The 115,343-nt window shown below is 61.9% G+C and carries 109 protein-coding genes (2 of these 109 only partly in view); 51 read left to right on the plus strand and 58 right to left on the minus strand.

Annotated features, from left to right (window positions below; translation table 11 throughout):
- Together H7C86_RS06250 and H7C86_RS06255 are read left to right on the plus strand one after the other, a co-directional pair.
- Positions 1-513, plus strand: partial view of a PQQ-binding-like beta-propeller repeat protein gene (locus tag H7C86_RS06250; protein ID WP_182261254.1) — the final stretch only. The gene continues 912 nt to the left of window position 1, outside the view; the window shows 513 of its 1,425 coding nt (coding positions 913-1,425); its start codon lies beyond the left edge, outside the window; it ends in the stop codon at positions 511-513.
- A gap of 256 nt (positions 514-769) precedes the next feature.
- Positions 770-1,087: a hypothetical protein gene (locus H7C86_RS06255; protein WP_139047402.1), complete on the plus strand. Its 318-nt coding sequence runs from the start codon at positions 770-772 to the stop codon at positions 1,085-1,087.
- A gap of 64 nt (positions 1,088-1,151) precedes the next feature.
- On the opposite strand, the gene H7C86_RS06260 is transcribed toward H7C86_RS06255, so the two are convergent.
- A complete protein-coding gene (locus H7C86_RS06260; protein ID WP_259349045.1) occupies positions 1,152-2,822 on the minus strand; it encodes a CdaR family transcriptional regulator in 1,671 nt (556 codons plus the stop codon).
- On the opposite strand from H7C86_RS06260, the gene H7C86_RS06265 reads away from it, so the two are divergent.
- Entirely contained in the window at positions 2,790-4,130 is a 1,341-nt protein-coding gene (locus H7C86_RS06265; RefSeq protein ID WP_037120120.1) for an MFS transporter, read from the plus strand. The two genes, H7C86_RS06260 and H7C86_RS06265, sit on opposite strands and share 33 nt — an antisense overlap.
- A 257-nt stretch (positions 4,131-4,387) precedes the next feature.
- The gene (locus tag H7C86_RS06270; protein WP_019746926.1) at positions 4,388-5,698 is read left to right on the plus strand and encodes an FAD-binding oxidoreductase; all 1,311 of its coding nucleotides are present in this window, start codon (positions 4,388-4,390) and stop codon (positions 5,696-5,698) included.
- A gap of 165 nt (positions 5,699-5,863) precedes the next feature.
- Here H7C86_RS06270 and H7C86_RS06275 read toward each other — a convergent pair whose 3' ends face one another.
- Together H7C86_RS06275 and H7C86_RS06280 are read right to left on the minus strand one after the other, a co-directional pair.
- Entirely contained in the window at positions 5,864-6,736 is an 873-nt protein-coding gene (locus tag H7C86_RS06275; RefSeq protein ID WP_020968453.1) for an alpha/beta hydrolase, read from the minus strand.
- On the minus strand, positions 6,733-7,959 hold the full coding sequence (locus tag H7C86_RS06280; RefSeq protein WP_225320273.1) for an amidohydrolase family protein: 1,227 nt from the start codon (positions 7,957-7,959) through the stop codon (positions 6,733-6,735). The genes H7C86_RS06275 and H7C86_RS06280 overlap by 4 nt, the downstream gene beginning before the upstream one ends.
- A gap of 98 nt (positions 7,960-8,057) precedes the next feature.
- Here H7C86_RS06280 and H7C86_RS06285 point away from each other — a divergent pair, with 98 nt between their 5' ends.
- Both H7C86_RS06285 and H7C86_RS06290 read left to right on the plus strand, forming a co-directional pair.
- Positions 8,058-8,621: a TetR/AcrR family transcriptional regulator gene (locus tag H7C86_RS06285; RefSeq protein WP_029537549.1), complete on the plus strand. Its 564-nt coding sequence runs from the start codon at positions 8,058-8,060 to the stop codon at positions 8,619-8,621.
- Positions 8,622-8,866: 245 nt separating this feature from the next.
- Positions 8,867-9,235 (plus strand): cupin domain-containing protein, encoded by a 369-nt coding sequence (locus H7C86_RS06290; RefSeq protein ID WP_019746921.1) that lies wholly within the window; start codon positions 8,867-8,869, stop codon positions 9,233-9,235.
- 26 nt (positions 9,236-9,261) lie between these two features.
- On the opposite strand, the gene recD is transcribed toward H7C86_RS06290, so the two are convergent.
- Genes recD through recC form a run of 3 tightly spaced genes read right to left on the minus strand, consistent with a single transcriptional unit; the run spans position 9,262 to position 17,729 of the window.
- Positions 9,262-11,130 carry an exodeoxyribonuclease V subunit alpha gene (recD, locus tag H7C86_RS06295; RefSeq protein WP_019746920.1) on the minus strand — a complete coding sequence of 623 codons (1,869 nt, stop codon included), beginning with the start codon at positions 11,128-11,130 and terminating at the stop codon, positions 9,262-9,264.
- Positions 11,127-14,444, minus strand: a complete 3,318-nt coding sequence (locus tag H7C86_RS06300) for a UvrD-helicase domain-containing protein (RefSeq protein ID WP_182261255.1) — start codon at positions 14,442-14,444, stop codon at positions 11,127-11,129. The genes recD and H7C86_RS06300 overlap by 4 nt, the downstream gene beginning before the upstream one ends.
- Positions 14,445-14,447: 3 nt before the next feature.
- Entirely contained in the window at positions 14,448-17,729 is a 3,282-nt protein-coding gene (recC, locus tag H7C86_RS06305; RefSeq protein WP_182261256.1) for an exodeoxyribonuclease V subunit gamma, read from the minus strand.
- Between the two features lie 97 nt (positions 17,730-17,826).
- Here recC and H7C86_RS06310 point away from each other — a divergent pair, with 97 nt between their 5' ends.
- From H7C86_RS06310 to H7C86_RS06325, 4 genes are all read left to right on the plus strand, one after another.
- Positions 17,827-18,660, plus strand: coding sequence for an ABC transporter ATP-binding protein (locus H7C86_RS06310; RefSeq protein ID WP_020906250.1), 834 nt, complete (start codon positions 17,827-17,829; stop codon positions 18,658-18,660).
- Positions 18,657-19,487 carry an ABC transporter permease gene (locus H7C86_RS06315; protein ID WP_003945560.1) on the plus strand — a complete coding sequence of 277 codons (831 nt, stop codon included), beginning with the start codon at positions 18,657-18,659 and terminating at the stop codon, positions 19,485-19,487. The genes H7C86_RS06310 and H7C86_RS06315 overlap by 4 nt, the downstream gene beginning before the upstream one ends.
- Entirely contained in the window at positions 19,484-20,281 is a 798-nt protein-coding gene (locus H7C86_RS06320) for an ABC transporter permease (protein WP_182261257.1), read from the plus strand. Before H7C86_RS06315 ends, H7C86_RS06320 begins: the two co-directional genes overlap by 4 nt.
- Positions 20,282-20,359: 78 nt before the next feature.
- Complete coding sequence (locus tag H7C86_RS06325; protein ID WP_182261258.1) at positions 20,360-21,442, plus strand: ABC transporter substrate-binding protein; 1,083 nt, start codon at positions 20,360-20,362, stop codon at positions 21,440-21,442.
- 12 nt (positions 21,443-21,454) lie between these two features.
- Here H7C86_RS06325 and H7C86_RS06330 read toward each other — a convergent pair whose 3' ends face one another.
- A complete protein-coding gene (locus H7C86_RS06330; protein ID WP_182261259.1) occupies positions 21,455-22,054 on the minus strand; it encodes a TetR/AcrR family transcriptional regulator in 600 nt (199 codons plus the stop codon).
- Between the two features lie 118 nt (positions 22,055-22,172).
- Between H7C86_RS06330 and H7C86_RS06335 the strand changes: the two genes are divergently transcribed.
- Positions 22,173-23,117: an alpha/beta fold hydrolase gene (locus H7C86_RS06335; protein ID WP_182261260.1), complete on the plus strand. Its 945-nt coding sequence runs from the start codon at positions 22,173-22,175 to the stop codon at positions 23,115-23,117.
- A 17-nt stretch (positions 23,118-23,134) separates the two neighbouring features.
- Here H7C86_RS06335 and H7C86_RS06340 read toward each other — a convergent pair whose 3' ends face one another.
- Complete coding sequence (locus H7C86_RS06340; RefSeq protein WP_259349046.1) at positions 23,135-23,491, minus strand: hypothetical protein; 357 nt, start codon at positions 23,489-23,491, stop codon at positions 23,135-23,137.
- Between the two features lie 125 nt (positions 23,492-23,616).
- Here H7C86_RS06340 and H7C86_RS06345 point away from each other — a divergent pair, with 125 nt between their 5' ends.
- Complete coding sequence (locus H7C86_RS06345) at positions 23,617-24,051, plus strand: cupin domain-containing protein (protein WP_182261261.1); 435 nt, start codon at positions 23,617-23,619, stop codon at positions 24,049-24,051.
- Here the strand turns inward: H7C86_RS06345 and H7C86_RS06350 are convergent.
- Positions 24,040-25,245, minus strand: coding sequence for a cytochrome P450 (locus H7C86_RS06350; RefSeq protein WP_172932262.1), 1,206 nt, complete (start codon positions 25,243-25,245; stop codon positions 24,040-24,042). The genes H7C86_RS06345 and H7C86_RS06350 overlap by 12 nt on opposite strands.
- A 139-nt stretch (positions 25,246-25,384) precedes the next feature.
- Between H7C86_RS06350 and H7C86_RS06355 the strand changes: the two genes are divergently transcribed.
- The 3 genes from H7C86_RS06355 to H7C86_RS06365 all read left to right on the plus strand — a co-directional run bounded on the left by H7C86_RS06355 (position 25,385) and on the right by H7C86_RS06365 (position 29,120).
- The gene (locus H7C86_RS06355) at positions 25,385-26,245 is read left to right on the plus strand and encodes an SDR family oxidoreductase (protein ID WP_019746912.1); all 861 of its coding nucleotides are present in this window, start codon (positions 25,385-25,387) and stop codon (positions 26,243-26,245) included.
- On the plus strand, positions 26,242-26,970 hold the full coding sequence (locus tag H7C86_RS06360) for an acetoacetate decarboxylase family protein (RefSeq protein WP_007734116.1): 729 nt from the start codon (positions 26,242-26,244) through the stop codon (positions 26,968-26,970). The genes H7C86_RS06355 and H7C86_RS06360 overlap by 4 nt, the downstream gene beginning before the upstream one ends.
- Before the next feature lie 95 nt (positions 26,971-27,065).
- Positions 27,066-29,120, plus strand: a complete 2,055-nt coding sequence (locus tag H7C86_RS06365) for a neutral/alkaline ceramidase (protein WP_182261262.1) — start codon at positions 27,066-27,068, stop codon at positions 29,118-29,120.
- An 81-nt stretch (positions 29,121-29,201) separates the two neighbouring features.
- Here H7C86_RS06365 and H7C86_RS06370 read toward each other — a convergent pair whose 3' ends face one another.
- Complete coding sequence (locus tag H7C86_RS06370) at positions 29,202-30,398, minus strand: MFS transporter (protein ID WP_021332391.1); 1,197 nt, start codon at positions 30,396-30,398, stop codon at positions 29,202-29,204.
- 143 nt (positions 30,399-30,541) lie between these two features.
- On the opposite strand from H7C86_RS06370, the gene H7C86_RS06375 reads away from it, so the two are divergent.
- Complete coding sequence (locus H7C86_RS06375; protein ID WP_003945852.1) at positions 30,542-30,988, plus strand: MarR family winged helix-turn-helix transcriptional regulator; 447 nt, start codon at positions 30,542-30,544, stop codon at positions 30,986-30,988.
- On the opposite strand, the gene thrS is transcribed toward H7C86_RS06375, so the two are convergent.
- The gene (gene thrS, locus H7C86_RS06380) at positions 30,985-32,205 is read right to left on the minus strand and encodes a threonine--tRNA ligase (RefSeq protein ID WP_182261263.1); all 1,221 of its coding nucleotides are present in this window, start codon (positions 32,203-32,205) and stop codon (positions 30,985-30,987) included. The two genes, H7C86_RS06375 and thrS, sit on opposite strands and share 4 nt — an antisense overlap.
- Positions 32,206-32,535: 330 nt before the next feature.
- Here thrS and H7C86_RS06385 point away from each other — a divergent pair, with 330 nt between their 5' ends.
- Positions 32,536-33,810, plus strand: a complete 1,275-nt coding sequence (locus H7C86_RS06385; RefSeq protein ID WP_019746908.1) for a DUF445 domain-containing protein — start codon at positions 32,536-32,538, stop codon at positions 33,808-33,810.
- Between the two features lie 14 nt (positions 33,811-33,824).
- Positions 33,825-34,649 (plus strand): Abi-alpha family protein, encoded by an 825-nt coding sequence (locus H7C86_RS37160; protein ID WP_069146975.1) that lies wholly within the window; start codon positions 33,825-33,827, stop codon positions 34,647-34,649.
- Between the two features lie 63 nt (positions 34,650-34,712).
- Here the strand turns inward: H7C86_RS37160 and hsaB are convergent, their stop codons facing one another.
- From hsaB to hsaA, 4 genes are read right to left on the minus strand one after another with little or no spacing between them, the layout of a single operon-like run.
- A complete protein-coding gene (gene hsaB / locus H7C86_RS06395; RefSeq protein ID WP_003945677.1) occupies positions 34,713-35,297 on the minus strand; it encodes a 3-hydroxy-9,10-secoandrosta-1,3,5(10)-triene-9,17-dione monooxygenase reductase subunit in 585 nt (194 codons plus the stop codon).
- Positions 35,294-36,196 carry an iron-dependent extradiol dioxygenase HsaC gene (gene hsaC / locus H7C86_RS06400; RefSeq protein ID WP_003945585.1) on the minus strand — a complete coding sequence of 301 codons (903 nt, stop codon included), beginning with the start codon at positions 36,194-36,196 and terminating at the stop codon, positions 35,294-35,296. Before hsaC ends, hsaB begins: the two co-directional genes overlap by 4 nt.
- Positions 36,196-37,074, minus strand: a complete 879-nt coding sequence (gene hsaD, locus H7C86_RS06405; protein WP_182261264.1) for a 4,5:9,10-diseco-3-hydroxy-5,9,17-trioxoandrosta-1(10),2-diene-4-oate hydrolase — start codon at positions 37,072-37,074, stop codon at positions 36,196-36,198. Before hsaD ends, hsaC begins: the two co-directional genes overlap by 1 nt.
- Before the next feature lie 10 nt (positions 37,075-37,084).
- Positions 37,085-38,260 (minus strand): 3-hydroxy-9,10-secoandrosta-1,3,5(10)-triene-9,17-dione monooxygenase oxygenase subunit, encoded by a 1,176-nt coding sequence (hsaA, locus tag H7C86_RS06410; protein WP_031332838.1) that lies wholly within the window; start codon positions 38,258-38,260, stop codon positions 37,085-37,087.
- A 195-nt stretch (positions 38,261-38,455) separates the two neighbouring features.
- On the opposite strand from hsaA, the gene H7C86_RS06415 reads away from it, so the two are divergent.
- Both H7C86_RS06415 and H7C86_RS06420 read left to right on the plus strand, forming a co-directional pair.
- Positions 38,456-39,616: a Rieske 2Fe-2S domain-containing protein gene (locus H7C86_RS06415; RefSeq protein WP_182261265.1), complete on the plus strand. Its 1,161-nt coding sequence runs from the start codon at positions 38,456-38,458 to the stop codon at positions 39,614-39,616.
- Between the two features lie 2 nt (positions 39,617-39,618).
- A complete protein-coding gene (locus tag H7C86_RS06420; RefSeq protein WP_007734099.1) occupies positions 39,619-39,990 on the plus strand; it encodes a hypothetical protein in 372 nt (123 codons plus the stop codon).
- A gap of 73 nt (positions 39,991-40,063) precedes the next feature.
- Here H7C86_RS06420 and H7C86_RS06425 read toward each other — a convergent pair whose 3' ends face one another.
- The 6 genes from H7C86_RS06425 to H7C86_RS06450 form a co-directional block, all read right to left on the minus strand.
- Entirely contained in the window at positions 40,064-40,897 is an 834-nt protein-coding gene (locus tag H7C86_RS06425) for a hypothetical protein (protein ID WP_020968431.1), read from the minus strand.
- Between the two features lie 194 nt (positions 40,898-41,091).
- On the minus strand, positions 41,092-41,718 hold the full coding sequence (locus H7C86_RS06430) for a TetR/AcrR family transcriptional regulator (RefSeq protein WP_020906152.1): 627 nt from the start codon (positions 41,716-41,718) through the stop codon (positions 41,092-41,094).
- A 70-nt stretch (positions 41,719-41,788) separates the two neighbouring features.
- The gene (locus H7C86_RS06435) at positions 41,789-43,045 is read right to left on the minus strand and encodes an NAD(P)/FAD-dependent oxidoreductase (RefSeq protein ID WP_182261266.1); all 1,257 of its coding nucleotides are present in this window, start codon (positions 43,043-43,045) and stop codon (positions 41,789-41,791) included.
- Positions 43,045-43,236 (minus strand): rubredoxin, encoded by a 192-nt coding sequence (locus H7C86_RS06440; RefSeq protein WP_060938438.1) that lies wholly within the window; start codon positions 43,234-43,236, stop codon positions 43,045-43,047. Before H7C86_RS06440 ends, H7C86_RS06435 begins: the two co-directional genes overlap by 1 nt.
- Before the next feature lie 30 nt (positions 43,237-43,266).
- Positions 43,267-43,437, minus strand: a complete 171-nt coding sequence (locus tag H7C86_RS06445; protein ID WP_081098331.1) for a rubredoxin — start codon at positions 43,435-43,437, stop codon at positions 43,267-43,269.
- Positions 43,434-44,609, minus strand: coding sequence for an alkane 1-monooxygenase (locus tag H7C86_RS06450; RefSeq protein ID WP_003945652.1), 1,176 nt, complete (start codon positions 44,607-44,609; stop codon positions 43,434-43,436). The genes H7C86_RS06445 and H7C86_RS06450 overlap by 4 nt, the downstream gene beginning before the upstream one ends.
- 318 nt (positions 44,610-44,927) lie before the next feature.
- Here H7C86_RS06450 and H7C86_RS06455 point away from each other — a divergent pair, with 318 nt between their 5' ends.
- Together H7C86_RS06455 and H7C86_RS37165 are read left to right on the plus strand one after the other, a co-directional pair.
- A complete protein-coding gene (locus tag H7C86_RS06455) occupies positions 44,928-45,968 on the plus strand; it encodes a DUF1254 domain-containing protein (protein WP_259349047.1) in 1,041 nt (346 codons plus the stop codon).
- Entirely contained in the window at positions 45,959-46,360 is a 402-nt protein-coding gene (locus tag H7C86_RS37165; RefSeq protein WP_259349048.1) for a DUF1214 domain-containing protein, read from the plus strand. Before H7C86_RS06455 ends, H7C86_RS37165 begins: the two co-directional genes overlap by 10 nt.
- An 82-nt stretch (positions 46,361-46,442) precedes the next feature.
- Here H7C86_RS37165 and H7C86_RS06460 read toward each other — a convergent pair whose 3' ends face one another.
- Positions 46,443-46,949: an HIT family protein gene (locus H7C86_RS06460; protein WP_259349049.1), complete on the minus strand. Its 507-nt coding sequence runs from the start codon at positions 46,947-46,949 to the stop codon at positions 46,443-46,445.
- A gap of 102 nt (positions 46,950-47,051) precedes the next feature.
- Here H7C86_RS06460 and H7C86_RS06465 point away from each other — a divergent pair, with 102 nt between their 5' ends.
- Positions 47,052-48,644, plus strand: a complete 1,593-nt coding sequence (locus H7C86_RS06465) for an FAD-dependent monooxygenase (protein ID WP_182261309.1) — start codon at positions 47,052-47,054, stop codon at positions 48,642-48,644.
- Here H7C86_RS06465 and H7C86_RS06470 read toward each other — a convergent pair.
- Genes H7C86_RS06470 through H7C86_RS06495 form a run of 6 tightly spaced genes read right to left on the minus strand, consistent with a single transcriptional unit; the run spans position 48,631 to position 54,210 of the window.
- Positions 48,631-49,119 carry a VOC family protein gene (locus tag H7C86_RS06470; RefSeq protein WP_020906146.1) on the minus strand — a complete coding sequence of 163 codons (489 nt, stop codon included), beginning with the start codon at positions 49,117-49,119 and terminating at the stop codon, positions 48,631-48,633. The genes H7C86_RS06465 and H7C86_RS06470 overlap by 14 nt on opposite strands.
- Positions 49,116-49,868 carry an SDR family NAD(P)-dependent oxidoreductase gene (locus H7C86_RS06475; protein WP_182261267.1) on the minus strand — a complete coding sequence of 251 codons (753 nt, stop codon included), beginning with the start codon at positions 49,866-49,868 and terminating at the stop codon, positions 49,116-49,118. Before H7C86_RS06475 ends, H7C86_RS06470 begins: the two co-directional genes overlap by 4 nt.
- A gap of 3 nt (positions 49,869-49,871) precedes the next feature.
- The gene (dmpG, locus tag H7C86_RS06480; protein ID WP_020906144.1) at positions 49,872-50,915 is read right to left on the minus strand and encodes a 4-hydroxy-2-oxovalerate aldolase; all 1,044 of its coding nucleotides are present in this window, start codon (positions 50,913-50,915) and stop codon (positions 49,872-49,874) included.
- Entirely contained in the window at positions 50,912-51,814 is a 903-nt protein-coding gene (locus H7C86_RS06485) for an acetaldehyde dehydrogenase (acetylating) (protein WP_019746894.1), read from the minus strand. The genes dmpG and H7C86_RS06485 overlap by 4 nt, the downstream gene beginning before the upstream one ends.
- An 8-nt stretch (positions 51,815-51,822) precedes the next feature.
- A complete protein-coding gene (locus H7C86_RS06490; protein WP_070796379.1) occupies positions 51,823-52,608 on the minus strand; it encodes a 2-keto-4-pentenoate hydratase in 786 nt (261 codons plus the stop codon).
- Between the two features lie 3 nt (positions 52,609-52,611).
- Positions 52,612-54,210, minus strand: a complete 1,599-nt coding sequence (locus H7C86_RS06495) for an FAD-binding protein (protein WP_021332385.1) — start codon at positions 54,208-54,210, stop codon at positions 52,612-52,614.
- 115 nt (positions 54,211-54,325) lie between these two features.
- On the opposite strand from H7C86_RS06495, the gene kstD reads away from it, so the two are divergent.
- From kstD to H7C86_RS06510, 3 genes are all read left to right on the plus strand, one after another.
- Entirely contained in the window at positions 54,326-56,050 is a 1,725-nt protein-coding gene (gene kstD, locus H7C86_RS06500) for a 3-oxosteroid 1-dehydrogenase (RefSeq protein WP_182261268.1), read from the plus strand.
- Positions 56,040-56,897, plus strand: a complete 858-nt coding sequence (locus tag H7C86_RS06505) for a MaoC/PaaZ C-terminal domain-containing protein (RefSeq protein ID WP_046377926.1) — start codon at positions 56,040-56,042, stop codon at positions 56,895-56,897. Before kstD ends, H7C86_RS06505 begins: the two co-directional genes overlap by 11 nt.
- 69 nt (positions 56,898-56,966) lie before the next feature.
- Positions 56,967-58,730 carry a cholesterol oxidase substrate-binding domain-containing protein gene (locus tag H7C86_RS06510; RefSeq protein WP_153213499.1) on the plus strand — a complete coding sequence of 588 codons (1,764 nt, stop codon included), beginning with the start codon at positions 56,967-56,969 and terminating at the stop codon, positions 58,728-58,730.
- Positions 58,731-58,865: 135 nt separating this feature from the next.
- On the opposite strand, the gene H7C86_RS06515 is transcribed toward H7C86_RS06510, so the two are convergent.
- The gene (locus H7C86_RS06515) at positions 58,866-59,102 is read right to left on the minus strand and encodes a hypothetical protein (RefSeq protein WP_153213498.1); all 237 of its coding nucleotides are present in this window, start codon (positions 59,100-59,102) and stop codon (positions 58,866-58,868) included.
- Between the two features lie 484 nt (positions 59,103-59,586).
- On the opposite strand from H7C86_RS06515, the gene H7C86_RS06520 reads away from it, so the two are divergent.
- The 4 genes from H7C86_RS06520 (at position 59,587) to H7C86_RS06535 (ending at position 63,135) form a co-directional block, all read left to right on the plus strand.
- The gene (locus tag H7C86_RS06520) at positions 59,587-59,874 is read left to right on the plus strand and encodes a MerR family transcriptional regulator (RefSeq protein WP_020906139.1); all 288 of its coding nucleotides are present in this window, start codon (positions 59,587-59,589) and stop codon (positions 59,872-59,874) included.
- Between the two features lie 144 nt (positions 59,875-60,018).
- On the plus strand, positions 60,019-61,206 hold the full coding sequence (locus tag H7C86_RS06525) for a serine hydrolase (RefSeq protein WP_182261269.1): 1,188 nt from the start codon (positions 60,019-60,021) through the stop codon (positions 61,204-61,206).
- A 188-nt stretch (positions 61,207-61,394) separates the two neighbouring features.
- Positions 61,395-62,204 (plus strand): PE-PPE domain-containing protein, encoded by an 810-nt coding sequence (locus tag H7C86_RS06530; protein WP_020968420.1) that lies wholly within the window; start codon positions 61,395-61,397, stop codon positions 62,202-62,204.
- A gap of 82 nt (positions 62,205-62,286) precedes the next feature.
- Entirely contained in the window at positions 62,287-63,135 is an 849-nt protein-coding gene (locus H7C86_RS06535; protein ID WP_060938448.1) for a sterol desaturase family protein, read from the plus strand.
- 18 nt (positions 63,136-63,153) lie between these two features.
- On the opposite strand, the gene H7C86_RS06540 is transcribed toward H7C86_RS06535, so the two are convergent.
- A complete protein-coding gene (locus tag H7C86_RS06540; protein WP_020906135.1) occupies positions 63,154-64,461 on the minus strand; it encodes an FtsX-like permease family protein in 1,308 nt (435 codons plus the stop codon).
- Positions 64,458-65,303: an ABC transporter ATP-binding protein gene (locus tag H7C86_RS06545; RefSeq protein WP_029254452.1), complete on the minus strand. Its 846-nt coding sequence runs from the start codon at positions 65,301-65,303 to the stop codon at positions 64,458-64,460. The genes H7C86_RS06540 and H7C86_RS06545 overlap by 4 nt, the downstream gene beginning before the upstream one ends.
- On the opposite strand from H7C86_RS06545, the gene H7C86_RS06550 reads away from it, so the two are divergent.
- The gene (locus H7C86_RS06550; RefSeq protein WP_182261270.1) at positions 65,278-66,027 is read left to right on the plus strand and encodes an AraC family transcriptional regulator; all 750 of its coding nucleotides are present in this window, start codon (positions 65,278-65,280) and stop codon (positions 66,025-66,027) included. The genes H7C86_RS06545 and H7C86_RS06550 overlap by 26 nt on opposite strands.
- A gap of 9 nt (positions 66,028-66,036) precedes the next feature.
- Here the strand turns inward: H7C86_RS06550 and zapE are convergent, their stop codons facing one another.
- The gene (zapE, locus tag H7C86_RS06555) at positions 66,037-66,984 is read right to left on the minus strand and encodes a cell division protein ZapE (protein ID WP_182261271.1); all 948 of its coding nucleotides are present in this window, start codon (positions 66,982-66,984) and stop codon (positions 66,037-66,039) included.
- Between the two features lie 127 nt (positions 66,985-67,111).
- Here zapE and H7C86_RS06560 point away from each other — a divergent pair, with 127 nt between their 5' ends.
- Entirely contained in the window at positions 67,112-67,678 is a 567-nt protein-coding gene (locus H7C86_RS06560) for a TetR/AcrR family transcriptional regulator (protein ID WP_182261272.1), read from the plus strand.
- A 10-nt stretch (positions 67,679-67,688) separates the two neighbouring features.
- Here H7C86_RS06560 and H7C86_RS06565 read toward each other — a convergent pair whose 3' ends face one another.
- Positions 67,689-68,849 (minus strand): lipase family protein, encoded by a 1,161-nt coding sequence (locus H7C86_RS06565; protein WP_182261273.1) that lies wholly within the window; start codon positions 68,847-68,849, stop codon positions 67,689-67,691.
- 208 nt (positions 68,850-69,057) lie between these two features.
- Between H7C86_RS06565 and H7C86_RS06570 the strand changes: the two genes are divergently transcribed.
- The gene (locus H7C86_RS06570) at positions 69,058-69,852 is read left to right on the plus strand and encodes a putative protein N(5)-glutamine methyltransferase (protein WP_020906129.1); all 795 of its coding nucleotides are present in this window, start codon (positions 69,058-69,060) and stop codon (positions 69,850-69,852) included.
- On the opposite strand, the gene H7C86_RS06575 is transcribed toward H7C86_RS06570, so the two are convergent.
- Genes H7C86_RS06575 through H7C86_RS06585 form a run of 3 tightly spaced genes read right to left on the minus strand, consistent with a single transcriptional unit; the run spans position 69,843 to position 72,256 of the window.
- Positions 69,843-70,472, minus strand: coding sequence for a TetR/AcrR family transcriptional regulator (locus H7C86_RS06575; RefSeq protein ID WP_019746866.1), 630 nt, complete (start codon positions 70,470-70,472; stop codon positions 69,843-69,845). The two genes, H7C86_RS06570 and H7C86_RS06575, sit on opposite strands and share 10 nt — an antisense overlap.
- Before the next feature lie 30 nt (positions 70,473-70,502).
- On the minus strand, positions 70,503-71,303 hold the full coding sequence (locus H7C86_RS06580) for an ABC transporter permease (RefSeq protein ID WP_003945537.1): 801 nt from the start codon (positions 71,301-71,303) through the stop codon (positions 70,503-70,505).
- Complete coding sequence (locus H7C86_RS06585) at positions 71,300-72,256, minus strand: daunorubicin resistance protein DrrA family ABC transporter ATP-binding protein (RefSeq protein ID WP_003945489.1); 957 nt, start codon at positions 72,254-72,256, stop codon at positions 71,300-71,302. Before H7C86_RS06585 ends, H7C86_RS06580 begins: the two co-directional genes overlap by 4 nt.
- Positions 72,257-72,471: 215 nt before the next feature.
- Between H7C86_RS06585 and H7C86_RS06590 the strand changes: the two genes are divergently transcribed.
- Positions 72,472-74,076, plus strand: a complete 1,605-nt coding sequence (locus tag H7C86_RS06590) for a glycoside hydrolase family 71 protein (RefSeq protein ID WP_259349050.1) — start codon at positions 72,472-72,474, stop codon at positions 74,074-74,076.
- Between the two features lie 30 nt (positions 74,077-74,106).
- Here the strand turns inward: H7C86_RS06590 and H7C86_RS06595 are convergent, their stop codons facing one another.
- From H7C86_RS06595 to H7C86_RS06620, 6 genes are all read right to left on the minus strand, one after another.
- Positions 74,107-75,567: an MFS transporter gene (locus tag H7C86_RS06595; protein WP_182261275.1), complete on the minus strand. Its 1,461-nt coding sequence runs from the start codon at positions 75,565-75,567 to the stop codon at positions 74,107-74,109.
- Positions 75,564-76,412 (minus strand): mycofactocin-coupled SDR family oxidoreductase, encoded by an 849-nt coding sequence (locus H7C86_RS06600; protein WP_019746862.1) that lies wholly within the window; start codon positions 76,410-76,412, stop codon positions 75,564-75,566. The genes H7C86_RS06595 and H7C86_RS06600 overlap by 4 nt, the downstream gene beginning before the upstream one ends.
- Positions 76,413-76,515: 103 nt before the next feature.
- The gene (locus H7C86_RS06605; RefSeq protein WP_259349055.1) at positions 76,516-77,655 is read right to left on the minus strand and encodes a serine hydrolase; all 1,140 of its coding nucleotides are present in this window, start codon (positions 77,653-77,655) and stop codon (positions 76,516-76,518) included.
- Between the two features lie 180 nt (positions 77,656-77,835).
- Positions 77,836-78,246, minus strand: coding sequence for a VOC family protein (locus H7C86_RS06610; RefSeq protein WP_003945857.1), 411 nt, complete (start codon positions 78,244-78,246; stop codon positions 77,836-77,838).
- Between the two features lie 134 nt (positions 78,247-78,380).
- A complete protein-coding gene (locus H7C86_RS06615) occupies positions 78,381-79,382 on the minus strand; it encodes a helix-turn-helix domain-containing protein (protein ID WP_182261277.1) in 1,002 nt (333 codons plus the stop codon).
- Positions 79,383-79,437: 55 nt separating this feature from the next.
- Positions 79,438-79,980: a GNAT family N-acetyltransferase gene (locus H7C86_RS06620; RefSeq protein WP_182261278.1), complete on the minus strand. Its 543-nt coding sequence runs from the start codon at positions 79,978-79,980 to the stop codon at positions 79,438-79,440.
- 85 nt (positions 79,981-80,065) lie between these two features.
- Between H7C86_RS06620 and H7C86_RS06625 the strand changes: the two genes are divergently transcribed.
- Positions 80,066-81,370 carry an HNH endonuclease signature motif containing protein gene (locus H7C86_RS06625; RefSeq protein ID WP_182261279.1) on the plus strand — a complete coding sequence of 435 codons (1,305 nt, stop codon included), beginning with the start codon at positions 80,066-80,068 and terminating at the stop codon, positions 81,368-81,370.
- 106 nt (positions 81,371-81,476) lie between these two features.
- Here the strand turns inward: H7C86_RS06625 and H7C86_RS06630 are convergent, their stop codons facing one another.
- From H7C86_RS06630 to H7C86_RS06655, 6 genes are all read right to left on the minus strand, one after another.
- Positions 81,477-82,646 (minus strand): lipid-transfer protein, encoded by a 1,170-nt coding sequence (locus H7C86_RS06630; RefSeq protein WP_019746856.1) that lies wholly within the window; start codon positions 82,644-82,646, stop codon positions 81,477-81,479.
- Entirely contained in the window at positions 82,643-83,083 is a 441-nt protein-coding gene (locus H7C86_RS06635; protein WP_020968404.1) for a MaoC family dehydratase, read from the minus strand. Before H7C86_RS06635 ends, H7C86_RS06630 begins: the two co-directional genes overlap by 4 nt.
- A gap of 2 nt (positions 83,084-83,085) precedes the next feature.
- Positions 83,086-84,093 (minus strand): bifunctional MaoC family dehydratase N-terminal/OB-fold nucleic acid binding domain-containing protein, encoded by a 1,008-nt coding sequence (locus H7C86_RS06640; RefSeq protein ID WP_141487796.1) that lies wholly within the window; start codon positions 84,091-84,093, stop codon positions 83,086-83,088.
- Between the two features lie 10 nt (positions 84,094-84,103).
- Positions 84,104-85,255 (minus strand): acyl-CoA dehydrogenase family protein, encoded by a 1,152-nt coding sequence (locus tag H7C86_RS06645; protein ID WP_020968402.1) that lies wholly within the window; start codon positions 85,253-85,255, stop codon positions 84,104-84,106.
- Positions 85,240-86,280, minus strand: a complete 1,041-nt coding sequence (locus tag H7C86_RS06650) for an acyl-CoA dehydrogenase family protein (RefSeq protein ID WP_020968401.1) — start codon at positions 86,278-86,280, stop codon at positions 85,240-85,242. Before H7C86_RS06650 ends, H7C86_RS06645 begins: the two co-directional genes overlap by 16 nt.
- Before the next feature lie 83 nt (positions 86,281-86,363).
- On the minus strand, positions 86,364-88,526 hold the full coding sequence (locus H7C86_RS06655; RefSeq protein ID WP_182261280.1) for an acyl-CoA dehydrogenase: 2,163 nt from the start codon (positions 88,524-88,526) through the stop codon (positions 86,364-86,366).
- A 94-nt stretch (positions 88,527-88,620) separates the two neighbouring features.
- Between H7C86_RS06655 and kstR the strand changes: the two genes are divergently transcribed.
- Complete coding sequence (gene kstR / locus H7C86_RS06660) at positions 88,621-89,259, plus strand: cholesterol catabolism transcriptional regulator KstR (RefSeq protein WP_003945752.1); 639 nt, start codon at positions 88,621-88,623, stop codon at positions 89,257-89,259.
- An 87-nt stretch (positions 89,260-89,346) separates the two neighbouring features.
- Complete coding sequence (gene otsB / locus H7C86_RS06665; protein WP_019746851.1) at positions 89,347-91,887, plus strand: trehalose-phosphatase; 2,541 nt, start codon at positions 89,347-89,349, stop codon at positions 91,885-91,887.
- Between the two features lie 3 nt (positions 91,888-91,890).
- Here otsB and H7C86_RS06670 read toward each other — a convergent pair whose 3' ends face one another.
- Complete coding sequence (locus H7C86_RS06670) at positions 91,891-92,979, minus strand: LacI family DNA-binding transcriptional regulator (protein WP_007733995.1); 1,089 nt, start codon at positions 92,977-92,979, stop codon at positions 91,891-91,893.
- A 139-nt stretch (positions 92,980-93,118) separates the two neighbouring features.
- On the opposite strand from H7C86_RS06670, the gene H7C86_RS06675 reads away from it, so the two are divergent.
- The 7 genes from H7C86_RS06675 to H7C86_RS06705 all read left to right on the plus strand — a co-directional run bounded on the left by H7C86_RS06675 (position 93,119) and on the right by H7C86_RS06705 (position 99,017).
- Complete coding sequence (locus H7C86_RS06675) at positions 93,119-94,069, plus strand: metal ABC transporter solute-binding protein, Zn/Mn family (protein ID WP_019746850.1); 951 nt, start codon at positions 93,119-93,121, stop codon at positions 94,067-94,069.
- 102 nt (positions 94,070-94,171) lie between these two features.
- Entirely contained in the window at positions 94,172-95,032 is an 861-nt protein-coding gene (locus H7C86_RS06680) for a metal ABC transporter ATP-binding protein (RefSeq protein WP_029254441.1), read from the plus strand.
- Entirely contained in the window at positions 95,029-95,910 is an 882-nt protein-coding gene (locus H7C86_RS06685) for a metal ABC transporter permease (RefSeq protein ID WP_003945811.1), read from the plus strand. Before H7C86_RS06680 ends, H7C86_RS06685 begins: the two co-directional genes overlap by 4 nt.
- Positions 95,911-95,944: 34 nt before the next feature.
- Positions 95,945-96,706: a LamB/YcsF family protein gene (locus tag H7C86_RS06690; protein WP_182261281.1), complete on the plus strand. Its 762-nt coding sequence runs from the start codon at positions 95,945-95,947 to the stop codon at positions 96,704-96,706.
- A complete protein-coding gene (locus tag H7C86_RS06695) occupies positions 96,703-97,317 on the plus strand; it encodes an allophanate hydrolase subunit 1 (RefSeq protein WP_182261282.1) in 615 nt (204 codons plus the stop codon). The genes H7C86_RS06690 and H7C86_RS06695 overlap by 4 nt, the downstream gene beginning before the upstream one ends.
- Positions 97,318-97,374: 57 nt before the next feature.
- The gene (locus tag H7C86_RS06700) at positions 97,375-98,247 is read left to right on the plus strand and encodes a biotin-dependent carboxyltransferase family protein (RefSeq protein ID WP_182261283.1); all 873 of its coding nucleotides are present in this window, start codon (positions 97,375-97,377) and stop codon (positions 98,245-98,247) included.
- Between the two features lie 77 nt (positions 98,248-98,324).
- Complete coding sequence (locus H7C86_RS06705; RefSeq protein WP_182261284.1) at positions 98,325-99,017, plus strand: LpqN/LpqT family lipoprotein; 693 nt, start codon at positions 98,325-98,327, stop codon at positions 99,015-99,017.
- Positions 99,018-99,105: 88 nt separating this feature from the next.
- Here H7C86_RS06705 and H7C86_RS06710 read toward each other — a convergent pair whose 3' ends face one another.
- Entirely contained in the window at positions 99,106-99,747 is a 642-nt protein-coding gene (locus tag H7C86_RS06710) for a hypothetical protein (RefSeq protein ID WP_070385792.1), read from the minus strand.
- A 366-nt stretch (positions 99,748-100,113) separates the two neighbouring features.
- Between H7C86_RS06710 and H7C86_RS06715 the strand changes: the two genes are divergently transcribed.
- Positions 100,114-100,836 carry a hypothetical protein gene (locus H7C86_RS06715; RefSeq protein WP_225989632.1) on the plus strand — a complete coding sequence of 241 codons (723 nt, stop codon included), beginning with the start codon at positions 100,114-100,116 and terminating at the stop codon, positions 100,834-100,836.
- Positions 100,837-101,008: 172 nt separating this feature from the next.
- Positions 101,009-101,806 (plus strand): AraC family transcriptional regulator, encoded by a 798-nt coding sequence (locus tag H7C86_RS06720; RefSeq protein ID WP_031332820.1) that lies wholly within the window; start codon positions 101,009-101,011, stop codon positions 101,804-101,806.
- 4 nt (positions 101,807-101,810) lie between these two features.
- Here the strand turns inward: H7C86_RS06720 and H7C86_RS06725 are convergent, their stop codons facing one another.
- Positions 101,811-102,800: an iron-siderophore ABC transporter substrate-binding protein gene (locus tag H7C86_RS06725; protein WP_029254436.1), complete on the minus strand. Its 990-nt coding sequence runs from the start codon at positions 102,798-102,800 to the stop codon at positions 101,811-101,813.
- Positions 102,801-102,999: 199 nt separating this feature from the next.
- Between H7C86_RS06725 and H7C86_RS06730 the strand changes: the two genes are divergently transcribed.
- Both H7C86_RS06730 and H7C86_RS06735 read left to right on the plus strand, forming a co-directional pair.
- Positions 103,000-104,628: an ABC transporter ATP-binding protein gene (locus H7C86_RS06730; protein ID WP_031330913.1), complete on the plus strand. Its 1,629-nt coding sequence runs from the start codon at positions 103,000-103,002 to the stop codon at positions 104,626-104,628.
- Positions 104,625-106,406 (plus strand): ABC transporter ATP-binding protein, encoded by a 1,782-nt coding sequence (locus H7C86_RS06735; protein ID WP_080908899.1) that lies wholly within the window; start codon positions 104,625-104,627, stop codon positions 106,404-106,406. The genes H7C86_RS06730 and H7C86_RS06735 overlap by 4 nt, the downstream gene beginning before the upstream one ends.
- A 34-nt stretch (positions 106,407-106,440) precedes the next feature.
- On the opposite strand, the gene rlmB is transcribed toward H7C86_RS06735, so the two are convergent.
- From rlmB to carD, 5 genes are read right to left on the minus strand one after another with little or no spacing between them, the layout of a single operon-like run.
- Positions 106,441-107,418 (minus strand): 23S rRNA (guanosine(2251)-2'-O)-methyltransferase RlmB, encoded by a 978-nt coding sequence (rlmB, locus tag H7C86_RS06740; protein ID WP_020906105.1) that lies wholly within the window; start codon positions 107,416-107,418, stop codon positions 106,441-106,443.
- 2 nt (positions 107,419-107,420) lie between these two features.
- The gene (gene cysS / locus H7C86_RS06745) at positions 107,421-108,815 is read right to left on the minus strand and encodes a cysteine--tRNA ligase (protein WP_003945830.1); all 1,395 of its coding nucleotides are present in this window, start codon (positions 108,813-108,815) and stop codon (positions 107,421-107,423) included.
- An 11-nt stretch (positions 108,816-108,826) separates the two neighbouring features.
- Positions 108,827-109,303 (minus strand): 2-C-methyl-D-erythritol 2,4-cyclodiphosphate synthase, encoded by a 477-nt coding sequence (gene ispF, locus H7C86_RS06750; protein WP_020968387.1) that lies wholly within the window; start codon positions 109,301-109,303, stop codon positions 108,827-108,829.
- Positions 109,304-110,002, minus strand: coding sequence for a 2-C-methyl-D-erythritol 4-phosphate cytidylyltransferase (ispD, locus tag H7C86_RS06755; RefSeq protein WP_080908898.1), 699 nt, complete (start codon positions 110,000-110,002; stop codon positions 109,304-109,306). It abuts the gene before it with no gap.
- A 22-nt stretch (positions 110,003-110,024) separates the two neighbouring features.
- Positions 110,025-110,513 (minus strand): RNA polymerase-binding transcription factor CarD, encoded by a 489-nt coding sequence (carD, locus tag H7C86_RS06760; protein WP_003945666.1) that lies wholly within the window; start codon positions 110,511-110,513, stop codon positions 110,025-110,027.
- Between the two features lie 265 nt (positions 110,514-110,778).
- On the opposite strand from carD, the gene H7C86_RS06765 reads away from it, so the two are divergent.
- Together H7C86_RS06765 and radA are read left to right on the plus strand one after the other, a co-directional pair.
- Positions 110,779-111,414 (plus strand): copper chaperone PCu(A)C, encoded by a 636-nt coding sequence (locus H7C86_RS06765; protein ID WP_021342814.1) that lies wholly within the window; start codon positions 110,779-110,781, stop codon positions 111,412-111,414.
- Positions 111,415-111,511: 97 nt separating this feature from the next.
- Positions 111,512-112,945: a DNA repair protein RadA gene (radA, locus tag H7C86_RS06770; RefSeq protein WP_003945739.1), complete on the plus strand. Its 1,434-nt coding sequence runs from the start codon at positions 111,512-111,514 to the stop codon at positions 112,943-112,945.
- 23 nt (positions 112,946-112,968) lie between these two features.
- Here radA and H7C86_RS06775 read toward each other — a convergent pair whose 3' ends face one another.
- A complete protein-coding gene (locus H7C86_RS06775; protein ID WP_019746834.1) occupies positions 112,969-113,529 on the minus strand; it encodes a PaaI family thioesterase in 561 nt (186 codons plus the stop codon).
- Positions 113,530-113,625: 96 nt separating this feature from the next.
- On the opposite strand from H7C86_RS06775, the gene disA reads away from it, so the two are divergent.
- Entirely contained in the window at positions 113,626-114,711 is a 1,086-nt protein-coding gene (disA, locus tag H7C86_RS06780; protein WP_024487741.1) for a DNA integrity scanning diadenylate cyclase DisA, read from the plus strand.
- 25 nt (positions 114,712-114,736) lie between these two features.
- Here the strand turns inward: disA and H7C86_RS06785 are convergent, their stop codons facing one another.
- Positions 114,737-115,343: the 3' portion of a DUF4232 domain-containing protein gene (locus H7C86_RS06785; protein ID WP_019746833.1), read on the minus strand. 137 nt of this gene lie beyond the right edge of the window; only the last 607 of its 744 coding nucleotides appear in the window; its start codon lies beyond the right edge, outside the window; the stop codon is at positions 114,737-114,739.

The following is a 115,343-nucleotide window of genomic DNA, read 5'->3' on the forward strand; positions in this document are numbered from 1 at the left end:
AACCTCTTGGCTTCAAATGGATCCACGATTCGTGCGATACCGATTCCCTCGTACTCATCGTCGTCCTACCCAAGTAAGTCCTCGACGGGCCTGCCGATGTTTCTCGGCGACGGCGCCTACGACCCGGATTCCGGTGACGAACTTTGGCGCAGTTCACAAATCGTCAACACCGCGATGGCCGGGACGGGAAGCGCCATCGCCGCAGTGGTAGGAAAAACAATCCTGGTCACGTCGCCGGAGACGCGCACAATCTCGGGTCTCGACATCGAGAGTGGCCGACAGTTGTGGCAAACGCCCTGGCAAGACGCGTACTGGGTTCGCAGCGGGGTAACCGATGGCGACCACTTCGTCTTCAGTGACTACACCGGCATGCACGCGATCCGGGCTCGCGACGGAAAGATGATGTGGTCGGTTCCCCTTCCCCCAGAAGTCGATCCGCGCGGAGTCGTCGTCTCGAATGCCGGCAAAAACGTGTCGTTCTCCTGGCAGAACCATTTCACCGTTTGGCGATAGGCCGGCAACATCACCGATACTGTGTCGCGCTGACCAGCCAGCTCAGCAGCAAGCAAATGGCTAGACGTGCAGCATCAATGGCCACAATCCAGTCTGGCGCGTTTGTTCAATTTCGGGGGAACGATCTCGAACAACTGCATATATCTCCGCGTCTCCAATTTCGGAAAGATCAGACCAGACCTGCAGTCAAGGGGTGCGTAAAAATCGCACCGACTCAGGTATCTGATCCAATCCAATCGTAAAGGGAGCCAACGGGATGGACGCGAAATCCCCTATTTGCAGTCGGCAACAAATTGTCCAGTTTGCGCGCAAACATCTGCGTACCGGGGGACCGAACTCAGACCAAATTCGTCGTCATTTCGGTTTGCAAAAACGCGCGTTCTTCACGCAGCTCGACACCCATCTGGACGATTCTGCACTTTCAATGCCCGAAAAAGTTGCACTCCGCCGCATCTGCCGACAGGAGGATAGAAGGTGCCCGATCAAACGTATGAACGTCTCAGCAGGTCAAGCCAACCCACGCCGGCCGATGTACGACGCGCTTCCTTTCCCACCCCAGAACCATCCCGCTTGACGATCCAGCCCCGAACTACGTTGAGCCGCTGGATTCTTCCGCAGTCCCCTCTTCTCGGTTGGGATCATCGGAGATCTAACAACCGCGCGACTTTCAGACTCAAATGCAATGCCAACCGGTCGTCGCCGTTTGTCAAGTCTGCGCGTGTTATCTCCTGAATTCGCCGCAAACGATAGTACAGGCTCCCTCGATGCACACAGAGCGCCTCGGACGTTCGCTTTACGTCACCGGCATTGTCCAAAAAGCTCTCCAGCGTCGCGAGAAGAGCCTCACTTTTTGAGTCCTCATGGCTGAGCAAGGACTGCAAACCTGAGTGAATACTGTTCTCGAGTCGATCCTCCGACAGTTCGGCCAGAAGTCCGTAGACGCCGAGATCCCGATAACGCACAACATTTCCGAGCACCTTGACGACCTGGGCTACATCTGCGGAGCGTCTGGACTCTTCGTAGGATTCGCGCACGTCTGCAACCGAGGTTCGCGGTTCACCGATACCAACCCAACATTCGATGTTCTGGCGCCCACTTTCAGACAAGACTCGCTCCCGGGCTGCCACGATCAACGAGTCCAGATGGGTTTGAGTCGAGCGTTCGGCCACCGATACGATCAACAGACTGTGGTCGGGGCGGTCGAGTTGGATTGCACTGTTCCGCGGGAGCCTCCGCCGAAGCTGATCGACGCCGACGGCAACACTCAGACGATCTCTTTCGGTCAATGTCGACCGGTCCACGGGACGAAGCAACATAGTGACCGCGACTGCTGGACCCGCAGCCATCAAGCCCTCATCAGCCAATCTGCTTGCCGCGTCCTCGCGCAGCGACCGCTCGCCAGACAGTACGTCTCGAGTAAGTTCCCGCTCCCGACTTCGGGACAACTCGTCCAGCAACTGTTCGCGGTGGAGGATCATCGCCGCCGCATCAGCCGTGCGCCTCAAGACCTCGGCTTGATCCTCGTCAACTTCGCCCTCTGAAGTCAACAGCCAGACGAAGCCCAGCAGCGCATTGCGGTACCGGATCGGCATCCCGACCCGGCCAAGGGTCAGCCCTAGTCCTTCGTTGACGGGAACAGTGAAGAGATCGAGGGCTTCACGGCCTCCACTCGCGTAGATGAAGTCCACAATCTCGCGTGAAACATTCCGCTGTAGAACGGAATTCATTCTGACTGAATCGACGGCACTGTCATGCGAGTTGTACGCGAGTAGACGGATCTGTGCATCATCGATCGCAACGGAACGGTCCAGTCGGCGCCCGGTATTATCCACCAAATGCTGTAGTTCTCCGGCCATGGTCGAACTGTACGAGCCACGCTCGCCGTTTTGCAACATATGACTAAATTCATCCGCGACAATTTGAACGAATGACAGTGATGCAACTAACTTTCGCGCCATAAGCTCGCTACATGCCGAAGCACATGAGACCCGGAACGTGTTCGCTCGGCCCGCGACCAGGCATACCCAGCAACGACAGGTTGCACGAAAGCGACGAGATTCGTTGCAGCCGTGAGATTTGCATTGTGGGCCGAAGCCAGCCGACACGCTCTCGCGTGAGAAAGCGTCGTCCCTGATCCGGAATCGATCGCAACCTCCGTTCGCCCGATCAACGTGGGTCCGGTCGGCCTCTTTCAATTTCGCATGCCTCCGAACGACATCGGCCACCGTGACGTCGCAAAACCGTTGCCATTCAGCATATCCCGAGAGGAATTTTTCATGACCGGTACAGCGAATGCTCCTGTAGAGCATCAAATCGAGACTTCACCCGGACGTCGATCGGCGCGCCGCAGGGCGCTGATCGCCGGCGCGACAGGCAACATCGTCGAATGGTTCGATTTCACGATCTACGGTTTCACTGCCGCAGTTCTCGCGACAGTGTTCTTCCCTCCGGAGTTCGGCAGTGGCGCACTGCTTGCCACCTTCGCTCTTTACGGAGTCGCATTCTTGGCCAGACCTGCCGGCGGCATATTCTTCGGAAGACTGGGTGACCGCCTCGGCCGGCGGAGGTCACTGTCCCTGGCAATTACGCTCATGGGCTGCTCGACAGCGGCTATCGGCCTCTTACCGACCTACGCTTCGATCGGTGTTGCAGCACCGCTGTTGCTGCTGCTCTGTCGCTTGGTTCAAGGATTCTCGGCCGGCGGCGAATACACCGGAGCGGCAACCTTCGTCGTCGAGCATGCGCCGTCTCACCGCCGAGGCTTGTACGCAGGGATTATCAGCTCTTCGTCGTTCGTCGGCAGCATCTTGGCCACGGTCACAGTCTTGTCATTCAGCTTGGTCGGCACTGAGTCCTTTGCCGAAGGGGGATGGCGTTGGCCGTTCATCATCGGAGGCGTTGTCGCCATGGTGGGACTGTTCATGAGGCTTGCGGTCGAGGAAACTCCGGCTTTCAAGGAAATGAAAGAAAACGATTCCCTTCCAACCCGCCCTCTCACAGATCTGTTCCGCAATCACTGGCGGACTCTGCTCACGTCATTCGTGTATTTCGCCTCGCTCGGTGTCGTTACTCATATGCTGCTCGGCTACATGCCGACATTTCTGATTCTTTCAGCCGACGTTTCGAGCACGGTGGCACTGCTGATGACAACCGGCGCTTTGGTTCTCGCAGTCCCGCTGTTCATCTTCTTCGGCGCCACGGTCGACCGAATCGGCCGGAGACCTCTCGTCAGAATCGGCATGGTGATGTCAGTTTTCGTTTCGGTGCCCAGCTACATGCTCATCGGCACCGGAAACATTTTCGCGATTGCCATTGCACTGGCTGCTCTGGTCATCGCGCTTTCCCTACTCGCGTCCGCTTTGCTCGTAATCCTCGAAATGATGCCGACGCATGCTCGATTCACCGGCACGGCAATCCCCTACAACATCGCATATGCGCTCTTTGCAGGAACTGCGCCGCTGGTGTGCGCAGCACTGGTCAACGCCACTGGAAGCGATCTGTCGCCTGCCTTCTACGCGACCGCCATCGCTTTGATCGCACTTCCCATTCTGTGGCGAGGGATTCCGGAATCGAAAGACTGGTCTGCCACGCGGGGCAGCTCGACGAAACATTTCTGACAACGGACGCGCCACGGCTGTGATTTTTTGAGCAGCTGTCGATAGCGTTCCGATGGCCGCCACGAGAGAGTTGAGGACGACGGACACCTCTGGACTTTCAGGTACCAAATCCATTAAGGCAGAGCCGAATCCGAGAAGTCGGGATACGGGTCTCCAGAGGAAGTCGACGGCGTCAGAATTACCAGAACCCAAGCTCGCCGGATCGAATAGCTGCGCTTTCGATCCGGCGAAGCCATCAGTAGAAAGAGGGGCCGAAAGTGCCTACCGACAAGACCGATGCAGTTGTGGTCGGAGCTGGAGTGATCGGCAGCTCCATCGCCTACGAACTGGCCGCTCGAGGCTACGAAGTCCTGGTCATCGACAAGTCTGGTGGTCCGGGCTACGGCTCGACCAGTGCATCCAGTGCGGTCATCCGGTTCAACTACTCCACATTCGACGGTATGGCTGCGGCTTGGGAGTCGCTGCATTGCTGGCAAAACTGGAACGAGCATCTCAACGCGACAGTCGACGGCGCGCTTGCGAAGTTTCGGCAATGCGGGATGGCACTGCTCGATGTCGACGTCGCACCCCACGCGCGCACGATTGGACTGTTCGAGAAGATCGGAATCGACTACCAACTTTGGGACGCAACGACACTCGTCGAAAAGATTCCCGGTATCGACGCAGGTAAATACTATCCACCGAAGCCAGTCGACTCGGAGTCCTTCTTCGCAGATGCGGAAACCACGCTCGGCGCGCTGTACACACCGCAGGCGGGGTTCGTCGACGACCCGCAACTGGCAGCCGCGAATCTTGCTGCGGCAGCACGTTCGCACGGTGCGGTTTTCGCATACAACACGCGTGTGGTGGCAGTCGAGCAGTTGCCTGACGGCACATGGCAGCTAGGGCTCGACGACGGGGAAAGTGTGAAATCCAAGATTGTCGTCAACGCCGCCGGCCCCTGGTCAGGAGCGTTCAACAAGCTCTCGAATGTCGGGTCCGACTTCAAGGTTTCGGTTCGGCCCTTGCGTCAGGAAGTCCATCACATCACCGCACCCACTGAGTACAACGAAAACGAGATCCTCGGCCCGATGATCGCCGATTTGGATCTCGGAACCTACATGCGAGCCGAACCTGGAAACGGTTTCCTCGTCGGCGGAACCGAACCGGATTGCGATCCGCTCGAGTGGATCGACGATCCTGATACCGCAAACCCGAATCGCACTGTTGCCCGATTCGAAGCGCAGGTTTTCCGCGCCGCCAGGCGTTTCCCCACCCTGGAGGTCCCTTCACAACCGAAAGGTATTGCCGGCGTGTACGACGCAGCGTCTGACTGGACCCCGATCTACGACAAGACAGACAGACAAGGTTTCTACGTCGCCATGGGCACCAGCGGGAACCAATTCAAAAATGCGCCCATCGCTGGGCGCCTCATGTCCAGGATCATCGACGAAGTGGAAGCTGGACACGATCACGACGCTGATCCCCTGACCTATGTCGGGATGCACACCGGGCTCGAAATCGACCTCGGCGCATTCTCCCGCCTTCGGGCACCCAATGCCGAGTCGACCGGGACGGTCATGGGTTAGAAGTCTTGTCCGGCTTGGAGAATCGATAGCCGCGACAACTGAATAGACACGGCTGTGGGTGTCCACCACGTGGTGGACACCCACAGCCGACTTCTCCTTCAACGGCGTCTACGGAAAATCGCCCTAGAACGTGTCAGCGGCACATCGTCTCCGGGACGGAGAGCTCTAACGTGCATGGCAGGTCTTCAAGTAGCTCAGGAACGATGCCTGCAGCCCGGTAACGTGCGTCTCGTGCAACAACGCGGTCGAAACATCCTGCGACCGTCCCTTGCCATGCAACTGCTCCACGACGGCGAGAACGTTGCGTGACAGTCCGCGATAGATCGGAATTGGTCCAGTCAGTTCGGCTTCGTTCAGCGTAACGTGCAGCTGCGGCACAACTGAGCCCACGCCACGCTCGGGCAGCGCCTCGACCAGTGTGTGGATCTGGCTGTCAGCGTTCACAACTCCGGGACTACCCGCACCGAAGGTCGCGAATGGGGGCGCGTCGCGCAGCCATGCGTAGAGGGCGAAAAGGCCTCCGTACGAGTACCCGAAGAGTCCGTGCCCGGACTCGCTGACACGTAGCTCCGACGAGTACAGGCGAGGGTGGAGTTCGTTGGTCAGGAAGTCGAGGAAGACGTCCCCGTGGGTGTCTGCCAGCTCCTCGAGGTAGGCGTCCACGTACTCCTGGGTCATTGCACCCGAGTCGCGAGCAGCGGCAAGAGTAGCCATCATTTCTTCGCCTACCGGTTCCCCAGGCGGCACGAGATCGCGGTTGCGGAGCCGTGCCCAGTTGGCGGCCTCCTCACCGGCATATCCGACACTGACCTGAATGTACGGGGCGACCGTCAGGTACGGGTCTGCCTGCGTGACGATGAGCGGGGCGGTAAGACCTACAGCCCAGTTGCCGTCCATCACGTAGATCAGCGGTAAGGGATCCGTGGAGTCCGCGTAGCCGGGGGGTGTGGTCACCCAGACGCCGTAGCTGTGCCCCGACTTCGCCGTTATTTCGAAGTACTCCGTGTCTGCAAAACATCCGTGCAGCATTGCGCTCATCGAACGTCTCCCTTGACGATATTGCCGGACTTCACGACGAGAGCAGCCATGTCCGGATCGGCGAACACCTTTGCGTCTCGGAGTGGGTCTTGCTGCCAGGCAACCATGTCCGCCTGCATACCGACGCGGATAGTCCCGACGGTTTTCCCGATACCGAGAATGTCGGCATTGACGCTGGTGGCCGAAACGAGTGCATGCATCGGCGACTCCAACTCCGCGCGCAAGCGCAACTCCTCACCTCGGCGCTTTTGGTGCGGCCCGATGAGGTCCGAGCCCAGGCCGATCCTCAGGCCTGCTGCGCGAGAGGCCGCGAGCGCTCTGGCCATGCGTTGACGCACTCCGGCTGCACGTTCTCGTATTGCAGGGTCCAGGTCCATGCTTTCGGTGTCCGTCAACTGCTCGACCACGGCGAAGGTAGGGACCAGAGCCACGTCATGCTCGCGCATCAACTGGGCAGTCTCCGCGTCGATGTCGGTGCCGTGTTCCACGCACCGCACTCCCGCCCGCACTGCGTTGCGAATGCCCGCATTGTTGTGCGCGTGGACCGTGACGTAGGTGCCGCGCGACGCTGCTTCTTCCACTGCCACGGAGATTTCCTCGACGGTGAACTGTGTGTCGGTGAGGCGGTCATGGCCTCCGACGACACCGCCGGTGACGCACAGTTTCAGAAATGTGGCCCCTCGGCGGAACGATTCGCGCACGTTGCGTCGTAGCTCGTCGGCATTACCCGACATCAAGGACAAGGCGCAGAGCCCTGGAATGTGGTGCATGTTCCACAGCTCGGTCGGCTCCCATGCGGCCCCGTAGTAGCCGTGTCCACCGGTCTGGCACTGCACAGGACCACACGAGAGGACACGCGGACCACGCACCTTGCCGCTCGCAATAACGTCGACGACTCCGCCGTCGATGCCACCGACGTCTCGCACCGTGGTGAAGCCCGCGTCGAGGGCATCGCCCGCGGTGGCGAAGATGCCCGCAGCCAGTTCCGCTGCCGAGAGCTCAAACCCGAATTGCCTTCGGATCGGACTCGAAATACCCAGGTGGACATGAGCATCGATCAGCCCCGGAGTCAGAAGCATGCCGTCCAAGTCAACTGTCGTCGAACCCGACGGCGCCTGTCCGATCGCTGTGACAATGCCGCCACTCACGCACACGTCGACTTCGACCGGGTCGGTACCCGATCCATCCGCGACCATGCCGCCGGCAAACCATACGTCAGTCAAAGGGACCTCCCGAGCATTAGAAACCACTCTCCTAAACACTGGTGAATTCGATATGCGGTACCGTACTCAACAGTGGTGAACCCGTCAATGGAGGTAGCGTGAGATCGCCGGTTGGGGAGGGTCGAGAGCGACTGTTACAGGCACTGTTCGACGAGTTCGGTGAAACCGGCCCAAGTCCGAAGCTGTCGATGCGCCAAGTAGCGGAGCGACTCGGCGTGCACCACACGCTTCTGACCTATCACTTCGGATCACGACCAGGTCTCCTCAGCGCCGTACTGTCGGAAGCGCGCCGCCGTGACAACCTCGTCATCGCCGCGATGGGCAAAGATCTCGGGTTCGCGGCCCTGTGCAGGGCGATCTGGAGTTTCTACTCGAACGCCGAGCATGAAGATCGAAGCCGCACCTTTTTTCACCTGGCCGGACTTGCGGTGTACGAGCACAAAGCATTTCAAGATTTCGCCGCCGACCTCGACGACTTGGCTCACCTCCTCGAAGCGGCAGCACTTCGCGAAGGATTCACAGTGGTGGATGCAAAGCAGCAGAGCATCATCGCAACCGCATGTCTGCGAGGACTGTTGCTGCAGAGGTTGCTCACCCCCGACGCCGAGGTCGACGCCGCAGCCGAGCGCTTCATCACCTCGCTGACCACGACCATCACCTAAGGCCCGACAACCGATCACCCTCGTTCGAAATCACGGACGGGGGCGGTTTTGTCATGGGCTCGGGCCTGTTTCGGCGTCAGCTGGGTCCCTCAACCCCGGCCAAGTGGTGGGTGATCGCACTTTCAACATCTGTACGAGCGAAGTGCCGAAAGATGCGACAAGTGAACCTATCCCGACCCAGCAGACACACGACATCATCGACAAGTCCGATGATTCACATGAGTTTCGAAAGTCAGGATTGAATTGTGACCATTACCTTCCGTGCCGCAGAGTTGAACAGCGCAAGTGGGATCTTCCAGCAAGCACTGCTCGGCCAACCCAGTGCAGAGCCACTCGCCGGAGACATCATCACTCGTGCAGATGTCGAGTTCACCAGTGACGACGGCCGCATTCAATCCGGAGTCTGGGAGAGCGAACCGGGAAAGTCGCGGTGGGAGTTCCTCACCCGCGGCGAGATCATCACCATCGTCTCCGGCGCCATGACCGTCGAGGAGGACGACGGCGATCCCGTACATCTCATTGCCGGGACGAGTGCAATCTTCCCAATCGGATGGAAGGGTACGTGGACGGTCACCGAGACCGTGCGCAAGGTGTTCGTCGTATACAACGAATGACCAAGAGAATCCGCAACATCCGACTTTCACGGCCCGTCGTACGGACGGATCTCCCGACGCAGCCCACTTGCCCTGAGCACCTGTCGCTGAACTCCCGCCCTCACGGAATCCTCCGTGCCGATTACCCTCACATGGTTTCTGGCGCGAGTGATCGCCGTGTACAACAACTCCCGGGTCAGTAGTGACGACGCCTCGGCCGGCAGCATCACCGATACCGTGTCGTACTGGCTGCCCTGGCTCCGATGAATCGTCATCGCGTAAACGGTCTGCACCGACGAGAGTTGGCTCGGGTGAATCAGAAACGCATCACTCCCCCGCTGGAATGCGGCAATAGGAACGCCATCCTCACGCTGCACGATCACCCCGGCATCCCCGTTGTAGATCTTGGCCTCGTAGTCGTTGGCCGTCACCAACAGGGGTTGGCCCGGATACCACCTCGTCGGATCCAGAAATTGCCCTGATGCCGTGCCGACCCACTCCATCGCCTGTTGCGCCCACCGCCCGACACCGTACGGTCCGTCACGGTGCGCGCACAGAAGGCGGTGCGATTCCAGGCCTTTCAGGGCGCCGATCGCATCACCCTCCTCGGCCGACCTCGTCACCACCTCTGAACTCGCAACGATATCGGCGCGCAATGCGTCAACATCCTCGGGAGAATGGAAGGAGACTGCGGGATCGCCACTACGCAGGATGCGCAGAACCTCAGCGGAATCTCCCGCTCGAACTGCCCTGGCCAACGACGCGATGGTTCCGTCGAAGCGGCGCCCACGTGAGAGTTGAATGATCCCGCCCCGCAGACGATCCTGCTCATCCGCACTCAGCGCCTCTTCGGAACCAGTGGCCGTGAGATCGTCACCCACCAACTGTGTCAGCGCCGGATTTCCACTGACTTCTACCGGGCGGGCGACAAGGTCAGCAAGAACAGCGCCGGCGTCGACTGAGGTCAACTGATCGGGATCGCCGACGAGCAGTAGCCGGGCATCGGGGCGAACCGCTTCGAGCAGGCGCGCCATCAAGGTGAGGGAGACCATCGACGTCTCGTCGACGACGACCACGTCGTAGGGAAGTCTGTTGGTCGCATTGTATTTGAAACGGCTCGAACTCCCCCGCTGCCAACCGAGTAGCCGGTGCAGGGTCATGGCCGCTAGTTCTTCGGGAAGGCCAAGGCTCGCGGTCTGCTCACGTACGGACTCTTGCAGACGTGCTGCGGCTTTGCCCGTCGGTGCGGCCAGCCCGATGCGAGCATTCGAACCCAGTTCCTCCGACAGGAGAGCGAGAATACGTGCAACCGTATGGGTTTTGCCGGTTCCGGGCCCACCGGCGATGACCGTCGTCCACTGTGTCGCGGCGAGAGCAGCGGCTATCCGTTGACGATCAGGGCTGGTGGTCGGCCCGTTCTCGTCTACGAACAGCGAATCCAGGCGCGTTCGGACCGCTTTCAGGTCGGCGGGCGGCCACGTGGACGCACGCTCGTCGAGCACTCGCCGAATCGTCTGCTCCTGCAGAAAGTACCGATCGAGGTAGAGAAGCTCACCGTCGTCTGTGTCGACCAACCGGAGTGGTCTGAGTGGTCCGGCGTTGCCGCCGATCACCAGAGGGCTCAGGCGAAGGGCGGCAACGATCTCCGACGGTTCGGGCCACGGCAACGACGTGAGTTCGTCTTCCGTTGCATTGTCGACGCTCACATCACGCATCCGTCGCAGATCGAGGCACACCGAACCTGATCGCACGGCCCGAACTGCCAACGCTGCGGCCAGCATCACTTCTTCCGAGGGTTCACCGCCCAGGCTGCACACTCTCGTCGCGACATGAACGTCGGCGGCAACCAGAACCCCGGCTTCGTTGAAGATTCGCACGATCCCTTTGGCGCGCTGCGCCAATTGCGACTCGGTCATCGAATCTTCTCCCCTACTGTGTGGGACGCATCAAGACCGGCCAGCAGATCCGATAGTTCAACCGTCAGCTGAGCAGGCGGTTTCCATTCGAATACACCACATTCCGGCGGACTGTCCGGGCCGAGCATCCCACGCACGAATTGATACTGCGCACCCCCGAGATGGCGATGCGGATCGTAGTCGGGCAGTCGCCACCGCAGATAGCGATGCAGCGCAACCGAATACAGCAGTGCCTGCAAGGGATAGTGCGAGCGCATCATCTCCGTCGCCATGAGTTCACGCGTGTAGTTGGCAGCCGTCAGATCGCCGCGGCCCAGCCGATTTGTCTTGTAGTCGACGATCACGAACGACGGGCCCGGGATCCGCAAGACGGCGTCGATACTGCCCGTCAGGAACCCGCGCATCGGTGACGTCTCGACACGGTCAAGATGGTCGGCGTACGACGCCAGAATGTCGCCCGGGGGAAGGTGGTGCCTCAACAGTTCCGACACTCCGCGAAGTGTGACACTCATCGACACCGGATCGTCGCCGCCGGCCAGTGGGAGTTCGAAATCGAGTTCGGGAAGACGATCTTTCGGCGCGATCGTGGCCAAGGTTCCGAATCCCAGTGGAGTCTGCATCACCAGCAACAACGCATCCGCGAGTGCTTCGGAGTCGACCTCGGCCGCCCGAACCGAGACCGCCTCGGCGCAGCGTATACCGAGTTCCGCTCTCAGGTCTGAAGCAGCAGTGTCCACCACCTCGAGCACTTCATGCACCAGCGTGCCGAATGCGGCGCCCGCCGGAAGACCGTTCATCGGTGAAGGCAACGCCTCCAGCGGCGAGGGGGTGACGGTCCCGACGTCTACGGAATCCTCCGGCTCGTCGTCCTTTTCGGGATCCTCTACCTCACTGTCGGTGCTCGTGACCGCGTGGTGCGCTCCGGCGGTCAGTGCCGAGTACGACGTACGACGCCAGAGAGTGTCCAGGTCTCGATCGAAACGCGCCGCGGCCAGTTCGGTCACGTTCGCGGCTGCACCGGACCACTGGACGGGCGACGGTGGATGTGGACCAACAGGTTCCACCGAGATCACATCGGAAGCTGCTGCCGGCCACGTCGCGAGTCGTGCTGCGGTTGTACCGTCGTCGAGCACCTTCACTACCCGAGCAGGTTCGGCGATGCCGGGTGTACGTCCGAGCATCAACCGGTGCAGTGGCGAGCGTGAGGTCCCGTAGCTTGGCGCCCACCAGAGCACGAGTTGGCACTGCGCCCGGGTCAGCGCCACGTACAGCAGCCGCAGTTCTTCGCCCGCTTCTTCAGCCTCCGCAACAGTCTTTCTGGCGTTGTGCCCCGGGCCTTCCTGCCCACCGACGTCGAGGATGCGGCGCCCATCCGGATCGTGCAACAACTGCGTCGGAGAGTTGAAGCCGCCTACGCTCTCCCAACTGAACGGGACGTAGACGATCGGGAATTCGAGCCCTTTGGTGGCGTGCACGGTTGCGATTTGTACAGCGGCAGCATCGCTGTCGAGGCGACGGCTTCTGTCGGTGGCACTCCCGGACGTCGGGTCCTTGATCCGATCGGAGAGCCAGCGAACCAATGCGCTCAACCCGAACGCTTCCTCGGTGGCGACGCGGCCGAGAAGTTGTGCGACGTGCCGCAGATCGGTGAAATCTCGTTCGCCGGACGGGGCCGCGAGTACACGCTTCTCCAGATTCGTTTCGGCGGAGATCCTTTCGAACACGGCTGCGAACCCGACGCGCGCGAACAACCCGGAGTATGAGCGCAGTTGACCCGCGAGTTCCGCGACGACGTTGTCGCCGTCGAGGTCCAATTCTTCGGCGGTGCGCCCGAAAATCGGAGAGAGGGCGGTCAACCGGACGCGATCAGACCGGTGTGGCTGCTCGATCGCCTGCAGCAGCCACAGCCACTGTGTTGCGCTGGGTGTCGCGAAAACACTGGAACCGCCGGTCAATACGGACGGTACACCTACGGCATCGAGGGCATCGCGAATCATCGCCACCTGCTTGTGGGTGCGCACCAATACCGCGACGTCTCCCGGCTCGACCGGGCGCGGATCACCGTCGACTGCCAAGCGGGCATCGCTGCCCAGCAGTCCGACCACGTCTGCTGCGACGTCGTCCGCGACGCGACTGCGAAGTCTGCCTACGGCCGGAAATCCCGAACGATTGAGCGGTCCGGCTCCGGTACGCGGCAGATGGCGTACACGCATCGGCACCGGGCCGGACAACCGAGACTTCTTGTGCGAAGCCTCTACTGGATGCGCGACGATGCCCTCGTTACCCAGTGCGGCGCCGCCGTAGAGGTGTTCGAGTGCCGCCAACAACCCTGGATCGCTGCGCCAATTGGTGGTCAACTCCTGGTGCGCATCCGCCTGATTGACCGCATCGAGATAACTCAGGACTTCTGCCCCGCGGAACGCATAGATGGCTTGTTTGGGATCACCGACCAGGACCAGGGTGGTGTGACCGTGGAAGGCCAACCGCAGAATGTCCCACTGCAACGGATCGGTGTCCTGGAACTCGTCGATCAGCACGACCTTGAACTTTTCGCGCACCCGACGGCACGCGACGGGGCCGTATTCCGGATCCGTCAATACACCGTGCAACAGCGTCAGCAGATCGTTGAAGTCGCGAATTCCTTTGGTCCGCTTACGTCGTTCGACCTCGAGACGAGCAGCCGCCGCGAACAGGACTCGCTGACCGGGAGCGGTCTCCTCCTCGCCGTCGGGTTCGAGAATTGCCTGACCATCGCCGACTGCGCTTCGGGCAATCGCCAGCGCGTCCTTCGTGGAAAACGGTGGAGACGAGTCCGTCCGGCTGTAGCGGCTGAGGTACAAATCCGAGACGACCTCACTGATCAGGTCGTCGACCGACTCCACAAAAGTTGTGTCCGGTTCGCGTTCCCCGGCGATGCCGAGTCCGTCGAGCATCCTCTGACAGAAACTGTGGGTGGTCGTGATGGTGCCGGCGTCGAACTCCGCGAGAGCGCGCAGGAGTCGACGACGCCGCACGCCGATCTCCTCGTCGTCAGCTGTCGCGAGGTACGCCACCAGATCATCATCCGACCGCCTCGCCGCCTCCGGGTCGACCAGAGCGGCGGACACTCCGGCGAACCTCTCCCTGGCACGCTCACGAAGTTCCTGAGTGGCGGCCCGGCTGAATGTCACCAGCAGAACTTGCGAAATGTCAGCGAGACCTTCGGCAACACAACGGGTTGCGAGTCCGACGATCGCGTAGGTCTTGCCAGTTCCGGCGCTCGCTTCCAACACCGTGGTGCCGGTCGGTAGTGGCCCCAAAAGGTCGAAGTCCACGGGTTACTCCGCTCTTTCGTTGGTCAGCAACGGATCCCACAGTCGTCGGGCGAGAACTCCGAATCGAGTCGGTTCCTCGGCCCAGACGAATTCGTCGTCCGACGGCGGATCCGCAGCCAACTCCGCCAGTGTTCGAGCTTCTCCGAAAACGTAAGCGTTGCTCGGATCGATCATCTCGCCGTACTGCCCGGTCCACTGGGTGTCCGCACCGTTTGTCGCATCGTCGACCGACTCGCCACCAAAGCGTCGACGCGCGTATTCGGCTGAAGTAGCGGCCCACATCGGCAACGGACGCTGCAGCCCCCGCTCGCGTAGGTCCACCAGTTGCTGCAGGATCTCGACCGCATTGCCTGGCGCATCGAGCACCGATCGTGCCGCTGCTATCTTTCCCCGACCCCGTCCGATGGAGACTGCATCGAGCGCACCGGGTCGGCCGTGTGCTTTCAAGGCGAGCAGGTTGATCCAGGCCGTCATCCGATGTTTAGGCGCCAGTGAGGAATACGACGCCCGCACCACTGAATTGCCGTGCACACCGGTTACCGTTCCGGTGAGACGATGCCCGTCACCGAGGTCGATGTCGACGTCGACAGCCTCGGAGTCGCCCTCGAGGTGTGGCAATGCAAGACCGGCAAGTTGGTCTACCACCCACTCGACGTTGCCCAGAACCGAGGCGCCCAGGTTGTAGGGCGGCAAAGTACCGCGGCGCCACTCGGCTGCACGGAAATCCGCAGAGCTGCGTCCAGCCAAGCGCGAGAGAAGCATCCGGTCACCCAGAGCCCAGGTGGACAGTGGATCGAGCTCGGTCGCCAGCGAATCCGCGATGTCGTCGTCGAGTTCCGGTACCCGGACGCCGAGGCGTTGGCGCAGAAAACCACGGGCGGGGTGTACGAGGAAGTTCACCAGGTCGGCAAGGTTCACTTCCTTCGGATGCACCTCGAGTAGCTTGGCCGACAAGACTGTCGGCAATTCGATCGGTGTTCCGGCAGCAGCCCTGGCACCGGCCAGCGCTGCCGTGTCGAAGCTGAACGGCTGATCCGGCGAGAAGTTTCGATTGTCGAACGATTGCAACGGGTGTCGAGTCAGCACCCCGTTAATCGCTTCCGGGCCCACCGTCGCACTGAGTACATCGAGAAGGCCACTGAGGGGGATCGCCGGTGGTCTGACGACACCGGTGACCGGATCGGCACCGGTATACAACAGAATCAGATGCTCGCCCGCAGACATCACGGCATCGAGAAGCAGTTGCCGGTCTTCACTGCGCAGATCGCGCTCCCCCACAACGGGATCACGGGACAAGATGTCGTCGCCGTCGACTCCACCGGTTCGAGGGAACACCTCGTCGTCGAGCCCGATCAGAACGACCACGCGATGCGGTACCGAACGCATCGGAACCATCGTGCACACCGTCAGTTCGCCGGTTCGGAAGTTGGCACGCGTAGGTCTGCCCGCGAGGCTGCGCGAGAGCATCGCGCGAACATCGGCCAGACGTAACACCGTCTCTCCGCCGAATTCGACAGCAGCTACCAGTTCGCGGTGGGCCCCCGCACTCTGCCAGGAATCTGCGGGCGCAGTGTCGGTCAGCAGATCCAGGGCCCGCATCAGCACACGAAGCCATTCGGCCGGCGAATGTGGACCGGCAAGATCGCGAAGCGAGACTGCCAGGCGATCGACGAACTCTGCGAAACGTCCAGTCAGGTCGATGTCTGTGCCGTCCACGTCATCGAGTGGCAGCGCGAGATCCAGCCAGGCATTTTCCGATTCGTCCGCGCTGACCCCCAACAAGACTCGGTCCATGGCGGTGTTGAAGGTGTTCTGCGGAAATGCGTCGAGACCGAACGTGGCACGCTGCCGACTACCGATTCCCCAGCGAGCACCCGCTTCCGTCGTCCATTTCCGCAGTCTTTCCAATTCGTCGTCGCCCCACGAAAAACGTGTGCGGACAGGCTCGGTCGCGGCCAGGTCGAGAACCTCACTGGCTGTGGCCCGGCCGTCGGCCAATTCGAGGAGAGAGCCGAGAACGGCCAGGACAGGATTGGTCTGACGTAATCCGCGGTCTGCCAGCCTTACTCGAAGGAGATGCCCCGGGTGGCCATGGACGCCTTGCCCGAATGCAGCACGAACCAAAGGTGCGTACGTTTCGACGTCCGGGCACATCACGAGTACGTCGCGCGGCTGCAATGTCGGGTCGTCCTCGAACAATCGGAGCAGGCATTCGCGGAGCACCTCGACCTGCCGTGCCGGCCCGTGGCAAGCGTGGACCTGAACTGTCCCATCCGGTTCCGCTGCAACGCTGGGAGCACGATCTGCGATGACATCGGCCTTGACCGTCGCCAGGAGGGATTTCGGGCCGGCTGGTTCGGGAAGATGCACCGACTCGAACTCGGCGGCACCGAGGCTGATCTGAAGTTCACGAACGTCGCGAGCAAGACTCGACAGCAACGGATTGGCAGATATCAGCGCTGACCCGTCTTCCGAACGTCGGATCGTGCTCTCACTTCGAGGCGGTATGCGCGAGCTCATCTTGGTCCACAGCGCGGGGCTGGGATGCGGGAGCCAGATGTGCACGTCCCGATTCGCACTCAGAGCGCTCAAGATCATTCGCTGATCGACCGGCAGCCGGGTCGGTCCGAAGACCGACAGGCGTTCCGGTAGGTCGACCAAGGCCGGGTCCTCGACCAGCGCGCGGCTCACTTGTCCCAGTCGCTCTGCGGGCCCCGGAACGTCGATCTTGCCCGCGACGATGCACCACAGACGTGCCTGCCATTCGAAATCCTCCGACAGCGCCAATCCGTGTCCGTCGGTCAACCGCCCGGCGGCCCAGTCGATCAGCATCTGTGGGCGTTGCGCGGCATAACTGCGGAAGAGTTCGGTGACATGTGTGGCGGAGGCAAACCGTCGACCTTCACGATGGCCTTCGAGATGTTTCGCCAGTACTCCGCACCAGGGCTCGCCGAGGGACTCGTCGATCACGTCGAGAACCGTCCACACCAATCGCGTCGGCGACCATGGGTCGTCGTCAGCCGTGATACCACTGACCGCGGCCACGGACTCCGCGACCAGGCGCGCGGGTGAAGGAAACGCGATGTTCGCAGAAATTCCGTCCACTGCTGACGGTCCGGACGTGCCTAGCTGGGAGGACAGCCGCTGATTGAGCCAACGCTCGACGCCCTTGGCCGGCACCGCAACAGTTTCCCGGGCGAATGGATCCGACAGCGGTGTACGGAGGAGCGTGGCCAACGCCGAGACCAAGGTGTCCGAACGCTCGGCCCGGTACAACTTCAGCAATCTTCGCTCCCCTCACTCCGTCCAGACGTCCATCTCACCACGGCGCTGTGACAGGAGACGCCGAACCAGCCTCACGCAGCGGTGACGCGCAGGCAACATGACCGCAACCGGACGTTCGTACTGTGCGGGAATGACCAGTCCCGTCACCACACCTCGCCCCGCTGGAACCGGTCTCGACATCTCCGGCCTCGGCAAGACCTTCGAGATGGGTCGTCGGTCGGTGACCGCGTTGACCGACGTGTCCCTTCAAACCAGCGAAGGCTCCTTTCTGTCTCTGCTCGGGCCGTCCGGATGCGGGAAGTCCACCGTTCTCCGCATCCTTGCGGGCCTCGACACTCCGACGTCGGGAACAGCACTTGTCAACGGACAGTCGCCCGCCGAGTTACGCAAGCGCCGCGAACTCGGAATCGCCTTCCAGGATTCGGCTTTGCTGCCGTGGCGGACGGTGACCTCCAACATCAAACTGCCGCTTCAGGTTGCCGGCATCGATCCCGACCCCGACCAGATCGCCGACCTGATCGCTCTCGTCGGCCTCGAAGGATTCGAGAAGGCCAAGCCCGCTCAATTGTCCGGCGGTATGCGTCAGCGTGTGTCGATCGCACGATCGCTCGTGGTCAAGCCGAGTGTCCTGCTACTCGACGAACCCTTCGGCGCGCTGGACGACATGACCCGACAACGACTTAATATCGAATTGCTCAGGATCTGGACCGAGAAACCGGCGACCACGTTGATGGTGACTCACGGAATCGCCGAAGCCGTGTTCCTCTCCGACGTCGTTGCCGTCATGACGCCGAGGCCCGGACGCGTCCTCGAAGTCGTGCCGATCGACCTGCCGCGCCCGCGTACTCCCGAGATGATGCGTACACCCGAGTTCCACGAGATCCACGACTACCTCTCCGGACTGCTCTTCGGAAAAGCAGGCGTCGCATGACAATTACCGATATCGAGAACGTCGCGACCGCGGCGGCGCAGCCATCTGTACCGCGCCGGATCCGATTGAAGCGTCCAACGTGGTTCGGCGGTGCAGTCGGCATCTGCGGACTGATCGCTCTCTGGTGGATTCTGGCGGCGGCCGGTGTTGCGGGAGGTACGATTCCGACGCCGTGGGTGGTTGTTTCGACGATGTTCGACGACGGTTGGTCGCTCTACGGACCCAATTTCACCGTCACGGCTTCCGGTGCGCTGCAGGGCTTTCTCTGGGGAAATCTGCTGGCGATCACGCTTGCCGTGCTTGTCGTCCTCATTCCGCCCATCGAGGGATTGGCCACACAATTGGCGATTCTGAGCTACTGCACACCGCTGTTGGCGCTTGGCCCAATCATCCTGGTCGTCTTCGGCGGCCGGACCCCCACGATCTTTCTCGCCGCGATGTACTGCTTCTTCACCACGATGGTCGGCACACTCGCTGGCCTGAGATCGGCCGACAAGACGAGTCTCGATCTCGTTGCCGCCTACGGTGGTGGGCGTTGGCAGAAGTTCACCAAAGTTCAACTGGTGAGCGCACTTCCGAGTACCTTTGCCGCCCTCAAGATTGCTGCACCCTCGGCTGTACTCGGTGCCATCCTCGGAGAGTATCTCGGCGGGGTGGACAGCGGGATCGGCGTCGCACTCACGGCCGCTCAGACGTCGTACAACGTCCCGCGAACGTGGGGAATGGCCATCGCCGCCGCCTTGCTCGCCGGCCTGGGATACGCCGTCGTCGCAGCGATCGCCCGGCTCGTCACCCCGTGGACGAGCGCTCCGGGAGCACAGAAATGACCGCGGTACGAGGAACATTGAGATTCCTCGCTCCGATTGCCATCGCCTCGGCACTGCTGCTTGTCATCTGGGTGGTCTTCCTCAACGCCTTCCCCCAGGTCGGCCCGCGTGTGGGAAAGACGCCGGCCGACGTCTGGGAGTACCTGTTCTCCGGTCCTAAGTCCGCCGGCGCTCGTTCGGGCATCATCGACAACCTGTTCATCACTCTGCGCGACGCCAGTGTCGGCTTTGCCGTCGGAATGACTGCCGCGCTCGTGGTGGCATCGATCTTCGTCGTTTCCCGCACTGTCGAACAGACTTTCATGCCCGTTGCAATGCTTCTACGATCTGTTCCTCTCGTTGCGATGACCCCGATCATCGTCCTGATATTCGGCCGCGGAATCGTGGGTGTGACGGTCATGGTTGCGATAGTGGTGTTCTTCCCAGCCCTCGTCATGATCATGGTCGGTCTACGTGCCGCTCCGGCTCAGGCACAAGACCTCATAGCTGCGTACGGCGGGAGTCGTTGGACCGCATTGCGAATGGTGTCCGTACCGTCCGCACTTCCGGCGGTGTTCGCCGCCGCTAGGGTGTCAGTGCCCGGCGCTTTGATCGGAGCACTGATCGGCGAATGGCTCGGTAGCGGTCAAGGTTTGGGTTCGAGCATGATCAAAGCCATACCGCGCTACCAGTACAACGAATTGTGGGCATCGATCGTGGTGATCACCGTGGTGTCGATCGTCCTCTACGCCGTGGTCGGGATCTTCGAAAGCATCGCTCTGTCTCGTTTCGGTCCTTCGGCGGGCAAGTCGTGACATCTGTTAACACGACCTCAACAAACTCTCTCTCCCAAGCAAACTGAACGAAACCGACTGGCCTTAGTGTTCCGATTCATGACGCCATTCAAGCCCGTCCGCCAGCTGGACCGCAGGGCCTTCTTCCGCTACTCCGCGCTGACCGGCATTGCAGTCGCCGGTAGTGCGTCATTGCTCGCGTGTAGCAGTGACTCCAGCAGTTCGAGTGGCGGAACCACGGACGACGGTTCCGAATTCGGAACAGTTGCAGTGCAGTTGTCCTGGATCAAGAACATCGAGTTCGCCGGTGAGTACTTCGCTCTCGACAAGGGGTACTACAAGGATGCCGGGTTCGGGAATGTAGACCTGGTGGCAGGTGGCGCAGCCGGTACCGGCGTCGAAGCCGGCTTGGACACCGGCAAGGTGTGGATCGGAATGTCCGCACCGCAGCTCACAGCCCCCGCTGTGCTCGACGGACTGGAGGCAAAGATCGTCGGGGCGACGTTCCAGAAGAATCCGTTTGCGATTGTCAGTTCCGCTGCGGCACCGATCAACTCACCACAGGACATGATCGGCAAGAAGATCGGCGTCCAGGATTCCAATCAGCTCGTCTTCGGAGCTCTCCTGGCAGCAAACGGCCTGACCGAAAGCCAGATGACGATCGTGCCCGCGCAGTTCGATCCGAGCCCCTTGGCGAACGGCGAGGTGGACGGCTGGGTCTCCTACGTGACCAACGAGCCGATCACACTGGCCGCCAAAGGTTTCCCCAACGCCCACTTCCTCTTCGCGGACTACAACCTGCCGTTGGTCGCCGAATCGTTCACGGTTCTCCAGTCCACCATCGACAACGAGAGGGACAAGCTCAAGGCATTCCTGAAGGCCGAGATCCACGGTTGGAAGGACGCGGTCGCCGATCCGGCAGAGTCGGCACGGCTTGCCGTCGAGGTCTACGGCAAGGACCAGAACCTCGAACTCGAAGAGCAGATCAAGGAAGCCACCGCACAGAACGATCTGGTGGTGTCGGCAGATACCAAAGCCAACGGGTTGTTCACGATGACACCCCAACTGATCGAACAGAACATCGCGGCACTGTCGAAAGCAGGACTGGAGATTACGGCGGACCAACTGTTCGACATGTCGATCCTCGAAGAGGTATACGCCGAGAATCCGGAGTTGATCTGACTGAGCCGAGCGTCAGCGAACCTCTCGCGCGAGTACGCCCGAGATGAATAGTTGTACAAGGACCTCGGCCTTGTACCGGTCATCGGACCCGGCACCGATACAAAGGTTCCCGATGCCTTTGAGCACGTTATACGCATCGACCCGCGAAGCAGTGCCAACGGACTCGAGCGCTGCCGCGAGGAGGGAGTCACATACCGGGACGAGGCGGTCGACGAAGTAGGTATGCAGAGCGTCGGACCCGGCGCTGTCTCCTTGCAGTGCACCGGCGAGCCCATGCTTGGTTACCAGGAACTCCACGAACAAAGCCACCCATGCCCGCAAAGCCGCCTCGGGCGTTGCACTCTCCGCGAGCATCTGTGGGCCCGCGTCCGCACACGCCTCGACTTGGTGTCGGTATACGGCGACCACTAACTCGGGACGCGTCGGGAAGTGGCGGTAGATCGTCCCCATGCCGACGCCGGCCTTCGCCGCTATCTCCCGCACCGGAGCGTCGACTCCGGACTCTACGAACACTTCTGCCGCCGCGTCGAGCAGCGCCTGCTCGCTTCGACGTGGGCGACCGACTTGCTTGGGGGAGGCGACGCGCGACTGCTCGTCCTGGGCATCAGCCATGTGCACTCCTCGCTGACTCACAACATATGTTTGCATTACGGAACACCGCTCCGTAATGTTGCGGAACGACGCTCCGATAAACAGTATCGCAGGGTGCAGCCTCAGCAAGGAACTTGCCATGACCTCATCAATGATCGACACTCTGAACGGCATCATCGGCGCCGGCACCCCGGTCGTCTCCGTTGCCCCCGTCGAGTTGTTCGCCCCCGATCGACCTGTCCCGCTGGAAGTACGTGTGTCTGCTCCGGCAGCAGGCACGAACCTCCCCGTTGTGGTGTTCTCCCACGGCAACGGCTGGAACCTCGATGGATACCCGCCACTCACGGCATTCTGGGCATCCCACGGATTCGTGGTGATCCAGCCGACACATCTGGACTCGCGCCGGAACGGTTTCGGGTTCGACCACCCGGTTTTCCCGACGATCTGGACCGAGAGGATCGCGGATCTCACACGCATCCTCGATCAGCTCGACACCATCGAAATTGCCGTGCCCGGGCTTGCCGGCCGCATCGACCGCAGTCGAGTTGCCGCCACTGGTCACTCCTGGGGCGGGCAAACCGCTCAGTCGCTCCTCGGAGCAAGGGTCTTCGACGAGGCCGGCCAGGTCGGCCAGGACATGTCCGACAGCCGCGTCACCGCGGGAATCCTGTTCGCAGCAACCGGTCTCGGCGGCGAGAACCTGCATCCGTTCGCGCAGGCGAACTTCCCGTTCATGCGCCCCTCGTTCCAGGAACTGACGACGCCGACACTCGTCGTCGCGGGCGACCACGACCAGTCCAAGATGTCCAGCCGCGGACCTGACTGGTTCACCGACGCCTACACGCACAGCCCCGGAGCCACCGACCTCCTGACCTTCTACGGTGCCGAGCACGCACTCGGCGGAATCGTCGGATACGAAGTCGCCGAGACCACTGACGAGAACCCAGAGCGGGTCGCCGCCATCCAACGGATGAGTACTGCCTACCTTCGGACCGCGTTGCGCATCGATGAGACCAGCTGGCCAGCGACCCGGGCCGCGTTCAGCGACAACGCCGACCCGATCGGCCGAGTCGACACCAAGTAATGCGGCAGTGATCCAACTTATTGGCCGAAGTTGAACCTGAGATTCGCATTTATCAAGGTGTTGAGCCGCTTTCGCGTCCGCACGACCTCCGCCTCCGACGGTATCGGATCTTCGAGGAAAAGCGTCCAACGCAGCATCGTGCTGTTTCCGACCGCCTCGATGTCGAATCGGATGACGGCGTCGGGGCGGTCCGGCCAGATCGACGACCAGATCACCAGCCCCGGTTCTTCAGCCCTGACGATCTCCGGTGCGATCTCGCTCTCGAGCAGTTCCAACCAGTGCCGGGCGGGCTGGCGGTACGGATCGATCAATGCCTCGAACATGAAGCGCGCAGGCGGCGGCTGGCTCCGGCGCCTCGTCGCGACTTGCTGCATGGCACGAGCGTAACCGCCACTCAAGGGCATACCTCTGCCTTCGCAGTGCTGGATCCACGAAAACTGGGATAAACCGGGCATCGACGGAGGACACTCAGGAGCACATCCGTCTGGGAGGGCCGCTCATGCGTAAACGCCATCAGGTTCTGCTTGCAGTGTCCGCAGCGATCGGGCTGTCTCTGACGCCGATCAATGCGTCGGCAACACCGAGCACGGGAGTACACGGTGAAATTCTCGGGCAGGTGACTTTCGACGGCAAGGACTACATCCTGCGTCAGATCACCATCGACCCCGGCGGTTCCACCGGTTGGCACTTCCACGACGGGACGCTCTACGCACTGATCGCGCAGGGCACGTTGAGCCACTACCGATCCGATTGCTCCGTCGACGGGATCTACAGCGCCGGAGATACTTTGATCGAACCGAGCGGTTCAGATCATGTGCACATCGGAAACAACTCGCAGACAACACCATTGGTACTCGAGGTCGTCTACGTCAATCCGGCGGGCAGCCCCCTCTCCGAAGATGCTGCGCCTCCCAACTGCCAACTACCCGGCTGACGGCGCCGAAGCGGTAAACCGCACCGGCATCGATTCGAGACCGGACACGAAGTTGGCGGCACGCCGCTGCAACGGCGCGTCGGTGGCAAGTGCCATTCCCGGCAGCCTGGCGAAGAGTTGCTCGAACATGATCCGTCCCTCGAGCCTGGCCAGCTGATTACCCAAACAGAAATGCGTTCCGAAGCCGAAGGCCACGTGTGGATTCGGTGTGCGGCCGGTATCGAACCGTTCGGCGTTCAGGAACACGGACTCGTCGAAATTCGCCGATTCGAAGAGCAGCAGCATCTTCTCACCTGCCTTCAACTGCGCACCGAAGAAATCGGTATCACGGGTCAGAGTTCGAGCCATGTTCTTGATCGGCGAGGACCACCGCAACATCTCCTCCATTGCCAAGGGAATGGCATCGGGATCGTCGGCCAGCGCTCGATGCTGGTCCGGATGGCGCAGCAGCTGCTCCATGCCGCCGCTCAGGACGTGCCGTGTGGTCTCGTCACCGCCGATGAGTATCAGTAGGGACTCGTTGACGATTTCCTGATCGGAGAGGGCCTCGCCGTCAACCGCACTGTGAATCAATGTGCTCACCAAATCGTCGGCCGGCTCGCTCCTCCGCTCGGCAATGGTTCGCATCATGTACGCGGTGAAGTCGACATACGCAGCCATCATGGCCTGCAGTTGCTCCTGGGAAGCGTTGCTTCCCAATGCCTTCACCAGATCATCCGACCACCGCAGAAACAACGCGCGTTCCTCGGGACGGACACCCAACATGTCGCCGATGACGGCCATGGGAAGCGGTGCCGCCAGGTCTGCGACGAAGTCGGCTTCTCCTTTCTCACAGACGGCGTCGATCAGTTGATCGCAGATCTCCCGGATACGGCCGGCCTTGGCTTCGACCTTCTTACGTGTGAAACCCGCGTTGACCAAGCGTCGACGCGTGAGGTGCTGCGGGTCGTCCATGTCGATCATCTGCGGCAACGGACCCGTTTCGGGGCGGATGCCGCCGGCGTTGGAGAACAGTTCGGGATCCCGCTCGGCTGCGACGACGGCGTCGTAGCTCGCGGCCGCGGTGATTCCGTTGGCGTCGTCTCGGTACACGGGCTCGTGATCACGCATCCAGGCGTATGCGTCGCGCACATTCCCGAGGTCTCCGCTGTAGAAGCGTCCGTCGATCAAATCGAAGGTCGGTCTGGTAGCCATCACTCCACCTCTCGCACAACCCTTGCCACAATAAGTAGAACCTGTTCCTATATAGCGTGGGGCGTTTTCACCGAAGCCGAACCGGAAAACCTCCAGAATCAGCACGCGAGCCCGCCGGAGCAACGACCAGGAGACACACATGGACGACGACACCGCCTCAGCGGGCATACCCACTTTCACCGGCACATCGATACTGGTGACCGGCGGCGGTAGTGGCATCGGTCTGGGCATCGCTCGTTCGCTGGTTGCGTCTGGCGCTCACGTCACGATCTGCGGACGCAACAAGGAGAAACTCGAAGCTGCCGCCGAATCGATCCGGCAGTCGAGTCCGGAAGGATCGGTCAGCGTCTCCCCTACCGACGTCACGATCGAGGCAGACGTCGTCGCCGCTGTTGCCGCGGCGGTCTCCGTCACCGGAAAGCTCGACGGAGTCGTGGCCTGCGCCGGCGGGAACGAAACCATCGCACCGGTCACGCAACTCGACGTCGACGCGTGGCGCCGCACCGTCGACCTCAACGTCACGGGGACCATGCTGACGATCAAGCACGGCGCCCGGGCGCTGGTGGCAGGAGGCGGTGGATCCATCGTCGCGATCTCGTCGATCGCCAGCAGCAACACACATCGCTGGTTCGGCGCGTACGGCGTCTCGAAATCCGGCGTCGACCACCTGGTGCAATTGGCGGCAGACGAACTGGGCGCCAGCAACATTCGTGTCAACGCGATCCGCCCAGGGCTGACCCGAACGGATCTGGTCGCGCTCATCACCGACGGTGGCCCGATCCTGGACGACTACCTGGCCAACACGCCGCTCGAACGCGTCGGCGAGGTCGAGGACGTCGCCGGACTCGCTTCCTTCCTACTCGGACCGCAATCCACCTGGATCACCGGGCAGATCATCAACGTCGACGGAGGCCAAATGCTGCGCCGCGGACCGGATTTCCGCTCGATGCTCGAACCCGTCTACGGATCCGACGGACTCCGCGGGGTGGTCGCGCCATGAGCTACACGATTCTGGGCAAGAAGGTCGAGATGCCCGTCGAAGTTCGCACCGCGTCGGCCTTCATGGCGTTGTACTCGGTACCCAGCGCAACGGCGCAGTCGATCATCGATTACACCGGCTTGACCGTGCTCCAGTACCGTCCCGGCCGGGCGCTGTGCGGCCTGGTTTTTGTCGACTACATCGATGGGGATCTGGGGCCGTACAACGAATTCGGGGTGACGTACATGGTGCGTAGCCACACTGCGCCTCCCGAAACCTCGGTGCTGGGAGATCTACGTTCGCTCGCTGCCGGAACTGCAGGGGCACTCATTCACGAGTTGCCGGTGGACGGAGAGTTCACCAAGGCCGCCGGCCGGGAAATCTGGGGATTCCCGAAGGTGCTCGCCGAGTTCGACACCGAGCACGTCGGCTCGGTCAAGCGCGGATCCGTCTCGCGCGACGGCAAACTCATCACACAGTTGAGTGTGAAGTCCGGCGTCAGCGTGCCTGGCGGCGGAGCCAACATGTCGTTGGCCGCGTACTCGCATCTCGACGGCGCAACCAGGTGCACGTCGTGGGACATGGCGCCGACCGGCGTCAAATCGCGCCCTGGTGGAGCAGAGGTTCAGCTGGGTAGTCACCCGATGGCGGCGGAGCTTCGGAAACTGGGACTCCCCCGCCGGGCTCTGATGACCACGACCATCAAAAACCTGGCGATGACGTTCGGGGAGGCGACAACGATCTGAGTGTCAGCCGACGGCACCCCTTTCGGTCACGTGTGACTCGGGCTACACTCCTGGACGGTTGACCAACTCGCGTCAGACCGCCCGAAAGGACACTCGTGCAGATCACCCGACGCACCGTACTGGCAGGCGCTGCCGCCGCACCTGCGCTCGCCGCTCTGTCGACGAACCAGGCCGTCGCAGCTCCGCCGGCACGCACCGTTTCACCCGCACGTACCGACAAGTCGTCGTCGTTGCAGGTGGGCGTCGGGATCTCCGATGTGACCGGACCGGTCGCCGAGGTCGGCATGATGGGCTACTCGAGCTTCGACCAACGCGCCGAAGGCCTGCACCAGCGAATGCGCTCACGCGCCTTCATCTTCGAGTCCGGCGGGTCACGGGTCGCCTACGTGTGCGTCGACAATTGCATGATCTTCCAGTCCGTTCACGACGAGGTCCTACGCCGGCTGGCTGGGAAATTCGGCGACATCTACACCGAACGCAACGTCATGTTGACGGCCATCCATTCACACGCGGCATGTGGTGGGGCCTCGCACAACTACGCGTACAACCTCGCAGTTCTCGGCTTCGAACTGCAGGTGTTCGAAGCCGAGGTCAACGGCATGGTCGAGGCGATCAGCGCTGCCCACGAGAACCTGGCGCCGGGCTCCGTCCGTTTCGGACGGTCCGACCTCACCGATGCCAGCGTCAACCGATCGCGAGTGGCGTTCGACCTCAACCCCGAAGAGGACAAGGCCTACTACCCCGGTGGCAACGATCACCACATGCGTGTCATGCGGATCAGTCGGGGCAGCAAGGACATCGGGGCGATCAACTGGTTCGCTACCCACTGCGCCTCGCTCACGAACGAGAACCATCTCATCTCCGGGGACAACAAGGGCGCCGCGGCGTACTTCTGGGAGCACGACGACCGGGGTGAGCGTTACCTCGACGGCGACACCAGCTTCATTGCCGCTTTTCCGCAGACCAACAGCGGCGACATGTCACCGAACCTCTTCCTCGAGCCCGGACGCGGACCGACCGAGGACGAATTCGAGAATGCACGCATCATCGGGCTGCGCCAGGTTGCGGCGGCTCAAACTGCCTTCGGCTCGGCCTCCGAAACCGTCACTGGTGGTGTCGACAGTCGGATCATGTACCTGGACATGGCAAATCAGGTGGTGAGCGGAAGATTCACCCCGGACGGGCGCGAGCACCGCACTGCACCGGCAGCGATCGGTGCGGCAATGAGCGCCGGAAGCGTCGAGGACGGGCCTGCAATTCCGATCTTCCCCGAGGGCACCCGAAACCCCATGATCGACGCCTTGGGCGGCATGGATGCTCCTGTGCCTCAATGGCTTCAGGATGCACAGGCCCCCAAGCTCGTAGTCGTTCCGGTCGGCCTGTTGCCACCGGGCGGATGGGTGCCGAACGTACTGAAGATCCAGATCCTGCGGATCGGCCAGTTCTACATCGTCGGTGGCCCTGCGGAATTCACCATCGTCTCCGGATTACGAGTGCGTCGAACCGTCTCCGAGGAGCTTGGAGTTTCGCTCGAGAACGTCATCTTCCAGGGCTACGCGAACTCGTACTCGAGCTACTGCACCACGCCACAGGAATACGATTCGCAGCAGTACGAGGGCGGCTCGACGATGTTCGGCCGTTACACACTGCCGGCCTATCAACAGGGGTACGCCGCTCTCGCAGCCGCGATGCGCGACGGCACCGAACCGCCTCGCGGCCCCGCGCCGGCCGACCTGTCCGGGTTCCAACCCAGCTTCGGACCTGGCGTCGACTTCGACGAGCCCTTGCCGGGAACACAATTCGGCGATGCGACCGTCCAGCCCGGCGACGGCTCACCGGGTGCGCAGGTTGCCGTCGAGTTCGTCACCGGCCACCCCAAGAACGACACTCACCGAAACGGGACCTTCTACGAGATCCAGCGCAATACCGGCGGATCCTGGACACGGGTCGCCGACGACAACGACTGGTCCACCAAACTGCACTGGCGCCGGGTCGGGAGCAACGGTTCCGTCGTTCGCATCACGTGGGATGTTCCGGCCGATACTCCGGCGGGTACGTATCGAGTCCAACACTTCGGTGCGTCGAAGGCTCGGGGTAGCGGCGCGATTTCGCCCTTCTCCGGGGTGACGTCCGAATTCCGCCTCACCTGACCCGCGTGAACGTATCGCTCCCCTTGTTGGACAAGGGGAGCGATACGTTCACGCGATGGGGTCAGAGCGCAGTGGCCACGTTCAGGCGGCGGTCGGGTGCAGCGAGGTGCTCGACGTCGACTGCTCTGACGCTGCCGGGCGGTCGATCTTCGCCGCGACGATCAGGACCAGCAGACCGGCGACGGTGACCGCCGCCCCCATCCAGATCGGGGAGGTGAAGCCGAGTCCCGCGGCGATGGTGATTCCGCCCAGCCATGCCCCGAGCGCGTTGCCGACGTTGAAGGCGGCAATATTTGCACCCGACGCCATGGTCGGTGCGGCCGACGCGTAGTTCATGATCCGCATCTGCAACCCGGGTACCGTCGCAAAACCGAAGGCGCCCATGAAGAACAGTGAGATCACGGTCATGACCTTGCTCTCGGCGGTGGCGGCGAACACGATCAGAACGACGGTCAGGATCGCGAGAATCCAGACCAGCGACTTCGTCAGCGAGCGGTCGGCCGCTTTGGCTCCGAGGAAGTTACCGACGAACAGGCCCGAGCCGAAGAGGATGAGCAGCCACGGAACGCTGGACGTCGCGAAGCCGGTGACCTCGGTGAGGGTGAAGGCGATGTAGGTGAAGGCTCCGAACATTCCGCCGTAGCCGAGGATGGTGATGGCGATCGAGAGCCATACTTGCTTGTTGCGGAATGCCCCCAACTCTCCGCGCAATCCGCCGCCGGTCGTGCTGGCGGGCGTCGTCGGGACGAGTGCTGCAATTCCGATGAGCGCGATGACGCCGATGACGGTGATGGCCCAGAACGTCGAGCGCCATCCGAGTTGCTGGCCCAGCAGAGTGCCGAACGGAACGCCGAGAACGTTGGCGATGGTCAGGCCCGCGAACATCATCGCGATGGCGCCGGCACGCTTGTTGGGCGCGACCATGTCGGCGGCAACCACCGAACCGATCCCGAAGAACGCACCGTGGCACAGTGCCGCGACGATGCGTCCGCCCATCATGACCTCGTAGGAGGGCGCGAGCGCAGACATCAGGTTGCCGATGATGAACAGCACCATGAGCGAGAGAAGGACCTTCTTGCGCTCGAAGCGGGTGACGGCAGCGGTGAGGAGGATCGCGCCGATCGCCACCGACAGTGCGTAGCCCGAGATCAGGTAGCCCGCGACGGACTCGGTGACCTCGAAATCAGCCGAGACCTCGGGCAGGAGGCCCATGATGACAAATTCGGTGAGGCCGATCCCGAACCCGCCCATAGCGAGGGCAATGAGACCCAATGGCATCTCGATGTTCCTTTCACAGATTTACGCGTAAGCCGTTAGCGGGCGTGTGCAGTAGTTGCAGGCGCGCTATAAATAGTTGCACGCGCGCGCTACATGCGCAAGCTGGTAACCTGGAGTCGCAGGAAACGGACAAGGAGAATCACATGGGGATCGCCGACGACGCCGTCGAAATCCGTTCGCAAGGGTGGCGCACGCTCGCAGCACTGCACGGCGCCCTCGACACCGAACTGGAACGCGCGCTCCAGCGTGAGCACAAACTGTCCGTCGTCGAATACACCGTGCTCGACGCTTTGAGCCGCCAGGACGGCTGGCACATGCGGATGGCCCAGTTGGCTCGCGCTGCCGCACTGAGCAGCAGCGCCACGACGCGCTTGGTCAATCGACTCGAAGATCGAGGACTACTGACGCGCATCCTGTGCGCCGACGACCGCCGAGGCATCTACACCGAACTGACGCCGGCCGGCCGCGAGCTTCTCGAAAGCGCACGGCCGACGCACGACGCCACCCTCGAGGCCGCACTCGACGAGGCATGCAAAACACCCGAACTCGCGCCACTGGTGCGCGCGCTCCACGAATTACCCGTCGGCTAGAAGTCTGCCGGAAGCAGGGCACGCTCCTCGATGCCCGAGACCACCTGAGCGACAAACACACTCGCATCGACGACCGCCCGCCCACCACGCGCAGGGACCAGAACGTCGACGGTGCCGCCGTGCACCTCGTTGTCCCCGATCACCGCGATGTACGGGTCACGGTGAGTGCGTGCCTCGCGGATGCGACGTCCCAACGATCCGTCAGGCGCGATCGCCACTCGAACATCGCAAGCCTCGAGATCGGCCCGCAAGCGCTCGGCCTCAACCTGGTGCCGGTCGCCGACAGGCAGGATCGAGACTTGGTTGGGTGCCAGCCACGGCGGCATCCGCCCTTCGAATCTTTCGATCAAAAGCGCAGTCATGCGTTCCATCGACCCGAGCAAGCCCCGATGGATCATGACGGGGCGAGCCTTGGATCCGTCCTCAGCGGTGTACTCGAGGTCGAACCGCTCCGGTTGATTGAAGTCGAGTTGCACGGTCGAGAGTGTTTCCTCGCGGCCGTGCGCGTCTCGCACCTGGACGTCGATCTTGGGACCGTAGAACGCTGCCTCCCCCTTCGCTTGCACGTACTCGATCGAGCGTGCATTCAGCGCCCCGCGAAGGTGATCCTCGGCGTCCGCCCACTGCTCGTCGGTGCCGAGGTACTGCCCCTCTCCCCCTCTGATCGAGAGTCGGTACCCCCGTTCGGCAATCCCCAGAGTCGAGTAGCAGCGCTCGATCGCGTCGAGCGCGACGATCACTTCCGCTTGCACTTGTTCACGACTACAGAAGACATGTGCGTCGTCGAGATTGATCTGTCGGACTCGACTCAATCCGCTGAGAACTCCGGAGAGTTCGCTACGGAACATCGAGCCGAGTTCACGAACACGGAAAGGTAGCTCGCGATAACTACGACCGCGAGCGGCGAATACCTGAGCGTGATGAGGACAGTTAGCCGGACGAAGGAGAAATGACTCTCCGCCTATCTTCATTTCGGGGAACATGTCTTCCGAGAACTTGGACCAATGACCAGATCTCTCGTACAACTCTTTCTTCGCCATAACCGGGGTATAGACACCCTGACAACCGGAGCGCGCTGCTTGTTCGGCGGCGAACTTTTCGAGTTCGTTCCTGATGACGGCGCCGTCCGGTAACCAGAGCGGAAGGCCGGCTCCGACTATGGAGGTGGTGGCGAAAAACTCCAGGTCGCGCCCGAGTTCGCGGTGGTCAACGCTCATGAGAGCTCTCCAAATCGTTCAAGGGGAGACGCACACGGAGCGATGAAACAGGAAAGCCCCGGGGCGATAACTCCCGGGGCTGAAAGGGTTCGGTCAGCAGTTGCTAAACGATGCGCCGGAAGAGAACCGGCGTCGTCGTGTTGTGCGCAATACTGACCATGTACGTGAGGTTACATCAACTTCCTACCCACCTACAGCCCGAATTGTCGGGCCTCTATGCTGACGCAACTGGGAAGGCGCAGCAGTAGCCAACGAAACACCCACGAAGAGCGAAGTTTCGGCAATCATGTCCGAACGTGAGGTTCTCGGATATGAGGAGGATGTGCGACGGTGCCGGACCACTTGCTCGAACAGTTGATCACCATTCCTTTGTTCACCGGAATCATCGGGTACATCACCAATTGGTCGGGCGTCCTGATGCTGTTTGCGCCGATCAACTTCCACGGGATCAAAGTGCCCGGCCTCAAACTGCTCTTCCCGTTCCTCCCCCGGCGCGTCCAGGTGATCCCCGCGATCACCAGCGACGGCAGATTCGGTTGGCAAGGCATCGTCCCCTCGCGGGCGGAGAAGATGGCGTCGATCGCCGTCGACAAATCCCTCGCGAAAGTCGGCAGCATCGCCGATTTCTATCGCGTCCTGGACCCGGACAGCATCGCCGAGCACTTGGTGAACATCTCCCGCAGTGAAGTGCGCGGCGTGGTCACCAGAATCATGACGGCCGAGAATCCTCAGCTGTGGCACAACCTTCCGACGTCGGTGAAGGAAGCCGTCTTCCGCAAGGTGGAGGACGATCTGCCGGCCAGCGTGCGCATGATCACCGACCGCATCGAAGAGGACATCGACGAGTTCATCGACGCGAAGCTGATGGTGATCCGCTACCTCTCCTCGCATCCCAAACTGCTCAACGACATCTTCCGCACGATGGGCAACAAAGAGCTCAGGTTCATGCAGAACTTCGGCTTCTACTTCGGGTTCCCGATGGGCTTCGTGCTCGTCGGAATCCTCCATCTGGTTCCGCAGTGGTGGGTGCTTCCCATCGGTGGCGTGATCATCGGGTACATCGTGAACTACCTCGGAATCACGATGATCTTCGAACCGATCACCCCCAGCCGTTGGGTGCCGTGGCGGCAGGGACTTTTCCTGAAACGTCGCACCGAGATCATCGCCGGGTACGCAAAAACCCTGGCCGATCACGTCGTGACGCTCGAGAACATCGGCACCGAACTCCTCGAAGGTCCCCGCTCGGACCGAACGCGGCGGATGCTCGATCAGGTACTGCGCGAATCCGTCGACGACGCCGCCGGCTGGGCAAAGTCGGTGGTCAAGATGACCGTCGGTTCGCAGAGCTACAAGCGTCTGCCCGGCCTGGCCACCACCGAAGTGCTCGATCTGTACCCAAGGGTCTTCGAGGACGCGGAGTTCGCCGAGAGCCAGTCGGAGAAGATTCGTGTCTTCGTCACCGAACGCATGAGCATCCTTTCACCGGAAGATTTCAGTGAACTACTACGCTCAGCCGTCAAACAGGACGAGTGGCTGTTGTTCGTACACGGGGCCGTGCTGGGCTCGTTTGCCGGTTTCCTGCACCTCGCAATATTCGGAGTATGAGTCGGAGTATGAGTATGAGTGAGCACGACCATCGCCTGATCGTCGAAGCGGAATCGTACGACTGGGCTGCGGACATCGCGCCGGTCGAATCCGTGGAAAAGCGTCTGATCCGCAGCCTTGTCGGGCTGACTGCCACGACGACGCTCACGTCGATCAAGCTGACGGGTTGGGCTTTCGGGACGGCGAAGGAGGCGACGCGGCAGATCGTTCAGGCTGCCGCCGAAGCCGCGGCAGAGGCCGCTGAATCGGCCAATGTTCAATCCGAACGTCGGGCCGAGAACTCCAACGGAGACGGCTCGCGGACCGACAACCTACGGGCAGCAATGGCAACTCGAACCAATCGCAAACAGAGTGTCGAAGCCACTCTCGCGGCGCTGCGGGCACGCGGCGACAGGTTGCTGGACCGTTCCGCGGACGTGACCGATCGCGACGATCTGCACCCGGCCTACGACCGGATCCTTGACGAGATCGCGCCGGACGAAGCTCGAATTCTTCGGTTGCTGGCCACTTCAGGTGCGCAACCGAGCGTGGACGTACGTACGGCGCGGCCGTTCGGCGTCGGCTCGGAGATGATCGACGAGGGGCTGTCGATGATCGGAGAACTGGCGGGATGTCGCCATCTGGACCGCATCAGCGCGTACCTGAACAACCTGCATCGGCTCGGTTTGGTGGCGTTCTCACGCGAGCCCGTCGAGGCCGACCGGTACCAGGTGGTCGAGGTACAGCCGTCGGTGATCGAGGCGGTCAAGCGAGCCGGACGATCCAACAAGATAGTGCGTCGTAGCATCCTGCTGACGCCGTTCGGTGACGACTTCTGTCATACCTGTTTTTCTCTGTAGGGCCTCCGGCCCCGTGAGTGGTTAAGGAGCCCCTGGACTCCTTAACCACTCACGGGGTTGCCACTACAGCCAGGTATCTTCTGTCGTGGTCGTCAGGAACGCTTCCAGATCGTCACGCCAGGTAGCCGGAACAGTCTTGTCCGGCTCGATGCCCGTGTACTGCCCGCGATAGAAGAGCAGCGGGCGTTCGGTCTTGATCTCACTCATCGACGACACACGTCCGAAGACGACGTAGTGATCACCGCCGTCGTGGACTGTTTCCACTGTGCAGTCGATGTGGGCAAGCGACTTGTCGATGATCGGCGAGCCCAACGGTGATGGCGTCCAATCGATACCCGCGAACTTGTCCGGCTCACGTGACCCGAAACGAGCACACACCGCCTGCTGTTCCTCCGCCAACACGTTGACGGCGAACTTCCCGGTCCGCTCGATTGCCGCCCACGACCGAGAACCCTTGGTGGGGCAGAACAACACCAAAGGTGGGTCGAGTGACAGGGCAGCGAAAGACTGACACGCGAACCCGACCGGCTCACCGTCGTCGACTGTCGTGATGATGGTGATACCCGTGCAGAATTGCCCGAGAACCGTGCGGAACTGGCGTGGATCGATCGCCTGCTCCGCACTCACCGACGCGTCGGGCGAACTCACGGCTTCATTCCCACCGTGAAGTCGTGACCCCACAGGCTCACGGCCGTGCTTTCCCTCGCGATCCAGTTTTCGTCCTCGACCTCTAGCCCCTCACAACCGAATTCGATGTCGAACCCGCCCGGAGTCTTCATGTAGAACGAGAGCATCTCGTCGTTGACGTGGCGACCGAGAGTCGCCGACATCTTGACCTTCTTGCGCAGTGCCCGGTCGAGGCACAGTCCGACGTCGTCGGAGTTCTCCACCTCGAGCATCAAATGCACGATGCCCGTCGGGTTGGGCAACGGCAGGAACGCCAAGCTGTGGTGACGCGGGTTGCAGCCGAGGAACCTCAGCCACGCCGGGTCGCCGTCCGCGGGCCGGCCGACCATCTGCGGAGGCAGACGCATCGAATCGCGAAGCTTGAATCCGAGTACGTCGCGGTAGAACCGCAGCGAAGCATCGTCGTCGTCGGTGGTGAGCACAACGTGGCCGAGGCCCTGCTCGCCCGTCACGAACCTGTGCCCGTACGGGCTCACGATCCGGCGGTGTTCGAGAGCAGCGCCGTGGAACACCTCGAGGGAGTTGCCCGAGGTGTCCTCGAACGCGATCATCTCGACGACGCGACGGTCCTTGAGCTGCTCCGCCGTGCCTTCCTTGAACGGAACACCGGCTGCCGACAACCTGTCACGGATATCTTGCAGCTCAGCGGCATTCGCGGTTTCCCAACCCGATACGAGCAGACGGTCCGTGTCGTTCGGAACGATGACAAGACGCGCCGGGAAGTCGTCCATACGCAGATACAGCGATTCCGCGTCGACGCCCTTGCCCTCGATCATTCCGAGGATCTTGAGTCCGTATTCGCGCCACGCGGCCATGTCGGTGGCCCCGATGCGCATGTACGCCAGAGATCGAATACCCATCATTTACCTCCGTCGAGCAGGAAGTCGGTTGCGAGCCGGTTGAATTCGTCGAACTTCTCGAGCTGCGCCCAGTGACCGCAACCGCCGAAGACGTGGAGTTGCGCGCGCGGGATCATCTTGAGCGCAACCAGTGCGCCGTCGAGGGGGTTGACCCGATCCTCACGGCCCCAGATCAGCAACACACGCTGTCGAAGCTTGTACGCCTCGCGCCAGAGCATGCCGAGCTCGAAGTCACCGCTGGAGAAGGACTTACCCATCGCCTTGGCCGCAGCCAGCGACTCGGGAGTGCTGGCGGCAGCAAAGCGTTCGTCGACGAGTTCCGACGTGATCAGCTTCTGATCGAAGACCATGATCCGCAAGAATGCTTCGAGGTTCTCACGTGTGGGCTGGTAGCTGAACTTTCCGAGGTTCTTGACGCCCTCGGTGGGGTCCGGCGCAAACAGGTTGACACTCAGACCGCCGGGGCCCATCAGAACGAGGCGACCCGCACGGTCCGGGTAGTCGAGTGCAAAACGAACAGCAGCGCCACCACCGAGCGAATTACCCAGCAGATCAACGCGACCGGTGATCTCGAGCGTATCCAGAAGATCATTGAGCGCCGACGCACTGTGCACGAAGTACTGCGGATGCTCCGTCGGCTTGTCGGACTGCCCGTAACCGGGCTGATCGACGGCGATGACGTGAAAGTTCTTCGCCAACACCGGAATGTTGCGGGCGAAGTTCGACCACGACGACGCGCCTGGGCCACCGCCGTGCAGCAGCACGATGGTCTTGTCGTTTCCGACGCCTGCCTCGTGGAAGTGCAGTTTCAGATCGGGGCGCACTTGCGCGAACCGCGAAGTGGACTCGTAGGTGAGAGCTTCTTCGGTGGTTGTCACTGAGCCTCCTCTAGACCATCGTGTCGGTGATCGGCAGACCGAATTCGCCGGTTCCGAACATGACGTATGCGCGTTCGGGATCGTTCGCGGCGTGGACGCGACCAGCGTGGGCGTCGCGCCAGAAACGCTGAATCGGAGTGCCGTTCTGCAGCGCCGTGGCACCGGAGTTCTCGAAGAGCTTGTCGATCGAGGCGATCGCACGGCCAGTGGCGCGCACCTGGTCGCGTCGAGCGCGCAGTCGCAGTTCCATCGGAACCTCTTCGCCTGCAAGGATCAACGCGTACTCGTCGGCGACGTTGCCGGAGAGCTGACGCCACGCGGCATCGATGTCACTGGACGCCTCGGCGATACGCACCTTGGCGAACGGATCGTCCTTCGACTTCTCGCCGGCGAACGCAGCACGAACACGCTTGCCTTGATGCTCGACGTGCGCTTCGTAGGCGCCGTAAGCCATTCCGACGATCGGCGCCGAGATCGTGGTGGGGTGAATGGTTCCCCACGGCATCTTGTAGACCGGCGCGGTGTTCTTCTCGAGGCCCGGGGCGGTCAATTCGCTCATCGCCCGGAAGCTCAGAACGCGATGCTTGGGAACAAAAACATCCTTGACCACAACGGTATTGGAGCCGGTTCCACGCAGGCCGACCACATTCCACACGTCGTCGATCTGGTAGTCCTCGCGAGGAATCAGGTAGCTCACGAAATCGACTGCGCGGCCGTCCTTGAACACCGGACCACCGAGAACGGCCCAGCTGGCATGGTCGCAACCCGAGGACCACGCCCACGCACCGTTGACCTTGTATCCGCCCTCGACTACTTCACCCATACCCATCGGAGCGTAAGAGGACGAGATGCGCACGTCAGTGTCGTTGCCCCACACGTCTTCCTGCGCCTGCTGAGAGAAGAGGGCGAGGTGCCAGTTGTGTACCCCGATGATCGAGGAGACCCACCCTGTGGAACCGCACGCGCTGGCGATCTTCTTGACTGCGGAGTAGAACAGCACCGGATCGGCTTCGTACCCGCCCCACTGCTTCGGCTGCAGCAAGCGGAAGAAGCCTGTTTCCTGGAGTCCCTTGATGGACTCGTCGGGGATACGACGCAGATCCTCGGTCTCCTGTGCGCGCTCGCGCAGTGCCGGCAGTAGTGCGTCGAGCCTCTGCATCACCTCGTGGCTGTCATGGTTACCCACTTCGACGCTCCCGTCTTCCTCGATCGGTTGGTTCACTTACACTTGAGACTAGAACACGTTCTCTTTTCTGTCGAGACGCTGACAAAGGTCCCGTTTGTGGCCGCAATGCTGTAACAAGTGCCCCCAAAATCTGGCGGAACCGGATCGAGTTCTATAACGTGTTCTACTAACAGCTAGAAGGGATGTGAGGTCACAATGGCGCAGATTCGCGAGATCGACGTCGGAACGGTGCAAACGCGTTTCGCCCGCGGTTGGCACTGCCTGGGTCTACTGAAGACCTTCAAGGACGGCAAATCGCACGCGATCGAGGCTTTCGGTACGAAGCTCGTGGTGTTCGCCGACAGCAAGGGCGACATCAAAGTTCTCGACGGATACTGCCGTCACATGGGCGGTGACCTCACACAAGGCGAGGTCAAGGGTGATTCCATCGCCTGCCCCTTCCACGACTGGCGCTGGGGCGGCAACGGAAAGTGCACCGGCATTCCTTATGCCCGCCGCGTGCCTCCGCTCGCACGCACCCGCGCGTGGACGACCCTCGAGCAGAACGGTCAGCTCTTCGTCTGGAACGACCCCGAGGGCAATCCGCCGCCCGAGGAGATCGTGATTCCTCGTATCGAGGGTGCGTACAGCGACGAATGGACCGACTGGACCTGGAACTCCATGGTCATCGAGGGGTCCAACTGCCGCGAGATCATCGACAACGTGGTCGACATGGCGCACTTCTACTACATCCACTACGCCTTCCCGACGTACTTCAAGAACGTCTTCGAAGGTGAGATCGCCACTCAGTACCTCAACACCACCGGCCGTCCCGACATCGGAATGGCCTCCCAGTACGGCGGCGACACGCTTCTTCGCTCCGAAGCTGCGTATTACGGACCGTCGTACATGGTCAATCCCCTGTGGAACAGCTACAGCGGATACGAGGTCGAGAGTGTTCTGATCAACTGCCACTACCCGATCAGCCCGGACTCGTTCGTGCTGCAGTGGGGCGTGACGGTCAAGAAGCCGACGGGTGTCTCCGACGAGATGGCCGACAAGTTGGCCGGCAAGTTCACCGAGGGCATCAGCGAGGGCTTCCTGCAAGACGTCGCGATCTGGAAGAACAAGACCAAGATCGAGAATCCCCTTCTCTGCGAAGAAGACGGCCCCGTCTACCAGCTACGACGCTGGTACGAGCAGTTCTACGTGGACAAGGCCGACGTCACCGAGAAGATGACGCAGCGCTTCGAGTTCGAGGTGGACACCACCAAGGCAAACGAGGCCTGGCACGCCGAGGTCGAGGAAAACCTCGCACGCCAGAAGGCCGAGAAGGAAGCTGCAGCAGAAGCGGCAAAGAAGGAAGCAGAGGTCTAATCGTGAGCGCCTCGATCGGAACCGACGCACGGTGGGCTCGTTGGGCCAAGGCACCGGACTTTGCCGGGCAGACGGAACGACTCGAGGCGATCGCGGCCCAGACGATCGAGGACAAGCACGAATACCTCGACTCGGGTCTGCAGGAAGTCGACTGCAAGGCATGCGGTGCCTGCGTACTTGTTCGCAAGAACACGTACAAGCACACCAGTGTTCAGTGGACTTCCGACCCGGCGCTGCGTTGCCACACCTTCAAAGAGGCAATTGCTTCCGGGCAGTCGACGGCGTTGAAGGACGGCTGCCCGAAACTGCACGACAGCATCGCCGACGCAGTAAGGGACGGCACCATCACGGTGCGTGATCCCGAGGTCAGCTGACCTGACTGTGAAGAACGAGGGCCGACCCACCACGGGTCGGCCCTCGTTTTACGTTCCAGCGACTGCGCGTCCGTCAGGCAGGCGGTCGCACCTTTCGTGCAGCCACCGCGTAGACGTCGCTCGACGTGGTGAGAGAGTTCTTTCCGCTGGCCGCCGGCAGTCCCCCGCGTAGATTCACCGCCCAGTTGAGCGCACCGAGCGGTCCACATCCGCTGGCTCCCGGCGCCGCAAACACAGCATCCGAATGTGGGACTGCCGGGAACACTGCACCGGGGAACTCACCGATAGGTTCCGACGGAGGGTTTCCGGTTGTGGTCAGGTGAAGGTTGATCGGATTCGAAACCGAACCGATGTAGCAATCGTCACCGAGCAACGGATTAGACAGTTTCAATCGAACAGGCATGGTGAGTTCCTGCTCGAGAACCTTCAGATCCGGGACTCCCACCGATTCCACCGTCGCGCTGATCTGAGTCAGTCCCAGCGGAGTATCGATCCCGAGAGCACCTCCGGGTACCGAAATTGGATTGGAATAGACCCCGTTGGACCCGTCCTGCTTGGCGACGAACGTCTCGATGAAACTGTTGTCCGGCTGGGTCGCGTATTTCACGCCGCCCGCAACCTTGAGACTTCCGTCCGGGATCGGCACCGAAAGCGCGCCCAATTTCATGGTCCCTCCGCGAACTACGACGCTGGCGCACGTCGTCACCTCGAGATCCTCGATCGGGCACGTGCCCCAACCGTCGAAGGTCAACGGATCAACCTCTGCCGCACCGGAGGAACCGAGCGATCCGCTGCCGGAAGACCCTGACGATGATTCGTCGGCGATTGCCACACCTGCACCGGCCATGACAAATGTTGCAACTAGCGCAACTGTCGACATCACTCGAGACTTATTGCGACTCTTCATCTTCGAAACCCTCCACCGTTGACGGAATCTGACGAGAGCCGCCCACGGGCTGCACCTCGACGCACGTCCGGCACGCTACCGAGAAGCGGGACTTGGATTCACACATATCGGCGAAACTTCCCACCAAAGAACTACGGCGATCAGTCTCGATCGAACTTCCGTCCTAGCTCGGAAACCGTATCGATCCTGTCGGCTCAGTTCGGTTCGACTGTGCCCGAACCGATGACCTGATCGAGGAACGGCCCGAACATCTCCCCCAGGTTCTCGGCGATCTGATCTGGAGTACCGAAGGACAACGTCACGTGACTGATCGCCAGACGCACTATCGTGCTGCCGAACATCTCGGCATGGATGCGGTCGACGTTCGCCCAACTGGTCATGAAGATCTCGGCCAACCTCGCGCTCGCATGTTCGAGCAGCGGAGTCCCGTCGGTGGTGACCAGGCTCAGCAGGTCATGTTGCGGACGAGGACCGACAATACTGACCACCATCGGATCCCGGGCACCGGCGTCGAAGAAGGCACGGAAGGCCGCCGAGACCGCACCCCGGGGGTCCGAATGGTGCAGCGCTACTTCGCGTTCCACCTCTTCGAGGAACTCGTCGACGAAACGGATGAGGTATCCGGACGCCAATCCCTGCCGGGACGTGAACTCCTTGTACAACGTCTGCCGGCTCATACCCGCAGCTTCCGCGATATGCGCCATCGTGATGTCGTTCCACGATTTCTCGGTCAAGAGTTCGCGTGTGGCGTCGAGCGCTGACGCACGGAGGAGTTGACGAGCTGCCTCGTGGTACGGGACACGGGCACGAGCGGTGGACATATCGGGAAGATTTCCATCGCCCGTGCTCGGTGTCAAAACGGTGGACACGCAAGCAACAGAAGTCACGAACTCAGAGCACCGGTAAGGCGACAAGACCCGCCGCAAGTTCGGTCAGATCCCTGTTCGAATCGGCGAGTACGTCGACGCTGATGTCCGGGGAGCGTTCGATAAGGGTTCGGACGGCGCGAATGTCCTTCGGCCGGCCCACGCTCACAGCACCGACGATATTTCCGTCGCGCATGCAGATCGCAGTGAAGTCATAGGAGTCCAAGTCTCCTCGAACAATCACGGTGTCGTCCGCGCCTGGCCAACCAGCTACTTGAATGTTGCGGCCGAATTGGTTCGACCAACTCCATGGGACGGATTCGAAGGGTTCTTCCTTCCCGACGATGGTCTTGGCAACTGCAACTGCGTGGTCCTGCGCAGTGTTCCAGTGCTCACCACGGTGCATGCCGCCGAGAAAACCGTTGGGCACGTTGGCCACATCGCCGATCGCGTACACATCAATGACGGAGGTCCGGAGGTATCGGTCGACCGAAATCCCGTTGTCCACCGCAATACCCGCAGCAGCAGCCACATCGGTATCGGGCAAGGATCCGATTGCGACGACGGCCAAGTCCGCAGTCCACTCACGCCCGTCACGCGCACGTGCGGTGACACCGTCGACACCTGTCGTCAGCGTCTCGAGGTCGACCCCCGTCTGCAAGGCGACGCCGGCCAAGTTGTGCAGCGCGGCGATCTTCTCCGCTATCGACGGTGGAAGCAGCCTGGACAGGGGCAGCGGTTGCGCTTCGAGAACCTGCACACTGCAACCCAAGTCACGTGCCGTTGATGCCACCTCCGATCCGATCAAGCCACCGCCGACCACCAGTAGCGAGGATCCTTCGATCAGCTGGGATTGCAAGCGTCGCATGTCTGCGATATCCCGAAGATAGTGAACGCGCTCGGAATCTTCCGCGGTCAACCGTCGGGACCGTCCACCCGTGGCAAGAATCAGAACGTCGTAGTCGACGCCGTCACCGTCGGCTAAATGTATGGTGCGGGAATCTGTGTCGATTCTCGTGACAGTCACGCCGATCCGAAGGTCGATACCCTGCTCGTTCCAGAAAGTCGACGGCCGCAACCGAACCCGATCGATCGACGCTTTCCCGGACAGTAGTTCCTTCGACAGCGCCGGACGTCGGTACGGCTCCTCCGGTTCGCTGCCGATCAGAATGATGCTGCCGCCGAACCCTTCCTTGCGCAGGGCCTGCGCCGCACCGGAACCGGCGATGCCCGTGCCCACGATCACGACGGTGCGTGTGTCGGGCTCGCTGACCGCTGTCATCAGCGGTCCACCTCCACCATTTCGAAATCGACTTTGGCAGCACCACAATCAGGGCAGGACCAGTCTTCGGGAATCTCGTCCCAGCGAGTACCCGGCTCGATACCGTCATCGGGCCAGCCGATCGCTTCGTCGTATTCGAACCCGCACTGGAGGCAGCGGAACAATTTGTATGTAGTGGCAGTCTCGGACATCGGTTTTCCCTTCGCCGGTGGGTATTTCGATCAGGATTGTGTGACGAGAGTGAAGTCGATCTTCTCGCGGACGCCGCAGTCGGGACAACACCAATCGTCCGGGATACTCGACCACGGCGTGCCAGGCGGAAAGCCCTCTCGCGCAGCGCCTGTCGATTCGGTGTACGTGTAGTCGCAGATCGGGCAGATATAGGCGTTCATGCATTCACCCCGTAGGCCGCGAGGATCTTGGCGCGCTTCTTCGGCGCGATGTTGACCTGAGTGATGTCACCTCGGTAGTGCTCGAGAACGCGGTGGTCCATCACCTTGCGCCACAGGGGCGGGACTGTTGCGAGCATGATCATGCTGGCGTAGCCGCTCGGGAGCTGAGGGGCCTCTTCCATACTGCGAAGCGCCTGGTAGCGACGTGTCGGATTCGCATGATGATCGCTGTGTCGCTGCAGGTGATAGAGAAAGACGTTGGTGCAGATGCGATCACTGTTCCAGCTGTGTGCCGGCGTGCATCGCTCGTACCGTCCGCTTGCGGTTTTCTGACGCAGGAGTCCGTAGTGCTCGAGGTAGTTGATCGCTTCGAGCAGCGAAAACCCGATGAAGGCCTGGATCACGAGGTACGGCGCAATGCCGATCCCGAATACTGCAAGCGCGACACCGAACAGGACTACAGACATGAGCCAGGCATTGAGCACGTCGTTCTTGATGCTCCAGTGTGTGGTGCCCAAACGCTCGAAGCGGGTCTTCTCGAGATGCCAGGCCGACTTCAATCCCCCACCGACGCTGCGCGGCCAGAATCCGTAGAGGGTCTCACCGAAGCGCGAGGTCGCCGGATCTTCCGGAGTCGAGACCCGCACATGGTGGCCACGGTTGTGTTCGAGGTAAAAGTGGCCGTAAGCACTTTGCGCGAGAACGATTTTGGACAACCAGCGCTCGACGCTCTCCTTCTTGTGCCCGAGTTCATGGGCGGTGTTGATGCCGATTCCGGCCGTCACGCCGATCGTCACCGCCAGTCCGATATTGGAGAGAACACTCAGATCCCAACGCGCCCAGATGTAGCAGGACAGGAAGAAGGCCGTGTACTGCAGCGGCAGATAGGCGTAGGTGCACCACCGGTAGAAGCGGTCGTTCTCGAGTTCGTCGATCACCTCGTCGGGCGGATTCTTCCCGTCCTCACCCGCCAGAATGTCGATGACGGGAATGAGAGCAAACGCAATCAGTGGGCCGGTCCACCAGAAGACATTCCATCCGGTGGCGGTAACAAGCCCCACTGCGATGAAAGTTGCCGATGACGGAATCAGCGCCAACAGCCATAAGTAGCGTTTCCGGTCTCTCCAAGTTGCGAGCCGACCATCTGGCTCGGTGTACACCAACGCCGCCATCGAATTCTCCAGTTCTCGTTCGGATCAGTGAGTGCGTCCTGCGCGGCAACCCGCGACACGAACAACATCTATGTATAGAGAGTGGACAAATTGCGGTCTTTTGTCAACGATTTTGAAGGTAAAAGTTTTACAAACATGCTGATTTGTACACGCCGGAAGCTCGGGGAGGGCCAGGTGTCGCCTTCGGAATCCCCGGTCGATCCGCTCGCCAGAGCGCAGTTCTCATCCTTGACGGGCGATCCCCCAGCGCTCCAACCGTGATTGTGTGGTCGAAGTCGGCGCGCACTGCCACGCCGCGACCGAGCGAGAGGATCGACGATGGGGCACTACGACGACTTGGCGGACTCGAAGTTCGAGACCGGATTCCCGACTCGCGAGACTTCGATCTCGTTGCGAAACGAGTTGGTGTTCCAACGAGCCGTACAGAGCTATCTGTGGTCATTGCCGGCGATCAACATCTGGGCGATGAAAGAGGGTTCGGAATCGACGTTCGGTGCCGGATACAACGTCCTCCCGATATGGCAAAACCGAATCGATGCAAAGACTCTCGTGACAACCCCGAACTTCGACGTCGTTTATGCCATGGGATATCTCGATCTCGACAAATACGGCCCTTTGGTCGTCGAGGCCCCGGCGGGAGTCCAGGGGATTTTCGACGACTTCTGGCAACGTCCGATCGTCGGCCCCACTATCGAGGGACACACTTGGAAAGGTGATGTCGGCTTGGCGGGGCCCGACGCCGGATCCGGTGCGACATACGTGCTGCTGCCACCCGGGTACTCCGGGCCGGAACCGGCCGAGGGATACATCTACCGCTCACGCACGAACAACGTATTCCTTTTCTGGCGTGCGTTCTTCGCCGATCCCGCCGATTTGTCTCCCGCTGTCAACCGGATCGAGAGCACCGTCATATATCGCCTCGGACAGAAGGACGGCGCGTTACCCATGCAGTTCCCTCGCGCTTCAGGGGTGGAATGCAACATGCTCTTTCCACAGGACGGCACCTACTTCGAGATGCTCGACAGGTTCATCCAGAGCGAGGCCGTGGACCCCTATGACCTTGACCTGCGCGGCTTTCTCCACACACTCGGAATCGAAAAGGGAAAAGCATTCGATCCCACTCCTGACGACCGAGAACTTCTCGACAAGGCCGCTCGCACAGCATTCAAGATGTCCAAGGTGACCGTGACCAGCTTGCTGGCGCTCGAACCGGGGGCACCTACTATCCAAATCAACCGTGGGTCAACACTTTCGCCGGCGAGAATACCGAGTTCCAATCGAGCGGCACATTCACGAATCTCGAGCAGCGCGGTGCGTTCTTCACTGCGGCGTACTCCAATTCACCTGGCATGGTCGTGAACATCGTCGACAAGGGCGCAAAGTACCCGGCGACCATGAAAGATTCCGAAGGAAACTGGTTGGACGGGGGGAACTCGTACTCACTTCATCTACCTCCGGACTTGCCCGCGGCGCTTTTCTGGTCAGTTGCTCTCTACGACAGCGTCACCGCGTCCGGCCTCGACAACGGACAACCCTTCCCCTCGGTCAACACGATGGACAAACCAACGATCAACCCCGACGGGTCACACGACATCTACTTCGGGCCGACCAAGCCGAACGCTGCAGACGAGACGAACTGGCTCCGAACTCTGCCGGGAAAGGGCTACTTCGTGATCCTTCGTCTCTACGGCCCTGGCAAGCCATTCTTCGACCAGACATGGACGCCAGGTGATCTCGAGCCGATACGCTGACGCCTACGCGGAAATGGCCATTTCGCGAATTCACTACCCGGTTCCTCCGCCTGCCCCAGCACTCGGCCGAGTGCGTATTGGATCAGAATTCGAGGAACCGAGGGCGCAAAAGTGCACCGAAAGGCGCTCGAGCTTGGGGTGAAACGTACGACGCTTCGCCATGCCGGGAGTACAGGCGATCGTCCTCGTAGCGCGGAAATACGTGGACGTGGTGGTGCCAGACGTCCTGGTTGCCCGCCGGTTCGTTGTGCTGCCTGGTCGAGACACCGTCACAGCCGTATTCTTCACGAATTGCAACAGCCACAGCCTGAACCAGGTCGAACACCGAGTGCCCGACGCTCGTGGGCAAAGTGTAGAGATTCTCGAAGTGTTCGATCGGTGACACAAGTACGTGGCCGGGGTTGTCCGGCCACCACTTCGGGGAAATCCGAGCAATTACATTGTCGGTTCGGGCGACGAGGTCGGTCGACGCGTTGTACTCGTCGAACTCACCGAGCGCGTAGCGACAGAACGGGCAGCGGTACCCCGGCGGCTCATGATGCAACTCGTCTGCCCTCACCTCGCGATCTTCCCACGATCTTCGATCCATGCAGGAAACCCCCAAATGTCCGATTTGGGTCAATTTCCCCAAAACAAAAGTTCGCTTACCCATACTGAAATGACCGACTGTCCCCGACGTGAGTGGGTCCTCATGGATACCGACGTATTGGTAGCGGGCGCCGGCCCGATCGGTTTGACCACCGCGATCGAGCTGCGCAGACGCGGCATCTCCTGTCGAATAGTCGACCCCCTCGACGAACCGCGGCAATACGCGAAAGCCGTCGGGATTCAGCCACGCACTCTCGAACTTTTCGAGAACATGGGGGTGCTCCGCCATGCACTCGACGCCTCGACACTGATGCGCGGTCAGATCATGTACACGAACGGCGTCGAGGTCGCCCGCGTCAACCTCACCCTCCCCGAGGACGTTCCTTACTGGTTCCTCTGCCTCCCCCAGTACTCGACGGAGCGCATCCTCACCGAGCGACTCGCCGAGCTGGGGACAACCGTCGAACGCGGAGTCGGTCTCACCGCATTCGAACAATCCGACGGCGCCGTCACCTGCACACTCAGCGACGGCAGCACCGTGAATGTCCAGTATCTGGTGGGTTCCGACGGCGCTCACAGCGTGGTCCGCAAAGGGCTTGGCCTGAGCTTCGAGGGCGGCGCGTTTGCGGAAAGCTACATGCTCGGTGACGTCGAAGTCGACTGGTCGATCCCCAGCGGCTACTCCGTCCGCGCCAACCACACCACCGACGACCTACTCGTCTGCATCCCACTTCCCGGACACAAGCGGTACCGCATGTCGATGCTCGTTCCGGACGATTTGATGCCGGACGAATCGTCGAACAAAGCCTCTGTACAACACGGTTTTTCAACCGGCAAGACACCTGAACTCCATCACATCCAGGCCGTGCTCGACAGATTGTCCCCAGAACCGACAACCGCCTCGATGCTGCGATGGTCCTCGGTCTTCCGCATCAGCCACCGCATCGTCGACGCTTACGGTCGCGGACGGGTTTTTGTCGCCGGCGACGCCGCGCACATCCATCCCCCGACTGGCGCGCAGGGCATGAACACCGGCATCCAGGACGCCCACAATCTCGCATGGAAGGTAGCGCTCGCCGTCAAAGGCGTTGCAACAACAGATCTTCTCGGGACCTACGATGTCGAAAGACGTCCGGTCGGTGAAGAAGTCGTCGGGATGACCGTCCGAAATGCTCGAGAAGGAATCGGTTCGGGAGAGTCTTCCATCGACACGGCAATGCGGCGCCAGGCTCAATTGTTGATCGACTACTCGGAGAGTCCGCTGAACACCGGGCGTGATTCTTCGAGTCCACACGTTCAACCGGGCGAGCGTGCACCCGATGCACGCGGAATGCGCCGAGACGGTGTGCAGTATCCAATTCGGTTGTTCGACTTGCTGTCCGGAGTCGACCACACGTTACTGCTGACTTCGGACGGATCCGCAGAGAGCATCAACAGCCTCGAGAAGGTCGCCGACGCCGCCATTCGATCAGCGCACGGCATGTTGGACGTCTACGCGATAGTGCCACCGGGAACCGTGACCGTCGATTCGTTGGTGCCTATCATCGAGGACAACGACTCGCAGCTATGCGCCGCGTATGGGGTGGAAGGTACGGCGGCGCTGGTCATTCGCCCCGACGGCTACCTCGGATTCCGCGGTCACCCGGAGAACGTTTCCGACTACTTCGCAAAAGTGTTTGCCGTCAATCAGGAATGAGCGAAGCGAACATCAACCGGATCTCGGGTGAGAGCTTCATCAACTCGACGTATCCACCCAATGGCCCGGCATCGAGGTAGGAGAACTCCATGCCGGCGCCCTCTACCCGACCTTGTTGCACCACCGACATTCCGCGACGCTCGGCCTCTAGCAACGTCGCCTCGTAATCGTCTGGAACCCAAGCCATGTGATGAACTCCGACGCCGTGAGTCTCCAGGAATTCCGTGTACAGGTTGCGTCCGGACACTGGTTGGATCAGCTCGAGCTGTTGGCTGCCCGCATATCCGATCGACACGTGCACGACATAGTCCGCGGGCTCCCCGCGATACGTTGTGGTCTCGGGGCCAAAGACGATGCCTGGCATACGCAGCCACCGCTCCACTCCCCACTGCCGAGTGAACTCCTGTTCGGCAGCCTCGATGTCCTCGACCACCCAGCAGATCTGGAAGATCGGTCCCGAGACCAACGGGTTCATGCCATTTTTCCGTTGTCGACCGAGTAAACGGCCCCGTGTATCGCCGAGGCGTCGTCGGAGGCCACGAAAGCCACCATCTTCGCAACGTCCTCGGCTTCCATCAAGCCACGCGGCGACGCAACCTTCATGACGAGATCGAAGTCGACTCCGTCGGGGAAGGTGAATCCGGTGACTTGAGGGGTCATCATGCCGCCGGGGCAGATTGCGTTGACACGCAGAGATTTTCCGGTGAACTCCATCGCCATCGCACGGGTCAGTCCGATGAGTCCGTGCTTGGCAGCGCAGTATCCAGCCGAGTACGCCTGCCCTTCCAGCCCCGCGATCGAGGAGACGTTGACGATGTTGCCGCCCCGTTCCAGCAAGTGCGGCAGTGCTGCTCGGGAAAGGAAGAACGGTCCGTTCAGATTGACCGCAAGGTCATGTGCCCATTCGGAATCCGCAATATCCGCCGTATGACGAAGCGAGTGCGATCCCGCCACGTTGACGAGGATGTCGATACCACCGAGCGCGTCGACACAGGCTTGCACGGCCGCATCACACTGAGCAGAATCCGAGACGTCCGTCGCTGCGTAACGACGCTCACCGTCCGTGCCGGCCACCTCGACCATCGACTGCCGCAGCTTTTCCTTGTCACGGGCGATACCGAAAACCTGTGCGCCCCTGCTGTGGAGTATCTCGGTGACGGCGCGCCCCAGCCCTGAGGACGCGCCGGTCACCAAGGCCACTTTCCCGGCCAGTACGTCTGCCATGGGCTAGGAAGCCGCTGCTTCGCGCTGGAGTTCCAGCGCGATGTCGATCAACTGATCTTCCTGGCCGCCGACCAACTTGCGCTTGCCTGCGCGCACCAACAGTTCCGCGGACGACACTCCGTACCGCTCGGCCTGACGCTCGGCATGCTTGAGGAAGCTCGAGTACACGCCGGCGTAGCCCATCATCAGCGCTTGACGATCGAGCAGGCATTCCTGCGGCATTGCCGGGCGCACAACATCTTCGGCTGCATCGGCGATGGCGAAGAAGTCGATACCGGTCTTGACGCCGATCTTGTCGCAAACACCGACGAAGGCCTCGACCGGGGCGTTGCCGGCGCCGGCACCGAACCGACGGGTACTACCGTCGATCTGCTTGGCTCCCGCACGAACTGCCGCAATGGAATTGGCGACGCCCAGGCCCAGGTTCTCGTGGCCGTGGAAGCCGACCTGAGCGTCGTTGCCGAGTTCCTGAACCAGCGCCTCGACGCGATCGGATACCTGCTCGAGTACCAGCGCGCCGGCCGAGTCGACCACGTACACACACTGGCAACCCGCGTCGGCCATGATGCGAGCCTGCTTGGCCAGCTTCTCCGGCGGAATCGAGTGAGCCATCATGAGGAATCCGACTGTTTCGAGTCCACGCTCACGCGCGAGGCCGAAGTGCTGGATGGATACGTCTGCCTCGGTGCAGTGAGTTGCGATGCGGCAGATGGACGCACCGTTGTCCTGTGCGATGACGATGTCGTCCTTGATGCCCAACCCGGGCAGCATCAGGAAGGCGATCTTCGCGTTGGTCGCCGTCTCGACTGCAGCTTTGATCAGTTCCTGCTCGGGAGTCTTCGAGAAGCCGTAGTTGAAGGAGGACCCGCCGAGGCCGTCGCCGTGAGTGACCTCGATGACCGGCACTCCGGCTCCGTCGAGGGCACCGACGATGGCTCGTACTTCTTCGACGGTGAACTGATGACGCTTGTGGTGGGAGCCGTCGCGCAGTGACGTGTCGGTGACGCGGATGTCCCAGCTCGAATCGAAATGAATCATGTCGCTCATGCCTTCACACTCAGAAGCTTCTGGGCGATTTCCTCGCCCACCTTGGTGGCTGCTGCCGTCATGATGTCGAGGTTGCCCGCGTACGGCGGCAGGAAATCGCCTGCGCCTTCGACCTCGACGAACGTGGTGACCGTTGCATAGCCACCGGAAACGACGCTCGGTTTGTCGAACTGCGGTTCGTTGAGCAACCGGTAGCCGGGCACGTACTGCTGGATGTCCTTGACGACACGGTGAATGGAGTCGGTGATCGCGGCCTGATCGGCGTCTTCGGGGATAGCGCAGAAGATGGTGTCGCGCATGATCATCGGCGGGTCTGCGGGGTTGAGGATGATGATCGCCTTACCGCGCTGTGCGCCGCCGATGGTCTCGATACCGCGGCTCGTGGTCTTGGTGAACTCGTCGATGTTCGCGCGAGTTCCCGGGCCGGCGGACAACGATGCAACGGAGGCGACGATCTCGGCGTACGCCACGTCGACGACTCGCGATACCGCATAGACGATCGGGATGGTTGCCTGCCCACCGCAGGTGATCATGTTGACGTTGGGTGCGTCCAGGTGCTCACGCAGGTTCGCGGGCGGAACCACAGCCGGGCCGACCGCGGCCGGAGTCAGGTCGATGGCACGGATACCGGCGGCCTCGTAGCGTGGTGCTGCCTCGCGGTGCACGTATGCCGACGTTGCCTCGAAGACCAGGTCCGGTTTCTCCGCCTGGTTCAGCAACCAGTCGACGCCCTCGGCGGAGGTCTCGAGTCCCATCTTGCGGGCGCGCGCCAATCCTTCACTCTCGGGATCGATTCCGATCATCCATCGCGGTTCGAGCCACTCGGAACGCTGCAGTTTGTACAACAGATCGGTACTGATGTTTCCCGATCCGACGATCGCCACACTTGCCTTGGTCATGACTACTCCTACGTGAACTGAAGAGAGACGGAACCGAGGCCGCTGAACTCGGCTCGGAAGTTGTCGCCTGGATGAGCGTCGATCGCTCGCGTGCACGAACCCGGCAGAACGATGTCGCCGGCCTTGAGCCGAACTCCGAACGTGTCGACCTTCTGCGCCAACCACGCGACAGCGGTGACCGGGTTACCGAGAACCGCATCGCTGCGCCCCTCCGCAATCCGCTCGCCGTTGCAGGTCAGCACCGCATCAATCGCCTTGATGTCGATGTCCGACGGGCGAACTCGTTCCTTGCCGAGAATGAACCCGGCGGAGGACGCGTTGTCCGCGATGGTGTCCGAGAGGCCGATCTTCCAGTCCTTGATCCGGCTGTCGATCAACTCGATGGACGGCGCATAGGCGACAGTGGCGTCGATGACGTCTTGTTCGGTGCACCCGGCGCCCGGCAGATCTGCTCCCAGAATGAAGGCGACCTCCACCTCGACGCGTGGGAAGCAGAAGCGCGCCGTGTCGACCGGACGGTCCTCGAACTCTTCCATCTCGGCGAGCAGGTGACCGTAATCTGGCTCGTCGACGCCCATCATCTGCTGCATCGCCAGTGACGAGAGTCCGACCTTGTGTCCGACCACCTTTGCGCCACCGGCAACACGACGCCTGATGTTGATGAGCTGGATCTCGTAGGCGTCGACGACGTCGATGTCCGGATACGTGGCGATCAGCGGGCTGATCGGAGCGCGATCCCGTTCCGCCGAATCAAGATGGTCGGCAAGTTCGCCGCGGATCTGCGTCGAGAGCATCGTTCAGGCCTTTCCGACTGTGGAGAATGCGGCTGCATGCTGACCGGCTCGTCGTCCGGAGAACACGCAGTCGGCGAGCGACAAGCCGCTCACATACGAGTTGGAACAGATACCGACGGCGGTACGGCCGGCGGCATACAGGCCAGGGATACCCTCCCCGGCCTCGTTTTTCACCATGCCGGACGATTCGTCGACCACCAATCCACCGAGCGTGAGCATCGGGCACGGATTCATCATGTTGGGCTTGATCGAGACGTCGTACATCGTGAACGGCGCAGACAGTATCGGCCTGACGAAGTCCGACGGTTTGCCCATCGGATCAGGTTGTCCGGCAGCGGCAGCGGAGTTGTGCGCGTCGACGGTGGCTTGAAGGCCGGCGACGTCTATCCCCGCTTTACGGGCGACCTCGGCAATGGTGTTGCCACGCACTGCGGTACGCATCATGCCAGTGGTCTGTACCCGCTGGAACCACATCGACTGGTCACTGATCTGCGATTTCGCTTCGCGAACGAGTTCGGAATCTGCCAGCAGCCAACCGATTCCGTTGCTCTTCTCTGCCATCGCCTGACCGAGAGCGGCACCGTAACGTGACTCGTCGACGATTCGCGCACCGGATTCACCCACCAAAATGGAACCGAGAAAAGCACTCGGCGGGACGATGAATCGCCAGGCGGAAACATTGCCGAGCTTGTCGGTGGCTCCCCCGGCTTCGATACCGAGGTTGATGCCTTTGCCGTCGTCCCCGGAGGTGCCGAGCGGGATACCGCCCTTGTAGGCGGGGGCATGGGTGCGCATCATCTCGCGATTGGACACGAAGCCGCCGGCGCTGAGGATCACGCCGCCGCGTGCCTGGATGCGAATCCGCTTAGCGTGCTTCTTCTCGATCTTCGCGATGAGTGCGTCGAGAATCGTGCGCAACTGCGGCGCGTAGACGCCGGGCTTGGAGGACAGAGATCCGAGCGTCGCGTGACGGCGACGAACTCCGGCAGGTGCGTCACGAAGAGTCAGTACTTCGACGCCGATCACCCGGCCGTCCTCGATGATCAGCCGGTCCGCTCTCGTCTGGCCGAGCAACTGGACGCCCTTGGCCTCCGCGGACTTCGCGAGCGGGCCGTAGAGCATCTTTCCCGACGTGCCACGCCCCTTGGCGCGATGGCCGCGAGGAGCAGGTTTTGCGATGTCACGGAACCCGCCGGCAGATTCGCTACCCGAGAAGTAGAGGTAGTGCTTGTTGCTCGGGTACGACGTCTTGTACGGACAGAGTGAGGCCTCGAACGGCACGCCGTGACTGCGCAGCCAGTCGATCGACGCCGGGCTCTCGTCGACGAACCGGCGCAGGGTCTGCGGCGTCACCGCGTCACCGACCTCGCGGTTCAGGTAGGCGAGCATGGCTTCGGGACTGTCCTCGACACCGGCTTCCTTTTGAATCACGGTGCCGCCGCCGGCGTAGTAGATTCCTCCGGAAATCGTGCTGGCCCCACCACCGAGTGCTCGGTCGATCGCCAAAACCGACGAACCGGCCGCTACCGCTTCGAGCGCCGCACTGGCCCCCGCCACACCGAACCCGACCACAAGGACGTCAACCGAAGTATCCCAGGTCACACCGCACCATCCTCAATCCCACTGCAACGTGTTTCGTTATCAATGACAACGTCCGGAAATACTTCCTGGCAGAAAGCATGGACTGACACCCCCATCATTCTATAACGTGTTCTACATGAGCAAGCAGGAATACGACATCGTCGTCGTCGGCAGTGGTGCCGCAGGTATGACAGCGGCCTTGACCGCAGCCCACCAGGGCTTGAGTGTGGTCATCGTGGAGAAAGCCGCCCACTACGGCGGATCGACCGCCCGTTCCGGTGGTGGGGTCTGGATCCCCAACAACGAGGCACTTCAGGCGGACGGTGTCACCGATACCCCGGAGGCCGCACGTTCCTACCTGCACAGCATCATCGGCGACGTCGTCGCTCCCGAACGCATCGACACCTATCTCGAGCGCGGTCCCGAGATGCTCTCGTTCGTGTTGAAGAACAGCCCTCTCGGACTGCAGTGGGTGCCCGGCTACTCCGACTACTACCCGGAAGCTCCCGGCGGACGCCTCGGTGGCCGCAGTGTCGAGCCCACCCCGTTCGACGGCAACAAGTTGGGCGCCGACCGCAAGAACCTCGAGCCCGACTACGTCAAGGCCCCCAAGAACTTCGTCATCACCCAGGCCGACTACAAGTGGCTCAACCTGCTGATGCGCAATCCTCGCGGACCCCTGCGCGCCATGAAGGTCGGCATGCGATTCCTCGCAGCCAAGGCCACAAAGAAGGATCTGCTGGTTCGCGGCCAGGCACTGGTCGCCGGTATTCGACTCGGACTTCAGTCCGCCGGAGTACCCATCCTGCTGAACACCCCGCTGACCTCCCTGTACACCGAAGACGGCGCAGTTCGCGGCGTCAACGTCCTAATCGACGGCGAGGAGCAGGTCATCCGCGCTCGCCACGGAGTTGTGTTGGGATCCGGCGGATTCGAGCACAACAAGGAAATGCGTGAGAAGTACCAGCGCGCACCCATCGGCACCGAATGGACCGTCGGCGCGAAGGCAAACACCGGCGACGGCATCCGCGCAGGCCAAGAAGTCGGCGCTGCAGTCGATTTCATGGACGACGCCTGGTGGGGCCCGTCCATTCCGCTGACCGGCGGACCGTGGTTCGCTCTCTCCGAGCGCACCCTCCCGGGCTGCATGATGGTCAACATGTCGGGCAAGCGCTTCGGCAACGAGGCGGCTCCGTACGTCGAGGCAACCCATGCGATGTACGGCGGTGAGTACGGTCAGGGCGAAGGCGCCGGCGAGAACATCCCGACGTGGATGATTCTCGATCAGCGCTACCGCAACCGCTACACGTTTGCCGGTATCACTCCCCGCTCCCCCTTCCCCGGCCGCTGGCTCAAGGCCGGCATCGTGGTCAAGGCGGGAACCATCGCCGAATTGGCCGAGAAGACAGGGCTTCCCGTCGCATCGCTGACCGAAACCGTCGACCGGTTCAACGGCTTCGCACGCAACGGCAAGGACGAGGACTTCGGACGCGGTGACAGTGGTTACGACGCGTACTACGGCGATCCCCGACTGAAGAACCCCAGCCTCGCCGAAATCAGCAAGGCTCCGTTCTACGCCATCAAGATGGTTCCGGGTGACCTCGGCACCAAGGGTGGTATCTGCACCGACGTCAACGGTCGAGCACTACGCGAAGACGGAAGCGTCATCGACGGTCTCTACGCCGCTGGCAACGCGAGCGCTCCGGTCATGGGCCACACCTACGCCGGACCAGGCGCGACCATCGGTCCCGCAATGACTTTCGGTTACCTGGCAGTACTCGACATCGTCGAGCGTGCGAAGAAGGCTGAGAGCACCGAGGCACCGGCAGCTGAAAAGACGGCGGTCGACCATGCCAATTGATCCGAAGATCGCACTCGGCGCCGAGCTTGCGCCACAAGAGTTCTCATGGACACCGTCGGACGTGCAGCACTACCACCTGGCACTAGGGGCAGGTGCTCGGCCGCTCGATTCGAACGAGCTTCGATACCTCGACGACGAAAAGCCTCAGGTACTACCCACCTTTGCCACCGTCGCCGCCAACTTCCACGCCACCGAAGCGCCGAAGGTCTCGTTCCCCGGCGTCGAAATCGATCTGGCGAAGGTAGTCCACGGGAGCCAGGAAGTCACTGTCCATCAGCCGATCCCGGCAAGTGGAAGTGGCCGCACCACAACTCGAATCGCCGAGGTCTGGGACAAGGGCAAGGCCGCGGTGATCGTGCAGGAATCCGTCACGGTCGACGCCGAGGGCAACCCGCTGTGGACAGCTCGCTCGTCCATTTTCGCCCGCGGCGAGGGTGGTTTCGGGGGTGAACGTGGTCCGTCGGAGTCGATTACGCTTCCGGATCGCGAAGCAGATGAGACAGTGGTGACGCCTGTGCTTCCACAGCAGGCTTTGCTGTACCGGATGTGTGGTGATCGGAATCCGTTGCACTCGGATCCGCAATTCGCCTCCGCGGCAGGCTTTCCAGCGCCTATCCTGCATGGACTGTGTACTTACGGAATGGTCTGCAAGACCGCAGTGGATACCATGCTCGACGGCGACAGCAGTCGGGTAGCCGGATTTCGGGCCCGCTTTGCCGGGGTCATATTTCCCGGCGAGAACTTGAGTATCCAGATCTGGAAAGACAATGGGCGACTCCTGATCTCAGCTTCCGTACTGGAGCGCGAAGCTCCTGCCCTGGCTGACGTAGTTCTCACTCTTGTCTGATACCAACCTGTCTGATACCCACCTGTTAGAACTCACCGTAGTTCTCGAACCCGATGGAGTAGCCCGAAGATGACGGCACAAGACGAAAAGTTCCGACTGTCCCGACGAGGTTTCATGGCCGCTGGAGCCGGCGCCGTGGCAGCGACCGCATTCGCCGGCTGGACGCCGGCCTATGCCGTCCCCGCCGGCTCCTCCGGCTCCGCGGGTGGTCCTGTCTCCACCCTCACACCGCCGCCTGCCTTCCCCGAAGGCATCGCGCTGTACCAGCAGGCATATCAGAACTGGTCCAAAGAGATCATGCTCGACGCGATCTGGACCTGTTCGCCCAAGACGCCCGAAGACGTAGTCCGCCTCGCGAACTGGGGCCATGCCAACGGCTACACCATTCGTCCCCGCGGTGCCATGCACGGCTGGACGCCGCTGACCATCGTCAACGGTGCGCCGGTCGACAAGGTCATCCTCGCCGACACCACGGTCCACCTCACCGGCGTCTCCGTCAACGCCGGTGGCAGCCCGGCCACCGTCACCGCAGGACCCGGCGCGACCCTCGACGCCATCACCACCGCACTGCAGGCACAGGGCCTCGGGTTCGCGAACCTGCCGGCGCCCGGTGTGTTGACCATCGCCGGCTGCCTCGCCGTCGACGCTCACGGTGCAGCGCTCCCCGCCGAAGGCGAAGCACACGTTCCCGGACAGACTTTCGGCTCACTCTCCAACCTCGTCACCTCCCTGACCGCAGTGGTCTGGAACGGCAGTGAGTACGCGCTCGAAACGTACGCGCGTAGCGATGCAGCGATCAAGCCGCTGCTGACTCACCTCGGACGCACCTTCCTCACCTCCGTCACCTTGCAGGCCGCCCCCAACTACCGCATGCGCTGCGTCAGCCACACCGACATCGGTTGGCAGGAACTCTTCGGTGCCCGCGGAGCGTCCGGACGCACCTTCGAGAAGTTCGTCCGCGAAAACGGTCGCGCAGAAGCAATCTGGTACCCCTTCACCGAACGCCCGTGGATGAAGGTGTGGTCACTTGCCCCCACCAAGCCGCCGTTCTCGCGTGAGGTGACCGGGCCCTACAACTACATCTTCTCCGACAACCTCCCGGAGCCGGTCACCGACATGATCGGGCAGATCAACTCCGGAAACCCGGGCATCGCACCGGCATTCGGGCAGATCATGTACGCCACCACCGTTGCCGGACTCGCCGCGACCTTCTCCAACGACCTGTGGGGATGGTCCAAGGACGTCCAGTTCTACATCCGGGCCACCACCCTGCGCCTGACCGAGGGCGGCGGAGCCGTCATCACCTCGCGCGCCAACATCGGCCAGGTCATCCACGACTTCACCCAGTGGTTCAACGGTCGCATGGAGTACTACCGCTCTATCGGACAGTTCCCCCTCAACGGCCCCGTCGAAATCCGTTGCTGCGGCCTCGATCAACCCTCGGACGTCGAGGTCGACTCGGCAGGCGCCCCCACCATCTCGGCCATGCGCCCGCGCCCCGACCATCCGGAATGGGACACCGCCATCTGGCTCAACGTCCTCGGCGTCCCCGGAACCCCCGGCATGTTCGCGTTCTACCGCGAAATGGAACAGTGGATGCGTAATCACTACAACAACAACGACGCCACCTTCCGCCCCGAATGGTCCAAAGGCTGGGCGTTCGGCCCCGACAAGCCGTACACCGACACCCCGATCATCACCCAGGGTCTCCCCCAGACCTACCGCGACGGCGTCCCATCGAGCGACAACTGGGACACCGCCAACGCCGCATTCAACGCGTTGGATCCGCACAAGGTCTTCAGCAACACCTTCCTGGACCAGTTGCTGCCTTGAGGTTCAAGTACTGAGCGCACACTCTGACAACTCGACGGTCGTCGCCACTCCCCTACTTTCGGGAGTGCGGCGGCCGTTGTGCGTTGCAGTGAGCGGGATGAAGGAGTCCCCCCGCATCCCGACGAGGCAGCTGCCTCAATCGCGATCAGGATGGATCGCCTCGTGCATACTTTCCACGGCCCTGGCATGAGTTGAGAGCTCGGACCGAGCCGACCGAATCGTGGCGCTGTCGCTGCGTGCCCCCGGCTCGGACGACGACGAGTCCTCTTCGGGGTTCGACGCGCCACCAGCGGGATGCTCGGAGGAGCCGGTGCGCTCTTCCCTCTCCGCGCGGGCGCGCAACAACGACTCGGACTTCGGGGTATTTCGCATCGGAGCATTGTCCCAGATTCATCTCCCATGACTCACATGGAGCGCTCTCACCCCCGGTGACCAGGCCGTTCCTGAACTCCGATACCTAGAAAGTTCGCAACAAAATATCTACAGCGGTCAGGGTAGACATTCTCACGAGGGTGTTGTATCTTTTTTCTCGTAGCAAGGAACGAGTCAAGAGATGCGGGAGAGATGAACTACCCGCAAGCAGTACCGCAGGGCAGGGACGTGCCGGGGCCGAATTCGTGTGTGAGTGTGTAGTCGGACCCGGCACCCCCCTTCAAAGCGGCTACCGGATGTCTTGTGCGAGTCCGGAAGTTCGAAAGAATGCAGTTATGTAAGTAAGTTCAACCCCATCCGGCCCCCGGCGCACCTCGCGCCGGGGGCCCCGTCCGTTCAGCGAAAGAAGCGAGCCATTCCGGCAGATACACCACCGGGGGACCCCTCCGGCAGATTCGACGACGAGAACTATCCTGCGTACAGCATGGGACATGCGGCCGAGATCCTCGGTGTCAGGCAAGCTTTCCTTCGTAGCCTCGATGCCGCGAAACTGCTTACCCCACAACGCTCTGAGGGCGGACATCGCCGCTACTCCCGGTACCAGCTGCGCATCGCGGCCCGCGCGCACGAACTTGTAGCCAACGGCACGGCGCTCGACGCGGCTTGCCGCATCATCATCCTCGAAGACCAACTCACCGAGGCTCGTCGCATCAACGCCGAGCTCCAGCAAGCACAGGACCGACGAGCGGAATCGGACGCAACGCCGGACTGAGGACTGACGTGATCAGGCACTGGGAGTAGCAGTCACCCCTAACCGTCAATCTGTTCCCTCCCCCTTCGAACTGCGCTAAATTCAGTCAATTGGGACATTGCTAGGCGTCGGTTGCTCGATTTCCACATCGAAGGGATCGCAGGCATGAATTCCTCCCACCACCGCACTCGGGTGCGGCTAGCTGCTCTGTCGATCGCCTTGACCGTTGCCATTGCAACCGCTGCGTGCAGTTCCGACGAGGACTCGGCAACAAACACGAGCAGCGCATCTCCCAGCACCGCGAGCAGTCAGGAATCCTCCGAGATCGCGGACCTCGTCCGCCGTCAGGTGGCCGACTTGGGCCTCAGTGCCGCCGTGTTCGGAGTGTGGCGGGGCGACGACGAGATTGCTCTCGGTGCCGTCGGAGAGTCCCCTATCGGAGTTCCGGCGACAACCGACATGCAGTTGCGCGTCGGTCAGCCGATGGAACCGATGCTCTCGACAGTTCTGCTGCAACTCGACGAAGAGGGAACGCTTCCTCTCGATCAACCGATCGCGAAGTGGGAACCGAACTTTCCACGCGCAGACACCATCACTCCACGAATGCTGGCAAACAGCACGTCGGGCATCTCCGACTACGTGACCGATCCACAGTTCCTCAAACTCTTCACGGACAACCCGATGAAGGGCTGGACTTCTGAGGAGATCCTGAATCTTGCCAATTCCCGCCCACCGCTGTTCGAACCCGGCACCGGTTGGGCGTACGCGCACAGCGATCTGACGCTGCTCGGCGACGTCATGGAGAAAGCGACTGGAAAACCGCTGGGCGACCTACTTCAGCAGCGCGTCTTCGATCCACTCGGGATGGATCACAGCAGCGTTGTGCTCACGTCGCAGATGGACGAGCCGATTTTGCACGGCTACACCAATGAACGCGGAGTATTCGAAGACTCCACTTTCTGGAATCCGACGGCTTTCCTGCACAGCGGAAACATGAACGCGCCTGTCGCCGACGTCGGAAAGTGGGTGCGCGCACTCGGAACGGGAGAGTTGCTCTCCGACAAAGCTTTCGAGCAGCAGATGGCACCGACGACTGCGGGCTTGGGAAGTATGACGGCGGACAAGTTCTTTTCCTTCGGGACCGGGCACCTCGACGGTTGGCTTGTGATGAACCCGTCGTACGGCGGCTACAACGGGCTTGCGCTCTATTACCCCGACTCGAAGACGACGATCGTCGTCTACGCCACGCTCGGGCCGACAACCAACGCGGACCTCAACAACGCCGTGCCGATGGGCAAGGCGATCGGAACCCTCCTCGAACCGGATCACCCACCGCAGGTCCCGACGCCGTGACGCGCCACACACGCTGGTAGCAAACAGCGTCGGTCGGCAACTTCCTGTTTACGCACGGATTACCTCCAGGACTTATCGCCCCATCACCATTCTCTTCAGTACCGAACGAAACGCGTCGGACCGCGGGTTGTCTCGCCAGTGAACGAGAACGTAGATAGATGGGGACAGGCCCGATGAGGAAATACGCGATGTCAGTGGCATGCACGGTTGCAGTCACAGCGGGGGTGACTCTTGTGATGTCGGTGCCTGCCGGAGCGGACCCGAATGACAGTGGGTCGTGCCCTGCCGGTGCGGTATTCGCGGTCGGCGGAACGTGGGATCCGACGGGACAAACGACGCAACCCGTCACCGACCGCTACGTGGCCCAGGGTTACGCCTCCAAGCCGGTGACCTACCCCGCCAGCTTCTGGCCGCTCGGCGATCAGACGTACGACCAGAGCGTTGCCGCCGGCGCCCAGACGCTTCGCACTGAAGTCAACGCTTTCCACGCTCAGTGCCCGGGCAGCGAGATCGTCGTCACCGGATACTCACAGGGAGCGCGTATTGCCGGCGACGTTCTCGGTGACATCGCACGCGACGGATCCATTCCGCAGTCGCAAGTCGAAGGCGTCCTCTACGCCGACCCTCGCAACTCGGCCGGGGGCATCGAAACCGTAGTGCCCAATGTCGTTCCGGGAGCGACGATGTCCGGAGCACGCGGCGGATTCGGAGACATTGCAGTGCAGGAAGTCTGCATCGAGGGTGACGGCATCTGCAACATGCCCAAGCCGCGTGATGCGCCCGAGGTGTTCGTGGATTCGGTCTTCGGCTACTTCACGAAGCACAACACCTATACGCCGATGATGTCCGAGCCCGCTCCGCCTGCTCCCCCGGCACTGCCGCAGACGCCGTCGGTGCCACTGCAACCCGCTGACGTTGCCACTGCGATCGTGACGCGGGTCGTCGAGAACATCACTCCGTATCTGAGCGCTGCACTCGCCACCGTACTGACGAAGTAACGCGATACCGCCTGTTCGGTTGACTGAAAGTCGACCGATTCGTACAAGTCGAGAGCAACCGCTATCAAGCACCATCGATCACATGCTCACCTTCATCGTCAGATACGGGTACGTCCCGTTCATGCTCTTGGGAATCAACGGAGCCGCAATCGCGCTGGCGGCATCCGGCGCGCCGAAATGGTCACTGGTGGCATTGATTCTCTTCGCAGTGGTCTGCTCTTTCGCGGCCGAACGGGCGCTTCCCTACGAATCCGCGTGGAATGCCCCGGGACCGGACAGGTTTCGCGACGCTGTCCATGCGTTTGTCAACGAATCCCTCATCTTGGTCAGCGTCGCGGTCATCCCGTTGATGGCCGCAGTGATTCCGTTCGACGGGCTGTGGCCGAGCGGTCTTCCGTTTGTCCTTCAGGTCGTCTTCGCAGTGTTGGTTGCCGATTTCGGCATCACCGTGGTGCATTTGATCAGCCACAAGGTTGGATGGTTGTGGCGTTTCCACGCGGTTCATCACAGCCTCGAACGGTTCTACGGTATGAACGGACTGATGAAGCACCCCGTGCATCAGACTTTCGAAACCGCCGGCGGCGTCCTGCCACTGATCCTCCTCGGGATGCCCGTTCCAGTTGCCTCGGCGCTCGCGGTTTGTGTCGCTGTCCAACTCCTGCTTCAGCATTCGAATGCCGATTACCGCATCGGCCCCCTGCGTCCGATACTCGCCCTCAACGCCGGCCACCGATTCCATCACCTGAAGTGGGCTGGAATCGGTGACGTCAACTTCGGCTTGTTCACTCTGATCTGGGATCACCTGTTCCGCACTTATTCTTTCGATCCGGAAAAGCGCTTCAGCAGTGACGATCTCGGAATGGCGGCCAAGCCCGACTACCCGGACGACTACATCGGCCAGTTGACCGAACCGTTCCGGAGACAGAACTGAGGGACGATCGGTGGAGATTCAGCCCGCGAGTACCCGTCGCATGACGGGCTTGGCTGCAAACGCACTGGCCAACACCAACGCGATCCCCACAGCCAGGGTGACACCCAACTGAACCAGCGCCATCGGAGTGGTCAATACGGCTGCCCCTGCCAGCGGGAAGAGGAACAGCAGTGCAGCGCCGGCGCCGGCCAGTGCCATCACCACCACGGGAGTGCGAACGTGCCTCATGCGGGCGCTGTCCATCACCTCGACAGGTGTGCCGGCCAAAGTCAGACTCCGATACAGCTCACGGTTGTCGAGGATCCCGGATACCTGGGTGAGCGCAGACGAGATGGCAGCCAACGTGAATGTTGCTCCGAGAGTGAACAACACCCCGGTTCTCATGTCCGCGAACAGGAACTCCTGCCCTGGCTGCAAATCCTGCCCCTCCCCGTTGCCTATCGCGGCGAGGAGAGATGTGCCTGCGGCAACGAAGCTGGCCATCGTCACACCGCTGACCGTGCGCCACACAGCCTTCGGATTATCCAAGACCCGGCGCGCCGCAATCAGCGAAGCACCGTCTTTGGCGCATTTGAGCATGATCCGTCCAAGCAGCGAAATGACGAACGGACCGACCAACGCAACAACGCCGAAGCAGAGACCAAGGCCCACCAAGATTGCCGCGATGCTTGCCGCGGAGCCCCCGAATGCACTCCATCCCACAAGAACCCCCACCCCAGCCACAGCGAAGATCATCTTCGGTGCGGCGCTGGGATTGCCCGCCGTGACGCCCAACGGGCTCACGAACACCTGGCGCATCCCGAGCATCGACGTCAAAGCAGCCAGGATGGTCATTCCGAATACGATGCCCACCAGCGGAAGTGCGCCTACCCAAAGCTCACTCCACTCGAATGTCCGACCTTGAAATCTCAAGAGAGCTACGAGCGGCAACGCGAGGAGGTATCCCACCACACCGATCAACGCACCGGCCAAGCCCTGGATACCCGATTCCGCAGCGCACAGCGCAACGATCTGGCGAGGGGTGGATCCGATGAGTCGCAGCGAGGCAAGTCGTTCGTCGCGACGGCGCGCGCCCAAGCGGGCCGCCGCCAGACCGAGAGTGACGGCTGGAACGATCATCAACACCGAAGCAACCCCTGCGAGCGCTAGGTACGCCTCGGCTTCGGGTTCGCTCGATCTGCCCGCGAATGCACCGTAGCCGCCGAGCACCGTCAGCAACAACGTCGTCGAGGCGGCAAATGCGGACACTGGGAGCGCGAAGGTACTCAAGGCCTTTCGCCCTTCACCTCGCACCGTCATCAATGCAACGCGCGCTGTGGCCTTCATGCCGCCACCTGTGTCCCGACGAGCGAACCGGCCTGCATCATCATCGTGCGATCACACCACCGAGCGACTTCGGCATCGTGAGTGACGACGACCAACGCAGAACCGATCTGTTGAGCCGAATCACGCAACACCCTCATCACTTCCCAACTCGTCTGCGCGTCGAGGGCACCGGTCGGCTCGTCCGCGAAGAGAACGGCGGGTTTGGTCACCAACGCTCGCGCAATCGCGACACGTTGCGACTGCCCACCCGACATCTGACCCGGGCGACGATCCTGCAACCCGTCCAGCCCCAAGGGCGCGAAGAAGCCGTGCGCCGTCCGCTTGGCTTCTGCGATGGACAACCCGTTGAGTACCAAGGGCAAAGCGACGTTCTCGATCGCCGGAAGCTCCGGCAACAGTTGGCCCGATTGAAAAACGAACCCGTACGACTCCCGTCGGAGCCGGCTGCGGTCGTTCTCACCGAGGTTCTCGATATGCCGGCCGCTCAGCAAGATTGCTCCCGAGTCGGGCTTGACGATTCCTGACATGCAATGCAGCAGTGTCGACTTCCCCGATCCTGAAGGACCCATGATGGCCGTGGCAGTACCGGCGCGCACTTCCAGCGATACACCTCGGAGCACCGGAACGTCGCCGTACGACTTGCCCAGCGCGTGGACCGACAGGACTGCGGGTGCTTGTGCGTTGTTCATGATTCCACCTTCTCGTGAACCCCTCGCGAACACATCGGCCCAGCGCACGATCTTCGGACTGAGCTCGGTCCTACCGGAGGATGACCGGACCCCGAGCTCTGTCAGGGTCGTCACTATGATTTCCGACATGACCTGGTCCGGCGCCGTCCACATGCAGCCCGGAATTCTCATGTTCACCGGCGCAGTGGGATCCGCGCACATGCATTCGCACGCCGCTGTTCAGATCATGATCATCGACGACGGGGACGTCACGGTCACGGACGGGGACGGCCACAGTGAAGTCGTGCGGTCCGTGGTCATTCCATCCGGGGCGGTCCACGCGTTGTCCGCCTCCGAGGATGCGCGGGGACGGGCGATCTACGTTGACTCCACCACTGGGATGGGTCTGCGCATCAGGCCACCGGAGCCGAGCCGCGGTGGTGTGACCGACTGGTCGGACCGTGGGCAGACCGCAGTAGCGATGACGGACCGCGGCGCTGATTCGGATCTGGAATACGCAGCGAGGCTGATCGATTCACTATCCGAACACGAAAAGGCGTCGAACTTAGGCGTTCTTCACCCGGCCCTCGAGCATGCCCTGACGCTACTTCCCGAGAGAATCTCGGGGCAGGTCACACTGACGGACATCGCCGCCCTGGTCTCCATCTCGCCCGGACGGCTGGGAAGAATCTTCAACGATCAACTGCAGATGAGCTTTTCGACCTACATCCGCTGGTTACGGTTACGACGTGCCATGGAAGTGATGAGCAGTGGCGCAACCCTGACAACCAGTGCACACGAGGCCGGTTTCACCGACAGCGCCCATCTCAACCGTATCTGCCACAGTATGTTCGGGCTCACGCCCAGCGCCGCGACCGGCGGCCTCACCTGGAATTGACGCTGCCCCTCAGCTGACGCTGTCCATCTCCATCCTCGCGAGCAACGACAGACGACTGTAGAGGCGCGCCAATCCGGGAACGTCCCGAAGACTGCCCGCAACGTCCTCCACACCGGCAGCGGCATACACCGTCAGTCGCGCATCGACGTCGTAGAGAACATCGACGACATTTCCGAAACGGCGAAGGGCAAATTCCGAAGCTTCGGCGAGCACCGGTACTCCGAAGATCACCCAGTCGTCGAAGCGGGAGGCAAGCTCGAGATAGTCGGCAGCCGAGGTCGAACCAGCGCACAGCACCTCGAAGTCGAACCAGACAACGCCGTCTCGAATCGCCGAGCACTCCAATGTGCGCGTGCCTATCGTCAATTCGACACTTTCGCCCGAAGGCCACGTGATTCCCGAGCCGACGAGGAATTCCCCTGTCGCAAAACGGTAGTCCCCGGCACCTGGCTGACCCGCCGTCCGATAGTCGACGGAGCCACCCAATTCGATCACCTCGAGAGTCCGCTCGATCAACTCGATCGACGGAACGAACTGCTCGTGAAAAAGCGGATTCGGAAGAAGATCGGTCGGCGGGACATTCGACGTGACAACAACAGTCACGCCTTTCGCGACGATTGTGTCGAGAACCCTTGCCATGAACATGGCGTCGGCGACGTCGTCGATGTGGAACTCGTCGAAACAGAGCACGCGGATTCCGTCGACGACGTGGTCCAGCGCCGCGCCCATCGACCCGAGTTCGTGCGCCCGAGAGTGCAGATCTGCAAAGAACCGATGAAAGTGAATGCGCTGCTTGCCGACTCGGATGCTCTCGTAGAACTCGTCCATGAGCATCGTCTTACCGCGGCCGACGCTACCCCAGAGGTAGATCCCTCCGCCGACCTCACCGCCCGAGATTCGGGCCCGCAGTGCATCGAGGGCTTCATGTGCCGCCAACTGCTCTTCGTCCAGTAACATGAGGCCCCTCTACATCTGTAGAGTCGAGGCTAGTGACCGAAGGCAAATCGAGTCAATGTGACCCTCACGACGCACCATCTGCAGCATGCAACTCCGGGAGCATGCAACATCGACAGCAAGGAACGACATGAAGCCCGATCGCAGAGCCCTCATTGCGGCGTCCGCCGTTACGATCATCGCCGAGCAGGGCCCGCGTGCACTCACCCACCGGGCGGTTGATCAGTCCCTGGAACTTCCTGCCGGTTCGACGTCGTACTATTTCCGCACTCGCGAGTCACTTCTCGAAGCAACCGCATTGCACATCGTGCACCGGTCACGTTCGACTTTCGACGAACTCCACGAGAGGCCCAGCGATCCTGCTGCCCTGACGGCCGAGTATCTCGACGATCTTCTCTCGCACCGCAGACACGAATTGATCGCGCGCTATGCACTGCTCCTGGAAACTCCCCGAGATTCGGCATTGCACCAACTCCTCGAAGGCAGTCTGTTTTCGTTGGAGAAGGCAAGACCCGTCTTCGAAACCGTTGGCGTTGACGACCCTGATGTCTCTGCCGCAAATTTCCTGAGCCTACTGGAGGGCTTGATCTTCGACTATTGTCTCGGATCACGTAGCCGGGACCCTCACTCCAGCGAAACCGTTCGGCAACTTCGGATCCCGATCGACATCTACCTTCACGGAGTGGGGGTCCTCTGAAAAACCTTGGTCAGCAGAGGCTTCCGGTACAGGGTTGTCGACCAGAGAACAGCGCCGCGACAAAGGGAGTGCTGTCTGGAACCGAAGCCGGGACGGTCCCCAGATGATCAGTGGGATAGGTATGGAATGCAAAGTCCACACCGTTGGCAGCGAGGTCAGCCGCGAACTTCAGTGTCAGCGGTGCCGGAACATCGATGTCCGACAACCCCTGACCGATGAAGAACGGGCGGTCGTATCCTGCGGTCGGCACAGTGAGCAGTTCACGCGCAGCCTCCATGAATACTGGGTTGTCCAGCGACTTCGTCAGCACCTGCCCGAGTGTGACGGTTCCGTACTTCGTGCGCGCCTCGGTGTAGCACATGTTGTTCTCGACGTCGTCGAGGATGGTCTTGCCGAGCGGGGTCAGATACGAGTCGATGTCGATGTCCGGCCGCGAAGCACGCAGTCCGTCAAGAACGTTCGCGATGTAGACCGTCGTACCCTTGAGCGGAAGCGCCGGGAAAGCCGGACCACCGAGCGGTAGAAGATTTTCGATGTTCGAGGGGACACCAGTGGCGACAGCGCCGCGGTAGTCCAACTCCGGCGCGTAATCAGTGGCAAGCGAAGCGGTGAACATAGTTGCCTGCCCACCCTGCGACTGTCCCATCGCAACCCATTCGCTCGACAGGTCGTCGTCGACCGCACGAGCGGCACGCACCATGTCCACAACGCTGTGTGCAGCGGAACGACCGTCGAGATACGGGTGAACACCAGGTGTTCCGAGCCCCACGTAGTCGGTCGTCACCACCGCGTATCCCTGCTCCAGCCAGTGACCCAGATGCGTCGCGGTCCGTTCGAGCGGAACACTGCTGCTCGGCGCACACTGATCCGCGACACCCACCGTTCCGTGCGCATAGGAGATGACCGGCCAACCACCCTCGGGCGGAGCCCCCTCTGGGCGATACACCACACCGGTACTCGTCATCGGCGCATCCTTCGGGCCCGTCGACCAGTACGTCACCTTTGTCGCGCTCACGGCACCCGGGATCACCCGATCGGGACCGAGTAACTCCTGACTCACGACAGCACCCGGAGCATCGTTCGGTTCCGCTGCGGCCGGCGCCGCAACTGTCAACGCCACCAAAGCACTCGCACTCAGCCCGACGAGCGTCCTACCCAGTCGCTTACTCACGTACTTCTCCTACGATTGCGGTGACGGTGCATATGTGGTGATCGGCCCCACATCAGCCGATCGAGTTCAGACCATAGAACAGCCTTACCAATTGGTCAACCTAAATTTCCATTCCGCATCTACCGTCGTGACACGCCTGCTCGGGTAGGGTGGCGGTGTTCGATACGTGCAGGTCCCCAGCGAGATCAGGAGGCCGAAAGGCTCTCTCATGTCAGCACCTGATCTCCCGACCTTCCCTGCTTCGCAGCAGAAGTCGGTGGCCGCGATTCTCCGAGCAGCAGGTTGCGTATTCGCCGAAGACGAGGCTCGCCTACTTCTTCACACCGCACGCTCTCTCGATGAACTCGACGCGATGGTCGACCGACGAGTTGCCGGCGAACCACTCGAACCTGTCCTCGGATGGGTCGAGTTCTGCGGCTTGCGTATTCACATCGACTCTGGAGTCTTCGTCCCACGCCGGCGCACCGAGTTCCTCGCCCGGCAGGCCTGCTCACTCGTCGTCTCGGGAAGCGTCGTCGTCGACATGTGTTGTGGCTCAGGAGCTGTCGGTACCGTCCTGCAGTCGACGCTCGATGCCGTCGATTTGTACGCGGTAGATGTGGAACCAGCCGCGGTGCGGTGCGCTCGCCGAAACATCACACCGCCCGAGCGCGTACTCGAAGGCGATCTCTTCGAACCACTGCCGACGGAATTACTCGGTCGCGTGGATGTGGTCGTTGCCAATGCACCTTATGTCCCCACCGATTCGATCAGGCTGATGCCGCCCGAAGCCCGTCTTCACGAACCGCTGGTCTCGTTGGACGGCGGCACCGACGGACTGGACCTGCAGCGACGCATCATCGCGGACGCTGCGCCGTGGCTACGACCGGGTGGCTGTCTTCTCGTCGAGACGAGTACGGAGCAGGTCGAAATGACTGTTGAAACATTCACTCGGGGAGGTTTTCTCACTCGAGTGGCAACCTACAGTGAGACCGCCTCGACCGTGGTGATCGGTCAGTGTTGAAGGCGATCGGATCCTGGCGTGGACCACTCCCGAGCGCGGGCGGCAAAGCCGTCGACAAAAAGCCCGAACGCACGATCGACGCGGGCCCGGTCCCCAGTGGCCAGAAGATCCATCGACAGACCCCGCATTTGCGAGAGCAACAGAGTAGCGACAGAGGCAACATCGTCCTCGGGGCAACCCGCTTGTCGTAGACCGGCTTCCAGGGCCTCGATCCAATCGCCTACAAAACGGTCCAGGAACCGTCCGTAGCGTTCGCGGTCGCCGAGCGCGAGGGCGTAAATCTCGACCATCACTCGGAACCGCGGCAGGACCTCCGGCGTCGTACGTTCGGTCCACCACGCGGTCAGCACTGTCGCCGGATCGACCCCCGGTTTCATCGGAACCGCAATCGGAATGGACTCACCACGCATGTTCTCGATGACCTCGGAGAGCAGGTTCTCCTTGCTCTCGAAATGGTTGAGCAACGACGCATGCGACACACCTACGGCCTTGGCGAGCTGCCTCACCGTCAGTTCCCCGACACCGTTGTCGATGACGTAGCGGGTCAGCGCGTCGAGCAACTCCTCACGTCGCCCGGCGTATCTCAGGCTGCGTTTGTCGATGCGTTCGGGCTCCGGCACATACCCACCCTACCGGCCGGAATCACCAGGTCAGCGGCTGACTGCCTTCTGATACCGACGAATAGCGAACGGCACGAAGACGATCAGCAAACCGAAAGTCCACAACAGCGACGCGATGACCGGATTCTGCAGTGGCCACGCATCCGGAACCGTCATCGCAGGATTGGTATTGCCGAACAGTTCACGCACCGCCTGAGTCACCGCCGACACCGGATTCCATTCGGCGATCACTTTGAGCGGGCCGGGAAGATTGGTGGTCTCGACAAAAGTGTTCGCGATGAACGACAGCGGAAAGATGACGATGAAACTCGCGTTGTTGAACACCTCCGGCGTGCGGATCCAAAGCCCGACAACAGCCATGACCCATGACAATGCGTACGCGAAGAACAGAAGCAGCGCATACCCGGCCACCGCCTCGAGGAAGCTGGAATGGATGCGCCACCCCACCAGAAGACCGGTCAACGACATGACCACCAAGCTGATGACGTTGATCAACACGTCACTCGATGTTCGGCCGGTCAGCACGGCAGACGGAGCCATGGGCAGCGATCGAAATCTGTCGATGATTCCTTTCTGAATATCTTCGACCATCCCCAAACCAGTCCAGGTAGCACCGAATATGACTGTCTGCGTGAAGATTCCGGCGATCAGGAACTCTCGATACGACGTGCCCGGGACGGAGATCGCGCTGCCGAACACGTATGCGAACAAGAGCACGAACATGATCGGCGACAAAGTGGTGAACACCAGTAGATCCGGAACGCGCTTGATCTTGATCAAGTTTCGCCTGGCGATGGTCAAACCGTCTTCGAGCGCCATCTGCACGGTCATTTCTGATCCTCCAGTTCAGCCTGGTGCCCGGTCAGTGTGAGAAAGACATCGTCGAGAGTGGGCCGGCGCAGACCGACGTCGAACACCCGAATGCCTCGTGCCGACAGGAGATTCAGCGCTGCGACCAACGCATCTGTACCGTCGTCGACAGGAACGGTGACGCGACGGACATTCTCTTGAACCTGAATGTCCCCCACGGCAAGCGAGCGCAATTCTTCTCGGACGATGTCGAGATGTTCGACCTCGTGCACACTCAGTTCGATGCGCTCACCCCCGACCCGCGCCTTCAGCTGATCTGCAGTACCGCGCGCGATGACCGAGCCGCGGTCGATGACGGCGATCTGGTCGGCCAACCTCTCGGCTTCCTCCATGTATTGCGTCGTGAGCAACAGTGTTGTCCCCTGCGCCACCAACCCTTCGATGACATCCCAGAGACCGAGTCGCGCACGAGGATCGAGGCCGGTGGTCGGCTCGTCCAGAAACAACACCTGCGGCCGAGCAACCAATGCGCCGGCGAGATCGAGACGTCGCCGCATTCCGCCGGAATAGCCCTTGACCGGCCGATCTCCAGCCTCGACGAGATCGAACTGCTCGAGCAATTCACGCGCTCGGGCCTTACTGCTTCGGGCGCCGAGGTGATACAGCCTCCCGACCATGTCCAAGTTCTCATAGCCCGTCAGGTACTCGTCGACCGCGGCATACTGACCCGAAGCACCGATCTTGGATCGCAACGCCCGCGCATCCTCGACCACGTCCAGCCCGGCAACCTTGGCGCGTCCACCGTCCGGAATGAGCAGCGTCGTGAATATCCTTACCGCAGTGGTTTTTCCGGCGCCGTTGGGACCCAATAGAGCCATCACCGAACCCTCGCGCACTTCCAGGTCGATGCCGTCCAATGCCGTGACGTCGCCGTACTTCTTGACCAGCCCCTCGGCCACAATCGCTTCGGTCATGAGCCCTCCCGCATCGGTAATCCGTCGGTAGTCCGTTCCCCAGTGTGACCCAGGAGGCCGACACATTCCAGGATTTCACGCAGCAGTCCTGCAAACGGGCCCCGACAGGACCCAACCGTCGTGACTCCTCACGATTCGGCTCGCTCGCGTATTCAAGTGGACGAGAGTGCCCCGGATTTCAATTCATGTTAGCGTCGCAAAGTTCGTGCCTCAGAATGCACTCCAAACAAATTTCTCTACAGCCGAAGAATCTGACCTGGAGGATAACTCCCATGCGTTTCATCCCTATGCGACGGTACGCAATCCTACCGAAAACAATCCGTCTCATGTGCCTCTCGACGGCAATCGCACTATCGCTCACATTTGCCTATTCCTATCAGGGGCAAGGGCACACAGAATCACCTACGTTTGCTCCCACTGCTCTTTCTGCCAATCCGGAATCTGCTGCTCTCCCCTTCGACATTCCGGACCGGGCAACGCTGAACGGACGGAAGGTATTCGGACATTATTTTCCGCCGTACCCGGTATCTATCGACAACGCGACCCCGAACAGCGACTTCTACACAACTCAGTACATGACAGTGCATGGAGAGAACAATGCACACGTCAACTCAGCTGGATTCATCCGCGATCGGCCTGCTCCACGCCCTCCGATCGCAGATCCCCAGTGGCGTCAGAGAGATCTCGAAACTGAAGTTCGTCAGGCGGTCGCTGCTGGGCTCGACGGGTTCTCTGTCGACATCATGGCCAAGGCAACGGACACCAGTTGGTGGGGTTCAATCATTCCCGGCGCGCTCATGCAAGCCGCAGCCACAGTAGATCCGAATTTCAAAGTAATGCTCATGCCCGATATGAGCGCTTCTTTCAATAACATGACGCCTGCAGAGCTCGCCGCAGAAATGGCACCATATGCGACAAAACCGTCCGTATTCAAACTTGCGGACGGACGCCTCGTTATTTCCCCATTTCTTGCAGAAGCCAAAAGTCCAACATGGTGGTCGCAGTTCATCACCCTGATGAGTCAGTCCTATGGGATAAATGTCGCATTAGTTCCGGTGTTTTTAGACGCAGCGGCAAACCGCAATGCGTTTGCCTCCATCAGCTATGGCATGTCGAGTTGGGGAAACCGGAATCCGGCGGGAAACCCAGTGGTCAACAGCCCAAATACTCCGCTTGATTTGGCTGCCGCGGCTCATGCGTTGGGAAAGATCTGGATGCAATCGGTCTCCTTCCAAGACGTCAGACCGAGCCAGGCCATCTACGACGAAGCGGAAAACACACAGAATCTTCGCAATACCTGGCAGATCGCGCTCGATTCAGGCAGCGAATGGGTCCAACTGACAACCTGGAACGATTACAGCGAGGGGACTTCCTTCGCTCCCAGCGCCGGGCACGGACGCTCCCTCCTGGACATCAACGCCTACGGTCTGTACTGGTTCCGGTCAGGGGTAATGCCGACGATCGTCCGCGATACTGCCTATTTGAGTTATCGAACGCAGAAAGTATCCGCAGTGCCTGCCAACCCTTCGACACCCCCGATGTCACTGCGCCAATGGTCATCCCCCGCTCGCGACACCGTCGAGGTTCTCACCTTCTTGACCGCTCCCGCAGTCGTCAAAGTGACGGTGGGAACCACGACAACCACCTGCAATGCCCCGGCCGGGATGAGCAGCTGCATCGCCCCGTTGAAAGTAGGTTCCATCAAGGCTTCTGTCGTTCGCGGCACTACCGAGGTGTCCCGGGTGAGTTCGCACGCTGCGGTAACTGCCACCCCGTACAACCAGAATCTCGAGTACCTGGTTGATTCCAGTCGGAGATAACGGTGACGAAGATCGGGTCAGTCCGTCGACTCACCCGATCTTCGTTGCGCCATCGGTTTCGGCTGCAATTGGTAACTCGGGCAGCGATACCGCCCCCGTCCGCTCCACCTTCACTGCCAACGTCACCGCGGCGGCCAGTGCTGATACGCCCGCTCCGATCCAGTACAAAACCGCGAACGAATGCAGGGTCGGCACAGCGCTCGCACCGATCACCACCGTTGAACTGGCCAATACCGCTGCCGCAACGGCGCTTCCGGTGGAGGTACCGACCGAACGGAGCAGGCTGTTGAATCCGTTGGCCGAGGCAGTCTGATGGATCGGTGCAGATTCGGTGATCAGAGTCGGCATGGCTGCCAGGGAAAATGCCACACCGGCCGATACCACGGCAGCGCCGATCACGATATTGACCAACGTCGGCGCCAACAGCACACGCAAGACATATCCGATTGCAATGACGATCGCACCCGACGCCAACGTAGCCTTCGCTCCCCATCGCCTCGTCACTTTCGACGACACCGGCGCCAATCCGATCATCAGGACTCCGCCCGGCATCATCGCCAGTCCGGCTTCGGCAGCCGAGAGTCCGAGACCGTCCGCCGACGCCAGGGGCAACTGAAGTTCCTGCGTTGCCGCCAACGCGCTGATGAACATGGCAAAACCGAGTAATACTGCGCAGACGTTCGAAACCAGAATCGGAGCGCGAAGGGAAGTCCGCAGATCGACCAGCGGTGCCGGCGTGTGCAGTTCCCACGGAATCCATCCACAGAGCAAGACCACGCCGGACACGATCAGAACCAGAACCTCGGGGCTTGCCCAGCCCCATTCGGTTCCTTTCGAAACGGCCAGCAGCAGTGCAGTCATAGCGAGTGTGAGGACCGTGGCCCCCAGAAAGTCGAAGCGTCCGCGACTCTTCACCGCCGATTCCGGCACCACCAGCGGCAAGACGACTATCAGTACTACCCCGAATCCACCGGTGACCCAGAAAAGCGCGGGTAGTCCCCAGTGCGCCGAGATCACCCCAGCCATCGGCATACCGAACATGCCACCGATCCCCAACGTCGCACTCATGAGAGCTACTGCACCACTCAGCTTTTCCGGAGGAAGGACATCGCGCATGATGCTGATTCCGACGGGCAGAAGTGCCGTCGCGAACCCCTGCAACGAGCGCCCGAGGATCAGTAACCAGAAACTCTGGCTGAGCGCAGCAACCATGCAGCCGACGATCATCACGGCAAGACAGACGAGCATCATCGCGCGCTTGCCGAACATGTCGGCGAGTCTGCCGATGAGAGGGGTTGCGACGGCACCGGTCAGCAACGTCGAGGTCACCAGCCAGGAAGCGGTGGACGACGATACTCCCGATGCCGTCGCGAACGCAGGCAGGACCGGCACCACCAAGGTCTGTTGCAGCGCGACCACCACACCGCTCAGACTCAGGACGCCGACGACCCACCCGGTCCGCGCTTTCGCGCGAACAGTCTTGTCCGTCAAGCGTTCGAGCGAGCGGCTACTCCGGCGTCGACAGGAACCACGATGCCACTCATGTGGGCACTCGCGTCGGCGGCGAGGAACAGGACTACTCGCGTGATCTCGAAGGGATCCAGCCAACCGACCGGCTGCGCATGCAGAGTCGCGTACACGGGTTCGACGTCGTCTGCCGTCGGCGATTCGAGGTCAGGCCGCATCATTGCGTACATCATGTCGTTGTGAATCATGGGCGTCGAGATGTTTCCCGGTGCAATAGCATTCACGGTCACACCCGAGTTGGCCAGTTCGAGCGACACACTCTTCGTCAAACCGATGACGCCCCATTTGGAGGCGCCGTACGCCGCCATCTGGGTGCCACCTGATCGACCCATCATCGAGGAAATCGTGATGATGCGACCGTAACCACGTTCCGCCATTCCACCTGACACGGCCGCAACGGTGTTGAACACACCGGTCAGGTTCGACGAGATGACTTCGTTCCACTGTGCCGACGTCATCGACGTGATCGGAGCGGGCACGGACACACCGGCATTCGCGACGGCGATGTCGACACGGCCGAACTCGGCTTCAGCGCGGGCAACGAGCGCGTCCATTGCTTCGCGATCAGCAGTGTCTGCCTTGACGGCAATGCACCGACGACCGGTGGCTTCCACCAAACGAACGGTTTCCTTCAGATCCTCCTCGTTTGCGAGGGGGTAGGCGACGACATCACTGTTCTCGCACCGGTCGCAGATCACGATGTCCGCGCCACGCTCCGCGAATGCGACAGCGTGGGCGCGCCCCTGACCGCGTGCGGCGCCGGTGATCAGTGCAACTTTTCCTTCGAAGCTGCCTTCGAGGCTGTTCATGCCGTCTCCTAGTTCGTCGTATGCAAGCGTGCGCTGTACTGCATGCGTACTCCGAACCCGCCCGAAAGAAACAGTCGATCCCGAACAGCGGGAATCCAGCCGATCACTGGTAAACGGCGGTCTCGAATTCCAGGTATCCGTTGATGGATCCAGCGTCCGCGAACGGCAGAATCTGCGTTGCCCAGAACCCGCCGACGCCGGTCTGCCGGTCGATCCAGTAATAGAGGTTGGCAAGACCCGCCCAAGCCAGCGATCCAGCCGGCCTACCGGTGGGTGCCACCTCTTCATTTGTCATGAAGGAGTATGCCCATCCCTTGGGTACACCGGGGAAGAATTCCGCATCGTTGGACAGCGTCGGGAGAACTCCGGGCAACAACCCCACGTGCTGGCCTTCGAGCCCGTTCTGAACGGCTGCAGCTACCGTCTCCGGCGACAACACGCGACCGGATGTGCCCGCGCCGTCGTTGAGCCACATACGAATGAACTTCATGTAGTCGCCGACAGTGCCGTGCAAACCGTGACCACCCATGTGCACCTCGGGTTCGGCCGGAAGCTCGAATCCGATGAGCGGAGTGAGGCTTCCGTCGCTCTCACGCTGATGGATCGGCGCAAGTCGATCCTTCATCGACGGGCTCATCGTGAATGCCGTATCGGCCATCTCGAGAGGTTCGAAGATGCGCTGACGCATGACATCGCCGAGTCGCTGACCTCGAATCGACTCGACGACCTGTCCGGCCCAGTCGATGTTGGTGCCGTACTCCCATTTCTCACCCGGGTCGAAGAGCAGCGGTGTCGTGAGCGCCGCTTTGCTACACGTGATCACGCTGGGTTGCCCATGTTCCTGTGAGAGCCGGTTGTACGACTCGTTGAAGAAGTCGTAGCCGAACCCTGCAGTGTGAAGGAGCAGCATGCGAGTGGTGATGTCGCGCTTGGGTTCCCGAAGAACGGGGTTTCCACCGGCGTCGAAACCGTCCAGGACCTTCAGCTCACCGATGCCGGGAACATAGGTCGCTGCAGGTGCATCGAGATCGAGCAATCCCTCCTCCACACATTGCAGGACAGCGGTACCGGTGATCGCCTTGGTGGTGGAGAAGAGCGCAAAGGTTGTATCGAGGGTCATCGGAACGCCGGAACCGAGAGTCCGCTCGCCCGCAGCGCCCTCGTAGATGTTGCCTTCTCGATCCGTAATCATCGCGACCACACCCGGGACGCGATCAGCCCCCTGAGTTGCTCGCGCCAGCACGTCGTCGAGGCGCTGCTTCGAAAGGGGCTTCCGCGCAATATCTTCGATCGTCACTGCATTTCTCCATCCGACTTGCAACTTGTCTTGTCGAACAGAATGTAACGGCGATCACACACCCGGCTCTGCCTCGAAACGGCAGGAAAACTGTCTCGTTTCGGCAGAACCGGGCAGAGTCTGAAGTCAGCTCTGGGGCGCTCCGATATTTACCAGCCAGGAAATACCGAATTTGTCTGTACAGGCGCCGAATTCGTCGCCCCACATCTGCTTCTCGAGCGGAACGCTGACCGTACCTGTTCCCGACAGTTGCTCCCAGTACCCGCGCAGCACATCGCCGTCGTCGCCGCTGAGGCTGACCGTGATGTTGTCGCCGGGGTTGTACGGCATGCCGGGCGGAGTGTCAGCACCCATCAGGGTGTATCCCTGATCGGTCTCGAGCATTCCGTGCATGATCTTGTCCCCGCCTTCGCCGGGATTGCCGAATTCACCGAACGTGCTCAGCGCCAGCGTGCCACCGAAAATGCCCTTGTAGAACTCCAACGCTTCACGCGCGTTACCGTTGAAACTGATGTACGGATTGAGTCGAGTTGCCATGACGTACTCCTAGCTCGTGGGATTGCTGTCACGTTCGATTTCAATCCTTGCAGAACGCTCCGACACGAAACAACGGATCATCGCAGTTCATCGAGTGCGTAAACCGATCGTCATGACCGTTCAAACAACTGTCCTCAGAGTGGGTTCCGAGTCTCGGAAGGCAACTCTCCGAACCGTTTCCGGTAGGCGGCCGCAAACATGCCCAGATTGACGTAGCCCCAGGCGTTTGCGATTTCGGAGACGGTTCTCCCATCGGAACGCAACAGTTCGCTGCGTACCCCCTCCAGTCGACGCGCGCGCAATCGTTGCCCCGGCGTGGTGTCTCGGTACCGTCGAAATCCCGCAGTGAGCGCCCGGACACTGACGCCCACCGCAGCCGCGATCTCGGACGCCGTCGGCACCGAGCGCGCGAAGGTATCGATGTACTCCTCCGCCGATCGCACGTATGCCGGTTCGGCGGAGGCGACGTCGACGCCGAGTTGCAACCCGGCCTGCGTCGCCCACTCGTCGAGAAGCTGAGCCGTGATGAGTTCTTGAACCCTGGCGCCCAGCCTTTCACCCGACATCGCGTCAGGCGACTCTGCAATCGCGCAAACGACGTAGTCCATCAATGCGAGCCAACTCGAGCCACGGCCGCCGATGGTGCACTTGTGCCGCCACAGACGATCGTCGGGAACCGCCCCGTACCACTGCCGGGCGTGGTCGGCGACAAGCTGATGCGGCACAGTGAGATTCAGCTGCAGATGATCCTCGTCGAATTCGACGAAATAGTCGGTCCGACTACAGTCGGCGACAAAAGTCTCCCCCACGGCAGTATTTGCCGCAGCTCCCCGGCCAAGGGCATGTCGGCCGTTGCCTCTGATCGTCGTCAGAACCAGAATGTTTCCGGCCTCAGGAGAACATTCACCGACAGAGACCGGAATGCCGTAGCAGAATCGGGTCACGTCGATCTTGCCCACCGCCGCCGAGTACATGTCCGAAGCCGGCTTCAACCGACTTCCTATCGGCGTGACCGTATACGGCATGTAGATGTTGTCGGACCATTCCTTGATGCGATCCCAGTCCCGAGAAAAGGCCTGGTGATGCTGCATAGTGGGCCGGCCGGCCGCGTCGATGAGCAAGGCATCCTCGAACATGGTTCGAGTATCGCACCAGGGCCCGTGAAGGTCACGAAAAGTGAGCTGACGCGGTCTATGGCTGTACGGCGGCAGATCGTGTTGCAGCAAAAAGCAGCGAATCCACCGCGGTCCCCCGGATCACCATGTGAGCCCTCATCCGCCCCTCCTCCACCATTCCGATTTTGGTGAGCACCGACGCCGACGCCGAGTTCTCCGGACGACACGTTGCCTGCACGCGCTGTGCTCCAAGGCGAGCGAAGGCGAGTCCCAGGACCGCGCTCCCTGCCTCGGATGCATAACCTCGTCCTTGGAACTTCGGGTTCACGACAAAACCGAGTTCCGCCCGCCGGTGCGCGGCGGATACTTCCCACACAGCTACCGAACCGACGACCGTTCCATCAGCCTTCGACGTGATGGCCAGGGTGAACGTGCGACGCTCGACGAGCGCAGCTTCGAGTGCCGCGTCAGCCAGGAATGCCCTGGTCACCGCTGGGGTGTTCGGCCCCCAATCAACATATCTACAGACGGCAGGGTCGGACGCGTACCGATGGACGGCATCTTCATCCGCGGCAGTGAAATCTCGAAGCACAAGGCGTTCCGTAGTCAACGTGAACATCCAGCGATCCTAGAGCGAGCCCAAAAGCACCTCTTGACTCGAACTCATGTTCGAGTATTGTTTGGGGAGGGGATCGGGGGATTCAATGAGTGTTCTGTTGTCGGATGTGGTGTCTGGTTCTGCGGTGGGGTTGCGCGGACGACTGTGGCAGCTGCCTGCTTCTGAGTTGCGTGCTGCCGCTATCGAGGCGAGTGTGGAGATTCTTCGTCTCGAGGCTGTTCGTGTGGCGGTGGTGGACGAGTTGTCGTTGCGGCCGGATGATCAGGTGATTGCGAGCCGCGGGGTGGGTTGCTGGTTGGCGGCGAACACGATGCTGCAGGTTCGGGATGGGAAGAAGATCGCCGCGTTGGGTGCGGCGCTTCGGCCGTTTCCGGCGGTGGCTGCTCGGTTCGATGTCGGGGATTGCTCGTTCGATCATGCGGTGTTGATCGTGGCGTTCTGTGAATCCCCGCCGAAGGGCATGCCGGACGCCGCGTTGCCTCGCTGTATCGATTTGTTGTTGGCTGCTGCTTCCGGTGTGGAGGCCACGACGACGAAGGTCCGGAACGTGATCGCGACCTTGGAGCGAGTGTTCGAGTCCGATGACATTCCACCCGCCGAGGATGTGGATCGTAACGAGCTCCGCATCGCGTCGACACTGAACGGCCGGGTGGTGGTGCGCGGCGATTTCGACGCCCTCACCGGTGAAATGTTGTTGTCGGCGTTGTCGAATCTGACGATGCCCACCCCGGCACCCGATGGAACCCCGGATTCTCGGTCGGCAGCGAAGCGGACCGCGGACGGGTTCACCGAACTGATCCGCCGCTACCTCGACTGCGCCAAAACCGGCACCGACGGTGGTCAGCGTCCGCACGTGAACGTGCACATCAACGCCCGTGATCTGGCGGAGCACCGTGACTGCGCCGCCACACCCTCCAAGACTGATGACGGAATGGCTGTATCGGATCTTGATGTCGGGCACATGCCCTGGCTGGGGCCACTCTCGGTGTCGCAGACCAGACTCCTCGGATGTGACTGCTTCCTCTCGACCGTTCTGCTCGACGACCACGGCGCGCCGCTCGATGCGAAACCCGGAAAGAGGTTGGTCACCGCCGAACAGCGAGTGGCGTTGATCGCGAGAGACAAAGGCTGCGCCTTCCCCGGCTGCACATGCGTGCCCGCGTGGACGGATGCGCACCATATCCGGCACTGGGCCAACGGCGGCCCGACCGTGATGAACAACCTTGTCCTGCTGTGCCGTTCACATCACCGGCTGATGCACCGGAAATCCGGGTTCGTCGGGAAGTGGGTAATCCGCATCGGCGTCGACAACAAACCGTGGTTCATCCCACCGCCCTCGATCGACCCCGGGCAGCACCCGCGGCCGGCGAACACCACCTTCAAAACCTGAGGTAGTACTCCTCGGCACAACAGAACACGGTCCAGCACCGCATCGAAGGAGACCTCGATGCGGTGCCAACAGGCCGTGACGCTTGATGAAGCTGTGCTCACAACGATCAGCGAGTCAGCACAAGCCCTGATGTCGGAACGCCCGTTCCTGCAGTCACCAATACATTCTCGACGGAGTCGACCTGGTTGACCGAAGTACCGCGGATCTGCCGAACTCCCTCGGCGATACCGTTCATCCCGTGGATGTATGCCTCGCCGAGCTGTCCACCATGGGTGTTGATCGGAAGCTTGCCTCCGAGTTCGATTGCGCCACCGGCGATGAAGTCCTTGGCCTCTCCCCTACCGCAGAAACCGAGTTCCTCGAGCTGCATCAGAACATAGGGCGTGAAGTGGTCGTAGAAGATCGCCGTCTGCATGTCCGACGGGCGCAGCCCACTTTGTGACCAGAGTTGATCGCCGACAAGGCCCATCTCCGGTAGGCCGGTCAAACCGTCGCGGTAATAGCTGGTCATGATGTATTGATCTGCCCCGCTGCCCTGTGCGGCGGCAGCGATAACGGCGGGTGTGTTCTTCAGATCTTTGGCTCGTTCTGGCGAGGTGACGACGATGGCGATGCCGCCGTCGGATTCCTGGCAGCAATCGAGGAGATGCAAAGGTTCAGCGATGAATCGCGAGTTCTGATGGTCCTCGAGGGTGATCGGTTTTCCGTAGAAGAACGCCTTCGGGTTGGTGGCTGCATGCTTACGGTCCGCTACGGCGATTCGACCGAAGTCCTCGCTGGACGCTCCGTATACGTGCATGTATCGCTGCGCGACCATCGCGACAAACGATGCGGGAGTACCCAATCCGTGAGGATAGGAAAAGGCGTTGTCCGTTCCCGACGAATTGACCTGCGCCACAAGGCCGGAGTTCACCTGCCCGAAACGCGCACCCGATCGCTCGTTGAATGCGCGATAGGCCACGACGACGTCCGCGACGCCAGTGGCAACCGCCATGGCCGCCTGCTGAATCGTCGCCGCAGCGGCACCGCCACCGTAGTGAATACGACTGAAGAATTTGAGGTTCGGGATACCCACCGAACGAGCCACTGCCACTTCGGTGTTGGTGTCCATGGTGAACGAGGTAAGACCGTCGACGTCGGCGGGTGTCAGACCGGCGTCGTCCAACGCGGCTTGAACAGCCTCGGCGGCCAGTCGCAGTTCACTGCGACCGGAGTCCTTCGAGAAATCCGTGGCTCCGATTCCGACGATCGCGGCCTTGCCGGACAATGCGCTCATTCAATGTCTCCGTTTTCAATGTCTCCATTCGAGCCCGACGCCGGAAATGCCAGTGTGACCTGCGCAGTGATGTGATCTCCCAGACTGTTCTTGCCGACCACCGCGAGAGAAACGAGATCCTCGTCGTAGGAGGTCACCGTGCCGGAGAGCGTCAAAGTGTCGTAGGCGTACCACGGGACCCCGAGGCGCAGCTTGATCGACGTGAGTACTGCCCGCGGTCCTGCCCAGTCGGTCACGAATCGCTGCACCAGGCCGGTGTCGGTGAGGATGTTGACAAAAATGTCTTTCGAGCCGCGTTTCTGTGCGAGATCACGGTCGTGGTGAACATCCTGAAAGTCGCGGGTAGCTAGTGCTGCCGAGACCACAAACGTCGGGTCGCCGTAAATCGAGAGCTGCGGAAGAACTTCTCCCACAGTGATATCCGTCGTCAAAGTCATCGTCACTCCTTCCCCGCAGAAACCGCAGGAACCGCCGAAACCGCAGAAGCCCCAACCGGCTGCCAGGCGTACAAAGTCCAGGGAGTTCCCCCGGTCTCGTCGTCTCCGGGGAAGTCGAGGTAGATCGCCTCCACCTCCATTCCGATCGACACACTCGAGGGATCGACGCCGCGCAATTCGCCGAGCATCCGCACACCCTCAGGCAGTTCGACCAGGGCAACGACGAACGGCAACGACCGACCAGGAACCTTGGGCGCGTGGTGAACGACAAAACTGAAGACCGTTCCCCGCCCTGACGCGACCACGTAGTCGGTCTGCTCCGACTTGTCCTTCCAGATCGCGGGCACGGGTGGGTGCTGCACCGAACCATCCGCACGCAGTTGAATACGCAACTCGTGTGCGGCGACACCGTCCCAGAAGAACTGTGTGTCTAGAGACGCCGTCGGGCGCAGCATCCGAGATGCGTCCAGGTCCGCAGGCACGTCAGTGGAGGGGCGCTCACTTACCGGCGGCGCGAACTTCAAGATCCGGAACATCATCTCCGAGACCAGTTCTTCGCCGACCCGCCAGAAGCTGCGGGTAGTGAAGAACCACCCTTCACCAAGACCTGTCTTCTTCGGTCCCACTACGTCTTCCAACACCGAGGAGATGGTGACTTCTTCACCCGGCTTCAAATAGCGGTGGTAGATCTGATCGCAGTTGGTCGCGACGACGGACGTGAATCCGGCCTCGTCGAGAATATCCGTCATCCGGCCCAACGGATCGTCGGCTTCTCGAACTGCCCCCAGACCGCGCATCGTCCATACCTGCGCCATCGCCGGCGGCGCGACTATTCCGTCGTGTCCGGCGGCGCGGGCGGCCGATTCGTCGACGTAGATCGGGTTCTCGTCACCGATCGCCTCGACCCAGTTGCGGATCATCGGCAAGTTCACGGGGTCCCGGCCGGCGCGAGGAGCGCTTGGCCCGTCCTCTCGAACCCGCTCGGCAGCAGTGAGAATGGGATCTGACACGATTTGTTTCCTATCTCGGAACGCGGGGAAGCTTCAGGCCGGCGGTAGCGATCAATTCGCGCATCACCTCGTTGACTCCACCGCCGAAGGTGATCACCAGGTTGCGCTTGATCTGCATGTCCAGCCACTCCATGAGATCAGCCGTTTCGGGATCGATCGGATTTCCGTACCGTCCGACGATCTCTTCCGCGAGTCGACCGACTCGCTGGATGCGTTCGGTCGCAAATACTTTGGTTGCCGAAGCGTCGGCAATGTCCACCGACTCCGAATCACTCGATGCCACTTGCCAGTTGAGCAGTTCGTTGAGGCGATACGTCGCGTGAATCTCGCCGAGCGCGCGTCGTACGTCAACGTGATCAAGCAGGTTTTCACGCTTGGCCCAATCGAAGACGTGGTCGTAAATCCCTGCGACACGACCTGCCGGACCGAGCATGACGCGTTCGTGGTTGAGCTGCGTCGTGATCAGGCGCCAACCCTGATTCTCTTCACCCACAAGCATGTTCGCCGGAACGCGAACGTCCTCGTAGTAGGTGGCATTGACGTGATGCGCACCGTCGCAAGTGATGATTGGTGTCCAGGTGTAGCCGGGATCTTTGGTATCCATGATCAGGATTGAGATGCCGCGGTGCCGTGAATCGGCAGATCCGGTCCGCACGGCGAGCCACACGTAATCGGCGTCATGCCCGCCGGTGGTGAAAATCTTCTGGCCGTTGACGACGTACTCGTCACCATTTCGTGTCGCCGAAGTACGCAGGGCTGCAAGGTCGGTGCCGGCTTCCGGTTCGGTGTAGCCGATCGCGAAGTGCACTTCACCGGCGAGGATCGCGGGCAGGAATTTCTGCTTCTGCTCCTCGCTGCCGTACTTCTGCAGAGTCGGACCGACGGTCTGCAACGTCACCGAAGGCAGTGGGACATCCGCCCGCACAGCCTCGTTGACAAAAATCTGCTGCTCGACTTCACCGAACCCACGTCCGCCGTACTCCACCGGCCAGCCGACGCCGAGCCAACCGTCCTTGCCCATACGACGGATGACCTCACGATAGGTAGGGCCATGCCGCTCCACACGCATGATCTTGGCCTCCTCGGGCGAGATCAGCGTCGAGAAGTAGCGTCGAAGTTCAGCTTGCAATGCGCGCTGACTGTCGGTCAGATCGATGAACACCGGGCCCCCACGAGGTCGAGTCGCTGCGAAGCGCCGCCGAGCAGGCGCGCCAAGTCTTTTGCAGTCGAGTAGTAACGATGAAGCGGATACGTGACGTCGACGCCCAGACCGCCGTGCAGGTGGTGAAGCACCTGCATTGTGGCGGGTACTTCCTGGGCGATCCAGTACGCCATGACGTCGAGGTCCGACTGAGCATCCAGGCCCTCCGACACGCGCCAGGACGCCGACAACGCCGCGACGTGAAGAGTCCGCGAGGTGACATAGGCGTCGGCGATCTGCTGTGAGACCGCCTGGAACGTGGCGAGCGGCTTGCCGAATTGCTCGCGTGAGCCGACATGTGCCGCAGTGAGATCGACGGCACCGGACACCAAACCGTCTGCAACGGCTCCGATACTCGCCGTAGCGATCCGGTACAGCGTCTGGACGGCTTCCTCGCCGGCACCGAGAAGTTCACCGACTGCCTCGTCCATCGTGACTGCGAACTCCGGACTGCCGGACGCACTGGGTGTCGGCGTCAATGCGACGCCGGCGGCGGTCGGATCGACGAGCACGACTCCGGCGTCGGTGGGCACAAGAATTCTGTGTGCGCTCGCCGCGAAAGGCACGGCAAGCACCGTCCCGCTGACGCGATACCAGTCGCCCGACTGATGGGCGGTGGTCGACGGCTGCGCCGGGAACTGCTGACCCGGCTCACCGAGCGCCGCGGTGAACACCCGTCCGGCGCTGACTCCGGTGAGCAATTCGTCCTGCTGAGCGTCGGTCCCCAGAGCAACGATGGGAAGTACGCCGAAGCCGAGGGTTGCGAGAGCCGGAATAGGAGCGGCGGCCCGGCCGACCTCGACGAGAAGAGAACCGACGTCGGTGACCGAGAGGCCCTCGCCGCCCAGACGCTCGGGCAGTGCCAACGTGAGCAGGTCGGCTTCGGCGAATGCCGCCCAGAGCGCGTCCGGCTCCAGTTCGCGGGCAAGGAGCGCGGTAGCCACCTCGGCTACCGCTTCCTGGGTTTCATCGGGAGTGAAGTCCACGCTGGCAATCCTGTCTCTGATGTAGAACGTGTTCTAGTTGTATCACCAACGTGGACATTTCTAAAGGCCTCTACTCACGCCGTCTAATCACGGGGCAGGCCCAGAATTCTCTCCGCGGCGACGGTCAACAGAATCTGCGTGGTTCCGCCGGCAATCGACAGGCATCGCGTGTTGAGGAACTCACGCGAGAGCGGACCCTCCACCCATCCGGCTGGGCCACCCAATTCCATGGCGAACTCTGCGACATTCTGACGCTGGCGCACGCCCACCAGCTTGCGGACGCTCGACGCCGGGCCCGGATCCTGACCATCCAATTGCCGCAGTGTCGTGCGCAATTCCAGCAACGAGCCCACCATGGCGGTTCCGATCAGCCCACCGAGCTTGTCTGCAACCACAGGATCGGGATCGCCCGCCAGCTCGAGCAATTCCTCCATCGCACCGCCGAGCGAAGAGCCCCCGCTCATCGCGACTCGCTCGTTGGCGAGGGTTGTTCGGGCCAGTTTCCAGCCTCCGCCGAGCTGGCCGACGACACAGTCGTCCGGCACGAAGACGTCGTCGAGGAAGACTTCGTTGAAGAGCGCGTCGCCGGTGATCTCGCGCAGCGGCGAGATCCGAATCCCGGCTGTCTTCATGTCGAGAAGGAAGTACGTGATGCCCTTGTGCTTGGGAACCTCGCGATCGGTTCTGGCGAGGCAGATGGCCCAGTCAGCTTCACGCGCAAGCGAAGTCCAGACTTTCTGGCCGTTCAGCTTCCAACCGCCGTCGACCTTCTCCGCGGTCGTACGCAGCGCGGCAAGATCCGAACCTGCGCCAGGTTCACTGAAGAGCTGACACCAGGTGATCTCACCCTTGAGCGTCGGTGTCGCAAATCTTTCGATCTGCTCCGCACTGCCGTGCTCGAGGATGGTGGGAACTGCCCACCACCCGATCACGAGATCGGGCCGGCCGATACCGACGGCCGCCAACTCTTCCTCGATCAAAATCTGTTGCGCGGCCTTGGCGCCCCGGCCGTACGGCTTCGGCCAGTGCGGCGCAAGGTAGCCCGATTCGGCCAACGCGTTGCGCTGTTCGGATTCGGGCAGCGCCACCAATTGCGCTACCTCTTCGCGAATGTCGGACCGGTCGGATTCCAGCTCACTCAAGTCGATCTGAAGGTGACGCCGTGCGCCGCCGATCGTCAATTCCGCGACGCGGGCGCGCCAGCGGGACGATCCACCCAGAATCTGCCGGAGCGACAATGCTCGACGAAGGTAGAAGTGCGCCTCGTGCTCCCAGGTGAATCCGATGCCGCCGAGCACTTGAATGCAGTCTTTTGCCGTGTCGACAGCGGCGTCCAGAGACACCGCGGCCGCCACCGCCGCCGCGATCGGAAGTTCGTCGCCCGACTCGGCAGCGACCGCACCATCCCAGGCGACAGCTCCGGCATTTTCCACTCGGCACAGCATTTCGGCACAGATATGTTTGATCGCCTGGAACGAACCGATGGGTTTTCCGAATTGTTCGCGAATCTTCGCGTACTCCACCGCAGTACGCAGACTCCACGCCGCAATTCCGGCAGCTTCGGCAGCCCCAAGTACCGCCGCTAGATCGGAAACCGATCCTGGCGCAATGTCATCGAGGATTCGGTCGGCGTCGACCGTCACTCGGTCGAAGGAGACTCGTGCCAGTGGTCGCGACTTGTCGATCGTGTCGACCGCTTCGTAGGTCACACCTTCGCCGTCTCCGTCGACGAGAGCCCAGACGACACGCGAGCCTTCACCTTCCGACACCACGCCCGCCGACACGAGGACCGATACGCCCGAGTCTCCACCCCAGGCGTAACCTCCTTCGCCATGAAGCTCGATGCCGCCGGACGCATTCGCCGTTGCCGCAACTGGACTTTCGTCCAATACGACGGCACACGGCAACGCACCGTCGGCGAGCATTTCGGACCAGCGCTTGGCAGCGGGCGACGAACTACGCCCAACCACCAGAGCTGCAAGCGCAGTCGTGAGAACAGGACCCGGCACGAGTTCGATTGCCGCCTGCTCGAGCATTGCTGCGAGATCGACGATTTCGGCTCCGGCTCCGCCTACCGATTCAGGAACGGCGACCGAAAATATCCCGAGAGACGCGAACTCGGACCATTTCTCCCGCCACGAAGCTGCTGGTCCACGGCGTACCATGTCCATCGGCGTGGCCGAGCGAGCCCAGGCCTCTATCGATTCCTGGACCGCCCGCTGTTCATCGGTCGTGGCGATTGTCACAACTGGTTCCCGCCTCTCGATAAGTGACACAATTGTTTAGAACGTGTTCTAATATGACACCTGGCCAAGAGTCAAGGCGCGAAGGAATTTGTCGATGACCACAACATCCCGATCCCGCTCCAACGCGGTTGCTTCTGCAACGCTCGGGGACGACGATCTCAGCTCCAACGCGCAACGTGAACGCCGCAAGCGGATTCTCGACGCAACCCTCGCCCTGGCGTCCAAGGGTGGCTACGAGGCTGTTCAAATGCGCGCCGTGGCCGAGCGCGCCGACGTCGCAGTCGGAACGCTCTATCGCTACTTCCCGTCCAAGGTTCACCTGCTGGTGTCCGCTCTGGCACGCGAATTCGAGAAGATCGATTCCAAGGGCAAGATCCCACCCGGAACCAGCCCGCTCGAGCGGATGCAGCTGATCCTCAGCCTCATCACCCGCGCGATGCAGCGCGATCCGCTCCTCACCGAAGCCATGACTCGCGCGTTCATGTTCGCCGACGCCTCCGCAGCGGCAGAGGTCGATCAGGTGGGTCAGTTGATGGACCGCCTCTTCGCACGAGCGATGACCGAAGAGGAGCCGACCGAAGAGCAGTTGGCAATCGCGCGCGTGATCTCCGATGTGTGGCTGTCCAATTTGGTGGCCTGGCTCACGCGACGTTCTTCGGCTACCGATGTCGCCAATCGACTGGAATTGACGGTTGAACTGCTGCTCGGTGATGGAACACGGAAACCCGAATAGACATCCTTTGTCGCATCTGTCATTTTTGCACTGATCTGGCAGAAACGTATCGAGCCAGGAGTCGCTGCATCACCTAGATTTGAAGAGGTGAGCGCACAAGATCTGTCCATCGAACTCCGCCGAGCGCTGTCGGGCGTGGCACGCACGCCGCGTCTGCTCGTAGCCTCCGACTACGACGGGACGATGGCACCCATAGTCGCCAACCCGGACAAGGCGTATCCCCGCGCGGAAACGGTGCGTGCGCTCCGCTCCCTCGCCAGCCTGGCGTCGACGACTGCTGCCGTGATCTCGGGCCGCGCCCTCAAGGATCTGGCGGCGCTGTCCCGGCTTCCCGCCGAAGTGCAATTGGTCGGCAGCCACGGCTCCGAGTTCGACATCGGATTCGTTCACGCAATCGACGCCGACGCCAGGAAACTGCTCGACGAGATCGTCACCGAATTAGGCCGAATTGCCGCCGATACCCCCGGCGCAACTGTGGAGAAGAAGCCCGCCAGCGTCGCCTTGCACGTACGCAACACGAGCGCCGACGACGCCGAGAAGGCGCTCATCGCCGTTCGCACCGAATCGGCCCTCTGGCCGGGTGTTCAGGTCACCGAGGGTAAGTCAGTGGTCGAGTTGGCGGTCATCGCCACCGACAAGGGCCACGCACTCGACTTGATCCGCCATCAGGACGGCGCTACCGCTGCCGTCTTCATCGGGGACGACGTGACAGACGAAAAGGCGTTCAGCAGGCTGCAGGGGCCGGACATCGGAATCAAGGTCGGCAGCGGGGACACCGTCGCCGACTATCGCGTCGACAGCACCGAGGATGTCGCTGCCGCTCTGGCATTCCTGCTCGACGAGCGTCGTACGTGGCTTTCCGGTGCCGACGCTCCGCCCATCGAGCGACTCTCGATGCTCGCCAGTCCTCGCACCGTCGCTTTGGTGACCCCGGATGCGACGCTGACCTGGTTGTGCCACCCGGAACCGGATTCAGCGGCGGTCTTCGCGCACCTTCTCGGCGGAACCGGGGCCGGCCACTTCTCGGTCGGGCCTCGCCGAACAGCCTTGCCGCTGAGCCAGAAGTACATCGACAGCACGATGACCGTTCAGACCCGCTGGGCGAGCCTGTCCGTCACCGACTACCTCCCCCACGACGTCCCGCAGGGGCGAACCGACCTGACCCGCATCATTTCCGGTCAGGCAGACGCGATCGTCTCGTTTGCACCCCGTCCCGAGTTCGGCCAGGGTCAGGTCACGCTCGAGGTCGTCGACGAGGGCATTCGGGTCCTCGGCACCAACGAGCCGTACGTGCTCCGCTCCCCTGGTGTGCTGTGGAACATCGCCACCGACGGAAACCAGCAGACTGCCCACGCCATCGTCGAGCCGTCCAAGGGTGACGTCGTACTCGAATTGCGCTGCGGAACAGAAGAACTCGGCCCTTCCGAAGTTCCGGAACTCGAGCGTCGAGCGACTTCGGAGGCGTACTGGTCCGATTGGGCCAAGACGCTCGAACTGCCGAAGCTGAAGCCGGACTTGATGAAACGCTCTGCGTTGACCTTGCGCGGGCTGGTTCATGCCGATTCCGGTTCCATCATGGCCGCCGCCACAACATCCCTGCCGGAGGAGATCGGCGGAGTCCGCAACTGGGACTACCGCTATTGCTGGTTGCGCGACGCCGCCCTCACCGCAACAGCTCTCGTGAGCGTCGGGTCCACCGACGAGGCCGAGAACTATCTGGACTGGGTCCACCGCGTGCTCGAAACGCTGCCGGGACCCGAGCGCCTGCACCCCCTCTACACGCTCTACGGGACCTCGCTACCGCCAGAGGCCGTCATCGATTCACTTCCCGGATACGCCGGTTCCAGACCGGTCCGCGTCGGAAACGCCGCGAATCAGCAGGTTCAACTGGACGTGTTCGGCCCGATCGTCGAATTGATCGTCGAACTGGCGAATGCACGCGAAAAGGCCGGTGCCCCCGATCCTTTGAGTGACCGCGACTGGGAACTGGTGTGCGCCATGGTCGAAGCAGTGCAGCGGCGCTGGTTCGAACCGGATCACGGCATCTGGGAAATTCGCGACAACCCGCGCCACCACGTCTATTCCAAGGTGATGGGTTGGGTCACCGTCGACCGCGCCGTCGATCTTGCTACCCGCTTTTCTCGCGAGGCTCTGCCCGAGTGGGCGGAACTGCGTGACCAGATCGCCGACGAAGTGCGACACAAAGGCTGGAAGGACGACGTCCAGTCGTACACCGCGGCCTACGACGGTACCGATCTCGACGCCGCTACTCTGCACATCGGACTGTCGGGACTGATCGATCCGACGGATCCACGCTTTGCTGCAACCGTCGTAGCCACCGAGGCTGAACTACGCAGCGGCTCAACGGTATACCGATACCATCACGACGACGGCCTGCCCGGCATCGAAGGTGGATTCCACCTCTGCGCCGCCTGGCTCGTCGAGGCCTACCTACTTATCGGACAACGCCTGCAAGCAGAGGCACTGTTCGACCAGTTGGTCGCGGCAGCGGGTCCTACCGGACTACTCGCGGAGGAGTACGACCCCATCGCGGAACGCTCGTTGGGCAACCATCCCCAGGCGTACAGCCATCTGGGATTGTTGCGCTGCGCCCAACTCCTGGCGTGAGCGCTACCCCTTGATCCGACCTGATGTTCGCCCTGCCAGTAGTTCGGTGTCGAGCATCTCGACTATCGGAACGCCGGATCCAGACGGCGACATCAGGAGCGCACCGGCGCGCCGGCCCTTCTCTTCCTGGGGCTGGCGCACCGTTGTCAGTGATTCGCGCAGCGCCTCGTCGACGCCGTCGAATCCGGTGATAGAGAGTTGGCCAGGTACATCGATGCCCTGCCAGCGCGCCCAGTCCAAGGCGCCGAGAGCCAGCACGTCGGTGGTGCAGACCAGTGCGGTGATCTCGGGGTTGGTCGCGAGAGCTTCCGCCGCCGCCGAGTGCCCGGACTGCGATGTGTGGACGTACCGCTCGATCACCGTGAGTGAGAGTGGGTCCATGTCGGACGCCACCATCGCGTCGCGCACTCCTTCGATCCGCTCACGCTGGACGTGGAAGTGCGGGGACTTGAGTCGTTCCTGGCTGACAACGCCGTCCATCCGGTCGCGCCCCAGCCTCATGCAGAGCACGCCGATGTCACGGTGGCCGAGCCCGATGAGGTAATCGGCGACCTTGCGCATGGCAGCGCGGTCGTCGATGCCCACGAGGGATGCACCGGGAATCTCGCGCGGCTGGTCACACACGACGATCGGAATGTGACGCTCGAGCACGGCAGCGAGATACGGATCGTCGTCGGCCACCGAGTAGACGACGAAGCCGTCGACGCCCGCCTGCTGGACCACGGCGGCAGCATCCACCTCGTCGCGGCCGGGCCCGGCCGGGATGAGCAGCAAGCCCTGGCCGGCGTCCTCACACGATTCCGAGAGACCGGCAAGGAAGCTCATTGCGGCCGGGTCGCGGAACGAATAACTGAGTGCTTCGGTGAGCAGGAGACCGACGGCACCGGCTTTGCGAGTTCGCAAGGAGCGGGCGACCGGATCGGGTCCGGGATATCCGCGTCGCTTGGCCGCTTGGAGCACTCGATCCCGCAGCTCGACGGAGAGCTGATCGGGTCGGTTGTACGCGTTCGAGACTGTAGTTCTCGACACATTGAGCTCGGCGGCAAGCGACGCCAAAGTGGCTTGACGGCGTGGCTGACGGGACCGGGGCATAAACGGACGTTAGCCGTAGTGCCCGCAGACGGCGCGTTGGGGCTGAACCGAAGGTGAACTACCAGCGACTATGCGCTAATGTGTAACGGTAACGGTTTCCAATAGCATTTAGCCCAGCCTTTGTTCAGGAGAAAAGCACGTGCGTTCGTCGTCGAAATTCCGCACCGCCACCGCCCTCGCGGCCGTCTCGGTCGCCGCAGCATTCGCGCTCACCGCGTGCAGCTCCAGCTCGTCGAAAGACGAAGGCATCACCGTCGTCGCATCGACGAACGTGTGGGGCGACGTCGCGCAGGCCGTCGCCGGCGACAAGCTGACCGTGACGTCGATCATCAACGAGCCGTCCGCGGACCCGCACTCGTTCGAGGCGACTCCAGCCGATGCCGCCAAGATCACCGACGCATCGCTTGTCGTCTACAACGGTGGCGGCTACGACCAGTTCATCACCGACGTCCTCGACGCGGGCAAGGGTGAGCAGAAGACGGTCAACGCCTACAACCTGCTCGACGGTGGCATCCACGCCGGCGAAACCGCGGGCGAATCGCATGACGGTCACACCCACGGCGCAGTCAACGAACACGTCTGGTTCGACATTCCGACCGTCGACGCCGTCGCACATTCGGTTGCCGATCAGCTGAGCGCTCTCGATCCGGACAACGCGGCGACCTACGAGGACAACGCGAAGGCATACAGCCAGAAGCTCGCCGGCGTCACAGCGATCACCGATTCCATAGCCGCTGCCCACGCGGGCGCACCGGTGGCGCAGACCGAGCCGATCGCGCACTACCTCCTGGTCGCAGCTGAACTGAAGGACGCAACTCCCGAAGAGTTCACCAGTGCCATCGAAGACGGCAACGATCCTTCACCGGCCGCAATCGCCGCAACGCGCCAGCTCCTCTCGGAGAAGCAGGCCCGCGCACTGGTCTACAACATCCAGACGCAGGACAAAGTGACCCAGGACATGCGCACCACAGCCGAAACCGCCGGAGTGCCCGTCGTCGAGGTTACGGAGACTCTCCCCGAGGGCCTGGACTACATTCAGTGGCAGACGCAGACCGCGGAGTCGCTCGCAAACGCCCTCTCTGCCCAGTAATTATTTGCCCCACGATTTCCGAGAAGAACCGATCGGCTTGTGACAGAAACTTCCGCGAATACTCCTGTGCCCCCTGGTAACACCGTGCCTCCTGGTAACACCGTGCCTTCGAAGGCCTCCGTGCCCGCTGTGACGCTGAAGGACGCTCGATTGTCTTTCGGCGCCCGCACATTGTGGGACGGGCTCGATCTCGAGGTACAGCCAGGTGAGTTCATCGCCGTACTCGGGCCGAACGGGTCGGGCAAGACCTCGCTCTTGAAGATTCTGCTGGGCCAACTACAACTCAGCGGCGGTAGTGCACAGATCGTCGGCACGCCGGCACGGGCCGGGAACTCACACGTCGGGTACATCCCGCAGCAGAAATCCATCGACGACGGCCTCCCGCTCCGCGGCCGCGACCTGGTCGGCCTCGGCGTCGACGGTCACCAGTGGGGTACTGGCCTACTTCGTCGGGGTCGTCGCCGCAAGATCGTCGACGACGCCATCGCACAGGTCAGCGCCCAGTCGTTTGCCGACGCTCCCATCGGTTCCATGTCCGGCGGTGAGCAGCAGCGACTGCGGATCGCGCAGGCTTTGGTCGGCGACCCGCGGATCCTGCTGTGCGACGAGCCGCTGCTCAGCCTCGACCTCGCCAACCAGCACCTGGTCTCGACGCTGATCGACAAGCGTCGGCGCAGCCATGACACCGCAGTGCTGTTCGTGACGCACGAGATCAATCCGATCCTGCCGTTGGTCGATCGAGTGCTCTATCTGGTGGACGGCAAATTCCGGATCGGGACGCCGGCCGAAGTGATGACGTCCGAGGTTCTCTCGGATCTGTACAACACCGACGTCGAAGTGTTGCAGGTTCGTGGCCGCCTCGTCGTGATCGGCACCGGAGACGCCATCGACGCGCTCGGCAGCGCAGGCGGACTACGTCCGGGAGAAGGCGTTCACCATTCGGATGAGGATCACCACCAGTGAGTAACAAGTTCACCGACGCGATGTCGCGGATGTTCGACGTGTCCGCCACCGTCGACCTACTGCAGTACGACTTCGTCCAACAGGCGTTGATTGCCGGTGCCATCCTCGGATTGTTGGCAGGCATCATCGGGCCGCTGATCGTGAGTCGTCAGATGTCGTTCTCGGTGCACGGAACGAGTGAGCTGTCACTGACGGGTGCATCCGCCGCACTTCTCGTCGGTGTGGGCGTCGGCTTCGGTGCCATCGTCGGATCCGTGGTCGCGGCAGTGCTGTTCGGGCTGCTCGGAGCCAAAGCGCGCGACCGAGATTCGGTGATCGGCGTGATCATGGCTTTCGGTCTCGGCTTGTCGGTGTTGTTCCTCTGGGCGTACGACGGTCGCACGGGAACCAGCTTCTCACTGTTGGTCGGACAGATCGTGGCGCCGGGAAACAGCGGTCTCGAACTTCTTCTGCTGTGCGCGGTCATCGTGATCGGCACACTCGGATTCATCTATCGCCCTTTGCTGTTCGCGAGCACCGACCCCGAAGTTGCTGCAGCTCGCGGTGTTCCGGTTCGGGCACTGTCGATCGTGTTCGCAGTGTTGGTCGGCATCACCGCAGCACTCGGCGTACAGATCGTCGGTGCGCTGCTGGTGATGTCGCTGCTGATCACCCCCGCAGCGGCCGCCGCGTACGTCACGGCAAGCCCACTCAAGGCCACGATCCTCTCCGTCGTGTTCGCCGAACTGGCAGCCGTCGGCGGCATCCTTCTCTCGCTGGCACCCGGCGTTCCCGTCTCGAGTTTCGTCACCTCGGTCTCGTTCGTGATCTACCTGATATGCCGACTCTTCGGATCCGCACGTCGCAAGAATGCGGGACGGATTCCGGCGCACGCCTGAACACCGAGAGCCCATACCTACCTAGAATCGAGGTATGGGCTACAGCGTTGATCTGAACAGCGACCTCGGCGAGGGCTTCGGAGCCTGGACCCTGGGCGACGACGACGCCATGCTCGAACTTGTCACCAGCGCGAACATCGCCTGCGGATTCCATGCCGGCGACCCGACGACGCTGTTGGCTACTTGCGAATCCGCAGCCACCCGCGGCGTGCGGATCGGCGCGCAGGTGGGTTACCGAGACCTCGCCGGTTTCGGCCGACGCTTCATCGACATGTCCCCGAAAGACCTCACCGCCGACGTCATTTATCAAATAGGGGCACTCGACGGTTTGGCTCGTGTCGCCGGATCGCGGGTCACGTACGTCAAACCCCACGGCGCGCTTTACAACGCAATAGTCCATCACCGACGGCAGGCGCGGGCTGTGGTCGCCGCCGTCGTTGCCTACGACAGTTCGCTACCTGTTCTCGGACTACCTGGTTCGGTGTTTCTGGAAGAGGCGCGCGAAGCCGGCCTCGACGTGGTCGCCGAGGCTTTTGCCGATCGCGCGTACACGGCAGAAGGCACTTTGGTCCCCCGCACCGAGTCGGGCGCCGTTCTGAACGACCCGGCGCTTGTTGCAGAACGGGTTCGGCGAATGGTCGTCGACGGCGAGTTGGATGCGGTCGACGGGAGCACCCTCAAAATCACCGCGGAGTCGGTGTGCGTACACGGTGACAGTCCGGCAGCCGTCGACATGGCCGTAGCGATCCGCGATCTCCTCGAATCCTCCGACGTCGAGATCACACCGTTCACATGATCACGATCCTGCCCGCCGGTGAATCCGCAGTCCTCGTCGAGTACGACGAACTGCCGAGCGTGCTGGGCAACTTCAGGGCTCTCGACGCCAGTCGAATCCCCGGAGTGATCGATCTGATTCCCGCGGCGCGAACCATCCTGATCGAGTACGACAACACGATCACCGGGCACAAACTCGTGGAGAAATGGGTACGTGGGGCCGTACCGATCGAACTCACAGCAGACGAGAGCTGGCCTGCTGTCGCGATTCCGGTCCGCTACGACGGCGGCGATCTCGTCGAAGTGGGCAAGCTGACCGGACTCGGGGTCGACGGTGTCATCGAGGCTCACACGTCTGCGTCGTGGACCGTCGCGTTCATCGGTTTCGCCCCCGGCTTCGCGTATCTGACCAGCAACGAGAGAAAGCTCGAAGTTCCACGTCGATCGGACCCGCGCAGGCAGGTCCCGGCCGGTGCAGTCGGGTTGGCCGGACCGTTCTCGGGCGTCTACCCGCGTAGCTCCCCGGGCGGCTGGCAGTTGATCGGAATGACGGAACTGTCGGTGTGGGATGCCGAGCGCCGCCCGCCGGCGCTGCTTCTACCCGGCACCACAGTCACCTTTGTCCGTGCATGATTTCGGTGCAAGCATGATTTTGGTGTCTTCACCGCGTTGTTGCGGGACAATGGATTCATGGCCTGGCTCGAGGTAGTGCGTACCGGCCCGCTCGCCACAGTTCAGGACCGCGGGCGGAGAGGCTACGGCGCTCTCGGGGTCGGCAGATCCGGCGCCGTCGACATGATCTCGCACGACAGCGCGAACAGACTCGTAGGCAACACTTTTCGAGCAGCAACCATCGAAGTCACCACTGGGGGTTTTGCGATGCGGGCCGTCGGTTCGATGACGGTGGCAGTGACAGGCGCGCGGGTGCCGCTGGCCGTCGACGGACGGCCGGCACCTGACTACGCGAGCATCCACCTGGGCGGTGGCAGCACTATCGAATTGGGTTACAGCACAACCGGGTTGAGAACGTACATCTCTGCGCGCGGTGGCGTCGACGTCCCGCAGGTACTCGGCAGTAGATCCACCGACACGCTCTCCGGGCTCGGGCCGCCGCCGCTCGCCGCCGGTGATCTACTCCTCCTCGGGGCAGAGGAAGGGACGTGGCCCACCGAAGAGTTGATTCCACCGCCGGCATCTGCACTCGGCGCAGTTCCGATCGAGATCACGCTCGGCCCCCGAAATTCCTGGTTCACCGCCGCATCCGTTCACGCGCTCCTTCACACCACGTGGAAAGTCACCGAACACACCAACCGAGTCGGGGTCCGGTTACAGGGCCAAGGGCCTTTACATCGCTCACGCACCGAGGAATTGCCGAGCGAAGGCGTCGTGATGGGATCCATCCAGGTGCCGCCAGGCGGCCAGCCCGTCGTATTTCTGGCCGACCATCCCGTGACTGGCGGATACCCGGTCATCGCCGTCGTTTCCGACGCTGGGATTGCGTCGCTGGCACAGCTGCGGCCCGGCAGCACCATTACCTTGAAGGCCACTACCAGGCCGCCCTAGCGCTGATAGTCTCAGCCGCGCCAGCAATGCTGCCGGCGGCGCTCGGCCGTCGCCAGAACCTGAAGGACTGTCACACTATGAGCCCTAAGAGCAGCACACTTGCTCTCGGAATAGCGTCACTGATCACTGCTGCACTCGTCCTGTCCGGATGCAGCAGTTCGGAAAGCGGCGACGCTGTCTCCAGTGATACCAACACCAGTGAGACCACCGCTTCCGAAAGTTCTGCATCCTCGTCGTCTGCCGCTCCCGCGACGCCGACTTTGCGGGACGGGACACCGTTCATCGGTGAGCGGACGACGATCGAAACCGGCGACGACCCCGAAGCGCCGAACATCAGCGTCAGCCTCCCGCCAAGCTGGACTCACGGTGAGAACATCCCTGCCGGCGTTACTGATGCGTTGTCCAGCAACAGCCAGGAACCCAGCGGTTTCATGCCGAACACCACCGTGACGGTCGAAAACCAAGGCACCGCAACAAAAGACGAGGTTCTTGCCGCTGCGCGTGACACGATCGCCACCCTCGACGGGTGGACAGAAGTGAAGTACACCGAGATCGACGTCGACGGACAGCAGGGGTTCCGCCTCTCCGGAACCTGGACCGCCCCAAACCTGGACGTTCCGCTCTACGCCGTCATGACGGTCGTCGCTTACCAAGCCGACGACAACTCGCCGGTCTACCTGGTCAGCTTTGCGAATCAGTTCACTGACACGACGAACATGCAGACTTCCAACCAGGTGGAAGAAATCAACACCTCGATCGAATTCGGCTGAGCACCTCATGATTTGAGCACTTGATCACCGAACAACCGCGGCGGGCCGAGACTACGACAGTCTCGGCCCGCCGTTTCACAACTCTCGACTAGCTCGAGCCGAACAGTCCGCTGAGGGAACCGAGGCCACCACTCAACGAGCCGAGCGATCCGGTTCCGCCACCGGTTCCGGGGCCAGTGGGATCAACCGGATCAACGGGATCAACCGGGTCAACGGGATCGACCACATCCGCGGCGCGGACAGTGATGGACGGGCCCAAGTTGGCGAAATTCGCACTCGACTGGAATCCGTTGCCCATCACCGTGGCACCTACCGCCAATCCACTTCCGTACACGGTTCCCGGCGCACACGAAGCAGTGACCGTGTAGCTGGTCTTCATGGTCACCGGTTTGCTGCCGTTGTTGATCCAGCCGGCACTGGTCACCTCGAGCGTCGTGGCTGTCAGTTCCGGAGTTTCAGTGGTTTCGGTCATCGTCCCGCCAACGTGAAACTTCGTGACCTTCGCCGAGCCCGGGACAAAGGTCAAGCATGCGGCATGCGTCTCGGTGAACCTGCTGATATATCCGTCGATTCCGCTCTTCTTCGACACTGTCGTGTAAGTGATCGTGTCACCGACCTTCGGGGACGCATTGTCCACGGTGCGAGTAAATGTGTAGGCACCAGAAGTTGCCGTCTCGGCAGTCGCGACTCCCGCACCCAGCGCGCTTGCGCCCACAGCAAGAGCAATCACCCCCAAACCAGCTCCAACGGTGGACAGTCTACGATTCCTGGATCCAAACTTTGCCACGAACAATCTCCACTCTGTGAGGTTCCAGGACAACCGAATTCGTTGATTACTGAAACTTGTTGCAACCCGACTCTCGAAGTACGATACAGTCGACCTGGACATTCGCCCAGCTTTTCGCCGACTTGGTCGCCAATCAGTTAACAACAGGCAATCAAGGTCGAAAAAGTCCTCTCAATTCGGACTTTTCCGTAAATTCTGCCGAACTGACACATAGGCAAGCGTCCGATAGGTTTCAATGGTTACCACGGCGCAACCTTTGAAGAGTCATCCCCATCGCCGTCAGCGTGAACCCCTCGAACGGAGAATTTCATGTCACGTTTCTCAATGCGCAAAACACTCACCGGAGTAGCAATCGCTGCGCTTGCAACCAGCGGACTTCTCATCGGCACCGGAGCTGCGCACGCAGATGCCGCGCACCCGAAGACCAACACCGTGACTTCGAACCAAGTCACGATCACCAAGAGCGTCGTAGGCGACGGAGAAGTGGCGCCCGGCGGAAAATTGACCGTCCGCACCACGGTTTCGGCCAACGGCCATCCGGACTTCTTCGTCAACAAGTTCGTCGACCGTTTCCCGGCCGGATACACCTACATCAAGGACAGCGCCTCGATCGATTCATGGCACTTTCTCGGACTGACTCAGAAAACCGAGAAGGTGTCCCCCACCGTCGACAATGCGGCGCGCACCGTCACAATTCCCGATGCGGGTTGGAATGTCTCGATCACCGGCAGCAAGACAGTCACTTTCGAAGTGAGCTACTTGGTTCCGGACAACGCACAGCCGGGAACTTACGTCGAGCTCCCCAGTTCCATCGGCATCTCGCTGTGGGGCAGTGATCAGAACATCGGCGATGTCTACGCCAAGATCCGCGCCAAGAACCCCGGCGAGGCTGCCGCATCGGGCTCGGCAGATCTGGGCTTCGGCTCTTCTGACGGCGAGGGCGGAACCGGTTCGGCCGGCTCCTCCATCCTCGACAACCCGGCCGGCTTCATCTCCGACATCATCAGCGGTGTCCTGGCCAACGGCAGCTGATTCACCTGCTCCACCTGTAAACACTCCGTCGGGGAATGTGATCGAGGGTGGCATCGAGTCTTCGGACTCGGTGCCACCCTCGGCCTTTTGTCGCGACCGCACTCCGTCGTGCCCTGCGTCGAAGAACCAAATAGGAAAGCATTACCTAAGTCATTCGCGGTATGATCCACCGATGAGTTCCACAGGATTTCCGTACTGGGCTGTGCCGGCAGGCCGGTACGTTCCGCTCCCCTTCTCGATGACGACGTCCACCATCGGGCGCGATCAGAAGCGCGCGTGGCGTGAGATCCGCCATCCCGAGCACGAACTCCTGTGGGGCGCTTCCGGAGAGATGAGCGCGTACATCGACGACGTTCGTTGGCAGATCCCACCGACGGTCGGCATGTGGATTCCGGCTGGAACTCCACGGCGCATCACGCTCGGCGCATCCACCGAAGCTCGTTTCACCTATTTCCGGCCCGAGTCGTTCCCCCACCCGTGGACGAAGCCCGCGATCATCGGCATCGACGACGTGGTCAAGACGATGCTCATCCATCTGCACCAGCGAAACATGCCTACCGAGGCTCGCTTGCGGGCGGAATCCGTAGTCTTCGACACGCTCGCGCCCATCGAGGCGGCTGATGTCGCAGTGCCGATGCCCGCCGATCCCCGGGCCCTCGCCGTTGCACGCCGCTTGATCGCCGACCCCGCCGATCAACGCGGGCTTGCCGATTGGGCCTATGTGGTCGGCGGAAGCCCCCGTACCCTGAGCCGCGTGTTCTCTCAGGGAACGGGGATGTCCTTCACCGAGTGGAGGATTCAAGTTCGCGTCCGCGCCGCGATGTCCTATCTCGCTGCGGGCGTTCCTGTTTCGACGGTTAGCCGTCGCGTCGGATACGAAACCCCCAGCGCCTTCACCAGCGTGTTCCGCAAGGTCACCGGACGAACACCGAAGAACTATTACTCGGACGCGTGCGAATTGTCAGCCTAACTGGTCAGAAGCCGTTCATCTTCGAGACCAGTTCGGCGAAGGCATATTTGACGCTCAGCGACGTGGGCGAAGCCAGTGCCATCACTCGGGCCAGACCGAGCTGCTGAATCAGCCTGCCGTCCTTGACTGCCGGCAGGTCGGCAAACAACTTGTCCCCCATCAATCCGGGGAGCCCCTGACCACTCGCGTCGTTGAGCACGATCACGTCCGCGTCCAGTTCGTTGTACTGTTCGCGCGATGCAGTCACCGACCCCTGGGTGTCGCCGCACAGCTCTGCGCTTCCGGCCGACTGCTTCAGTCCGAGCTGGGACATCAGGATGACTCTGCCGTCGTCGGCGCAGTAATTGGTGAGGCCGTCGATGTTTCCCGACAGGAAGGTCAAGGTTTTCCCGTTCAGATTCGGGGACCCAGCAGCCAGGTCGGCTATGGAATCGTCAGTTTCCTCGATCAGCTCAGCCGCCCGCTTCGGTTGTCCGAGTACTGAACCGATGGTCGACATCTGCTCCTGCCACGTAGTCGCCCAGGCGGTCTCCTTGAACGGAATCGTGGGTGCGATCTGAGAAAGACGTGCGTAGTCGTCTTCGGTGATTCCCGAGACCACCGCGATGATCACGTCCGGCTCCAACGCCAGGATCTGCTCGAACGGCACACCGGAAGTGCTGTCGAGCAACGTGGGTTCGACGTCGCCCAACACTTCTTCGTCCCACGGCAGGATTCCGTTCTCCAAGCCTGCCCCACTGAACGACTCCATGGCGACGGGCGTCTTGCCCAGTGCGAGGACCGAATCCTGGCTGTTCCAGCCGATGGTCACGATCCGCTGAGGTTCGGTCTCGATGGTGGTCGAGCCGTACGCGTGATCTACGGTGACCGGCAGAGCGCCGGCCTCGGCCAACTGCGTCGTGTCCTCCGACGCTGTTGACTCGGTGCTGCTCTGGCAGCCTGCGAGCAGGGCAATCGCGGCCAACGCAGCCACTATTCGGGTAGTGCTTTTCATCTTCTGTCAGCTCTCTTTGCAAACGTACTTGTTTCGACCAGGCAGGTATATCGAGACCTGATCCCGGTAATGGGGTGTCGATACTCCATCTGTCCGCTGCCGCGTAGCCCTTGGCATCTGCGAGCACTTTCCGCACCCGCTCCGGCTCTACCGTAGAACTGCACAACGAGTGTTCAGATCTGGGCGAGGAGTTTCACGAGTGTCAGCGCTGCCCGAAACTCGTTCCGGTCCGATGGAGATGATCAGAGTCGGATCGTTCTCCTCCGGACGCGGCCCGCGACTGGTTGCAGCCGTCACCGGCCAGGCGTCGTATCAGGTAGCTCAAGCCCTCATTCCGGTGCTGATCGGTACCGTCGTCGACCGTGCAATCGGAAAGTCCGACAGCACAGCACTTCTCGTATGGCTTGCTGTGTTGTGTGCTCTGTTCGTGGGACTTGCTCTGTCGTGGCGCATCGCGGTTCGCCTGAACACGCAGGTCTTCGTCTACGGCGAACACGATCTACGATTGAACGCTGCCAGACGGGTACTCGATGCCAGAGGCATGCAAGCTCAGCGCTCGACGGGTGAAGTTCTCACCATCTCCACCTCGGACGCCTCACACGTCTCGGGCTTCTCCTGGGTTGTCGCCGAACAGGGCTCAGCTTTTGCGGGGCTCGCCGCGGCAGTGATTTCGCTTGCCTTCGTCTCGTGGCCGCTCGCACTGATCGTCGTACTCATCACTGCTGCGCAGCTCGTATTCATTCACAAGATCAGCGGTCCACTGGACGAGCGTGTGTATGCAGAGCAGAAGAAGGCAGCCGAGGCAGGCATGCTTGCAACTGATTTCACGCTGGGACTGCGAGTACTGAAGGGTTTCGGGGCTGAGCCCACTGCCCTGTCGCGATACGTCAAGGCGAGCCGGGCGTCGATGAAAGCAGCGATCCGGACGGTCAGAGCAATGTCCAGTCTGACCGCGCTCAATTCCGGGGTCTCCGCGTTGGTGCTGGCGTCGGTCGCACTTGGAGCCGCGTGGATGGCGCATCAAGGCACGATCACCGTGGGCAACTTCGTCACCGTTGTCGGCTTGAGCAGGGTCATTGCCGGTCCGATGGAAACTCTGGGGTTCTTCGGTGCAGAACTCGCTGCCAAGCGAGGCTCCGCACGCAGGCTGTCCGAACTCCTGGCCGAGCCGCACCTGATCGAATCGCCGCCCTCCACCGCCCCGATCAGCGCTGTCAGAAGTGAAGACGCCCTGCTGATTTCGACGGACAACGGAACTGTCGTCTCAGCTCGCCGCGGCGAGGTGGTGGGCGTGCGCGCGGACGATTCCGCTCACCGACTGGCACGCCAACTCGCCTTTCAGACTCCGCTGGACCCCGACTGCTACTTCGTATTCGGCACCGATGCAACCGAACTCGGTCCGGACGGAGTTCGCGATCAGGTGTTCGTCTCCGCTCATGAAGGAACCGTGTTCACCGGCACCGTCTTCGACAATCTGGCTGCACCGAACGTCGACTCGTCGGCAATGACGTCATCTGCGCTCGACGACGTGTTGACGCATCTGCCCGACGGCCACCTCTCCGAGGTAGGTGAGCAAGGAAAGAAACTCTCCGGAGGTCAGCGGCAACGCCTTCTCCTCGCCCGCGCTTTGCATCAACCCCAGCCGATCCTGGTCCTCCACGAACCCACCACTTCCGTGGACTCTGTCACCGAACATCGAATTGCACACTCACTGAGAAACTTTCCCGACAAGGCCATTGTGGTGATCACCTCGAGTCCGACCTTGCTCCATTCGTGTGACCGTGTCGTCACGATCGACCACGCCGCTCGGGACGGAGACTCACTGTGACCGACACCCTTCCGGATGCATCTGCTGTTCCGGCTACATCTGCCTTGCCGATCGCGTCGACCACACAGACGGTCCGCGCATTGATCGCACTGCTTCGGCCACGGGGGCGAGCGCTCGCACTCACGACCGTCGTACTTCTCTCCGCTACGGCCTGCGGCCTGTCCACCCCGGCGCTGCTCGGGCTCATGGTCGATGCGGTTACGGAGGGCAAACCGTTTGTCTCACTTCTGCGTATCACCGCATTCATGCTCGGTGCAGCGGCAGCAGGAGTTGCGCTGACCTGGTGGAGCACACAGCTTCTCGCGAATGTCGCGCAGAACGTGCTGGCCGATCTTCGTGAGGACGTGTTCGCCGCCACGCTCGCGCAGCCGTCGTCACTGGTCGAGGATGCCGGAACCGGTGATCTGATTTCCCGGGTCTCGGGTGACGTCGAAGCGGTCAACACCGTTATCGCACGGGTGCTGCCCGCAACGGTGTCCGCCCTGTTCATGATTTCACTGACGCTTGTCGGTGTGGGAGTGATCGATTGGCGATTCACCGTGGCAATCGTTGCCGTTGCACCAATTCACTATTTCGCTCTTCGCCATTTCCTCCGACGCTCCGGACCCGTCTACCGACGCTCTCGCGCTGCGCAGGCCAGGCGGGGACAGCAGCTCATCGAAACCCTGGGTGGTGCAGGTACTGTCACTGCCCTGCGTCGAACCGACGAGCACATCGGCCGAATCGCCGAGACCTCCGAGCATGCCATCAGCTTCGACATGCAGGCAGTTCGACTGCGCACCAACTTCTTCGCTCAACTCAACGGCGCCGAACTGCTCGGACTGGCCGCGGTCCTGAGCGTCGGCTACTGGCTCGTGACCACGGGATCGGTGTCCATCGGGGCCGCTACCGCCGCTGCGCTCTACTTCCACAGTCTGTTCAGCCCCATCGCGGTATTTCTCTCGAACATCGACGAATTGCAGGATGCGGGTGCCAGCCTGGCTCGCCTGATCGGTGTCACCGCGATGCCCGGGCGTCCCGCGAGCATTCCTGCCTCGGCTCGGTCCGCACCCATCGGAGTCGACGTGAAGCGGGTTTCTTACTCGTACGACAACTCCACCCCGGTGATCGATTCGATCTCGATCTCGATCGCACCGGGGGAACGAATCGCCGTCGTCGGCAGCAGTGGTGCCGGAAAGACCACACTCGCCAAACTGATTGCCGGCATCATTCCCGTCGGGGACGGGCGAATCACCGTCGACGGCACACCGATTGACGACCTGAGTGATGCCGAACTTCGGCACAAAGTCGTCCTGGTCAGCCAGGAAGTTCACGTGTTCGTCGGGACGATCGCCGACGATCTCCGGTTGTGCGCACCAGATTCGGACGATGCGAAGATCACCGAAGCCGTCGAAACGATGAAAGCTCAATGGATCCATGAGCTTCCGGACGGGCTCGAGACCAGGGTCGGGGCGGGCGGGTACCAGTTGACGGCGGCACAGGCACAGCACATAGCCCTCGTCCGGCTGGCTCTGCTCGACCCGCCCGTCGTCATCCTCGACGAGGCGACTGCCGAAGCCGGAACCACTGCAGCAGGTCTACTCGATCAGGCAGCCGAGCTCGCAGTCACCGGCAGGACTGCCGTGGTGATCGCACACCGCCTGAGCCAAGCAGTCCGCGCCGATCGCATACTCGTCATGAGCGGTGGCCGCGTGGTCGAGAGCGGGACACATGACGAACTGATCGGCGCGGACGGTTCCTACGCTGCACTGTGGGAAGCCTGGTCGGTACGGAGCTAGAACCCCGCCAGGCTCACCTGAAAGCCGTTACAACTCAGCTGCTACGACGCCTGCGGGCGATGTCCGCCAGGACGACTCCGGCGGCAACCGAGGCGTTGAGCGACTCGACCGGACCCGCCATCGGAATCGACAGGATCGCGTCGCAGTTCTCGCGGACGAGGCGCGAAAGGCCCTTGCCCTCGGAACCGACCACGATCACCACGGGACCGCTGCCGTCGAAATCGTCGAGAGTGGTGTCACCTTCGGCGTCGAGACCGACGACCTGAACACCCTTCGACGCCCAGTCCTTGAGCGTGCGGGTGAGGTTGGTTGCCCGAGCAATCGGCAGACGAGCGGCAGCACCGGCGCTGGTACGCCAAGCGACAGCACTCACGCTCGCGCTACGACGCTCCGGAATCACGACGCCGTGTCCACCGAAAGCTGCGACCGAGCGCACAACGGCACCCAGGTTGCGGGGATCGGTGATGTTGTCCAGCGCGACGAGCAGTGGCGGCTCGGCGTGCTTACGTGCCTCGGACAGAAGATCGTCCGGGTGCGCGTAGCGGTACGGCGGAACCTGCAGAGCGATGCCCTGGTGAAGACCGTTGGCGCTGAGGCGATCCAGATCCGAGCGCGGCACCTCGAGGATGGAGATACCGGCGTCGGCAGCCCGCTGAACGGATTCCTTCAACCGGTCGTCGCTCTCGGTACCGACAGCCACCCACAGCGCCGTCGCCGGAACACCCGCGCGCAGGCACTCCACCACCGGGTTGCGACCGAGCACGGTCTCGGGACCGTCGAGAACCTTGCGGCCCGGCCCCGGACGGCCACCGCGGCCCTGGTTCTGCTTCTCGTCGGCCCGGGCGGCGCGCGCTGCACGCTTTGCCGCTGGGTGCTTGGTGCGTGCCTCGGCGGGAGGGGTAGCACCGCGGCCGGCGAGACCACGCTTGTGCTGGCCACCGGAACCGGCAACCTGGCCCTTCTTGGTGCCGCCCTTACGGACTGCGCCGCGCCTGCTCGAGTTTCCAGCCATTGTTACTGCCCTGCCTTAAGGGACCATTCGGGTCCGTCGGGAGTATCGGTTACTTCGATACCCGCCTTGATGAGGCGATCGCGGACCTCGTCCGCCACCGCCCAGTTCTTTTCCGTACGTGCCTGCTGCCGACGATCGAGATCGGCCCGCACCAACACGTCCAAAGCTTCCATTGCCGTCTCGGTGTCGCCACCGGACTGCGTCCAATGCTCGTCGAGTGGGTCGACGCCCAGGATCGCGAGCATGGCCCGCACCTGACCGGCAGCCACCCGAGCCGCGTCGAGATCACCGGCAGCGAGCGCGGAATTACCCTCGCTCGCCTTGCCGTGAATCTCGGCCAACGCGATCGGCACCGACAAGTCGTTGTCGAGAGCCGCCGCGAAACCTTCGGTCCAAGTACCGAGTTCGACGCCACCCGCACGCTTGTGTGTGCGCAGGACGAACGACTCGAGCCCCTGGTAGGACTTCGCGCTTTCGTCCAACGCCTCGTCCGAGTACTCGAGATTGGAACGGTAGTGCGCACTACCGAGGTAGTACCGAAGTTCTTGCGGACGAACCTTCTTGAGCACGTTCGGCACCGAGAGAACGTTGCCCAACGACTTGGACATCTTCTCGCCACTCATCGTGACCCAGCCGTTGTGCAACCAGTACTGAGCGAAATCGTCGCCGGCGCACTTGGCCTGCGCAATTTCGTTCTCGTGGTGCGGGAAGACGAGATCGCGTCCACCACAATGGATGTCGAATGCCGCCCCGAGGTAGAACTCCGCCATGGCCGAGCACTCGAGGTGCCAGCCCGGACGGCCAGGTCCCCACGGTGTCGGCCACGAGGGCTCACCGGGCTTGACGGCCTTCCAGAGGGTGAAGTCGCGAGGATCGCGCTTACCCTCGGCCGCACTCTCGCCCTGATGAACGTCGTCGAGTTTGTGGCCGGACAGTGCGCCGTACTCGGGGTAGCTCTGCACGTCGAAGTAGACGTCGCCGCCCGCCGCGTACGCGTGGCCGTTCTCGATCAGGCGTTCCATCATCTCGACCATCTGCGTCACGTGACCGGTGGCCCGCGGCTCGATGGACGGCGGCAGCACACCCAGTTGGTCGTAGGCCCACGTGAACGACCGCTCGAACGTCGCCGCCCACTCCCACCAAGGTCGACCGGCGCCGGCGGCCTTGTTGAGAATCTTGTCGTCGATGTCCGTCACGTTGCGCACGAAGGCAACGTCGTTGCCGTGCGCCAACAGCCAGCGTCGCAGCACGTCGAAAGCGACGCCGCTACGAACGTGTCCGATGTGAGGATCGCCCTGAACTGTCGCCCCACACAGGTACACCGATGCATGTCCGGGGGCCAACGGAACAAAATCCCGAAGGGCCCGCGTACCGGTGTCGTATAGGCGCAGGGTCACGACCAGCGATCTTACCTGTCGTGTTCGGTTGTCATGACCAACGCGGTGGCCATGGCGGCGATCCCCTCGCCGCGACCGGTCAAGCCGAGCCCGTCCGTGGTGGTCGCGGACACCGAAACAGGCGCGCCGAGAATGTCCGAGAGCACCTTCTGCGCCTCGTCGCGTCGCGGCCCGATCTTCGGTCGGTTGCCGATGACCTGCACCGCGGCGTTGCCGACGGTGAACTGGTTCTCTTCGAGCAGTCGACGAACCTCGGCAAGCATTCGAGCGCCGCTCACGCCGTCCCATTCGGGCCTGCCGGTGCCGAAAACCGAACCGAGGTCGCCAAGACCTGCGGCGGAGAGCAACGCGTCACAGAGCGCGTGGACGGCGACGTCGCCGTCCGAATGCCCCGAGCACCCGTCTGCTTCCTCAAACAGCAACCCGGCCATCCAGCAAGGTCGGCCGACCTCGATGGGATGAACATCCGTGCCGAGACCGACGCGCATCTATTTTCCGTCCTGTGAGTCCGCGCTCAACTCTGTCTCCGAGATCAGGAGCGCCCGTGCAAGGACGAGGTCGAGCGGAGTGGTGATCTTGAAGGCGAGAGCGTCGCCGGGAATCGTCTGCACCGAAACACCGAGACGCTCCACCAGAGCGGCGTCGTCGGTCGCGGCGACGTCACCGGCGTCGTACGCACTGTGCAGGACGTCGGTGGAGAAGCCTTGAGGAGTTTGAACCGCACGCAACTCCGAACGCAGAGGCGTTCCGGTGACTGCGCCGAGTACGTCGACCGACTTGATCGTGTCGGTAACCGGGAGTACCGGGATGACAGCGGAGCTGCCGGCTCGGAGAGCGTCGACGACGCGCGCGATCAACGCCGGCGGTGTCAATGCCCGCGCGGCGTCGTGCACGAGTACAAAATCTGCATCGCCGGCAGCACTGAGACCGGCTCGAACCGAATCGGTTCTTTCGGCACCACCACCGACGACGTCGACGTCCGATGCACGACCGAGGTCGGCTACGACGGATTCGACCAGTTCAGGCGGCACAATGACAACAACGCGGTCGATCGCTCCGGATTTCCGGAGTCCATCGACCGCGCGTGCAAGCATGGTGCACCCACCGAGTTCGACAAATGCCTTGGGCAATTTCTCGCCCAATCGCACTCCCCGACCTGCGGCAGGTACCAGGGCTACTACTGCCACTGTCAGCTTTGTTGTGTTGCAGTCAGGACGCGGCCGCGAGGACCTCGTCGAGAATGGTCTCTGCCTTCTCGGTGTCAGTGCCCTCGGCGAGCGCGAGCTCTCCGACGAGAATCTGACGAGCCTTGGCGAGCATGCGCTTCTCACCAGCGGAAAGCCCGCGGTCCTGCTCACGACGCCACAGGTCACGAACAACTTCCGCAACCTTGTTCACGTCACCTGAGGCAAGCTTCTCGAGATTTGCCTTGTATCGACGAGACCAGTTGGTGGGCTCCTCGGTGTGCGGTGCTCGCAGAACCTGGAAAACCTTGTCGAGGCCTTCTTGGCCGACCACGTCACGAACTCCGACGTACTCTGCGTTGTCTGCAGGAACCCGTACTGTGAGATCGCCTTGAGCGACCTTCAGAACCAGGTACTCCTTCTGCTCACCCTTGATGGTGCGGGTTTCGATAGCTTCGATCAGCGCCGCACCGTGATGGGGGTATACGACGGTGTCTCCGACCTTGAAAATCATGTGTCCCGTGCCCCTTTCGATTCCACTAGTTTAACACGTGAAAGAACCGACCACTCATCAACTGTGCAGGTCAGGGGCATCCTTGCTCGAGCGTAGGGGTTGACAGGGCTTGTTGTACGTGCATTCAACTGGTCTGGAGCACCCCTGCATAACCGACTGAAAGCCCACGCAGACAACCGTTGTGGCGACCCGACGGCCAGCCCGCGGGACCTTATCTACTACTCTGCCTAGTGGAGTGCGAACCTGACGCCGTGGAGGACAAATCGTGACTGCTATCCGTAAGCCGACTCGTCGAGTCGCTACCGCCATTGCACTGGCTGCAGGCGCAGCCATCGCGCTGTCCGCTTGCGGTTCCGGACAGGTGAGCCAGACCGCCGTCCAGCAGGCCGCCGTGAACGGCAACAGCGCCAACCTCGGTGAGATCGCACTGCGCAACGTGCACATCGCCTACCCCTCGTCCGAGGAATACAGCATCGAGCCGGGCGGCAACGCCGTGCTCGCGTTCACCGTCGTGAACGACAGCGCCGAGACCACGGACAAGCTCGTCAGCATCACCACCGATTACGCAGCACGCGTCATCGCGGGTGAAGAGGTAGGTGGCTTGACGATCAAGCCGCAGACGTCGCTGCAGGCCGGCCAGTTGCCCGCAGGCGAAGGTGCCGCGACCGAGGCAGAGACCCAGATCAAGAACAACGAAGAGAACGACGACGCACCCGCTGCGCTCACTCTCGTCGTTCTGCAGGACATCAAGGCAGGCGTTCGCCCCGGCTTGACCGTCCCGATCACCTTCAAGTTCGAGAAGGCCGGCTCGGTCACCGTCGACGTACCGGTCGACGCAGGCCCGCAGCTCGAGCGCAACGAGTCGGACAAGTCGCCCGACGTTGCAGAAGCCGGGCACTGAGCCCGAATCACCAAGGCGCACACTGCGCTTCGCAGAACAACTTAAGAATCACACTAGAGGCGGGGTCCATGTCGGACCCCGCCTCTAGTCTGTCCCGGTGGCCAAAGTGAAATCGAACTACCGATGCTCCGAATGCCAGTCGGTAGTGCCCAAGTGGGTCGGTAGATGTCCGGACTGCGATTCGTGGGGCTCGATGACCGAGGTCGCGGTAGTGGCACCCGTCGCCAGTCGCGCCGGCGCATCACTCGCCAAAGCGGGATCGAGCGCCGTGCTCCCTACGACGCCGGCCACGCCGCTGACACAGATCGACAGCACCTCGACGCAGGCCAAGCCCACCGGGATCGGCGAGTTGGACCGCGTCCTCGGCGGTGGCGTCGTACCTGGTTCGGTGGTGCTGCTCGCGGGCGAGCCCGGAGTCGGAAAATCGACGCTACTTCTCGAGGTCGTCTACCGCTGGGCGATGCGCAGCGCGGATGATCGAGCGTTGTACGTCACCGGCGAGGAGTCCGCCGGTCAGGTCCGACTTCGGGCAGATCGCACCAACTCTGTCCACGAACGGATGTATCTGGCGGCCGAATCCGATCTCGCGACCATCCTCGGCCACATCGAGCAGGTCAAGCCGACCCTGGTCATCGTCGACTCGGTGCAGACCATGCTTGCTGCCGACGTCGACGGAGTCGTCGGCGGCGTGACTCAGGTCAAGGCCGTCACCAGCGCCTTGACCTCCCTGGCGAAGGCCAGTGGAATCCCGGTGCTTCTGATCGGCCACGTCACCAAGGACGGCGCCGTCGCCGGACCGCGCTCGCTCGAGCATCTCGTAGACGTGGTTCTGCACTTCGAAGGCGACAAGCACTCCACGCTGCGCATGGTCCGCGGCGTCAAGAACAGATTCGGTGCGGCCGACGAGGTGGGATGCTTCGAGCTGAGCGAGCAGGGCATCAACGAGATCAGCGATCCGTCCGGCCTGTTCCTGCATCACCGCGAAGAAGCCGTGGAAGGCACGGCTGTCACCGTGATGATGGACGGTAAGCGACCGCTACTCGGTGAAGTTCAGGCCCTCGTCGCCGCCACGCCTCTACCGACACCTCGTCGAGCCGTCAGCGGGCTCGACACCGCCCGTGTGGCCATGGTTCTGGCCGTGTTGGAGCGCCGCGTCGGGGTGTCGATCTCGAAGGCCGACGTCTACGCCGCGACCGTCGGCGGTATGCGGATGACCGAGCCGGGTGCCGATCTGGCTCTTGCCATAGCGGTCGCTTCCGCTGTGAAAGCCAAACCTGTACCCAAGGGGCTCGTCATCCTCGGCGAGGTCGGACTCGCCGGAGAGGTTCGACGAGTTGCCGGCGTGAACCGACGGCTGATCGAAGCTGCCAGATTGGGATTCACCAGCGCCATCGTGCCGGTCGATTCCGGCCCGAACATTCCCGGCATGCGCGTCAACGAAGTAGCGAACCTGGCCGAGGCACTCGCCTATGCCGGATTGATGGGCGGCAAACAAGCCCCGTCTCGCCCCAAGCTCACTCCGGTGAAGTAACCGGCCTGCGGCCGACTACCGCGTCAGACCGACGAGGTGCCGAACGGGGAAGTCGGTTCGCCGTCCACGAACTCCTTGGTCTTGGCGAAGTGTTCCGACGTGATGGTCAGGAACAGTCCGCGGGACGTTCCCACCACCGTGTCCGGATCCGCTGTCGGACCTTCGACGATCACCGCTTCCGCGCTGGTGTAGACCTTGCGGCGCACAACGCCGTCGATGCGAGCCCGAAATTCGAGCACCGATCCCAACGGGATCGGTCGGGCGAAGTCGATCTCGAGGTGCCCGGTCACCACGGGCGAGCCGAGGGCCATACATGCCATGCCTTGAGCCTCGTCGAAAGCCGTCGACAAAATGCCGCCGTGAATGACCCCCGGACCGCCCTGATACTTCTTGGCGACCTCCAGACGGCCCGTCACTTCCAACCCGTCACCAGCCCTGAAACTCATCGCCATTCCCGCAGGCTGGTCGTCGCCGCAGCCGAAGCATTTCGACCAGTGCTGAGGCAACTTCTCGCCGGCGGCCGGAAAGAATTCGACCGGCTCCGGGACAGTCAGGTCATCAGGCAGGGTCCAGGTACTACTCATGGATAGGTAATCTAAACGGGGATCAGTCCGGCGCAGGCATCGGACCCGACCGAAGTGACATCGACCTCAGCAGGGAGTTTCTCAATGATCAGTGCGATGGCGGACACACAGTCGTCGTCGGCATTGCGAGAGACCATCGCCAGGTTGGCGCCGGGTACCGCTTTGCGAGACGGGCTCGAACGAATTCTGCGCGGACGTACCGGCGCGCTGATCGTCCTCGGATACGACGAGGAGATGGAAGCGCTGTGTGACGGCGGATTCAACCTCGACGTGGAGTTCGCACCGACCCGATTGCGCGAGCTCTCGAAGATGGACGGCGCGGTAGTCCTCTCGACGGACGGCACACGCATCGTGCGCGCCAATGTCCAACTGGTTCCCGATCACAAGATTCCCACCGTCGAATCCGGCACCAGGCACCGTGCCGCCGAGCGCACGGCAATTCAAACCGGCTATCCCGTGGTCTCGGTCAGTCAGTCGATGTCGATCGTCAGTGTGTACGTCGGTGGTATCCGGCACGTCATCGACGGCTCGGCCACCATACTTTCGCGCGCCAACCAGGCCGTCGCGACGCTCGAACGATACAAAGCGCGACTCGACGAAGTGACACGGCAACTGTCGGTGGTCGAGATCGAGGATTTCGTGACTCTGCGCGACGCGTTGACCGTCGTACAGCGACTCGAAATGGTTCGCCGTGTGTCGATCGAAATCGAGCAGGATGTCCTCGAGCTCGGCACCGACGGTCGCCAGCTGGCACTGCAGCTCGAAGAACTGGTCGGCGACAACGACATTGCACGTCAACTGATCGTTCGGGATTATCTTGCCGGCCCCGAACCCATCGGCACCGCGGCGATGGACAACGTACTCGTCGCACTCGATCGTGTCACCGACGCCGACCTACTCGATCTCACGACTCTTGCGCGTGTTCTCGGTTATCCGGGCACGATCGAAGCCCTCGACACTCCGATGACTCCTCGCGGATATCGCGTACTGATGCGTGTGCCTCGATTGCAGTTCCATCAGATCCACCGGTTGGTCGGATCCTTCGGCACTCTCCAGTCGCTGCTGGCCGCTACGGCTGCCGATCTGCAGTCGGTCGAGGGCATCGGCGGGCTGTGGGCCCGTCACATCCGTGAGGGACTTTCCCGGCTCGCGGAGACGTCGATCACCGGATCGTTCAACTAGCGGGCCTGTTCGGGCTTGCCCGCTCTCACGCGATGTTGAACGGCTCCGGGGAGCTTCGCAGTGCGCCGAGCTGACCGACAACCGTGTACGCGCCTGCGCCCACCGGATTGCGCTCGGGGTTCTGCGCGGTCGCGCACTCGGGGGTCGACGTCGTGGCCGACCAGGCGACCTTGAACGCAGCTTGCTCGCCGGGAGCGAGATTGCGTACGTCGGCTGCGGGCTGGGGATAGCAGTCGACGTTGGACCACAAACGGGTCTTGCCGTCGATGCTGTAGACGAGCACCTGCTGCAGGCCGCCCGCCAGATCTCGATCACAGGGTGCCGAACCGATGTTGGTGATGACGATCGTGAAGGACGGCTCTTCACCGGGAGCGAAGGTCGCCTTGTCTGCGGTCGCCTTGACTGCCAACGACGAGTCCGCGCACTGACCAGCCGGGACCGGAGCGCCGGTGGTCGACGAGGACGATGCCGACGTCGACGATCCCGAAGCCTGCGTGCCCGAGCCACCTGATCCACCCGCAGCACCGCCACCCGAACCACCGTTACCGTCCGGCGCGTTGGAGCCGGAAGGGTTGGGGGTGAAGGAGACGTCCGTCGTCAGCGAGGAACTCGCAGCGGCCGAATTGGCCTCA

It is taken from the genome of Rhodococcus sp. UFZ-B548, assembly GCF_903819475.1.
Classification (GTDB): Bacteria; Actinomycetota; Actinomycetes; order Mycobacteriales; family Mycobacteriaceae; genus Rhodococcus_F; species Rhodococcus_F erythropolis.

Coding starts and splice junctions, on each gene's coding strand:
- H7C86_RS06255 (WP_139047402.1), top strand. CDS start 770: ATGGACGCGAAATCCCCTATTTGCAGTCGGCAACAAATTGTCCAGTTT.
- H7C86_RS06265 (WP_037120120.1), top strand. CDS start 2,790: ATGACCGGTACAGCGAATGCTCCTGTAGAGCATCAAATCGAGACTTCA.
- H7C86_RS06260 (WP_259349045.1), bottom strand. CDS start 2,822: ATGCTCTACAGGAGCATTCGCTGTACCGGTCATGAAAAATTCCTCTCG.
- H7C86_RS06275 (WP_020968453.1), bottom strand. CDS start 6,736: ATGAGCGCAATGCTGCACGGATGTTTTGCAGACACGGAGTACTTCGAA.
- recD (WP_019746920.1), bottom strand. CDS start 11,130: ATGACCGAGTCGCAATTGGCGCAGCGCGCCAAAGGGATCGTGCGAATC.
- H7C86_RS06310 (WP_020906250.1), top strand. CDS start 17,827: ATGACCGCAACCGGACGTTCGTACTGTGCGGGAATGACCAGTCCCGTC.
- H7C86_RS06315 (WP_003945560.1), top strand. CDS start 18,657: ATGACAATTACCGATATCGAGAACGTCGCGACCGCGGCGGCGCAGCCA.
- H7C86_RS06320 (WP_182261257.1), top strand. CDS start 19,484: ATGACCGCGGTACGAGGAACATTGAGATTCCTCGCTCCGATTGCCATC.
- H7C86_RS06325 (WP_182261258.1), top strand. CDS start 20,360: ATGACGCCATTCAAGCCCGTCCGCCAGCTGGACCGCAGGGCCTTCTTC.
- H7C86_RS06330 (WP_182261259.1), bottom strand. CDS start 22,054: ATGGCTGATGCCCAGGACGAGCAGTCGCGCGTCGCCTCCCCCAAGCAA.
- H7C86_RS06335 (WP_182261260.1), top strand. CDS start 22,173: ATGACCTCATCAATGATCGACACTCTGAACGGCATCATCGGCGCCGGC.
- H7C86_RS06340 (WP_259349046.1), bottom strand. CDS start 23,491: ATGCAGCAAGTCGCGACGAGGCGCCGGAGCCAGCCGCCGCCTGCGCGC.
- H7C86_RS06345 (WP_182261261.1), top strand. CDS start 23,617: ATGCGTAAACGCCATCAGGTTCTGCTTGCAGTGTCCGCAGCGATCGGG.
- H7C86_RS06350 (WP_172932262.1), bottom strand. CDS start 25,245: ATGGCTACCAGACCGACCTTCGATTTGATCGACGGACGCTTCTACAGC.
- H7C86_RS06355 (WP_019746912.1), top strand. CDS start 25,385: ATGGACGACGACACCGCCTCAGCGGGCATACCCACTTTCACCGGCACA.
- H7C86_RS06360 (WP_007734116.1), top strand. CDS start 26,242: ATGAGCTACACGATTCTGGGCAAGAAGGTCGAGATGCCCGTCGAAGTT.
- H7C86_RS06370 (WP_021332391.1), bottom strand. CDS start 30,398: ATGCCATTGGGTCTCATTGCCCTCGCTATGGGCGGGTTCGGGATCGGC.
- H7C86_RS06375 (WP_003945852.1), top strand. CDS start 30,542: ATGGGGATCGCCGACGACGCCGTCGAAATCCGTTCGCAAGGGTGGCGC.
- thrS (WP_182261263.1), bottom strand. CDS start 32,205: ATGAGCGTTGACCACCGCGAACTCGGGCGCGACCTGGAGTTTTTCGCC.
- H7C86_RS37160 (WP_069146975.1), top strand. CDS start 33,825: ATGAGTGAGCACGACCATCGCCTGATCGTCGAAGCGGAATCGTACGAC.
- hsaC (WP_003945585.1), bottom strand. CDS start 36,196: ATGGGTATTCGATCTCTGGCGTACATGCGCATCGGGGCCACCGACATG.
- H7C86_RS06415 (WP_182261265.1), top strand. CDS start 38,456: ATGGCGCAGATTCGCGAGATCGACGTCGGAACGGTGCAAACGCGTTTC.
- H7C86_RS06425 (WP_020968431.1), bottom strand. CDS start 40,897: ATGAAGAGTCGCAATAAGTCTCGAGTGATGTCGACAGTTGCGCTAGTT.
- H7C86_RS06430 (WP_020906152.1), bottom strand. CDS start 41,718: ATGTCCACCGCTCGTGCCCGTGTCCCGTACCACGAGGCAGCTCGTCAA.
- H7C86_RS06435 (WP_182261266.1), bottom strand. CDS start 43,045: ATGACAGCGGTCAGCGAGCCCGACACACGCACCGTCGTGATCGTGGGC.
- H7C86_RS06440 (WP_060938438.1), bottom strand. CDS start 43,236: ATGTCCGAGACTGCCACTACATACAAATTGTTCCGCTGCCTCCAGTGC.
- H7C86_RS06445 (WP_081098331.1), bottom strand. CDS start 43,437: ATGAACGCCTATATCTGCCCGATCTGCGACTACACGTACACCGAATCG.
- H7C86_RS06450 (WP_003945652.1), bottom strand. CDS start 44,609: ATGGCGGCGTTGGTGTACACCGAGCCAGATGGTCGGCTCGCAACTTGG.
- H7C86_RS06455 (WP_259349047.1), top strand. CDS start 44,928: ATGGGGCACTACGACGACTTGGCGGACTCGAAGTTCGAGACCGGATTC.
- H7C86_RS37165 (WP_259349048.1), top strand. CDS start 45,959: ATGGTCGTGAACATCGTCGACAAGGGCGCAAAGTACCCGGCGACCATG.
- H7C86_RS06460 (WP_259349049.1), bottom strand. CDS start 46,949: ATGGATCGAAGATCGTGGGAAGATCGCGAGGTGAGGGCAGACGAGTTG.
- H7C86_RS06465 (WP_182261309.1), top strand. CDS start 47,052: ATGGATACCGACGTATTGGTAGCGGGCGCCGGCCCGATCGGTTTGACC.
- H7C86_RS06470 (WP_020906146.1), bottom strand. CDS start 49,119: ATGAACCCGTTGGTCTCGGGACCGATCTTCCAGATCTGCTGGGTGGTC.
- H7C86_RS06475 (WP_182261267.1), bottom strand. CDS start 49,868: ATGGCAGACGTACTGGCCGGGAAAGTGGCCTTGGTGACCGGCGCGTCC.
- dmpG (WP_020906144.1), bottom strand. CDS start 50,915: ATGAGCGACATGATTCATTTCGATTCGAGCTGGGACATCCGCGTCACC.
- H7C86_RS06485 (WP_019746894.1), bottom strand. CDS start 51,814: ATGACCAAGGCAAGTGTGGCGATCGTCGGATCGGGAAACATCAGTACC.
- H7C86_RS06490 (WP_070796379.1), bottom strand. CDS start 52,608: ATGCTCTCGACGCAGATCCGCGGCGAACTTGCCGACCATCTTGATTCG.
- kstD (WP_182261268.1), top strand. CDS start 54,326: ATGAGCAAGCAGGAATACGACATCGTCGTCGTCGGCAGTGGTGCCGCA.
- H7C86_RS06505 (WP_046377926.1), top strand. CDS start 56,040: ATGCCAATTGATCCGAAGATCGCACTCGGCGCCGAGCTTGCGCCACAA.
- H7C86_RS06510 (WP_153213499.1), top strand. CDS start 56,967: ATGACGGCACAAGACGAAAAGTTCCGACTGTCCCGACGAGGTTTCATG.
- H7C86_RS06515 (WP_153213498.1), bottom strand. CDS start 59,102: ATGCGAAATACCCCGAAGTCCGAGTCGTTGTTGCGCGCCCGCGCGGAG.
- H7C86_RS06520 (WP_020906139.1), top strand. CDS start 59,587: ATGGGACATGCGGCCGAGATCCTCGGTGTCAGGCAAGCTTTCCTTCGT.
- H7C86_RS06525 (WP_182261269.1), top strand. CDS start 60,019: ATGAATTCCTCCCACCACCGCACTCGGGTGCGGCTAGCTGCTCTGTCG.
- H7C86_RS06530 (WP_020968420.1), top strand. CDS start 61,395: ATGTCAGTGGCATGCACGGTTGCAGTCACAGCGGGGGTGACTCTTGTG.
- H7C86_RS06535 (WP_060938448.1), top strand. CDS start 62,287: ATGCTCACCTTCATCGTCAGATACGGGTACGTCCCGTTCATGCTCTTG.
- H7C86_RS06540 (WP_020906135.1), bottom strand. CDS start 64,461: ATGAAGGCCACAGCGCGCGTTGCATTGATGACGGTGCGAGGTGAAGGG.
- H7C86_RS06550 (WP_182261270.1), top strand. CDS start 65,278: ATGACCTGGTCCGGCGCCGTCCACATGCAGCCCGGAATTCTCATGTTC.
- H7C86_RS06545 (WP_029254452.1), bottom strand. CDS start 65,303: ATGTGGACGGCGCCGGACCAGGTCATGTCGGAAATCATAGTGACGACC.
- zapE (WP_182261271.1), bottom strand. CDS start 66,984: ATGTTACTGGACGAAGAGCAGTTGGCGGCACATGAAGCCCTCGATGCA.
- H7C86_RS06560 (WP_182261272.1), top strand. CDS start 67,112: ATGAAGCCCGATCGCAGAGCCCTCATTGCGGCGTCCGCCGTTACGATC.
- H7C86_RS06570 (WP_020906129.1), top strand. CDS start 69,058: ATGTCAGCACCTGATCTCCCGACCTTCCCTGCTTCGCAGCAGAAGTCG.
- H7C86_RS06580 (WP_003945537.1), bottom strand. CDS start 71,303: ATGACCGTGCAGATGGCGCTCGAAGACGGTTTGACCATCGCCAGGCGA.
- H7C86_RS06585 (WP_003945489.1), bottom strand. CDS start 72,256: ATGACCGAAGCGATTGTGGCCGAGGGGCTGGTCAAGAAGTACGGCGAC.
- H7C86_RS06590 (WP_259349050.1), top strand. CDS start 72,472: ATGCACTCCAAACAAATTTCTCTACAGCCGAAGAATCTGACCTGGAGG.
- H7C86_RS06600 (WP_019746862.1), bottom strand. CDS start 76,412: ATGAACAGCCTCGAAGGCAGCTTCGAAGGAAAAGTTGCACTGATCACC.
- H7C86_RS06610 (WP_003945857.1), bottom strand. CDS start 78,246: ATGGCAACTCGACTCAATCCGTACATCAGTTTCAACGGTAACGCGCGT.
- H7C86_RS06615 (WP_182261277.1), bottom strand. CDS start 79,382: ATGTTCGAGGATGCCTTGCTCATCGACGCGGCCGGCCGGCCCACTATG.
- H7C86_RS06620 (WP_182261278.1), bottom strand. CDS start 79,980: ATGTTCACGTTGACTACGGAACGCCTTGTGCTTCGAGATTTCACTGCC.
- H7C86_RS06625 (WP_182261279.1), top strand. CDS start 80,066: ATGAGTGTTCTGTTGTCGGATGTGGTGTCTGGTTCTGCGGTGGGGTTG.
- H7C86_RS06630 (WP_019746856.1), bottom strand. CDS start 82,646: ATGAGCGCATTGTCCGGCAAGGCCGCGATCGTCGGAATCGGAGCCACG.
- H7C86_RS06635 (WP_020968404.1), bottom strand. CDS start 83,083: ATGACTTTGACGACGGATATCACTGTGGGAGAAGTTCTTCCGCAGCTC.
- kstR (WP_003945752.1), top strand. CDS start 88,621: ATGACCACAACATCCCGATCCCGCTCCAACGCGGTTGCTTCTGCAACG.
- H7C86_RS06670 (WP_007733995.1), bottom strand. CDS start 92,979: ATGCCCCGGTCCCGTCAGCCACGCCGTCAAGCCACTTTGGCGTCGCTT.
- H7C86_RS06690 (WP_182261281.1), top strand. CDS start 95,945: ATGGGCTACAGCGTTGATCTGAACAGCGACCTCGGCGAGGGCTTCGGA.
- H7C86_RS06695 (WP_182261282.1), top strand. CDS start 96,703: ATGATCACGATCCTGCCCGCCGGTGAATCCGCAGTCCTCGTCGAGTAC.
- H7C86_RS06700 (WP_182261283.1), top strand. CDS start 97,375: ATGGCCTGGCTCGAGGTAGTGCGTACCGGCCCGCTCGCCACAGTTCAG.
- H7C86_RS06705 (WP_182261284.1), top strand. CDS start 98,325: ATGAGCCCTAAGAGCAGCACACTTGCTCTCGGAATAGCGTCACTGATC.
- H7C86_RS06715 (WP_225989632.1), top strand. CDS start 100,114: ATGTCACGTTTCTCAATGCGCAAAACACTCACCGGAGTAGCAATCGCT.
- H7C86_RS06720 (WP_031332820.1), top strand. CDS start 101,009: ATGAGTTCCACAGGATTTCCGTACTGGGCTGTGCCGGCAGGCCGGTAC.
- H7C86_RS06725 (WP_029254436.1), bottom strand. CDS start 102,800: ATGAAAAGCACTACCCGAATAGTGGCTGCGTTGGCCGCGATTGCCCTG.
- rlmB (WP_020906105.1), bottom strand. CDS start 107,418: ATGGCTGGAAACTCGAGCAGGCGCGGCGCAGTCCGTAAGGGCGGCACC.
- ispF (WP_020968387.1), bottom strand. CDS start 109,303: ATGCGCGTCGGTCTCGGCACGGATGTTCATCCCATCGAGGTCGGCCGA.
- carD (WP_003945666.1), bottom strand. CDS start 110,513: ATGATTTTCAAGGTCGGAGACACCGTCGTATACCCCCATCACGGTGCG.
- H7C86_RS06775 (WP_019746834.1), bottom strand. CDS start 113,529: ATGAGTAGTACCTGGACCCTGCCTGATGACCTGACTGTCCCGGAGCCG.
- disA (WP_024487741.1), top strand. CDS start 113,626: ATGGCGGACACACAGTCGTCGTCGGCATTGCGAGAGACCATCGCCAGG.